Origin of the sequence: Carnobacterium gallinarum DSM 4847 (assembly GCF_000744375.1) — a bacterium.
Lineage (GTDB): Bacteria > Bacillota > Bacilli > Lactobacillales > Carnobacteriaceae > Carnobacterium > Carnobacterium gallinarum.
On sequence record NZ_JQLU01000004.1, the window covers coordinates 288,356 to 403,698 of the forward strand.

Annotated in this window: 110 protein-coding genes and 3 other annotated features (2 of these 113 running past the window's edge); of the genes, 18 read left to right on the forward strand and 92 right to left on the reverse strand. The window is 34.2% G+C overall.

From position 1 onward, the window contains the following. Positions 1–240, forward strand: the 3' end of a protein-coding gene (locus tag BR43_RS04090; RefSeq protein WP_034559768.1) for a hypothetical protein. It extends 336 nt beyond the left edge of the window; the window shows 240 of its 576 coding nt (coding positions 337–576); the start codon falls outside the window, past its left edge; it ends in the stop codon at positions 238–240. Positions 241–738: 498 nt separating this feature from the next. On the opposite strand, the gene BR43_RS04095 is transcribed toward BR43_RS04090, so the two are convergent. From BR43_RS04095 to BR43_RS04130, 8 genes are all read right to left on the reverse strand, one after another. Further along, a complete protein-coding gene (locus BR43_RS04095; protein ID WP_051933804.1) occupies positions 739–1,005 on the reverse strand; it encodes a hypothetical protein in 267 nt (88 codons plus the stop codon). Positions 1,006–1,070: 65 nt separating this feature from the next. Continuing rightward, a complete protein-coding gene (locus BR43_RS04100; RefSeq protein WP_034559769.1) occupies positions 1,071–1,649 on the reverse strand; it encodes a hypothetical protein in 579 nt (192 codons plus the stop codon). Between the two features lie 124 nt (positions 1,650–1,773). Beyond that, positions 1,774–2,406, reverse strand: a complete 633-nt coding sequence (locus BR43_RS04105) for a hypothetical protein (protein WP_211252901.1) — start codon at positions 2,404–2,406, stop codon at positions 1,774–1,776. A 119-nt stretch (positions 2,407–2,525) separates the two neighbouring features. Continuing rightward, complete coding sequence (locus BR43_RS04110; RefSeq protein WP_034559771.1) at positions 2,526–2,999, reverse strand: DUF2247 family protein; 474 nt, start codon at positions 2,997–2,999, stop codon at positions 2,526–2,528. Positions 3,000–3,001: 2 nt separating this feature from the next. Beyond that, positions 3,002–4,423, reverse strand: coding sequence for a T7SS effector LXG polymorphic toxin (locus tag BR43_RS18955; RefSeq protein WP_051933806.1), 1,422 nt, complete (start codon positions 4,421–4,423; stop codon positions 3,002–3,004). After that, on the reverse strand, positions 4,420–4,773 hold the full coding sequence (locus BR43_RS04120; protein WP_034559773.1) for a DUF3958 family protein: 354 nt from the start codon (positions 4,771–4,773) through the stop codon (positions 4,420–4,422). The genes BR43_RS18955 and BR43_RS04120 overlap by 4 nt, the downstream gene beginning before the upstream one ends. Then, complete coding sequence (locus BR43_RS04125; protein ID WP_051933807.1) at positions 4,770–5,066, reverse strand: TIGR04197 family type VII secretion effector; 297 nt, start codon at positions 5,064–5,066, stop codon at positions 4,770–4,772. The genes BR43_RS04120 and BR43_RS04125 overlap by 4 nt, the downstream gene beginning before the upstream one ends. Before the next feature lie 489 nt (positions 5,067–5,555). Then, complete coding sequence (locus tag BR43_RS04130; protein WP_034559775.1) at positions 5,556–6,446, reverse strand: helix-turn-helix domain-containing protein; 891 nt, start codon at positions 6,444–6,446, stop codon at positions 5,556–5,558. A gap of 337 nt (positions 6,447–6,783) precedes the next feature. On the opposite strand from BR43_RS04130, the gene BR43_RS04135 reads away from it, so the two are divergent. Then, positions 6,784–7,068 carry a hypothetical protein gene (locus BR43_RS04135; RefSeq protein WP_034559777.1) on the forward strand — a complete coding sequence of 95 codons (285 nt, stop codon included), beginning with the start codon at positions 6,784–6,786 and terminating at the stop codon, positions 7,066–7,068. A 180-nt stretch (positions 7,069–7,248) separates the two neighbouring features. Here the strand turns inward: BR43_RS04135 and BR43_RS04140 are convergent, their stop codons facing one another. After that, positions 7,249–7,536 (reverse strand): putative quinol monooxygenase, encoded by a 288-nt coding sequence (locus BR43_RS04140; RefSeq protein ID WP_034559778.1) that lies wholly within the window; start codon positions 7,534–7,536, stop codon positions 7,249–7,251. A gap of 226 nt (positions 7,537–7,762) precedes the next feature. Between BR43_RS04140 and BR43_RS04145 the strand changes: the two genes are divergently transcribed. Then, positions 7,763–9,127, forward strand: coding sequence for an Nramp family divalent metal transporter (locus tag BR43_RS04145; protein ID WP_034559779.1), 1,365 nt, complete (start codon positions 7,763–7,765; stop codon positions 9,125–9,127). Between the two features lie 48 nt (positions 9,128–9,175). Here the strand turns inward: BR43_RS04145 and BR43_RS04150 are convergent, their stop codons facing one another. The 21 genes from BR43_RS04150 to BR43_RS04250 all read right to left on the reverse strand — a co-directional run bounded on the left by BR43_RS04150 (position 9,176) and on the right by BR43_RS04250 (position 29,021). Beyond that, a complete protein-coding gene (locus BR43_RS04150; protein ID WP_034559781.1) occupies positions 9,176–10,012 on the reverse strand; it encodes an aminoglycoside 6-adenylyltransferase in 837 nt (278 codons plus the stop codon). 88 nt (positions 10,013–10,100) lie between these two features. Further along, entirely contained in the window at positions 10,101–10,685 is a 585-nt protein-coding gene (locus BR43_RS04155) for an ECF transporter S component (RefSeq protein ID WP_034559783.1), read from the reverse strand. Positions 10,686–10,795: 110 nt separating this feature from the next. Continuing rightward, entirely contained in the window at positions 10,796–11,386 is a 591-nt protein-coding gene (locus tag BR43_RS04160) for an ECF transporter S component (protein WP_034559785.1), read from the reverse strand. Positions 11,387–11,750: 364 nt separating this feature from the next. Next, on the reverse strand, positions 11,751–12,638 hold the full coding sequence (locus BR43_RS04165; protein WP_034559786.1) for an LD-carboxypeptidase: 888 nt from the start codon (positions 12,636–12,638) through the stop codon (positions 11,751–11,753). A 61-nt stretch (positions 12,639–12,699) separates the two neighbouring features. Then, on the reverse strand, positions 12,700–13,224 hold the full coding sequence (locus tag BR43_RS04170; RefSeq protein WP_034559788.1) for a type 1 glutamine amidotransferase domain-containing protein: 525 nt from the start codon (positions 13,222–13,224) through the stop codon (positions 12,700–12,702). A 164-nt stretch (positions 13,225–13,388) separates the two neighbouring features. Continuing rightward, a complete protein-coding gene (locus tag BR43_RS04175) occupies positions 13,389–14,312 on the reverse strand; it encodes an LCP family protein (protein ID WP_034559790.1) in 924 nt (307 codons plus the stop codon). A 146-nt stretch (positions 14,313–14,458) separates the two neighbouring features. Continuing rightward, positions 14,459–14,887, reverse strand: a complete 429-nt coding sequence (locus BR43_RS04180) for a MarR family winged helix-turn-helix transcriptional regulator (protein ID WP_034559791.1) — start codon at positions 14,885–14,887, stop codon at positions 14,459–14,461. Between the two features lie 102 nt (positions 14,888–14,989). Further along, positions 14,990–15,805: an ABC transporter ATP-binding protein gene (locus BR43_RS04185; protein WP_034559792.1), complete on the reverse strand. Its 816-nt coding sequence runs from the start codon at positions 15,803–15,805 to the stop codon at positions 14,990–14,992. A 1-nt stretch (position 15,806) separates the two neighbouring features. Beyond that, entirely contained in the window at positions 15,807–16,700 is an 894-nt protein-coding gene (locus tag BR43_RS04190) for an ABC transporter permease (protein ID WP_034559794.1), read from the reverse strand. Positions 16,701–16,724: 24 nt separating this feature from the next. Further along, positions 16,725–17,711 (reverse strand): tryptophan ABC transporter substrate-binding protein, encoded by a 987-nt coding sequence (gene trpX / locus BR43_RS04195; RefSeq protein WP_034559796.1) that lies wholly within the window; start codon positions 17,709–17,711, stop codon positions 16,725–16,727. Positions 17,712–18,216: 505 nt separating this feature from the next. Beyond that, positions 18,217–19,209, reverse strand: coding sequence for an ornithine cyclodeaminase family protein (locus BR43_RS04200; protein WP_034559798.1), 993 nt, complete (start codon positions 19,207–19,209; stop codon positions 18,217–18,219). A 23-nt stretch (positions 19,210–19,232) separates the two neighbouring features. After that, positions 19,233–20,114 carry a sulfite exporter TauE/SafE family protein gene (locus tag BR43_RS04205; RefSeq protein ID WP_034559799.1) on the reverse strand — a complete coding sequence of 294 codons (882 nt, stop codon included), beginning with the start codon at positions 20,112–20,114 and terminating at the stop codon, positions 19,233–19,235. A gap of 15 nt (positions 20,115–20,129) precedes the next feature. Continuing rightward, on the reverse strand, positions 20,130–20,930 hold the full coding sequence (locus BR43_RS04210) for a TrmB family transcriptional regulator (RefSeq protein ID WP_034559802.1): 801 nt from the start codon (positions 20,928–20,930) through the stop codon (positions 20,130–20,132). 261 nt (positions 20,931–21,191) lie between these two features. After that, positions 21,192–21,953 (reverse strand): tryptophan synthase subunit alpha, encoded by a 762-nt coding sequence (gene trpA / locus BR43_RS04215; protein WP_034559805.1) that lies wholly within the window; start codon positions 21,951–21,953, stop codon positions 21,192–21,194. Beyond that, the gene (trpB, locus tag BR43_RS04220; RefSeq protein WP_034559807.1) at positions 21,925–23,160 is read right to left on the reverse strand and encodes a tryptophan synthase subunit beta; all 1,236 of its coding nucleotides are present in this window, start codon (positions 23,158–23,160) and stop codon (positions 21,925–21,927) included. The genes trpA and trpB overlap by 29 nt, the downstream gene beginning before the upstream one ends. Continuing rightward, a complete protein-coding gene (locus BR43_RS04225; protein ID WP_034559809.1) occupies positions 23,138–23,758 on the reverse strand; it encodes a phosphoribosylanthranilate isomerase in 621 nt (206 codons plus the stop codon). Before BR43_RS04225 ends, trpB begins: the two co-directional genes overlap by 23 nt. Beyond that, entirely contained in the window at positions 23,752–24,522 is a 771-nt protein-coding gene (gene trpC / locus BR43_RS04230; protein ID WP_034559811.1) for an indole-3-glycerol phosphate synthase TrpC, read from the reverse strand. Before trpC ends, BR43_RS04225 begins: the two co-directional genes overlap by 7 nt. Continuing rightward, positions 24,519–25,541, reverse strand: a complete 1,023-nt coding sequence (trpD, locus tag BR43_RS04235; RefSeq protein ID WP_034559812.1) for an anthranilate phosphoribosyltransferase — start codon at positions 25,539–25,541, stop codon at positions 24,519–24,521. The genes trpC and trpD overlap by 4 nt, the downstream gene beginning before the upstream one ends. Next, positions 25,534–26,124, reverse strand: coding sequence for an anthranilate synthase component II (locus BR43_RS04240; RefSeq protein WP_034559814.1), 591 nt, complete (start codon positions 26,122–26,124; stop codon positions 25,534–25,536). The genes trpD and BR43_RS04240 overlap by 8 nt, the downstream gene beginning before the upstream one ends. Further along, entirely contained in the window at positions 26,121–27,497 is a 1,377-nt protein-coding gene (gene trpE, locus BR43_RS04245; RefSeq protein ID WP_034559815.1) for an anthranilate synthase component I, read from the reverse strand. The genes BR43_RS04240 and trpE overlap by 4 nt, the downstream gene beginning before the upstream one ends. A gap of 64 nt (positions 27,498–27,561) precedes the next feature. After that, positions 27,562–27,813, reverse strand: a binding site (T-box leader). A 173-nt stretch (positions 27,814–27,986) separates the two neighbouring features. Next, positions 27,987–28,257, reverse strand: a binding site (T-box leader). Between the two features lie 68 nt (positions 28,258–28,325). Beyond that, positions 28,326–29,021: a carbonic anhydrase gene (locus tag BR43_RS04250; RefSeq protein WP_034559816.1), complete on the reverse strand. Its 696-nt coding sequence runs from the start codon at positions 29,019–29,021 to the stop codon at positions 28,326–28,328. 387 nt (positions 29,022–29,408) lie between these two features. Here BR43_RS04250 and BR43_RS04255 point away from each other — a divergent pair, with 387 nt between their 5' ends. Next, positions 29,409–31,112, forward strand: a complete 1,704-nt coding sequence (locus BR43_RS04255) for an NFACT RNA binding domain-containing protein (RefSeq protein WP_034559818.1) — start codon at positions 29,409–29,411, stop codon at positions 31,110–31,112. A gap of 50 nt (positions 31,113–31,162) precedes the next feature. Here BR43_RS04255 and BR43_RS04260 read toward each other — a convergent pair whose 3' ends face one another. The 5 genes from BR43_RS04260 to BR43_RS20130 form a co-directional block, all read right to left on the reverse strand. Beyond that, positions 31,163–31,873 (reverse strand): DNA alkylation repair protein, encoded by a 711-nt coding sequence (locus tag BR43_RS04260; RefSeq protein WP_034559820.1) that lies wholly within the window; start codon positions 31,871–31,873, stop codon positions 31,163–31,165. A gap of 154 nt (positions 31,874–32,027) precedes the next feature. After that, a complete protein-coding gene (locus BR43_RS04265; RefSeq protein ID WP_034559822.1) occupies positions 32,028–32,582 on the reverse strand; it encodes an NADPH-dependent FMN reductase in 555 nt (184 codons plus the stop codon). Between the two features lie 151 nt (positions 32,583–32,733). Continuing rightward, on the reverse strand, positions 32,734–33,702 hold the full coding sequence (locus BR43_RS04270) for a hypothetical protein (RefSeq protein WP_034559823.1): 969 nt from the start codon (positions 33,700–33,702) through the stop codon (positions 32,734–32,736). A 30-nt stretch (positions 33,703–33,732) separates the two neighbouring features. Further along, positions 33,733–35,562, reverse strand: a complete 1,830-nt coding sequence (locus BR43_RS04275; protein ID WP_034559826.1) for an HSP90 family protein — start codon at positions 35,560–35,562, stop codon at positions 33,733–33,735. A gap of 100 nt (positions 35,563–35,662) precedes the next feature. Then, positions 35,663–35,878, reverse strand: a complete 216-nt coding sequence (locus BR43_RS20130) for a hypothetical protein (RefSeq protein WP_169741016.1) — start codon at positions 35,876–35,878, stop codon at positions 35,663–35,665. Between the two features lie 393 nt (positions 35,879–36,271). Between BR43_RS20130 and BR43_RS04280 the strand changes: the two genes are divergently transcribed. From BR43_RS04280 to BR43_RS04300, 5 genes are all read left to right on the forward strand, one after another. Then, complete coding sequence (locus BR43_RS04280; RefSeq protein WP_034559827.1) at positions 36,272–37,225, forward strand: glycerophosphodiester phosphodiesterase family protein; 954 nt, start codon at positions 36,272–36,274, stop codon at positions 37,223–37,225. A gap of 185 nt (positions 37,226–37,410) precedes the next feature. Continuing rightward, on the forward strand, positions 37,411–38,235 hold the full coding sequence (locus BR43_RS04285; protein WP_034559828.1) for a ZIP family metal transporter: 825 nt from the start codon (positions 37,411–37,413) through the stop codon (positions 38,233–38,235). Positions 38,236–38,260: 25 nt separating this feature from the next. After that, complete coding sequence (locus BR43_RS04290; protein WP_034559830.1) at positions 38,261–38,701, forward strand: YaiI/YqxD family protein; 441 nt, start codon at positions 38,261–38,263, stop codon at positions 38,699–38,701. Positions 38,702–38,893: 192 nt separating this feature from the next. After that, positions 38,894–39,112 carry a hypothetical protein gene (locus BR43_RS04295; RefSeq protein WP_034559832.1) on the forward strand — a complete coding sequence of 73 codons (219 nt, stop codon included), beginning with the start codon at positions 38,894–38,896 and terminating at the stop codon, positions 39,110–39,112. Between the two features lie 25 nt (positions 39,113–39,137). Further along, a complete protein-coding gene (locus BR43_RS04300) occupies positions 39,138–39,446 on the forward strand; it encodes an ssDNA-binding protein (protein ID WP_034559834.1) in 309 nt (102 codons plus the stop codon). 46 nt (positions 39,447–39,492) lie between these two features. Here the strand turns inward: BR43_RS04300 and BR43_RS04305 are convergent, their stop codons facing one another. The 15 genes from BR43_RS04305 to BR43_RS04375 all read right to left on the reverse strand — a co-directional run bounded on the left by BR43_RS04305 (position 39,493) and on the right by BR43_RS04375 (position 57,324). Continuing rightward, positions 39,493–40,857, reverse strand: coding sequence for a citrate/2-methylcitrate synthase (locus tag BR43_RS04305; protein ID WP_034559835.1), 1,365 nt, complete (start codon positions 40,855–40,857; stop codon positions 39,493–39,495). 140 nt (positions 40,858–40,997) lie between these two features. Continuing rightward, complete coding sequence (gene pyrE / locus BR43_RS04310; RefSeq protein ID WP_034559837.1) at positions 40,998–41,627, reverse strand: orotate phosphoribosyltransferase; 630 nt, start codon at positions 41,625–41,627, stop codon at positions 40,998–41,000. Position 41,628: 1 nt separating this feature from the next. Continuing rightward, the gene (pyrF, locus tag BR43_RS04315; protein WP_034559838.1) at positions 41,629–42,345 is read right to left on the reverse strand and encodes an orotidine-5'-phosphate decarboxylase; all 717 of its coding nucleotides are present in this window, start codon (positions 42,343–42,345) and stop codon (positions 41,629–41,631) included. Position 42,346: 1 nt separating this feature from the next. Continuing rightward, positions 42,347–43,264, reverse strand: a complete 918-nt coding sequence (locus BR43_RS04320) for a dihydroorotate dehydrogenase (protein ID WP_034559839.1) — start codon at positions 43,262–43,264, stop codon at positions 42,347–42,349. Beyond that, positions 43,264–44,046, reverse strand: coding sequence for a dihydroorotate dehydrogenase electron transfer subunit (locus BR43_RS04325; protein ID WP_034559841.1), 783 nt, complete (start codon positions 44,044–44,046; stop codon positions 43,264–43,266). The genes BR43_RS04320 and BR43_RS04325 overlap by 1 nt, the downstream gene beginning before the upstream one ends. 92 nt (positions 44,047–44,138) lie before the next feature. Continuing rightward, positions 44,139–47,318 carry a carbamoyl-phosphate synthase large subunit gene (gene carB, locus BR43_RS04330; protein ID WP_034559842.1) on the reverse strand — a complete coding sequence of 1,060 codons (3,180 nt, stop codon included), beginning with the start codon at positions 47,316–47,318 and terminating at the stop codon, positions 44,139–44,141. After that, entirely contained in the window at positions 47,311–48,399 is a 1,089-nt protein-coding gene (locus BR43_RS04335; protein ID WP_034559843.1) for a carbamoyl phosphate synthase small subunit, read from the reverse strand. The genes carB and BR43_RS04335 overlap by 8 nt, the downstream gene beginning before the upstream one ends. Before the next feature lie 12 nt (positions 48,400–48,411). After that, the gene (locus tag BR43_RS04340; RefSeq protein ID WP_034559844.1) at positions 48,412–49,689 is read right to left on the reverse strand and encodes a dihydroorotase; all 1,278 of its coding nucleotides are present in this window, start codon (positions 49,687–49,689) and stop codon (positions 48,412–48,414) included. A gap of 98 nt (positions 49,690–49,787) precedes the next feature. Then, on the reverse strand, positions 49,788–50,702 hold the full coding sequence (locus BR43_RS04345) for an aspartate carbamoyltransferase catalytic subunit (RefSeq protein WP_034559847.1): 915 nt from the start codon (positions 50,700–50,702) through the stop codon (positions 49,788–49,790). A gap of 32 nt (positions 50,703–50,734) precedes the next feature. Then, positions 50,735–52,051 (reverse strand): uracil permease, encoded by a 1,317-nt coding sequence (gene uraA / locus BR43_RS04350; RefSeq protein ID WP_034559849.1) that lies wholly within the window; start codon positions 52,049–52,051, stop codon positions 50,735–50,737. A 185-nt stretch (positions 52,052–52,236) separates the two neighbouring features. Then, entirely contained in the window at positions 52,237–52,785 is a 549-nt protein-coding gene (pyrR, locus tag BR43_RS04355; protein WP_034559850.1) for a bifunctional pyr operon transcriptional regulator/uracil phosphoribosyltransferase PyrR, read from the reverse strand. Between the two features lie 204 nt (positions 52,786–52,989). After that, positions 52,990–53,895 (reverse strand): RluA family pseudouridine synthase, encoded by a 906-nt coding sequence (locus BR43_RS04360; protein ID WP_034560029.1) that lies wholly within the window; start codon positions 53,893–53,895, stop codon positions 52,990–52,992. A gap of 30 nt (positions 53,896–53,925) precedes the next feature. After that, complete coding sequence (lspA, locus tag BR43_RS04365; RefSeq protein ID WP_034559852.1) at positions 53,926–54,384, reverse strand: signal peptidase II; 459 nt, start codon at positions 54,382–54,384, stop codon at positions 53,926–53,928. Between the two features lie 169 nt (positions 54,385–54,553). After that, positions 54,554–55,909, reverse strand: a complete 1,356-nt coding sequence (locus BR43_RS04370) for a L,D-transpeptidase family protein (protein ID WP_034559854.1) — start codon at positions 55,907–55,909, stop codon at positions 54,554–54,556. 200 nt (positions 55,910–56,109) lie between these two features. Then, entirely contained in the window at positions 56,110–57,324 is a 1,215-nt protein-coding gene (locus BR43_RS04375) for a pyridoxal-phosphate-dependent aminotransferase family protein (protein WP_034559857.1), read from the reverse strand. A gap of 221 nt (positions 57,325–57,545) precedes the next feature. Between BR43_RS04375 and BR43_RS04380 the strand changes: the two genes are divergently transcribed. Then, on the forward strand, positions 57,546–59,180 hold the full coding sequence (locus BR43_RS04380; RefSeq protein ID WP_034559858.1) for a PucR family transcriptional regulator: 1,635 nt from the start codon (positions 57,546–57,548) through the stop codon (positions 59,178–59,180). A gap of 24 nt (positions 59,181–59,204) precedes the next feature. On the opposite strand, the gene BR43_RS04385 is transcribed toward BR43_RS04380, so the two are convergent. The 10 genes from BR43_RS04385 to allC form a co-directional block, all read right to left on the reverse strand. Beyond that, positions 59,205–59,738: an NUDIX hydrolase gene (locus BR43_RS04385; RefSeq protein ID WP_034559860.1), complete on the reverse strand. Its 534-nt coding sequence runs from the start codon at positions 59,736–59,738 to the stop codon at positions 59,205–59,207. A 164-nt stretch (positions 59,739–59,902) separates the two neighbouring features. Then, the gene (gene arcC, locus BR43_RS04390; RefSeq protein ID WP_034559862.1) at positions 59,903–60,844 is read right to left on the reverse strand and encodes a carbamate kinase; all 942 of its coding nucleotides are present in this window, start codon (positions 60,842–60,844) and stop codon (positions 59,903–59,905) included. A 22-nt stretch (positions 60,845–60,866) separates the two neighbouring features. After that, a complete protein-coding gene (locus BR43_RS18960) occupies positions 60,867–61,724 on the reverse strand; it encodes an oxamate carbamoyltransferase subunit AllH family protein (protein ID WP_051933808.1) in 858 nt (285 codons plus the stop codon). 48 nt (positions 61,725–61,772) lie between these two features. Then, positions 61,773–63,035: a YlbE family protein gene (locus BR43_RS20410; protein ID WP_034559864.1), complete on the reverse strand. Its 1,263-nt coding sequence runs from the start codon at positions 63,033–63,035 to the stop codon at positions 61,773–61,775. 60 nt (positions 63,036–63,095) lie between these two features. Next, the gene (gene fdrA, locus BR43_RS20415) at positions 63,096–64,853 is read right to left on the reverse strand and encodes an acyl-CoA synthetase FdrA (protein ID WP_034559865.1); all 1,758 of its coding nucleotides are present in this window, start codon (positions 64,851–64,853) and stop codon (positions 63,096–63,098) included. A gap of 34 nt (positions 64,854–64,887) precedes the next feature. Continuing rightward, a complete protein-coding gene (gene allD / locus BR43_RS04410) occupies positions 64,888–65,937 on the reverse strand; it encodes an ureidoglycolate dehydrogenase (RefSeq protein WP_034559867.1) in 1,050 nt (349 codons plus the stop codon). An 87-nt stretch (positions 65,938–66,024) separates the two neighbouring features. Beyond that, entirely contained in the window at positions 66,025–67,107 is a 1,083-nt protein-coding gene (gene allD / locus BR43_RS04415) for an ureidoglycolate dehydrogenase (RefSeq protein WP_051933809.1), read from the reverse strand. A 30-nt stretch (positions 67,108–67,137) separates the two neighbouring features. Then, entirely contained in the window at positions 67,138–67,926 is a 789-nt protein-coding gene (gene allE, locus BR43_RS04420; protein WP_034559868.1) for a (S)-ureidoglycine aminohydrolase, read from the reverse strand. Positions 67,927–68,027: 101 nt separating this feature from the next. Further along, complete coding sequence (locus tag BR43_RS04425; RefSeq protein ID WP_157463937.1) at positions 68,028–69,278, reverse strand: MFS transporter; 1,251 nt, start codon at positions 69,276–69,278, stop codon at positions 68,028–68,030. A 13-nt stretch (positions 69,279–69,291) separates the two neighbouring features. Further along, positions 69,292–70,530, reverse strand: coding sequence for an allantoate deiminase (gene allC, locus BR43_RS04430; protein WP_034559876.1), 1,239 nt, complete (start codon positions 70,528–70,530; stop codon positions 69,292–69,294). A 235-nt stretch (positions 70,531–70,765) separates the two neighbouring features. Here allC and BR43_RS04435 point away from each other — a divergent pair, with 235 nt between their 5' ends. From BR43_RS04435 to BR43_RS04450, 4 genes are all read left to right on the forward strand, one after another. Further along, positions 70,766–71,614, forward strand: a complete 849-nt coding sequence (locus tag BR43_RS04435; protein WP_034559877.1) for an alpha/beta hydrolase — start codon at positions 70,766–70,768, stop codon at positions 71,612–71,614. A gap of 528 nt (positions 71,615–72,142) precedes the next feature. Then, entirely contained in the window at positions 72,143–73,609 is a 1,467-nt protein-coding gene (locus BR43_RS04440; protein WP_211252902.1) for a peptide MFS transporter, read from the forward strand. A gap of 140 nt (positions 73,610–73,749) precedes the next feature. Beyond that, positions 73,750–73,989, forward strand: coding sequence for a hypothetical protein (locus tag BR43_RS04445; RefSeq protein WP_034559881.1), 240 nt, complete (start codon positions 73,750–73,752; stop codon positions 73,987–73,989). A 243-nt stretch (positions 73,990–74,232) separates the two neighbouring features. Continuing rightward, a complete protein-coding gene (locus tag BR43_RS04450) occupies positions 74,233–75,009 on the forward strand; it encodes a C39 family peptidase (protein WP_034559882.1) in 777 nt (258 codons plus the stop codon). 49 nt (positions 75,010–75,058) lie between these two features. Here the strand turns inward: BR43_RS04450 and addA are convergent, their stop codons facing one another. After that, positions 75,059–78,850, reverse strand: coding sequence for a helicase-exonuclease AddAB subunit AddA (addA, locus tag BR43_RS04455; RefSeq protein WP_034559884.1), 3,792 nt, complete (start codon positions 78,848–78,850; stop codon positions 75,059–75,061). After that, positions 78,850–82,473, reverse strand: a complete 3,624-nt coding sequence (gene addB / locus BR43_RS04460; RefSeq protein WP_034559885.1) for a helicase-exonuclease AddAB subunit AddB — start codon at positions 82,471–82,473, stop codon at positions 78,850–78,852. The genes addA and addB overlap by 1 nt, the downstream gene beginning before the upstream one ends. Before the next feature lie 280 nt (positions 82,474–82,753). Between addB and BR43_RS04465 the strand changes: the two genes are divergently transcribed. Next, positions 82,754–83,731, forward strand: coding sequence for an ABC transporter substrate-binding protein (locus tag BR43_RS04465; protein ID WP_034559887.1), 978 nt, complete (start codon positions 82,754–82,756; stop codon positions 83,729–83,731). A gap of 74 nt (positions 83,732–83,805) precedes the next feature. Here BR43_RS04465 and BR43_RS04470 read toward each other — a convergent pair whose 3' ends face one another. From BR43_RS04470 to BR43_RS04610, 29 genes are all read right to left on the reverse strand, one after another. Next, positions 83,806–84,642: a CPBP family intramembrane glutamic endopeptidase gene (locus BR43_RS04470; RefSeq protein WP_169741017.1), complete on the reverse strand. Its 837-nt coding sequence runs from the start codon at positions 84,640–84,642 to the stop codon at positions 83,806–83,808. Positions 84,643–84,844: 202 nt separating this feature from the next. After that, on the reverse strand, positions 84,845–85,390 hold the full coding sequence (locus tag BR43_RS04475) for a DUF1697 domain-containing protein (RefSeq protein ID WP_034559890.1): 546 nt from the start codon (positions 85,388–85,390) through the stop codon (positions 84,845–84,847). A gap of 256 nt (positions 85,391–85,646) precedes the next feature. Beyond that, positions 85,647–85,916: a DUF1294 domain-containing protein gene (locus BR43_RS04480; RefSeq protein ID WP_034559892.1), complete on the reverse strand. Its 270-nt coding sequence runs from the start codon at positions 85,914–85,916 to the stop codon at positions 85,647–85,649. Then, positions 85,917–87,143, reverse strand: a complete 1,227-nt coding sequence (gene pepT / locus BR43_RS04485; protein ID WP_034559893.1) for a peptidase T — start codon at positions 87,141–87,143, stop codon at positions 85,917–85,919. A gap of 87 nt (positions 87,144–87,230) precedes the next feature. Further along, positions 87,231–88,355: a Nif3-like dinuclear metal center hexameric protein gene (locus BR43_RS04490; protein WP_034559894.1), complete on the reverse strand. Its 1,125-nt coding sequence runs from the start codon at positions 88,353–88,355 to the stop codon at positions 87,231–87,233. Further along, positions 88,352–89,053, reverse strand: a complete 702-nt coding sequence (locus BR43_RS04495) for a tRNA (adenine(22)-N(1))-methyltransferase (RefSeq protein WP_034559896.1) — start codon at positions 89,051–89,053, stop codon at positions 88,352–88,354. The genes BR43_RS04490 and BR43_RS04495 overlap by 4 nt, the downstream gene beginning before the upstream one ends. 129 nt (positions 89,054–89,182) lie before the next feature. Continuing rightward, positions 89,183–90,691 (reverse strand): glucosaminidase domain-containing protein, encoded by a 1,509-nt coding sequence (locus BR43_RS20570; protein WP_034559898.1) that lies wholly within the window; start codon positions 90,689–90,691, stop codon positions 89,183–89,185. Between the two features lie 11 nt (positions 90,692–90,702). Beyond that, positions 90,703–91,332 (reverse strand): hypothetical protein, encoded by a 630-nt coding sequence (locus BR43_RS04505; RefSeq protein WP_034559899.1) that lies wholly within the window; start codon positions 91,330–91,332, stop codon positions 90,703–90,705. A 267-nt stretch (positions 91,333–91,599) separates the two neighbouring features. Continuing rightward, positions 91,600–92,319 (reverse strand): DUF1003 domain-containing protein, encoded by a 720-nt coding sequence (locus tag BR43_RS04510; RefSeq protein WP_034559900.1) that lies wholly within the window; start codon positions 92,317–92,319, stop codon positions 91,600–91,602. Between the two features lie 27 nt (positions 92,320–92,346). After that, the gene (locus BR43_RS04515; protein ID WP_034559901.1) at positions 92,347–92,580 is read right to left on the reverse strand and encodes a hypothetical protein; all 234 of its coding nucleotides are present in this window, start codon (positions 92,578–92,580) and stop codon (positions 92,347–92,349) included. Positions 92,581–92,710: 130 nt separating this feature from the next. Then, positions 92,711–93,172 (reverse strand): hypothetical protein, encoded by a 462-nt coding sequence (locus tag BR43_RS04520; RefSeq protein ID WP_034559902.1) that lies wholly within the window; start codon positions 93,170–93,172, stop codon positions 92,711–92,713. Positions 93,173–93,427: 255 nt separating this feature from the next. Then, entirely contained in the window at positions 93,428–94,552 is a 1,125-nt protein-coding gene (rpoD, locus tag BR43_RS04525) for an RNA polymerase sigma factor RpoD (RefSeq protein ID WP_034559904.1), read from the reverse strand. Positions 94,553–94,589: 37 nt separating this feature from the next. Then, positions 94,590–96,476: a DNA primase gene (gene dnaG / locus BR43_RS04530; protein ID WP_034559905.1), complete on the reverse strand. Its 1,887-nt coding sequence runs from the start codon at positions 96,474–96,476 to the stop codon at positions 94,590–94,592. A 376-nt stretch (positions 96,477–96,852) separates the two neighbouring features. Then, positions 96,853–98,568: an ABC transporter ATP-binding protein gene (locus BR43_RS04535; RefSeq protein ID WP_034559906.1), complete on the reverse strand. Its 1,716-nt coding sequence runs from the start codon at positions 98,566–98,568 to the stop codon at positions 96,853–96,855. Between the two features lie 85 nt (positions 98,569–98,653). Then, on the reverse strand, positions 98,654–99,016 hold the full coding sequence (locus tag BR43_RS04540; RefSeq protein ID WP_034559907.1) for a DUF488 domain-containing protein: 363 nt from the start codon (positions 99,014–99,016) through the stop codon (positions 98,654–98,656). Positions 99,017–99,150: 134 nt separating this feature from the next. Beyond that, complete coding sequence (gene glyS / locus BR43_RS04545) at positions 99,151–101,235, reverse strand: glycine--tRNA ligase subunit beta (RefSeq protein WP_034559908.1); 2,085 nt, start codon at positions 101,233–101,235, stop codon at positions 99,151–99,153. A 1-nt stretch (position 101,236) separates the two neighbouring features. Then, on the reverse strand, positions 101,237–102,145 hold the full coding sequence (gene glyQ, locus BR43_RS04550; protein WP_034559909.1) for a glycine--tRNA ligase subunit alpha: 909 nt from the start codon (positions 102,143–102,145) through the stop codon (positions 101,237–101,239). A 123-nt stretch (positions 102,146–102,268) separates the two neighbouring features. Next, positions 102,269–102,440 (reverse strand) — a binding site (T-box leader). Between the two features lie 53 nt (positions 102,441–102,493). Then, positions 102,494–102,727: a sortase domain-containing protein gene (locus BR43_RS04555; protein WP_245617824.1), complete on the reverse strand. Its 234-nt coding sequence runs from the start codon at positions 102,725–102,727 to the stop codon at positions 102,494–102,496. Positions 102,728–103,038: 311 nt separating this feature from the next. Next, entirely contained in the window at positions 103,039–103,833 is a 795-nt protein-coding gene (gene recO, locus BR43_RS04560) for a DNA repair protein RecO (RefSeq protein WP_034559911.1), read from the reverse strand. Positions 103,834–103,914: 81 nt separating this feature from the next. Then, positions 103,915–104,814, reverse strand: coding sequence for a GTPase Era (gene era, locus BR43_RS04565; RefSeq protein WP_034559912.1), 900 nt, complete (start codon positions 104,812–104,814; stop codon positions 103,915–103,917). Then, complete coding sequence (locus BR43_RS04570; RefSeq protein ID WP_034560032.1) at positions 104,815–105,213, reverse strand: cytidine deaminase; 399 nt, start codon at positions 105,211–105,213, stop codon at positions 104,815–104,817. Positions 105,214–105,228: 15 nt separating this feature from the next. Further along, a complete protein-coding gene (locus tag BR43_RS04575) occupies positions 105,229–105,669 on the reverse strand; it encodes a diacylglycerol kinase family protein (RefSeq protein ID WP_034559915.1) in 441 nt (146 codons plus the stop codon). Continuing rightward, entirely contained in the window at positions 105,647–106,123 is a 477-nt protein-coding gene (gene ybeY / locus BR43_RS04580; RefSeq protein WP_034559916.1) for an rRNA maturation RNase YbeY, read from the reverse strand. Before ybeY ends, BR43_RS04575 begins: the two co-directional genes overlap by 23 nt. 21 nt (positions 106,124–106,144) lie before the next feature. After that, positions 106,145–108,316: an HD family phosphohydrolase gene (locus BR43_RS04585; RefSeq protein WP_034559918.1), complete on the reverse strand. Its 2,172-nt coding sequence runs from the start codon at positions 108,314–108,316 to the stop codon at positions 106,145–106,147. A gap of 11 nt (positions 108,317–108,327) precedes the next feature. Continuing rightward, positions 108,328–109,299: a PhoH family protein gene (locus tag BR43_RS04590; protein WP_034560033.1), complete on the reverse strand. Its 972-nt coding sequence runs from the start codon at positions 109,297–109,299 to the stop codon at positions 108,328–108,330. A 223-nt stretch (positions 109,300–109,522) separates the two neighbouring features. Further along, positions 109,523–110,287 carry a class I SAM-dependent methyltransferase gene (locus tag BR43_RS04595; protein WP_034559919.1) on the reverse strand — a complete coding sequence of 255 codons (765 nt, stop codon included), beginning with the start codon at positions 110,285–110,287 and terminating at the stop codon, positions 109,523–109,525. A 364-nt stretch (positions 110,288–110,651) separates the two neighbouring features. After that, entirely contained in the window at positions 110,652–111,095 is a 444-nt protein-coding gene (locus tag BR43_RS04600; RefSeq protein WP_034559921.1) for a GatB/YqeY domain-containing protein, read from the reverse strand. Between the two features lie 36 nt (positions 111,096–111,131). Further along, positions 111,132–111,305, reverse strand: coding sequence for a 30S ribosomal protein S21 (gene rpsU, locus BR43_RS04605; RefSeq protein ID WP_010053707.1), 174 nt, complete (start codon positions 111,303–111,305; stop codon positions 111,132–111,134). Positions 111,306–111,580: 275 nt separating this feature from the next. Next, complete coding sequence (locus BR43_RS04610) at positions 111,581–112,000, reverse strand: Fur family transcriptional regulator (protein ID WP_034559923.1); 420 nt, start codon at positions 111,998–112,000, stop codon at positions 111,581–111,583. 265 nt (positions 112,001–112,265) lie between these two features. Here BR43_RS04610 and ccpN point away from each other — a divergent pair, with 265 nt between their 5' ends. From ccpN to BR43_RS04625, 3 genes are all read left to right on the forward strand, one after another. Beyond that, the gene (ccpN, locus tag BR43_RS04615; protein WP_034559924.1) at positions 112,266–112,889 is read left to right on the forward strand and encodes a transcriptional regulator CcpN; all 624 of its coding nucleotides are present in this window, start codon (positions 112,266–112,268) and stop codon (positions 112,887–112,889) included. A gap of 35 nt (positions 112,890–112,924) precedes the next feature. Then, positions 112,925–113,725: a pyruvate, water dikinase regulatory protein gene (locus BR43_RS04620; RefSeq protein ID WP_034559925.1), complete on the forward strand. Its 801-nt coding sequence runs from the start codon at positions 112,925–112,927 to the stop codon at positions 113,723–113,725. A 386-nt stretch (positions 113,726–114,111) separates the two neighbouring features. Then, the gene (locus BR43_RS04625) at positions 114,112–114,942 is read left to right on the forward strand and encodes a pyruvate, water dikinase regulatory protein (protein ID WP_034559927.1); all 831 of its coding nucleotides are present in this window, start codon (positions 114,112–114,114) and stop codon (positions 114,940–114,942) included. A 45-nt stretch (positions 114,943–114,987) separates the two neighbouring features. Here the strand turns inward: BR43_RS04625 and psiE are convergent, their stop codons facing one another. Continuing rightward, a protein-coding gene (gene psiE, locus BR43_RS04630; protein ID WP_034559929.1) for a phosphate-starvation-inducible protein PsiE crosses the window boundary here: on the reverse strand, positions 114,988–115,343 show its 3' portion. It continues 58 nt past the right edge of the window; 356 of the gene's 414 nt are visible here — the last part of the coding sequence; its start codon lies off the right edge, out of view — the gene reads right to left on this strand; the stop codon is at positions 114,988–114,990.

Below are 115,343 nucleotides of genomic sequence, written 5' to 3' on the forward strand. Positions count from 1 at the left end.
ATCAGAGTATATAAATTAGATAAGTTGATTGATCATGTAGTAAAGGGAGAAATATCTTTTAATAAAATTCTTAGTAAACCAGATTATCAAGATTACCCAAGATTTATTTATATTGTAGAGTTAGATAAGTATTTTGTAAGTGACGATGGTTCGCATCGAACTTTTTTAGCAAAATTAATACCTGGTTCAAAGCTTTATGGGAAAATCGATAAGTATACTAAAGATAGAACAAAAATATAGAAAAATTAAGTGGAATTCATTAAATTAAGTTTAGTTAAGATAACTATATGAGTTTTCTTAACTAATAACTACTTTGTATAATATATATTATGTAAACTAGAATATTAAATCTTAGCAAGGCAGTTTAATGGTGCAACCGCCCTGTTTTGATTTGCGCTAACTTGTTCAATTCATATCGTACCCTTATACTACATATAGCAATACTGTATGGCAAGTGTTTTATATAATCTGATTTAAAAAATAAATTTAAATTCATTTTACCATTTTGTAACACATGAAATGGTTCTAATTTTTTATCACGATTAAGTTTAGCTAAATGAGTATTTTATGCACAACATGCGACTTGTACAAGCCTTTATTCATCTTTATGGTTCATTATTATAATCAATTATCTTTTTGTTAAATTCAACTATTTTTCAATAGTCAAGTTTTTGGCTAAAACCCAACCTCTAAATCCATATGAAGAAGCTATAATGTAATACTTTAAGTTCTCTTTATTTAATTTTGCATCCAGTAGTGCATAGGCCAAGCATGTTTTCTTCCTTCAATTAGCAAATTTTCATTATCTCCAATAAATTTTTCTATTGGCTCTTCAAATAAATCAAGAATAGTACTCCCTAATAATTGATTTTCAAAATGATATGCAAATACATCAGTAAAACACAAACATTCTTCTTTTTCGTTAGGTGTTTGAGTTTTTATATTTATTGTTTGTTCTTTTAGATTTATTTCATAAGAAATAACTTCATTATCATGCATTTTCATTGTGTTACCTCACTTTATAATTAATATTTTGATTCAGGTTGTCTAGGTGGTTGTTTATTCCAGTCCTATTTGTGTCTATGCGGAAAAGTATGTGTTCCGTTGTCAGTATGATTATAGTCTATATCTTCTAATATATCTCCATTTTTATCATAATATCTTCTTTGTTTTACACTACCATCTGGATTTAATAAATCTTGTGATGAATTGGGGTCACCTTCTGATTCCAAACCATTTTTATCTTTACTAAACGGTTGCGTTTTGTGATTTTTACTAGGTTTACCTTCTTCAATTGCTTTTTCAAAATCAGCCTGTTTTTTAGTCTTAGAAACTTGAATACTCAAAAGTTGTTCAGTTAATAGGCTTGCTCCTATAATCGTACTTCCTATATCTTGTGCATTCCTTAAAGCAAATCTACCGCCAAATATTGATGAAGTCGTCCCTACTGCTCCTCTGTTTGGGACAAGTATAATCCCTTTTGATAGTTTCATTATATACCATACTTTTTTTCCGTTATTATCAGCGTATTGTATGTTCGCATTTTTTAATTCATTTAACAATTTGGCTTCATGATCTTTATCTTTTTTCTTTTGATGATCTTTCCATGCGTTATTTATATCTCCCGCCCAATCTAAGTTTAGCCCCATCGTTGAAAAGGTTCCTGCCGTTTAATTCCATGCTTTCCCTTCGGATAAAATAGTGACACCAGCTTCTAAGGTTGACAGTTGTGATTCTAATTCATCAAAAATTTGGGCTAAACAATACTAATTTTTAAACAATTCCAATATCATTTCTCATAGCATTAATCAATTCACGTCGTGCTATTTTGATTGTATTATCATTTGGATCATCTGGTTTCCCCACACTATAACCTGAAATAAAAACATTTTTAATAACAACTTCAAACCTAACAAGGCAATTTTTAACATTCTGCCCTACATAAAGATCAAAAACTGTCTTATCTGATTCAACAAAAGAAACTTTCTCTTTTACCGCTTTGAAGTAATAATCCTTATTCGCAGTAAGTCCTTTTTTAGCATAATTTATATTTGATATTTCAGTTTCAATATCACTTTTTCTATAATAATCAATATCTGGAATGCTTAATTGATTCGTACAATCTTCAAGCTTAAAATCAAGTGAACTAAAAATTGCATCATAACTTTCTAAACTGTAATTTGGTGGATAATTAATGTGCTCAACAATATCATTAGGTGATTCATCAGGATATAAGTTAATAATCGTTATTAGAGACTTATATATATCAGTTAATATATCTCTTTTCGCTTGGTACTCTTTTTGTCTTAATTCTGATTCTTTAACTATTCTAGTACTTCTTTGGGTTATAAGTGCTCCTATTACTATACCTAACACACCTATAGTAGCTACTAACTCATGCGACAAAAAATCCATCCTATCAAGTTTATCCTTATTTTATTTTCTAGTTTCTTAAAAAAAACCATAAATTATTTTCCTGTGTTTACCCTATCATTACAAAACAGGAAACATTCATGGTACCTGTTTTATTTGTTTTCGTATTTCCTTTTAGAACTAGCTAAATATTCTTGCCAAGATTCTTCCATATTTCTTCCATCTATTGATGGCATATACCCAATAAATCCAGCCATGTCTTCTGGGTAATCAAAATCCGCATAAATTTCTTCAACTTTTTCATTAAAGTTATCATAATCAGATTTTTTATCATGAAGCTCTTTTAAAATTACATATCTCCATTTATCTTCTATAGCTTGATTATCTTCAAAGTTCTCTAACTTACTTAATTCATGGATATACGGTAAGATATCTTCATATTCATCAGCGATTGCTACTTTTAAAACTAAATCAAAACCTAGAATTCCTTCATCAAGAATATTTGTAGCATAATTTATAACATCACTTCTACCAATTATATTGTTTTCTACTCCAAATAATAATTCTCGCCAATTCCATTTAATTTTAGCTTTAGAAAAATCAAAAAAATCATATTTTTTACTCATATTTAATAGCCTCCTTTAGGTACTTTTTGATTTGGAAAACCTGTGATTTTACCACCGCCAATAAATCTTTGGTGAGTTATTTTTCCAGTTGAATCCAAAACGTATTCATATATACCATCTAATCCATTTAACTTACCTAGCGATTGAAGTACTGAATAAGACTTACCATCACCACCAGTAAAACTTGTCACTCGTCCTTTAGCAAGTTGTTCTTCTGTTATAAAACTTGCAGACCTGTGGAGGGGATCATCTTTCAGCCCACTACCAATTCTTTCGGCATTAGTTATTTCTTTGGAAGCATAATCTCCCTTCAACTTTTCAAACTGAGATAAATCTTTTGTAGATAATTCAGATCCGCCGACTTTTTCATTCTTTACAGTGGCACTGCCTTTTACTGTAGTTACCTTATACAAGGCATAACTAAACCCTAAAACTTGAATAGCTTGTCCCAATTCAGATTCATTTAACCAATTGACACCATCTTCTACACTCTGTGCACTGGAAACAATTTTTCCCAGTATTTTATTGTAAACTTCACCAGTTACATAATTGTACCCATTTCTCCAACCATCTTTTACTTTAGCATCCCAAGCACCTTGAGTAATAAATTCAAATGAATCCGCATCTAAATATTTACCTGCCTTGGCTAAATATTGATACAACTCTGGATTCATAACACCTTTTCCATTTTTTTCTAATTGCCAAGATACTTTAGGATTTCCATCTGCATCTATGTAAATCATAGCATAAACTTTATATTCTTTTAACTCTTTTTCTTTTTCTTTATCTATCCCTTTTTTCTTATCATCGTATGCTTTCCAAGAACTATTAATATCTCCAGCCCAATCCAAGTTTAATCCCATCGTTGAAAAGATTCCTGCCGTTTGATTCCAAGCTTTCCCTTCGGCTAGAATACTAACACCAGCTTCTAATGTTGCCAATTGAGATTCTAGTTCATCAAATATTTGAATAGAGAAATAATCATATTCTCTTAAACTATCTAATTTTCGGATTGTTTGTTGACGCATTTCTTGTAATCCATCAATCATTCTTGCATTAAAACCAACCGGATCAACTATAGAATCGAGCATTTCACTCAATCGATTATATTGTCGAATCCGTTCTTCTAAAACAGATTCTTGTAAACTATTTACATCCACTTGATCTAAATACCGATTTAGGAACTGTTGATTCGCTTCTATCATTCGTTCGTATACCAAGATAAATCCTTTTGTAACAGGCATATAAACGGTATTGAAATAATTCTTCATTGAATCGTAGGTTGCCCCTTTTAAGCTAGGTTCAATAATAATGGCACTTAACGCTTGTTGGATTTGTTCCATTGTCGCTACGGTTGACTGACAATTAGAATTAATGGACTGAACTTGTTGACGAACTTCGCCTACATACATATTACTACTCATTTAGTTCCCTCCTTTTTTAGGAGCTCTTTTTTTTCAGTCTTTAAATCCGTTTCTTTTTGATAAAGATAACTATGTTCACGTTCTAATTCATCTAAATCTTCCTCATATTGGTTCCAGAATTTACTTTGACAACTGGTAACCTCATCAAAAATAGATTCAGATGTATACCTCATTTCTCCCTCTTTCCAGATTTCTTTATCCTCGTGAAAAGAATTAGTCACTTCTTGGAAAATAGTGGCAACATCCTCTTTCTTGCGATAATGTTCTGTAAAAGCACGTCTATTATCATCTAATTGCTCCCTAATCTTCCTTAGTTCATACGTTGCTTCTTCTACAGTTTGATTGTTCATTTAGACTTCCCGCCCAATGCTGCAGGAGTCATTAAATTTTCTAATTCTTTATTCATCACCTCAAAATCGCTTGCGACACTGTGAATATTTGCAATATCTCGTATTAATGCTGCCGCAAAAGAACTCTTTAATCCCTGCTGTTTTTCTGTTAAAGAGACGGATTTGCCGTTCCCTTGTAAAGTAGTTAGTGTCGCTGTTTGAATTTTCTTTCCTTGGTTTAATGGTACTACTGAATTAGATAAACTGGTTGCTAATGCACTTGCTTTGTTTAGATCACTTTGAAACGTAGCCATAAATTAACCTCGATTCTATTTATGATATATTTAAATTTATCACGAATGTCATCTAATTTATACATAAAATTTTAGTGGTTATATTTACGTTATATTTTTCATAAAAATAGAGAAAAATACTAAAAAGACAAGGTCACCAATTTCTAAATAGTCTGTTGTGTTCATAATCATTGAACCTCCTTATCTTTATAATTTGCAAGCACTTTCTATTTCACGAATCAACAATTGAGATATTGGCTTTCTATGAACAAAAGAAGGATTGTCTTGATCAATTCGACGCAAAAAAATATTATAGAGACTGCATCTGGACGTTAAACTTCGGAAAAGTTCTATCAAGGACTATACTAGATGAAAATATAAGTCGTTCGTTGTTTTCAATGTTTGGCTATTTTTTTATCAAAGAACAATTTTAGATATAAAAAAAGCATATCAAAATGGATATGCTTTTTGGGTTAGCTTATTTAATTCATTAATTGTTATACAAATACTTTACAAAATATATTGCGGAATATTGTATTGTTCCATATCATTTTTAATGATTGTTACTACTTTTTCATTTTTATTACTGTCTGCAGTAACTAACGCATACAAATAATACTTTTCAGCTTCTTGAGTTTTACCTAGTTGAAGTAAATTAAATCCTTTTTCATAAAATAATAAATCTAGATAAAAAGATAAATTATCATTTTGCAGTAAATTAATTCCTAACGTACACAAATTAACGGCTTTAATGTATTTTTTGATTTTTGAATAAAAAACTGCTGTATTGTAGTATATTTTTACAACTTCAAGACTATCTTTCATTGTTCCGGTTTTATACAAAAAATCATCCAATGCATCTAATGATTTTTTATAATAAGTTTGGGCTTTATCGTTTTCATCGATAATATCATAGGCCATAGCAACGCCGTTTAATGCTGAAATATCTAAAAAATCAATATTATTTCTAAATTGAAATGCTAGCGCCTGATTAAAATAATAAATTCCATCAGATGTATTTTCATATCCAATTAAACTCGTTAACCCGTAGTAATAATAATATTGCTTGATTTCATAATTAGACTCTAGCTTATTAAAATCAATTTGATTTTTTAAAAGTTCATAGGCTTCTTTATGTTTTTGCTTAGAACATAAATTTCTAATTTCTTTAAAGGTCAATGTATGACCATTTTGATCAATTAATGAATACTCATAAATATCATTAAACTCCATATTTAGTCGTTCTGTCAATTTTAATAAAATTGAAATAGAAGGCAAACTACTCCCCTTTTCTAAATTACTGATAGTTGCTTGAGTACAAATTCCATCAGCTAATTCGGCTTGCTTTAATTTCATTTCTAACCGTTTTTTCTTAATAATTTCCCCAATTTTTGTAGTCATAGTAGTATCCTTCCTATAATTAGCATGTTACTCTCTTGATTAATAATACATTATTTTGTATTATTAATATAGTACTTTATTATATTTTATTTAGTTAGCATTTAAAGGAGGTGATTATTTTGATTACAGAAGACGTGATTGGTACATTAATTTCTCCATTTGGAAATATCGGCCATAGTTGATTTCCAGAACGATAAAAAGGCGACTGTTTTTTATTGGTTTGCCTTTTTTGTTTGCTCAGTTTTTACTGTTCAATTAGTTTACAAGCATTTCAGCGAGTAGTAGGATACATAAATAATTTGTTCTATTTTTAGAAAGAAGGAATTCATAATATGACTTGGCAAGAAAAACTAGTGACTCCGTTAAAGAAAAAACGTGCTGGATCAGAAAAAAAGTGTCAGAATTGGCCTCTGAAAATTATTTTAAGCTATTGAGTGATTGGTTTGAAAATGGCAATCAAATACTGGATCTATATACAGGTATAGGAGAGGATATTTCCTCAAAGCTTCATTGGTTAGATGTACCACAAAATACGAAACAATTTTTAGTGATTTGTGAAGATACGGATGTCCCCTTTCCTATCCCCTCCCTCTGCTTAATGGTCATGGCTTACATCAGTTAGATACAGTTATTGATAAAAAAATAGAATGAACTGCATTTGCGGATTTATTGCCCTTAGTTGCTGACCTTGTCCTGAGTATTGGGCGTTTAAAAGGTATGAAAAAAGTTAATGAATAAAAATAAACTAGCCTAGCATTAACTATTCATTATAGTTAGAGCTTGACTAGTTTTTGTTAGAGGTTTAGTTTATTTTTTGAAATAAACTAATAATTGGTGCAGCTACTACCCAGTTAGCAGCTTTCTTGTTGAATTCTTGATAATGTGGACTTATTTGATGTTTCGCAATGGCATCTTGGTCGGTCCATATCTCTAACATTGTAAATTTAGTAGAGTCTTCGATAGATTGCATTAATTCATAACGCTGATTTCCAACTTCTTCTCGTGAAGCACGAATAGTTGTTTGGATATCCTTTAAAAAATTTTCACGTTCTTCAGGTTTTATTGTTAAATCTGCTTGAATAAAAATCATGTTCCTACACCTATCCTTTTAGTTCGATTTTTTTAGAACAATAAAACTATAGCATAGTTAGCTTAGGGTTGCTAGTTATTCAACTCTAATTCAGTTAAGTAAATTTTTCTTTTTTATTTTTAGGTAAACCGAAACTTTTATTTGACATTACTTAAAAAAGTTTTATAATAAACGTATAGTTATGGAATTATCATGAATAGATAAACTTATTTTAGAGGTGAATTTTATGTCAGATGAAGAAGAATTAAAAAATGAACATCGCTCACATGGTTGGGTTAGAAAAGCGCACAACGTAAGTTTAGAGGAAGTCAATAATTCTGTTGCCATTCCTAAAAATGCTGGATTTTGGCGTAAATTATTTGCTTTTATGGGACCAGGAGCCTTAGTCGCTGTTGGATATGTAGATCCTGGTAACTGGGCAACATCTATTGCTGGGGGAACTCAATTTGGTTATACGCTCCTTAGTGTTATTTTAGTTTCAAACCTAATTGCTATGCTGTTACAAGAAATGGCTGCTCGTTTAGGAATTGCAACGGACATGGATTTGGCTCAAGCAACACGAAGTTCAGTTGGGAAAAAACCTGCTATTGTATTGTGGATTTTAACCGAGTTAGCAATTATTGCAACAGATATTGCTGAAGTAATCGGTTCTGCAATTGCTTTAAACTTATTATTTAATATCCCACTACTAATGGGAGTTACCATTACAACGTTAGATGTTTTATTATTATTGCTTTTGCAGAAAAAAGGCTTTAGAATTATCGAATCAATTGTTGCCGTATTAATGTTTACAATCTTTTTCGTTTTTTTATATGAAGTGATTTTGTCAAAACCAGATGTGGCAGCTTTGTTTGCTGGTTATGTTCCTAGTTCACAAATTGTAACGAATCCAAGTATGCTCTTTATTGCATTAGGAATTCTTGGTGCGACTGTAATGCCCCATAATTTGTATCTCCACTCTTCTATTATTCAAACAAGAAAATATGAACGAAATCTTGAAGGACGTACAGAAGCAGTGAAATTTGCTAAAATTGACTCAGTTCTTTCTTTAACTGGTGCTTTTATTATCAACTCTCTTATTTTGATTTTAGGTGCCTCTGCTTTCCACGGAACTGGTAGTACCGTTGGCGAAGTACAAGATGCTTATAAATTATTAAGTCCAACAGTTGGTGCAGCCGCTGCTAGTACATTATTCGCAGTTGCTTTGCTGGCATCGGGTCAAAATTCAACCATCACTGGGACTTTAAGTGGCCAGATTGTAATGGAAGGTTTTGTGCATCTTAGAGTAGTTCCTTGGGTGCGACGTGTAATTACCCGTCTAATTGCGGTTATTCCAGTCTTTATCGTAACTTGGTTACTTGGTGAAGGTGGAACTTCTCAATTATTACTTTGGAGTCAAGTTATTTTGAGTTTACAGTTACCTTTTGCAGTTGTGCCTTTAGTATTATTTACAAGTGATAAGAAAAAGATGGGTACTTTTGTCAATCCCACTTGGGTTAAAGTGTTGGCATGGATTGCTACAGTCTTAATTATTGCTTTAAATATCTTCTTAGTTGGTTATATTTTATTAACTGGACATGATTTAGGTTAATTGAAAAAGCAAGTAAAGCTATAAAGGCTTTACTTGCTTTTTCATTGCTTAACGTAAACTTTCTAAATACTCAATAATAGGTTGTTCGTCAATTCCAGTTACATAATCTAGCTGAAGTCCAATATAGTTCGTTAAGGCTTTAAAAAAATCACACATAATAAATACGGATTTCCAAATAGAATCAAGATCGCCATCAGAATAAGTTGACAGTAAGGTAGTCCATTCGTCTTGGGATAAATAGTTTTGTAAAAATTTGCCATCTTTTCCTAGATTCACCTGAAATTCATGTTGCCATCCAATTTTCCAATTAAGAGCTAGCATCAGCATGTCACGAACTGGTCCATCTTGCATGGCTTTAGCATAGGTTATTTCTTCACGGGCAAGACCTTTTCCAACATAAGTTAGAACCCACCAAAATTCATTAATACAATCTTGAAATTCATGTTCTGTTGGTTTAGTTACATAATAAGCACTAGCATTTGCGGGAAGAATATGACTTAGTAACTTGTCTTTATCTACTAATACTTTAGTTAAGCTATCTATTGTCTCTTGTTTTAGATAATTTTCCATAGGTGTTAAAGTCAAATCAATCCGATTACCATCTTCAAATTGCATTAAATAAGTAAAACTATTGGATTCTACTGGAGATAACGTACTAATAGTAGGGAGTTGCATAATTAGTGGTTTTCCAAAATAATGCACCCAACGATGATCTTTAGTGAAATCCGTTACATCATTCACTAAGTAAACAATATCAAAATCTTGGTATTTGTCCGGCTTTACTTCGGGATTTACTCTGGATCCATTTAATAAAACACCGCGAATTCGCTGATCTGACTCAGCTTTTGTTAAAATTAAATCAACTAGTTCTTTTTCTGTACGCAATTCATCTCACCTGCTTTTTATTTTATTCTATTATTAGCTAAAAAAGTGATAAAGCTCTTTAGGAATTCAGAGGCTTTATCACTTTTACTTAACGAGAAATTCGTTTTAATGCTGTTGCGATAAATGGTGCAATTATTGCAGCAGCAATTGCTTCAGCTACTCCATTTGTTAAAACAATCGTTCCTAATACTTTTAACAGCCCATCAATGCTTACTTTCATGGCCTCAGCATACTCTGCTGAGTTAAATAAGTAGATAAAAAAGAGAACCAAGATTGTATTTGTTAAAGACCCTAAAATTGAGGCTATGACCATAGCGGATGTATCTGCCATTTTTCGTTTTAAGGCGTAATAGCTAGCGCCTGCAACTAAACCAACTAAAATACGTGGGAGAATGGCGATAAACGGATTAGTAAACAGCAAAAGGTCTAATGGACTTGCTGGCATAACAAATGCTTTGACAAACCGAGTAATGCCCCAAACACCACCAATAATCATGCCATCTTTTGCACCTAATGTTAAGGCGGCAATAATCACAGTGATATGAATAATGGTAGGATTTAATGGTGGAATGGGCAAATAGCCTAACATAGGAACAAAGTTTTGGATAAAAATAATCGCAGATAGAATTCCAATAATCGCAATGCGATAAGTTTTTGATTTTTTTTGATTCATTGTACACACTCCAGATAAAAGTAAGTTTGAAAAACCCAACTATTTTTATAATCAAGTGTACCTAGGATAGCACTTTTTCTGAATTTTGACAATGAAACGTTTCTTTCAGTTTAAGGCAATACAAAATGTTTTAAGGATTTTGCAATAACAGGAGCAATAAACGCGGCAATAACAGCTTCTGCTAAACCGATTGTTGCGACAACGGTTCCCATAACAGCCAATAAATTTGAACTATCTACTTTAATAAAATCAGCATAGGCTTGACCATAAAAAATATAAATAAAGAATAAAACTAAAAATGTATTTGTTAAGGAACCTAAGACAGCTGAAATCACCATTGAAGTGAAATCATTTAATTTCGTAGTACGCAATATTTTGTAACTATAGCCTGCAATGAAGCCAACCAAAATACGTGGGATAATCGCGATAATTGGATTTGTAAATAGCAAAAGATCTAGCGGTGTTGTTGGAAAAGTTAGGGCTCTAACAATACATGCGATACCCCAAATACCGCCTAAAATCATGCCATCTTTCGTTCCTAATGTTAAGGCGGCAATAATCACGGTGATATGAATAATGGTTGGGTTTAAAGGTGGGATTGGAATATACCCCATTATCGGTACGAAATTTTGAATCAGAATAATTGCAGTTAACATCCCAAGAATGGCAATGTGATAAGTTTTATTTCCTCGTCTTTCCATAATAAAAACCTTCTTCCCTAAGTTAATTACGCTCAAAAGAATAGCATGTTTTAACATGAAGTGCAATTGATTTAACAAGAATAATTGAATCAATAGTCGATGCAGTTGATCAAAAATTAGTTGGCTGTTCTAAATTTACAGTATGAACTTCAAATTTATGACTAGCTAAATCTGAAAAATAAAGCTATTTTTAGTCTTCTTTTACCTGTATTCGATTGTCTAAAATAGAAACATTATTGTTTTTTTATGTGTTAAACTAGACGGAATAGCCTGTTTCTAAATCGGTTTTGTAGCTGATGATTTTCAGGCTTTCGTTTAGTTTAATGCAAATATAATTGAGTTAAGTTGAAGGAAGTATAGAAGTCTACTCTGTTAATTGATTTGTTGGCAATAAACAGACTTCTCCTCCAATTTTTAATGCTTTAGAATTACTTGAGTGACCAACTTCCATTGTTTGATAGATTGATTTGGAATAAGGTGCTACATAGTTTTTAATTAATTTTTCCAATTCTGGACGTTGTTTTTGTGAATCAATTTGTGAAAATTGACCTAATAAGACAGCTTTACAATCTCTAAAACAATGAAGTTGATCTAACTGAGCCAGATAAGTAGCTATTGTGCTGATATCTCCTCCATTTGCCTCTAAAAAAAGGATTTTTTGTTTAATGGATGGCCAATAGTCGGTTCCAGCTAATTTTAGTAAACAGCGACTATTTCCCCCTAACAAAGTTCCTTGAATAGAATTCTCCTCAGTAAGTGTGAGAGGAGTAATGGAGAGAGCAGGCTGAGTAGTTGGTGTGAAAAAATACTGATAAAAGTAATCTTGTTGTTGACTGCTATTCTCTCCAACTAAATGCAACAATTGATAGTTAACGCCAATTTGCCTTGTCTTTTCATAAATTCCATTTAAAAGAACAGTTAGATCACTATAACCGACAAATGGTTTTGGATGTTCTTTCATTAAGTTAAAGTCTAAGTAAGGTAAAAGTTCGTTTGCTAGATTGCCACCAGAGATGTCAAAAATAACCTGAACAGCTGGATTTTTATAGAGTTCCATTAAGCTAGCAGCTTTTTCTTTAGGAGGTCCATTAGCGCCTGTCGTGTCCTGTTGATAGATATATTTAGAGAAAATAATAGTTAAGTTGAATTTTTCTTTTAATAGAGTCAGTAATTGATTTATTTTCGGTGTATGTTGTGGAGCCTTTCCATTTGAACAAGCAACGATTCCAATTGTATCTCCGTATTTTAACATGATCTTCCTCCAAAAAATTGATGATAAAAAAAGTTAAGGAATAACCCTTAACTTTTTTTGCTTATTTTTCTAAAACGTTTAAATAATGGTGCATATATTCAGGTAAATCAGGTGGACGACGACTTGAAATAATGTGACCATCCGTAATCGCTGGAACATCGTGCCAAATTCCACCAGCATTGGTCATATCATCTTTAATTCCTGGAGTACTGGTTACATTTACACCTTTAAGAATTCCCGCTGAAATCAATACCCAACCCGCATGACAAATCTGTCCGATTGGTTGTTTTTGTTGATCAAAATGACGAACAAAGGCAATCACTTCAGGGAAACGTCTTAGTTTATCAGGTGACCAACCACCTGGAACTAAAATACCATCATATTCTGAAACAGTAATATCGTTAAAACTATAGTCAGATGTTGCTGGAACACCGTATTTTCCATGATAAACTGTAGCTGCATGTTCTCCAACCAAATCAACCGTATGACCTGCTTCCCGTAAACGTAAAACAGGATACCATAATTCTAAATCTTCAAAGTCATCACTAATTAAAGCCAAAATTCGTTTTGTATTTGTTTGAGACATTGCCTTCCTCCTTGAGATCTATTTTTCTAACCTAAAACCATTGTAGCAATTCTTTTTAAAGGAAACAAATAAAAGAAACTGAGAAAATAGGTAAATACTCCCCATCCTATGATTTCCTTATTAAAAACGGATTTTATTGGATGGGGAGTATTAAATGTTAGACCTTAATCTTTAAGAAACTCATTAAGTGCAGTTGCATTTTGTTCAAGGTTGATGTCTAAAACCGCACCACTACCATCATAGTTAGCATTTTCCCAAGAACCTTCTACTGGTAATGTTAATGTCTCCATTTTCTTAGCATCTCCAAGAATAAAATCTTTACTAACTGAAAAAATAAAATTACTTGGCAAGTTAGTTGTTGTATACCCTTCGATTTTTCCTAGAACACTTGGGAGTTTTGTTATTTTTGTTAATTGTGCTCCTTGGTCAGATAGTGCATTGAGTACTTGTTGTTGACGACGGACACGACCAAAATCACTTTCAGCATCATGACGGAAACGAGCATACTGTAACAGGGTCTCTCCATTCATCTTTTGTGGACCTGCTGTAATGGGTTGATCGATATATTCAGACATATCCTTTTCAGCATTGATTTCAACTCCATCTGGAAGTAGAGTATCGACGATTTTTGGGAAACTTGTAAAATCGACAATGGCATAGTATTCGATATTAATATTAAAGTTTTGTGAAATTGTTTGACGAAGCAATTCCGCCCCTCCATATGAATAGGCTGCATTAATTTTATTTTTGCCATATCCAGGAATATCCACATACATATCTCGCATAAGTGAAATAAGTTTTGGTTTTTTCGATTTTGAATCGTAGTGGGCAATCATCAAAGAATCTGAACGACCTTGATCATCTCCACGAGAATCACTTCCGATTAGTAAGATATTTACATCATTTAAATCAGCCGCTTTTTGTCCATTAAATGTAATATTATCAGAGACAGAATTATCTTTTTTTGCTTCTTTTAAACTATCTCGATAGCTTAAGTAGGCCCATCCTCCAACTCCGATTAAAATTACCAATAAAACCAAAATAGTGTTTCTAAAAAAATGTCGTTTTTTGCGGTGCTGCTGTCTCATAGTTGGCTTCCCTCTTTCTTTGAAAAATAAAATGAATCATCTAGCCATAGTTCAATAGTGCATACTTATTTATTTAATCATATAAAAGTTAAGGATTTAATAAGGAAGAGTAAATCCTTTTTAAGGTTTTACTATTTAAAGTACGTTTAATTTTTAAAATTCCGATTGATACGACCTAATAAAATAAAAAGCAATTGTTGTTCATCTTCTGGCCAAGCTGAAAATAATGTTTTCCATGTATCGTTAAACTCTATGTCGATTTTTGCTAGTTTTTCAAGTCCCTCAGAAGTAAGGTGAATCAAATAGACACGCTTATCTAGAGTTTGTTCCTTCATGAGCCATTGCTGAGCCATTAAGTTCGTGACTTGTCGACTTAATGTTGATTTTTCAGTCTGAGTTAAATGAGTAAGCTGTTTTAAGGATAAAGGTGATTTTTCTTTCAAATAAAGCAATAGATTAAAGTGTGAAAGAGTGAGTTGATAAGTTGTTAAAATTTTTAATTGCAGGTCTGAAATTTGTTGATTGAATAACATGATTTCCTTAACTAATGTAGGGTTAAACTCTCTATTTTCCATAAAATCTCCTTGAAAACAAATATAGTTGCACGGCGCAACATCATTGTTGTGTAGTGCAACTATATAACGAAATGCTTATTTAATCAAGTTTTTAGTGTTTTTTTAATTTGATGAAAGAATCATCTCATCCTTAACACTTCCGTCTTTTGTAGCCGATTGAAATAGATTCATAACATCAGGAACTGTAAGATTGGCTTTTTCTTTTGCAGAAAGATCCACTACAACTTTACCATAATCTAACATAATTAATCGATTGCCATAAGTTAAAGCATCTTGCATATTATGAGTAATCATTAATGTTGTTAGTTGATCTTTTTCAATACATTCTGCTGTTAAAGCAAGTACAACTTTGGCTGTTTTAGGATCAAGTGCGGCTGTATGTTCATCTAATAATAAGATATCAGGACGTTTCATTGTAGCCATTAGCAAGGTAATGGCTTGTCTTTGTCCACCAGATAATAGCCCGATTTCAGTATCTAAACGATCTTCTAACCCTAAATCTAGGCGTGTTAATTGTTCTTTGAAAAAAGCTTGTTCAGTATCTGAAGTTCCTTTACGTAATCGTCTTTTTTCACCACGACGATACGCCATCGCCAAATTTTCTCCGACAGTCATTCTTGGTGCGGTTCCCATTCGAGGATCTTGAAATACACGTCCAATCATGCCTGCGCGTTGATCTTCTTTTAGTTTTGTCACTACTTTTTGGTTGATTTTAATTGATCCTGAGTCAATTAAAAAGTTTCCTGCAATACTATTTAGTAAGGTCGACTTCCCAGCACCATTACCTCCAATAATTGTAATGAAGTCCCCTTTTTTTACATCTAAGCTAAGTTCTTTTAGGACTTCATTTTGATTAGCTGTTCCTGGATAAAAAGTTTTTTTAATATTTTTGATAGATAAAACTGTTTCATGTGTCATATTAGCGCGCCTCCTTATTGCTTGTAAAGAAATTTAGATTTAGTTTAGTCCGTATACTTGGCATTGCTAAACAAATAGCTAAAATAAAGGCTGAAATTAATTTTAAGTCATTTGATTCTAGTCCAATAAATAATACAAACATAATAATTAAACGATAAATAATCGAACCTAAAATGACACAAATTAAACGATGTTTAAAAGATAAATTTCCAAAAACAACTTCACCAATAATAACAGAAGCTAGGCCGATGACAATTGTACCAACACCTTTACTAATATCTGCATACCCATCATCTTGAGCAATTAAGGCACCTGCAAAAGAAATCATACCATTTGAAAGCATTAACCCTAAAATCTTTGTTTTATTTGTTGAAATCCCTAATGAACGTGCCATCATTTCATTATCTCCGGTAGCAATTAAGGCTTGTCCGAGTTCCGTCTGGAAAAAAAGAACTAAAGCTGTGATGACAACAGCTACAATCAATAATCCAATAAAAATCGTATCAAATTGACTTGGTAAATTAAAACGGTTCAATAAATTATCGATTGTTGGTTTTCCTAATAAACTTAAATTTGCTCGACCCATAATTCTTAGGTTAATAGAATAAAGCCCCGTCATTGTTAATATCCCTGCTAGCAAACCAGGAATATTAAATTTAGTAATTAAAATTCCTGTAATTGCTCCAGCTAACATTCCTGAAATAAAAGCAATCAGGGTTGCAATAATAGGATGAACCCCCATAATAATTAGTTTGACACAAACGGCTGCTCCTAATGGAAACGACCCCTCTGCTGTCATATCTGGTAGATCTAATATTCTAAATGTAATAAAAATTCCTAATGCCATAATTCCCCATAATAACCCTTGAGAAGATGCTGTTACAATTAACCCCATTTTTCTTTCCTCCACTTCACATTCTTATTTGATAATAATTGCGTTATCTAAAATTTCTTTTGGAATCGTAATTCCTAATTCGGCAGCTTTCTTAGGGTTGACAATTTTATCACCAGTTTTTAAATATTCAATTGGTGTTGTTGCGGGTTTTGCTTCACCTTTTAAGATTTTAGCAGTTAGTTTACCCGTCATTTTTCCTAGTTCGTATTGATTGAGTCCCACAGTTGCTAATCCGCCTTCTTCAACCATGGTATCCACTGCTGGGAAAACTGGAATTTTAGCAGCATCTGTAATGTTGACTAGTGTACTCATAGCGCTAGCCACCGTGTTATCTGCAGGAACATAGATGGCATCGACTTGTGTTGCTAAGTTTGTTGCAATTTGCGAGACATCATTTGTTGAAGCAACTGTTGCGACTGTCGTTTCCATTCCTAATTTTTTAGCAGCAGCTTCTGCTTGTTTCCCTTGAATAATTGAGTTATCTTCACTAGATGAATAGAGAATTCCAATTTTTTTTGCATTTGGTAATAAAGTTTTAATTAAATTAAATTGATCGTCAATAGGTGTTTGATCGCTAACTCCTGTGATATTTCCACCTGGTTTTTGATTATTTGTTACTAACCCAGCACCTTCTGGATCAGTAACAGCTCCTAAAACGATTGGAACCTCACTAGAAACATTAGCTAATGCTTGAGCAGATGGTGTTGCAATCCCAACCATGATATCTGCATCTTTCGTCATAAAACGTTCGCTCATAGTTTTAAGATTGCTTTGATCTCCTTGAGCATTTTGGAAATCTAAGGTCATAGTTTTACCATCAACAAAGCCTTCTTCTTTTAATGCATCTACAATTCCTTCGTAAATTTTATCTAAAGCTGGATGGCTAGTTAATTGTAAAACACCCACAACGGGGATCTCTTTCTTTTTTGTTGTCATTTTTTGATTTTCTGTCACAAATGCCACGCTTAAAATAAGGGCTAAAATAATAATAAATCCATACATTTTTTTCATTTTGTTTCCTCCAATTTTTGATTGTTTTTTTTCTATAAGTGCAAGTGACAGCTAGGCCATCGTCTTCTTATCCAACTTTTCATTCTTTCGACTCCTTAATTTTGACTAAAATAAAAAACAGAAACACACGAATAAACTTCGCAGTTCCTGTTTTTAGTTAAACAAAAACCACATAGAATAAGTGTAAACTTTCTATGTGGTATACTTTTAATTTGAATTCTCAAATAAACCAACATAGATACAAGTTCAGATTTCTGAAGGCTGTATCCATGAGTGTCTCACTTCAATCAACCTATCTATTTTGGCTTTGCCAGCTACTATTCAGTTGTGTTTGAATATGGATAGAATGGATAGACATATACGTGAGCTCCTTCGTGTGTTTTTATGATAGTTTTATCTTACTATGGAGAATTATAACTGTCAAGAAAATAGTGGATTTTTTAAAATTATATCTGTTTATTCAGTATGTACCTATCCCAGATCTATGCGGAGATAAGTTGACTCATTATAAATTAATTTCAGTACCAATACCTAAACTACGTGCTTTCATAACGATTTTCTGAGCAGTAACAACATCAAGAACGGCTGATCCAACTGTTTTAAAAATGGTAATATCATTTGCTGATTTACGCCCTTCGACTTCGCCTAAAATTACTTGTCCTAATTCACCATGGTACTCTTTTCTAGTTACTAGATTATTTTCCAATGGTTGAATAAAATCACCAGCTTCTGCTAAAACACCGGCCATCGTATCAAAAATAATTTTATCAGCCTTCACAATCAATTCAGCTGGAATCTCACACATTTCGGGTGTGTATGCACCAACACCATTCACATGAGCACCTTGTTTCACTGCGGAGGCTGAAAAGGTAGGAACTTTTGATGTAGTTACAGATGTGATAATATCAGCATCTTTCACCGCTTCATCTGAACTGGCAACGGCAATAAAGCTTGAGCCATATTCTTTTAATTCTTTTTTCATTGCTATGGCAAATTCCTCTGCTCGACTACGATCAACATCAAATATACGAACTTCTTTTAATGGTCGAACAGCTAGCATCGCTTCAAGTTGTTTAATTGCTTGTCCTCCAGTTCCAATTAAAGCACCAATTGTCGCATCTTTATTAGCCAAAATATCGGTAGCCGCTCCTTGAACTGCTCCAGTTCGTACTTGAGTTAAATAAGTACCATCTAATAATGCATCCACAATTCCTGTTTCAGGATTTAAAACAATCATTGTTGCGGGAACACTTGGAAGACCTTTTTCAATATTATTTGGATATACCGATACAACTTTAACACCTAAGCTTTCAAATTCACCTTGGGCATATGCAGGCATATATAGACTTTGTCCACCTTGTTTTTGAATATCTAAATTTGTTCTAAGAGGCACATTAGCTCCGCCTTTTGAATAAATCTCCAAAGCATCTTTATCTGCTTGAATGGCTTCGTTCATTGTGAAAAATTGACTCATTTCTTCTTTAGTTAAGATTAACATGACTTAAAACCCCTTTATTTATATTATTCCGTAACAGCTTTTTTTCCTTTTAATAGTGGCATAAGCATTGTATAGGCACTATAGATTAAGACAAGGATAACTAACCATTTTAACATGACTGTATTTAATGATTTTACTAAGAAAACAGCAACAAGTACACCTAGAACTCCAAAAATGGCTGTAAATAAAGTGATTTTACGACTATATTGGTTAAATTTGATAAATTGGGAACTGCCGATTGGCACTGAAAATGTACAAGCCCCCATCATAATTGGGAAAGCGGCAATGGGATTTAAGCCTAATAGATAGACAGTGACCATTGTTAACGCATAAGAACCAATTCCGATATTATTTAATGCTCCGTAAACAAATAATAAAAATCTTGCTAAAATTAATTTGCCTCCAAATAACTCAGTAGCTGTTCCGTTTGATGGAATCCAATTCATTTGGCCTGCAAAAATTAAAATAGCTGCAATAATTAAGCCAATTCCAACAAATATTTTAATAGTACGTTCTGGTAATTTTACTACAAAACGTGGTCCGATATAAGCTCCAATTACTTGGCAAATAATACAAACCGCTAATGTTTTAATACCTACATCAATAGAAGTGATATATGAGAGTGCCATAGCGGCAACTGGGATAACGCATTGTGTGTTTAATGTTCCTGGTAGTTTTTTGATGGATACCCAGTTTAATTTAGGATATAGCACTGTTCCTATGGCAAAATCTGAAATTCCAAATGTTGAAAGAAAAAAAATAATAAATGAGCTAAATGGCAAAATCTTCGTACTGGCTGGTTCCTTCATGACTTCATCTTTGTGACTAATTAAATCTTTCACAAACATAACAATAAAATACCCATTAATGAGTATAATTAATCCAATTAAAATATTCTTTGACATAATCTTCCGCCTCCGTTAATAAATGTCTCTAATTTTTTCAAATGCATTGCCATATTCAGCTTTCAATGGCTCTGGAAGTTGGTTGATAATTTTTAATGTGTAGGCATCATGTTTCACATATTCTTTAGATAAAGAAATCATTGATTTATTCTTTGTCCATAGAACGTCTACATCGGTTTTACTATCTCGAATAGTTCCAAAGACCACTTCTTTAGTATCTTTGACAATGTTTAGCCATCTTGAACCAAAGTCTTCTAATTTAGCTGCTTCAAATCCATGGCAATAATAACGTTTAAATGGCAACTCATAATGATGATTTTTACTAAATAGAATCAGCACGAATTCATTAAGTCTTTTTTCGGCGTCGGTAAGAACTGCGATTAATTCATCGGTTAACTCTTCTTCCCATATTTGGACATACAGACTTTCATTGGCATCACAAATTAGATGATAGGCTTTATTTTGAACATTTTCATAGCCATCTAATTTCCATAACATCTCTTCTTCTTCTTTTTCTTTAATCCTGCCTAGTTCCAATTCTAAATAATCAATATCTGTTAACGCATCTTTTTTTAGCTTTTCTAAAAATTCTTGTGCAGAAAGAGCTTGATATAGTTTTGGATCCGTTTTAGTGACAATCACTAGACCTTTTTTTAAAAGAGATTCTAAAACGTTATAAACCTTTGATCGAGGAACACCAGAGCGTTTACTAGTTTCATATCCTGATAGATTTCCAATTTCAAGTAATGTGGTATAAACCAATGTCTCATATTCCGAAAAATTATATTTTTTCATGACCTGAACTATTTGTTGCATTATGATTCCACCTTTATTTTTATAGTAGCTACTACAAGGACTACTATACTTCAAATTTTAAAAATGTCAATAGAATTGAACTTTTTTCACAATTAAAAACATATATAATTAAGTGTTCCTGATATTTTAACTATTATATGGGTAAAATGTTCACAAACTGATGGGAGTTCACCTTTTTATATTGATTGTTTTTTCACAAACGGAAATTAGAAGTAGAAAAAGAGCCAAATCCCCTTTGTATAAAGGATTTGGCTCTTTAAATTAATGGCGATTTGTTGCTTTACTAAGGAATGCGGCTAATTCTTGTTGTTGTTGCTGATGCAGCATCGAAACAACTTTACTTCCAATAATAACTCCATCACAGACTTCAGTAAAATGTTGGACTTGTTGAATGGTTGAAATTCCAAATCCAGCTAAAACAGGAACCGGACTAATACTTTTAATGAATTCTAGATGTTGATCTAGATCGGGATTGAATCCTTGGCGTTCACCAGTTGTTCCATTGACTGTAACTGCATAAACAAATCCTGTAGCATCCTTTACTAAGGTTTGAATTCGTTCTTTTGTGCTTGTTAAGGAAACTAGAGGTATTAAAGCAATATCTGTTTCTATTAAATAGGTTGTCACTAATTCTTGATGTTCATAAGGCAAATCAGGGATAATCAGTCCCTTAACAGGTGTTTTTAAGAGAAGCTGAACAAATTTGTCAACACCTAAATGGAGAATTGGATTAAAATAACTCATAATAACTAATGGTACGGTTACTTTACTGGATTCTAATACTTTTAGAATTGCTTCTAAAGAAACGTGATCTTGTAGGGCGCGTAATCCAGCTGCTTGAATAACAGGACCATCCGCCACTGGATCTGAGAAAGGAATCCCTAATTCAATGGCAGCCACCCCAGCTTGTTCTAATAAGTGTAATGTGGATTCTAATGTGGCTAGCCCACCATCCCCTGCCATAATATATGGAACTACAGGAATAGGAGCTTGTCTAATAGCTTTTTCTAAGGTTGTTTTCATCGTGTTTGCCCTCTCCCTCTCCTTGTAAATAAGCTCTAATTTGATTTACATCCTTGTCTCCTCGTCCAGATAAACAGACAATCATACTTTCATCTGGCTGCATTTTTTGTGCTAATTTGACTGCATAGGCAATTGCGTGAGAGCTTTCTAGTGCAGGAATAATCCCTTCGATTTGACTAAGCAATTGGAAGGCTTCAATAGCTTCTTTATCTGTAACCCCGTGATACGTAGCACGGCCTAAATCCCTAAAAAAACTGTGTTCTGGGCCAATTCCTGGATAATCTAATCCAGCAGAAATTGAATAAGGCTCGACAATCTGTCCAAACTTATCTTGTAATACATGCATCATAGATCCATGCAGCACTCCGACCTCTCCTTTTCCCATTGAAGCAGCATGAAGTTCTGTCTCCATACCCATTCCAGCCGCTTCTACACCGTACATCTTCACTGTTTCATCATTAATAAAAGGATAAAATAAGCCCATTGCATTACTACCACCGCCAACACAGGCTACAATTGCTTCAGGTAAGCGCCCTTCCTTAGCTAGATGCTGTTCTTTAGCTTCATTTCCAATCACACTTTGATAGTCCCGAACAATTTGTGGAAAAGGATGGGGACCTAAAACCGATCCCATAATATAATGAGTGTCTTCTACATGGGAGACCCAATAGCGTAACGCTTCATTTACAGCATCTTTTAATGTTTTTCCACCAGAAGTCACGGTAACAACGGTGGCTCCTAATAGTTCCATCCGAAAAACATTTAAAGCTTGGCGTTTCACATCTTCCTCTCCCATAAAAATAATACAATCCATATTAAATAATGCAGCTACAGTTGCTGTGGCAACGCCATGTTGACCTGCACCAGTTTCAGCAACAACTTTTCGTTTTCCCATTTTCCGTGTCAATAATGCTTGTCCAATTGTATTGTTTATTTTATGAGCGCCAGTATGGTTTAAATCTTCTCGTTTTAAATAGATCTTTGCACCGCCGGCATAGTTAGATAACCCTTCAGCGTAATAAAGAGGACTTTTTCTGCCAACATATTCAGTTAAATAATCGGTTAATTCTTTTTGAAATTCTGGATCTTGTTGTGAAGCTTCATATGCAACTTCTAATTCCTTCACTGCCTCCATCAGTGTTTCCGGGACAAAACGTCCACCATAGTTTCCATAAAATCCATTTTCATTCGGAGCTTGATAGTTCATTGATAGCCACTTCCTTTGCTTTTTTTATAAATGCTTTAATTTTTTGTGGGTCTTTTTTGCCATTGGTTTCTACACCAGATGAAACATCGACGGCAAATGGATGAAAATACTGATTCGCTGATTGAAGAATTTCAGTTGTTAATCCACCAGCTAAAAATAAGCGTTTTTGCTCATGCCTAGGAATCGTCACATCATCCCAGTGAAAGGTTTCTCCTGTTCCACCAGATCCTTTATCGATTAACAAATAAGTTGCGGAACAGTTTGTTAAACTATTTGAGTCAAATTCATTGGTCATACTGAAGGCCTTAATTACAGGAATTGGGATCTGATTTAAATACGCATTCGTTTCATTTCCATGACATTGAACCAAATCCAAAGGGACACTTTTGATTAGCTGTAATACTTCAGTCAGCGGTGCATCGACAAATACACCGACTTTTTTTATTTCAGATGGAATTAGTTTGGCTAATTGTCGAGCATGCTGGAGAGTGACTTGACGTTTACTTGGTGCAAAAACAAAGCCCAGATAATCTGCTTTGGCTGCCACTGCTGCACGAACATCTTCTGGTTCCATAAGTCCACAAATCTTTACTAGCATCTAGGCACCATTAAATTTCTTGCAGCTATAGTAGGATTAACGTCTTTCATTAAGGCTTCCCCAACTAAAACAGCCTGATAATTCTGGGCAACACGGTGGATATCTGTTGCCGTTTGAAACCCACTTTCACTAATATAACAAATTTCTTGCTGTTCTAATTGAAAATGAGTCGCCAAGGTTTCACTAACCTCAATAGCTACCTTAAACGTTGTTAAGTCACGGTTATTTATTCCAATCAACTTAGCGCCAAGTTTCTCTGCAATTTTAAGTTCTGCTAGGTTGTGTACTTCTACTAAAATTTCAAGACCGATAGCCTGAGCTTTTCTATACAAGTCAGCTAATCTAGTTGGCGTTAAAGCAGCTACAATGAGTAATACAATCGATGCCCCAGCATTATATGCCCGAATCAGTTGTTTTTCAGAAATAATAAAATCTTTGCATAAAATTGGAACAGTCACTATTTTAGCCACTTCCCTAAGGTCCTCAATCGTCCCTTTAAAGAAAACCTCATCTGTTAAAACAGAAATTGCCCCAGCTCCAGCCTCTTCATAAGCCTTTGCTTGAGTCAGAGGATCAACATCTAAGGCAATCGCTCCTTTTGAAGGTGAGGCACGTTTAATTTCTGCAATGAGTTGCATCGTAGTTTGATTTTTCTGTAAAAAGTCATAAAAAGAAGGGCGCTGTGGTTGGTCTTGGACTATTTCTAAAGGCATAATGGCTACTTCTTGTTGTTTCTGTTGAATAATTTTTTTAAAAAATGTCATGATTGAGTCACTCCTTGGGTGAATTTTTTTAGTTGTTCTAATTTTTCTAAGGCCAAACCAGATTGAATTAACGAATCAGCCAGTTTGATTCCCTCTTGAATGGATTGAACTTTGCCATTGGCGTATAAACCTAATCCGCTATTTAGTAAAACCGTGTCATAATAGGCACTTTTTTCACCGTGTAAGACACGTAGTAAAATCGCTGCATTCATTTTGGCATCGCCACCTTTAATCGCTGTCAATTCATATCGTTGCAAATGAACATCCTCTGGTGTAAATGTATGCAAAGTTACATGATTATTTTCTAGTAAAGCATAATGATTTTCTCCGTTTAAGGAGGCTTCATCTAAATAGCCCGCTCCATTGACAACAATCGCCCGTTTCCTTCCTAATTTTTGTAAAGTTAAGGCTACTTGCTGAACTAAATCACGACGATAAATACCAACTAACTGAGTTTCCAATTGAACTGGATTAGTTAATGGACCAATTAAGTTGAAAATTGTTGGTGTGGCTAATTCTTTACGAATATTCCCCACATAACGCATATTTGGATGAACATGTGGAGCGAATAAGAACGTAATTCCGACTGTTTTTAAGGCTTCGGTTGCTTGTTCAGCAGAAATATCTAAGACAATTCCTAATTCCTGACACACATCTGCGCTACCTGAACGACTAGAAATACTTCGATTTCCGTGTTTCGCTACAGGAATTCCAGCAGCTGCCAAAACAAATGCTGAAGTTGTGCTAATATTAAAGCTTTGGGAAGCATCTCCTCCTGTACCACAATTATCCATAGCATTTTTTTCTGTAAACCCAATAGGTGTTGCTAAATGTTGAACTGCTCCTACCATACCTACCATTTCTTCGATGGTCTCACCTTTCATTTTCAGTGCTAACAACAACGCGGTAATCTGAACTTGGTTGGCCTCCCCACTTAAAATAAAATCACCAATGATCCGACTCTCTTCTAACGTTAAATCTTTTTTTTGATAAACTTTTTGTAAGATTGATTCAATCATCTTGTTGCTCCTCCTGTTCTACTATTGAAATGAAATTTTGAATCATTTGTTTTCCTTCAGGCGTCCCAATCGATTCGGGATGAAATTGCAGGCCATATACAGGAAAACCTTCAACTTGTACTGCCATAATTTCTTCATCATCCGTTGAACGTGCTAAAACTTTTAATGTAGATGGAAAATTTTCTTTAGCTAAGATGAGTGAGTGATACCGCATTGCAGCGAAATATTCGGGAATTTGTTGGAACAGGGGTGATTGGTTCATTTGCTGTAATTGTGAGATTTTTCCATGACGAACAGCTTTGGCAATTTCTAATTGTGCGCCAAAAACTTCACCGATACCTTCATGACCAAGACAAATTCCTAACAGTGGTTTATACAGATAGAATTCTTTAATTAATTGAAGCAGCAGTCCAGCATCTTTTGGTTCCCCTGGTCCTGGAGATAAAACAATTCCAGTTGCTTTGGCTGCGTGTTGTAGCAACATGGGATCATCATTGCGTATGACAGTAACTTCAGAAAATTCTTCAATGTATTGAGCCAAATTATACGTAAAAGAATCATAATTATCGACTAATAAAATCATAGGCCTACCTCCAATAATGCTTTCGCTTTTTGTAGAGTTTCTAGATATTCTGTTTCTGGAACGGAATCATAGACAATGCCGGCTCCCGCTTGAACATATGCTTTATTTTGGTGGAGAATCATCGTTCGTATGGCTAAAGCAAAATCACAATCACCATTTAGACTTAAATAACCAATCGCCCCACCGTAAATCCCACGACGGACATTCTCCCACTGATAAATCCGTTCCATTGCTCTTAATTTTGGTGCACCACTAACGGTTCCAGCAGGCAGGACGGCCTTTAGTGCATCTAAAGCTGTTAGATTTTCTTTAAGCGTGCCAGATACGATTGAGACAATGTGCATCACATATCGGAAACGCTCGATCGTTAAATACGTAGGAATTGTGACACTTCCTGTTTGGGAAATTTTGCCAATATCATTGCGACCTAAATCCACCAACATTCGATGTTCCGCTAGTTCTTTTTCATCTTTTAATAATTCTTCTGCTAGTTGTAAGTCTTCCTCATCAGTTCCCCCACGTTTTCTTGTACCGGCGATAGGATTTGTAGTAACCGTTCGATCTTGAACTTTTACTAGACTTTCAGGTGAGGAACCGATAATCTTTGTTTCACCAAAATCCAAATAATACAGATAAGGGGTTGGATTCAATAAACGCAACTCTTCGTAATAAGCGAATGAATCGCCTTGAAATTCAGCCTCTAATCGCTGTGACAATACAATCTGGAAACAATCTCCTTCATGGATCTTTTTTTTCGCTTTTTCTACAAGCGCCATAAATTCTGTTTTAGAAACATTACTTTTGTACGTAAGATTGAATTTTTTTCTAGTTATTTTTTGACTTGATTGTGTTAAAAATCGTTGAAGTTCTGTATATACTCGATGGAGATCTTGATTTAATTCCAATTCGGTTCGCTGAGAATAACTATTGTCTTCTACAAGCAATAATTCCGACCTTTGATGATCAAAAACCATAAAAGATTCATAAAGATAAAAGCAAATATCAGGAATCGCTCTGTTTTCAGGTGGTAAATCACCTAATCTTTCATAAATGGCTAAGGTATCATAACCGACATAACCAATTCCCCCACCTTGAAAGGGTGAATCAAGAACTTCTACATCTTGTTGATTTCGTTGAATAAACTCAGCTATTCGTGCCAAGGGATCCGTTGCTCTTTCTTTAATTCCATCCAAATAAAGATCTTGTTGAAATACTTTTAATTCATGAATTGGATTGCGGGCAATAATCGAAAATCGCCCTGTTCCTGAACTATTGTCGTAAGATTCTAGTAAAACTTTCTTTTCACCTGATAAATAACGATATAGGTGGTTGATGGATAGAGTGTTTACATTTATTTTCTGTATTTTTCGCATTTATTTCGCTCCTTTTTATTTTTTATATAGAAAAAGCCCTCTAAAATCCAATTTAATCTGGATTTTAGAGGGCGAAAGATTCGCGGTACCACCTCTATTAAAGTTACATGTAACTTTATCTTCATTCAAGTACACAACTACTATACTCTATCTCGATAACGTGAGAAGACGTTTTTCCCTACTACTCTCAAAAAATGAAAGGTTCAAAAGAACACTATAAGGTCCATTCACTTAATTTAGTGACATCAGTTTCCACCAACCACTGACTCTCTATTGACAATAAATTAAGGTACTCATCCTTATGTAACGTTTTAGGCTATATTTAGTTATTTTGGAACAAATGGCAACGTGATGTTTGATAGATTTACAAGCTTTTAAAGCAATTAGGGATCATGGATATTTTTTAAAACTTGATGCGTAATGTCTCTATGTTCTTGAAAGCAACTAGAGACATGATAAAAAGCCTACCATCCCTGCCTAAATAAATTAGACAAGGACGATAGACTCGTGGTGCCACCTTGATTAATCAGAAAATCCTGATTCACTTTGTTCCCAACTCAATTAAATTACTTAATTGAAGTAGGTGCCTTGGGTAACGATAAGGCGTAATCGCTCTTCTTATTGAAGTAGCTATAAAGCTACTTGTTAGGAATCGTTGCTGAAAAGTCCATTCACAATCTATTCGTAATTGTCTTGCACCAACCGACAACTCTCTTCATACAAATTCCATTGCTACTTACTCTTTTGTCTTCGCATTTTAATGTTTCTTTAATTGAATACTAATTTAACCTTTTTTATTTAAAATGTCAACACTAAAGTTTAAATAAATTATTTTGATAAATAAATAGGTCGATTTTTTCTGGGTTGAACAGGTCGATTTGTTTGTCCAATTTGTTCTTTAAAAGCTTTTAATAATCCTTGTCGCATATATACTGGAAACTGAAAAACAATCCAATTTACAGGACCTGATGTTGGAGGTGTTGTTAACGAACCAGAATAATGGAAATAATCCAAATTGTAAGGCAATAAATTCATTAAATCAATAGGCACTAATAATCCTCTAGCTGAAATTCTAGGATTTAGAGCTTTTTTATCTAAATTAGCCATTTTCTCATTTAAAGGAATGGTCGTAGGTTCAGCCATAACGCCAATGACCAATAATTCATTTTTGGGAGAACGATGGACTAAATGAAATTCCAAGGGAAAACTTTGATCATCAATTAAATGCTCGCTAGGTAGATGAAAATGAATATCTTCTAACACATAACGTTTATGATTAAAAACTACATGATTCACCTTTTCTTTAGCAATCGGAGCTAAATGTAACGTGTGATTGTAGTAAGATGTCTCAAATGTTGTTTGGTGATAATCAAATTGCAATAAGCCTGCATGAATATAGCTGGATATTTCGGTTTGTTTTAACGAAATAGGCGATTGCAAACTGCCCTCCTCCGCTTCTTTAAAGATGTCGCAAATATCCTTCCAATGCTCTGGACCTCGAGCACCTGTATAATCCCAATCCATTTCTAGTTCCTCCCTTAATCAAAAACCCATTATTTTCAGATTCAGTATATTCTACCTTTTTTATAAAAACAAAGTCAATTAGGATGCATTCTGTTTTTGTCTGTTTATTCCATCATTAACTTGCTTTTTTAGAAAAACTAACAAATAAAGTAGTGAAAAATAACGTAACAATCAAAGCTTTTCCAATTTTTTTCATCAAGACTCCCACTCCTTTTAAACGCTTATTTATTTATTCTATCATTTTGATTTAATAATTCCAATAAGAGAAGTATGAAATTTAGTTCCACCAGCAAATAAATTAACTGCTTTCTTATTCGGCTATTAAACGTTATAATTAAGCTGTTACTTGTGAACACTAGAAAATTATTTAAGAAAGTGAGGGATTCCATGTCATTTGATGGTATCTTTACCCATACAATGGTGAATGAATTAAAAGAATTGCTAAATAATGGGCGCATTTCTAAAGTTCACCAACCCTACCAAAGTGAAATTATTTTAGTCATGCGTGCAAATGGCAAAAATCATAAAGTTTTATTATCGGCTCACCCTAGCTATGCACGTATTCAAACAACAGAGATTCCTTATGAAAATCCTAACACACCACCTAATTTTTGTATGATGATGCGTAAACAACTTGAAGGTGCTATTTTAGAAAATATTGAGCAAATCGGCAATGATCGTGTGATTCATTTTACCTTTAAAGGTCGTGATGAGATTGGTGATGTGCGCAATGTTGTATTAGTTGTTGAATTAATGGGACGACACAGTAACATTTTTTTAATTGAACAAGATACCAAACGAATAGTTGATTGCATTAAGCATGTACCTAGTAGTATGAATAGCTATCGTTCCGTGATGCCTGGAGCGACGTATATTGCTCCACCACATCAAGATAAATTAAATCCCTTTACTACCACAGCCGTTGAAATTACAGAGAGCCTTGCTAGTGATCCAGAACTAAGCCTGCAAAAAAATCTACAAACAGCGTACCAAGGATTAGGTGGTGATACGACTGCTGAGATTATTTATCGTAGTGAAAGTAACCCTTCTGAAATTCCAGCTGCATTTTTAGCGTTTATTCAAGAAGTTTCTGATGGACATCATACACCAACTTTGACAACAGGAGCTAAAAAAGAATTTTTCACCCCTACGCCATTTTTAAGTTTAGATGGTGAAAAGAAAATTTTTGGGAATTTAAGTCAATTATTGGATGCTTATTATAGCGGAAAAGCAGAAAAAGATCGGGTTAATCAACAAGGGTCTGACCTCATTCGTTTAGTAAATGTTGAACTCCAACGAAATGTAAAAAAACTGAAAAAATTAGAGCAAACTTTAGCAGAAACTGAATTTGCTGATGACTATCGGATTAAGGGTGAAATTTTAACAGCCTATTTACATGAATTTGAAAAAGGACAAAAAGAAGTGACTCTTTTGAATTTTTATGATGATGAAAAGCCGATTAAAATCACTCTTGATGTTCGGAAGAATCCTTCTCAAAATGCTCAAAAATACTTTGCTAAATATCAAAAATTACGGAATGCGGTAGCTTTTGTTGGCGAGCAAATTGAGTTAACTTTAAATGAGATTGATTATTTAGAATCTGTAGGAACACAACTTTCTCTAGCAACACCAAAAGATGTGGCAGAAATTAAAGAAGAATTGACACAAGAAGGTTATCTAAAAAAGAAAAAGACTAAGAAAAAAGCAATGAAAACTCAACAAGGAAAGCCTGAACAGTACCGTTCTAGTGATGGAACTAGTATTTTAGTTGGGAAGAATAACTTGCAAAATGATCAATTAACCTTGAAAACAGCCCGCAAAACAGATATCTGGTTGCACACGAAGAATATTCCTGGCTCTCATGTGATCATTCAAGATAGCAATCCGTCGGAAGAAACGATTTTAGAAGCAGCTAACATTGCTGCCTATTTCTCAAAATCTCAATTATCTGCGTCTGTTCCGGTTGATTTAGTTCCGGTAAAATTAATTCGTAAACCCAATGGTGCTAAACCTGGGTATGTAATTTATGAAGGTCAACGAACCGTTTCAGTTACTCCTGATAAAGAATTAGTTGCTCGTTTAAAAGTTTAATTTGAATACAAAGAGGAACTTACCATTTTTGGTAAGCTCCTCTTTGTTATTTAACAAACCGCATGTTTTCGTTTTCTCCCAACCCGTTCCATCGTCACAACTTTTTCAATATAATCTGTTGCCAGTGGAACTTTACAAGCAGTATCTCCAAGATAAACTTCTACTTTTCCGATAGTTTTAGCAACTTCTTCAGCTCTAGTTAACAGTGGCGGATAATAACTACCAACGCAAATGACAAATTGATTCATTGAATAGCGTACCCGATTTTTAGCTTGATGAATATTCTTTTCGATGGAATCTAATAATGCTTCAACTTCTTGTTGATGAATCGCAGTATCTGGTGTGATGGATATAAAACTGCCATAGGTTGTCCAGCCAGCATTTTCAATATATTCTTGTTCTGAAGCCATCCATTCTAAGGCTAACTCTTTAGCAAAAAGACTTTCAGCAGCAACACTTGCCACAATTGATCCAGCAATAAAGGAACAGTTGGCGGTCTCCATCCATGTTTGTAGTTGTTCTTTCTTCATCTTTTTAGGCTGAATGGCCAATCCTGCCAAATATTGTGCATCTGAGTTACCTGTTGCGAATAAATCTAGAGCTAACTGCGGATTTTTTTTAACATCTTTAACTAAAAATTTTTTTAAATCGCCAATCTTTACACCGAAAATTGGTTCATTGGCACCGTGTCTTAGTAGTGTTTTTTTGGTTTGTTCAGTACCTAGTTCGCTTAAACGTCCCATAATTTCGCTAATGTCCATACTTTTCCTCCGTCTATTACTCTATGATTTAAACAATTTATTTTTTATGATAATAATTCCTTTTAACTTATAGTCTATCCTGACTTTCATCAGGTTTCAAGAAATAGTGATATGTAAAAACGAAGACCACTAATCAGCCTTCGTTTTAGCAAAATTAACTATTTTTTTGAATTAAATCAACAAAACTATCTGTAATGGCTTGGAAAAATTGTAATGTGTTTTCATTTGTAACAGTTCCATCTTCATTCAGCATAGACGTTACATTTCCTAAATAAGCTTCTGGTTGTTGCACGGTTGGCATATTTAAGAAAACTAATGATTGACGTAAATGATGGTTTGCACCAAATCCACTAATTGCACCAGGTGAAACACTAACGATCGCTGCTGGTTTTTTATCCCAAACACTAGCGCCATATGGACGTGAACCAACATCTAATGCATTTTTCAAGACAGCTGGAACTGAACGATTGTATTCAGGAGTTACGAATAAAACAGCATCAATTGATTTCATTTTTTCACGAAATGCAGTAAGTGATTCTGGAACAGGACCCACATCATCAAAATCTTGATTGTACATATCTAAGCCATCTAAATGAATAAAAGTTACGTTGTACTCTTCCGGAAATAATTTTGAAAATGTTTCAGCAATTTTTTTACTAAATGATTCCTTGCGCAAGCTTCCTACTAAAATCCCAATATTTTTTGTCATTGTGAATTTCCTCCTAAATTTCATTTACTTTTTGTAAGCACTTTAATTGTACGACTATTTCAAATTTAATTCAAGAATTTATACTTTAAAATGAGTACATAAATGAAAAAAAGGAACGCTTCTTAATGAAGAAAATAGTTTTTTTGTTATTTTATTTTATAATCAATAAGTTTTTGTAATAGTTGTTTTGATTCCGTTCATCAAATTTGGTGGCATAATATACTGCTTTTTGATAAACTTCATCTGCATCTGGAAAATCAATTTTGCTACTACTAGTATAAAAGTGTAATTTTTCATTATCTGTTTCTAATGCTTCAACAGTATCCAAATTTTCTTGATAGACTTCAATTGCTTTTTGATGTTGTTTGCTTATTACTAGGTACTCAATAAATTGTGCGACTGTTGAAATGAATGTAGCGCGTTGTTTAACCATCGGATATCCACGATCAAATGAATCTTGTGCTTTGTCTAATTGATTTAGTTTAAAATAAGCTAAAGCTGTGTGACCATAGGTAATATGTGGAACTTCTGCACAAGATTGTTTGCCTTTCAAAATAGGTGCAGCGACTTTTATCGCTTTTTTATAGGCACCAATAAAATGATAATAAGACACAATCTCAGTTGTTTCACAAGCCGTACAATCGTTCATAAAATCTGCTTTAGTTCCTTGCCACAAAACAAAATTTTCACTTGCTGCTTCTAAATCCCCCATTGAAATTGCTTGTAGTGTTTTGATTTTATAATAAGGGCGTAGTGAGTAATTGTATTCTTTGAATTTAGTTTCCATGTCAATCGTTAAATGATTGATCTTCTCCAAAGAAATTTCGGAAAAATGAACAATGCCTTCAGTAATCCATTTGTAATGCCATAATAAATCAAAGACTCGAACTTGATTTTCAGTAGTTTCATATAGATTGATTAGCCAAGAAAAGGCAGCTAATTGCTTTTTAGGAAAGCCTGCATACATGCAAGTATCAATTAATTCCCAACGAGCAACTACACTAATGGGGATATCTCGAGCAATATCAGCGCCTCGTATGACATCTTCTAATATTGAAATTCGTTCACTTGATTGCGAATTTATTGTATAGGCATAATCTAGTAATTCTAAGTATTCCATTCTTTCTCCTCCATTATGCTTAGATTAAACTTAAATTAATTGAGTTAGCAAATCGATTAAGCTGTTATTTAATAAAGCTAATTCTTTTTTCTTTAATGGATAGTGTCCAAGTAACAAAGCTTGAACATATAAAACTTCGATAATATTTTTTAAGGATTTTGTTTTTTTGTCAGAGTTGAATAAACGTTGAATTAGCGAATTATCCATATTTAAATACAATTTCGCAGGTGGTAATTGAGTTTTTTCAACCATTAGGTCTTCCAAAATTCCACCAAATAGATCATTGCTTTCTTCGGCTGTCCGCTCTAATTCCCGTTGATTTTGAGTTAAATGATTGGATAGTAGCAACATCGGCATTTCCATTGGCTCAAAATGTTTCATGATAATCATTAAATTAAGTTCTTGAAAATATTGATTAAGTTCATCCACCGGCTCTTTCAATTCGTTACTTTCTGAAAAAGTTAATGGATGAAATGTTTTTTGAAAATCTTCTGGTTGAAGTACCTTTAATTGACTAAAAGGAAAATCTTTTAAAATCAAACTAATCTCTGACAATAGCTGACTATCATAAGAATATCCACCATTAATTACAGTCATTCCTTGTGTTCTCGCTAAGTCAGCCATTTGACGAAAATCATCAACAGATAACGCATAATGAATCATCTTATTTTGTGTTAAAATATCTGCTAAAATTTCTTCGCCATTTAATGTTCTGAAAGGTAAAAAAGTATAGATCATTTTTAAAAATTCAGAATCTTCACTTGCTAATGCTTTAAAGGATAGAAAATGTGCAGTAATCAATTTTTCTAGTGATTCACTAGGTAGGGTTTCGATTCCTAATTTTAAAGAGCTACCTAGTTCTTTTGCAACAGTTTTAAGATGGTTATCAAGATAGAAATCTTCTCTGGAAGCAATAGGTTGTAGTTCACTTGTCCAAATAATACAACGAGTAAAGAAAGCCCAGTTTGGTAAAATGACATCTACTTGATCGGAAACAAACATTTGATTTAAAAAGACTGTATTTCGTTTTTTAGCATTAATCCTCAATGTATAAGGAACAATATAGGCGATCCCTTTTGTTTTTCCATTTTTTGTTTGAATAAAGAAATAATCTTGAAATTCTTCTTTTAGTAGTAATTCCCCTAACTCTAAGATTTTTTCATGAGAAAGTGATTTAAAATCATCTGATTCTCCTAATGCTAGGGTCTCTTTATTAATAAATTGTTCAATATTTTGAGTAGAAAAGTAAATAGGCACTTCTAAACAAGCACCATATTTAAATAATATTTCTGCCAAATTATCTGGTTCTAATTGTTCAGTTAACTCTTCTAAGTCGTGTTGGTTGCCAGTGTTCCGTGAAGTTAAGTAAATTTTAGTGCCCGGTTCGTCAAAGAGAGTCGCTAATTGACGAATTTCATAAGTTCCATCTGCTTTTCCTCGCCATTCAAAGCATTCATTCGTTTTAGCACTAGTAGTCACCATAACAATCTCATCAGCTATAATAAAACAGGATAGTAAACCAATTCCAAAACGACCAATAAAGTTTTGGTGTTGCTGAAATTTTTTATCTCCTTTAGAAGATTGAGCGATGGTTGCTAAGAATTGGTGAATTTCTTCCTGTGTAAGTCCGATTCCATTATCTTCAATAATTAATGTCGATTCTCCCGACATTTGTTTACTCAAACTAATATGGATTTCTCCTGAAAAGTTAGGAGTGATTAACTTTCGAGCACGTATTGCATCAGTTGCATTTTGCAACAATTCCCGTAGATAGACGTCTTTGTTGTTGTACAAATGATTTGACAAAATATCAATCATTCCTGTTAAATTTACTTTAAATCGATTTTCTTCATTAGACATAGTGACTCACTCTCCTTATACACAAACTACATGTAATTTTTTTATGATAAAATTCACTGAAATCTTATTCAACTATTTCCAGTATAACAGCTTATTCTACCTATGAGAATAACTTCTTATCAGCAGAGAGCAACAATAAGTTATCTGATTTTGCAATTTGTAAGATTCGTTTTGAAGAGTAGTACGTTGTGTAAGTAAAAGTAGTCTCCAAGCTAGCAATGAGTTGGAGACTAAATCCAAACATTTTTACCGTGAACGTTGTAGCGATTGGGTCGTTAGTATAACCTGCTAGACTATATTGAGTTTCATACAGCATATAGTCAATAAAAGAGTGATTTTGAAAGTAATCTGGAACCCTAGTTGAAGCTTTTAGTATTTCATCACTTAAGTAGAAAGCTAATTGAATGAAAAAAACAATGCAAATAACAAGGAGAAGAGTTTATCAAAAACCATACTTATTTGTTTTTGATAAGCGAAGATAAGTAAATATATAGACAAGTGGTTTTAGCTAGTTTTTGCTTTACTTCATCAATCATCCCAGGAGCATACATGATCTCTTGAAATTTTAAAAACTGGTTAAGAAGAAAATTTTCATAAAAAATTGAAATTAACGACCTATTATAATGAAAATTGGCTAACTACTATTCTTTGCTTTTTTTTGGTACACTAAAAGCGATTTAAAATTTATAATGTCAGGAGCTTTTTCCAAATGAAACGCCAACCTTTTTTCAAAATTTTTCTGTTTTGTGGAATAGTTCTTCTAAGTAGTAGTGGAATCGTATTCGTTAGCTATCCACATTTTTTTAATCATTCAGATGAAGAAAAAAAGGAATTTTTTCTACCAAAATGGGAATATCCTACAAAATACCTTTCTTTTCCTAAATCTGATTCTAGAGTTATCGCCCATCGTGGCTTTCAGAAAAATACTGTTGAGAATACATTAGAGTCTCTTCAAACAGCAATTCAATTTAAACCTGCCTATGTTGAAGTAGATATTCAGCAAACTAAAGACAATTATTTTGTCGTCATACATGACACAAGTTTACGACGTTTGGCTCATAAAAAAAATAAGATTCGACAATTAACACTGGCAGAACTAAAAAAAATTAAGTTAAAACAAAATAATGTGACTGGGTACATCCCAACGCTTGAAGAAGTTATATCACTAGCAAAAAGTCAAGGACAACCGCTTTTATTGGATATTAAAACAAGTTCCTCAGATAGTATGGATATGCCACAAGATTTAATTACTTTACTAGAAAAATATCAAGTCACATCTGACTATTTAATCCAATCTCAAGATGATCATTTTTTGAATCGTCTAAAAGAATTATCTCCCTCACTTCAAGTTGGCTTAGTTATCAAAAGCTTGCCATCTAAAGATTTTAGGGATTATCAATTTGTAGCTTTACGGGCTACATTGGCAAGTGATGAATTTTTAGCGCAACAACGAACGGAAAACCGAACAGTTTATTTATGGACGGTTGATTTTCCATCTGAAATGGATCGAATGATGAAAAAGTCAGTTATGGGTATTATTACAGATGACTTGGATAATGCGACTCGTTTTTCCAATGTGAATAAATTAGAGTCTACTTATTTAGAGCGTATTCGTTTAAATCAGTTAGAAAGAGAACGTTCCCAATCAAGAATGGTACCTTAGGACTAAGAAAGTAATCAAAAACAGAGAATGCACTTTTCTATTTTCATTATCAATGGTACTATAATAAAGTAGGGGTGCCTAAAATTAAACTATTCGTTTCCTAAAAATGGTTGCTACTCCCTCTATTAATTATCAAACTACTATTTAAATCGTTTAAAAATAAGAATGAAGAAAGGGTTACTAAAATGATTACTTTTTTAATGCAGTTTGAACCATGGCAACAAGCTCTAATTGGAACACTTTTTACTTGGGCATTAACAGCACTTGGTTCAGCGCTAGTATTTTTCTTTAAAGATATCAATCGCGATATTTTTAACCTAATGTTAGGATTTGCTTCTGGAGTTATGATTGCCGCTAGTTTTTGGTCTTTACTAGATCCAGCTCTAGAAATGGCGAAATCGCAAGGTTCAATTCCATGGTTAGTCGTAGGCGTTGGTTTTGCATTTGGTGGGCTTTTCTTATATGCTGCTGATAAGATATTGCCTCATATGCACTTTGGTGATAATCATGAAGTAGAAGGCTTGCCTAGTCACTTACGACGGACAATTTTACTGGTTTTCTCGATTACCCTTCATAATATTCCAGAAGGTCTAGCTGTTGGGGTCGCATTTGGTGCAGCAAATCAAGTAACTGGAAGCCCCGAAGCTGGAATTGCTGCCGCTTTAGCCGTAGCGATTGGAATTGGAATTCAAAACTTTCCAGAAGGCGCTGCTGTGTCTATTCCATTACGTCAAGAAGGTTTAAGTCGAACAAAAGCCTTTCTATATGGTCAAGCATCAGGAATTGTGGAACCGATTGCGGGAGTTTTAGGAGCTATTTTAGTTACGTATGTGACATCGATATTGCCTTATGCCTTAGCTTTTGCTGCTGGTGCAATGATTTATGTTGTTGTTGAAGAATTAATTCCAGAAGCACAACAAAAACAAACAGCCAAAGGAGCTCATTATGCAACTTTTGGTGTGATGGTAGGTTTTTTAATTATGATGATTCTCGATGTTGCTTTAGGCTAAATAAAAATAAAGGTGTGTTATACAAATGAATATTTATATTGATGCTGATGCTTGCCCAGTTAAAGATATTATTATTACTGAAGCAGTAAAAAGAGCCATTCCTGTCATTATCGTGACGAGTATTTCTCATTTTTCTACAGTTATTCAACCAGATGGAGTAAAAACTATTTACGTTGATAATGGCGCTGAGGCAGCAGATTATCGGATTATGCAACTAATTCATAAAGAGGATTTATTAGTTACTCAAGATTATGGACTAGCCTCTTTAGCGTTAGCGAAGGGATCTACGGTCTTACATCATACAGGGTTTCAATATTCTCATGAAAATATTGATCAATTATTGCAGTCACGTTATTTAAGTGCAATGGAGCGAAAAAGTGGCAAACGTACTAAAGGTCCAAAAGCCTTTACTGAAAATGATCGCATAAAATTTAGAAATTTGTTAAACCAACAGTTATCCAATTAAATAAGTCAAAGAAAGAGCTTGGGAGAAAACTACAAAATAGTTTTGCTCTTAAGCTTTTTATCTACATGAACGCTATGAAAAAGCAACCTTTTTTTTATTTTTATTTCTTTATAATTTGTTCGCTTTACATTTAGAACATTTGTTCGTATAATGATTTTAGTTGTTACTGAATTGTTAGGAGGAACTTAATCGATGAATAATCCGCAAATGCCACTTATTTTAAAAGATTTAATTGAAAAAAAGAAAAACTTAGATAGCAATATTTATGCCTTTTATTTTGAAGGAGTAAAACAAGGTATTCGTTTATTAGATGATACCCATGAGTTGTATGCTGAATTTTTAAAATCAATTGATGAAGTAGATATTTTACCAGAACTAACATTTCAAGTAGAAGAAAATTTAGTTCGCTAAGCTTTTTAACGAAGGAGGGAAAAAGATGAATTTTATTACATTGACAGGGATGGTTATTTCGGATGTTAAAATTATTAATTTAACCAGTGGTGTCCCACTTTGCCGCTTTACTCTCGAAGCTGATGGTCGCAAGTTCTATTGTTTAGTTTCAGGAATGATGGCTTACGATTTCGTTTATAAAGTCCAACTTGGTGCAATGTTAACGTTTGAGGCTCGAATTAATGATCGAATGCAACTAGTTCTACTTAATTATCATGTAATGACCCCCTCCGTATCTTCTTTAATGAATGACCGACTGCAAACCTCTGGTTATCCTCATAAAAAAATTTCTTAAACACTTAGTCAAAAACTTACTTAATAATGAGTTTTTGACTAAGTTCTTATCGTTGCTCAAGAGTCGTATACGTACTTTCTTCAGAAATACTATCATATGCAGGACGAATAATTTTATTCGTATTAATTAGTTCTTCCAAACGATGTGCGCTCCAGCCAACAATTCGTGCCATTGCAAAAATAGGTGTGAACAATTCTGTTGGCAAATCTAACATACTATAAACGAAGCCACTAAAGAAATCAACATTTGCACTAACTCCTTTATAAATATGTCGTTCTTCGCCAATGACTTTTGGAGCTAAATTCTCAACCATTGTATAAAGTTGAAACTCATCTAAACGGTCCTTTTCTGTAGCTAGCTGCTTGACAAAGCCTTTAAAAATTTCTGCTCTAGGATCAGAGATTGAATAAACGGCATGGCCCATTCCATAAATTAACCCTTTTTGATCAAAAGCTTCTTTATTTAACAATTTTTTGAGGTACCGACGCACTTCTTCTTCATCTTTAATATTTGTAACCTGTTGTTTTAAATCTTCAAACATTTCTACGACTTTAATATTCGCACCACCATGTTTTGGTCCCTTTAATGACCCTAGAGCTGCTGCAATAGTTGAATAGGTATCTGTTCCAGATGAAGTGACAACATGAGTTGTAAAGCTAGAATTGTTCCCTCCTCCATGTTCCATATGAAGAACTAACGCTAAATCTAAAATGGTTGCTTCAGATTGTGTATACTGTTGATCTGGCCGTAACATTCTTAGAAGATTTTCTGCATTGGAAAGTTTATCAGATGGATAGTGAATATAAAGACTACCTTCGCATTCGTAATGGCAATAAGCATGATATGCATAGACAGCTAACATTGGGAAAACACTGATTAACATTAAACTTTGATCTAAAACATTAGGTATGGAGATATCATCTGCAGACTCATCGTAGGATGCTAATGTTAATACACTACGAGCCAATACATTCATAATATCTTTGCTAGATGCAGTTAGAAGAACATCTCGTACAAAATTTGTAGGTAATTTTCTTTTAGAGGCCAGTAGTTTTTGAAAATCAAGCAACTCTGCTTCATTTGGCAAATTTCCGAATAGAAGTAGATAACTCACTTCTTCAAAGCCAAAACGTTTATCAGTTAAGTAACCTTGGGTAACATCATGAATCGTGATTCCACGATATTCCAATAAACCGTCTGTTGAAATGATCTTTCCAGCAGCATTCGTTGTTTGTGCTTGAACTTTAGAAATAGTCGTTAGTCCTGCTAATACCCCCTTACCATTGATATCACGTAAGCCTTGTTTTACATCGAATTTTTGATAAAGTATTGGATCAATATGATTATTTTTTTTACATAAATCTGCCAACTTATTTATTTCAGTTGTCAGTTTCATCGTTTTGTCGTTCATCAAAAACACCCTCCTTTTTAATCAAATTATAATTTAACTCATCATACACTATTTGATTAAAAAGGAAAAGTTTAGACCTTTATTTAGAAGAAAAAACATCAAAAGTAAGCCCAATAGACTTACTTTTGATGTTTTGAAATTTATTTACCCCAGCTAGCTGGATCTTTTTTCCACTCTTGCAACAAGGTCATATCTTCAGCTTTAATTGCACCCATTTCTAAAGCCACCTCAATTAGTGTTGAATAGGTAGTTAAGGTTTTAAATGTTAGCTGATTTGCAGAAAAATTCTCAATTCCTTTAGGCAACTCATAGGTAAAGATTGCAGCTGTTCCAATGACATCAGCACCTTCGTTTTTAGCAGCAACAGCTGCGTCGATAACACTCCCGCCGGTTGAGATTAAATCTTCAATGATAACCATTTTTTGTCCATTTGAAATGCGACCTTCAATTTGATTGCCTTTGCCATGATCTTTTGCTTTGCCACGAATATAAACCATCGGTAAGTCTAAAATTTCAGCAACCCAAGCAGCATGAGGAATACCTGCAGTAGCTGTTCCTGCAATGACTTCTGCATCAGGATAATTAGTTTTAATTAATTCTGCTAATCCACTAGCAATCTCACGACGTACTTTAGGGTAACTCATAGTAATACGATTATCACAATAAATCGGACTTTTAATGCCACTTGCCCATGTAAAAGGTGCGTTAGGACTCAAGCTTACTGCTTCAATTTCTAATAAATCTTTTGCAATTTTTTTTTCAATTGTCATATTAATTTTCGACTCCATTCCATTGATCTTTAATTAAGTGATAGGCTCTAACTGGGTCTTCTGCTAAAGTAATTGGACGTCCGACAACAATATAACTAGAACCACCAGCTCTTGCTCTCGCTGGAGTAGCTACACGCTTTTGATCGCCTTTTTCATCTCCTGCTGGACGAATTCCAGGAGTGACACATAAAAATTCACTTGATGTATTTTCTTTAATCAATTGAGCTTCTAGTGCGGAACAAACGACTCCGTCTAAACCAGCATTTTGTGTTAGTTTAGCATAATGAATCACACTTTGAAGAAGCGGTACTTCGATTAATTGTTCTTTCCGCATAGCTTCTTGTGTTGTAGAAGTTAGTTGTGTAACCGCGATTAAGCTCGGACGTTGACGTCCAGCAGGTGTTCCAGAAATAATGCCACTCATAGCGGATTCCATCATTTGTTTGCCTCCAGCAGCATGAACATTAATCATATCTACATCTAATGCTGCTAAGCCTTTCATTGAACGTTCGACTGTATTAGGAATATCATGAAGTTTTAAGTCTAAGAAAATTTCATGACCTAGGCTTTTCATTAACTTTACAACTTCTGGTCCATTTTGATAGTAAAGTTCCATTCCGACTTTGACAAAAAGTTGCTCCTCTTTAAAGTGAGCCAAAAATTTTTTAATTTCATCACTTGTTGAAAAATCTAAAGCAATAATTGGTTTTGATTGCATGTTATCTTCCTTCCCGCACTTCTTTTATTAGGTTTTCTAGAGTACTAATCCCCAGTTCATCCATTCTATTTGGTAAATCCTTTATAAGTGTAGGACAAATTGTTGGATTTGTAAAGTTCGCTGTGCCAACTGCAACAGCACTTGCTCCAGCCATGAACATCTCTAGAACGTCATCCACTGTATAGACACCACCCATACCAATAATTGGAATCTTTACTGCATGGCTAACTTGATGAATCAAACGAATTGCAACTGGTTTAATTGCTGGTCCCGAAAGTCCACCCGTTTGATTGGCTAAAATTGGACGTCTAGTTTTTAAATCAATTCGCATTCCTAGCAAAGTATTAATCATACTAATTCCATCTGCTCCAGCAGCTTCGACAGCTTTAGCAATCGGGACAATATCTGTTACATTTGGAGAAAGTTTTACATAAATTGGGACACTAGAAACTGCCTTAACAGCTTGAGTTAAATCATAGATGACTTCTGGATCAGTTCCAAAAGTAATTCCACCGTGTTTAACATTGGGACATGAAACATTTAACTCAATGGCATGTACATTTGGAGCTAGGCTAATTCTTTGGCAGACTTCAATATAATCTTCTTTAGTCGAACCAGCTACATTCGCAATAATGGGAACATCATATTTTTCTAATTTAGGTAATTTATCTGACATAATAACATCTAATCCTGGATTTTGAAGACCAATTGCATTTAACATTCCACTAGGTGTTTCGGCAACGCGTGGTGTTGCATTTCCAAAACGTGGTTCCAATGTTGCAGCCTTCACCATCATTGAACCTAATTGATTTAAATCAAAATACTTCGCATACTCTTCACCAAATCCAAAACAACCACTAGCAGGCATTATTGGATTTTTTAATTGAAGACCAGGCAAATTCACAGCTAAACGATTCATTATAAAACCACCTCTCCAACTTTAAAGACTGGACCTTCATCACAGACTTTCATACTAGTTGCTCCAGTGGGATCATCTTTCTTGTGGCAAACACAAGCATAACAAGCTCCCATGCCACAAGCCATACGGGCTTCTAACGAAAAATAGGCATGATCTAACTGTTCATAGCGATTTTCAACAGCCATCAATAATCCACGAGAACCACAAGCATAGACAACATCTGGTACATAATTCTCTGGGAGCGTGTCTAAAGCAAAACCAATATGTCCATGAATGCCATAAGAGCCATTATCGGTTGAATAAATTACATTTCCTAGTTTTTTAAATTCTGTTTCATAAAAGATAACTTCTTTATTAGCAAAACCAAAGACATGTTGCACCTCAACACCTTTAGCAACTAATTGTTTTGAAAGTTCGTACAAAGGTGGAACTCCAATGCCACCGCCAATAACTAAAGCCTTTGCTCCAGCTTGAGCTTTTTCTAATGGAAAACCATTTCCAAGAGGACCCATTACATCTAAAGGATCTCCAGCAGTTAATAGACTCATTGCTGCTGTACCCGCACCTTCTACACGATAAATAATAGTACATTCTTGACGTTCAGAATTAATTTCAGCAATACTAATTGGTCGGCGCAATAATAAATCTTGACGCGGAACTAAAATATGCAAAAACTGATCAGGTGTTCCCATTTCTTTCACTAATTCTCCAGTTAAGCGCATTTCAAAAATTTTTGGAGCTAATTCTTTTTGAGCAACAACGGTCATAATTTCTTGTAACATGATTCCCCTCCTAGAAAATTGATATTAAATTTAAGTAATACAACTAAGTTTAGCTTAACTAAACTAAACTCAGTTGCAGCCCTGCAATTATTTTATAAAGCTGAAGTATCAAATGAACGTGATTCTAAAACTTTTAAAATGGCACTTGTTGTATCAAGTGAAGTAAATAATGGAATTCCGTGTTCAACAGCTTCACGTCGTATTTGGAAGCCATCGCTTTGAACTTCTTTATCTCGTCCCATTGTATTCACAACAGCTTGTACAACTCCTTGGTTGAGTACATCTAAGACATTTAATTCTCCATTTTCAGCGATTTTGTTAATCCGCTTCACAGGCAGACCTTTTTCTTGTAGATATTCAGCTGTTCCAGCTGTAGCTGTTAATTGATAGCCTATCTCATAAAAACGACGGGCTAATTCATACGCTTCAACTTTGTCTTCATTTGCAATGGTGAACAGTACGGTTCCATGATCTGCTAAATGAAGATTGCTTCCTTCAAATGCTTTATAAAGAGCTTTCTCTAAGGTTGTATCAGTTCCCATTACTTCACCAGTTGACTTCATTTCTGGTCCAAGATTTGTATCAACACTCAGTAATTTAGCAAATGAGAAAACGGGTGCTTTTACATGAACCTTAGTTGATTCAGGATATAGTCCATCTTGGTATCCTTGTTCTTTTAACGTTTTTCCTAGAATCACATTTGTTGCAATCTGGGCCATAGGAATACCTGTAACTTTACTTAAAAATGGTGCAGTACGGCTAGCACGAGGATTCACCTCAATAACATAAACTTGATTCTCATGAATAACAAACTGAACATTCATCATTCCAATACAATTTAAGCCTAATGCTAATCGCTTTGTAAAATCTGCAATTGTAGCTTGCAATTCAGCTGATAAGTTTTGTGGTGGATAGACAGCCATTGAATCACCTGAATGGACTCCTGCACGTTCAATATGTTCCATAATTCCAGGAATCAAGACGTCTGTTCCATCACTAATGGCATCTACTTCACATTCTTTTCCTAACAAATAACGATCGACTAGGACAGGATGTTCTGGAGAAGCTTTAACTGCATGACGCATATAATTTTCTAAATCTTTTTGATTCTCTACAATTTCCATTGCTCGCCCACCTAGAACATAACTTGGACGTACTAGTACTGGATAGCCGATTCGGTTCGCGATAACCACCGCTTCTGCTTCACTACGAGCAGTATCTCCAAGAGGTTGTGGTACACCTAATTCTTTTAATGCATGTTCAAACAAATCACGGTTTTCCGCACGATCTAAATCTTCGACAGTGGTTCCTAATATTGGCACACCTAATTTTGTTAAAGGTTCTGCTAAATTAATCGCTGTTTGTCCACCGAATTGAACAATTACGCCTTTTGGTTTTTCTAAATCAATAACATGCATGACGTCTTCTAAGGTTAATGGTTCAAAATAAAGCTTATCAGAAATCGAGAAATCAGTTGAAACTGTTTCAGGATTACTATTCATAATAATTGCTTCATAACCAGCTTTTTGAATGGCTTTTACAGAGTGAACCGTTGCATAATCAAACTCAACTCCTTGACCAATTCGGATAGGTCCTGATCCTAAAACTAAAACAGATTCACGATCCGTAACAATACTTTCATTTTCTTCTTCATAGGTGCTATAGAAGTAAGGCGTTTTTGACTCAAATTCACCAGCACAAGTATCAACCATTTTGTAAACTGGAATGATTCCATTTTTCTTTCGCAATGCAGCAATCGAAAGAGCATCTGTCTCCCAAAGTTTCGCAATTGCTGAATCGGAAAATCCATATTCTTTAGCATTTCTTAGTAAGTCTAAATTGGTTGGTTTTACTTTTAGCTCTTGTTCAATTTCAACAATATGCAGTAATTTATCTAAGAAAAATAAGTCAATCTTGGTTAATTCTGCTAAATCTTCAATTGTATAACCTCGACGGATGCCTTCAACTAGATAAAACAGACGATCATCTTGTACATTGATGATTTTTTCAACTAAGTTTTCATCACTAATGGCCGTTGCTTCTGGAATTTCCACATGTAGTGTACCGATTTCTAAAGAGCGTACAGCTTTTAAAAGAGCTTCTTCAATAGTACGACCGATGGACATGACTTCGCCAGTTGCTTTCATTTGCGTTCCTAATTTACGTTCTCCATTCTCGAATTTATCAAAAGGCCAACGAGGAATTTTTGCTACTACATAGTCTAACGCAGGCTCAAATTGAGCATAAGTGGTTCCTGTTACTGGGTTTTTCATTTCATCTAAAGTTAAACCAACAGCAATTTTAGCGGCTAACTTAGCAATTGGATAGCCCGTTGCTTTACTAGCTAAAGCCGATGACCGACTTACTCGTGGGTTGACTTCGATAATAAAGTAGTTAAAGCTATTCGGATCTAAGGCTAGTTGAACATTACAACCCCCTTCAATTCCTAAAGCACGAATAATTTTTAGTGAAGAATCGCGTAACATTTGGTATTCATAGTCAGATAAAGTCTGGCTAGGCGCAACAACAATTGAATCACCTGTGTGAATGCCAACCGGATCAATATTTTCCATATTACAAACAACCATGGCATTATCTGCGCTATCTCGCATCACTTCATATTCAATTTCCTTATAGCCAGCAATGCTCATTTCGACTAAACATTGATTAGCAGGAGATAATTTTAATCCATTGGTGACAATTTCTTTTAGTTCCTTCAAATTATGGCAAATTCCGCCACCTGTTCCACCTAATGTGAAAGCAGGACGAACAATTAAAGGGAATCCAATTTTTTCAGCAAACGTTAAAGCTTCATCAACAGTATGGACAATCTCTGACTCTGGTACAGGTTCGCCAAGTTCATGCATGAGTTGTCTAAATAAATCTCGGTCTTCTGCTTGATCAATTGCACTTAATTTTGTACCTAGCAATTCAATATTTAGATCATCTAAAATTCCTGAAGCGGCTAATTCCATTGCCATATTCAAACCAGTTTGTCCACCTAGTGTTGGAACAATCGCATCTGGTAATTCTTTTCTTAAAATGCGCGAAACAAATTCCAATGTAATTGGTTCAATGTAGACTTTATCAGCAATTTCCTTATCTGTCATAATTGTTGCTGGATTTGAGTTAACTAACACAACTTCATAACCCTCTTCTTTTAATGCTAAACAAGCTTGTGTTCCTGCATAATCAAATTCGGCCGCTTGACCGATAATAATGGGACCAGAACCAATCACCATAATTTTTTTAATATCTGTTCTTTTAGGCATTGGCGTTGCGCTCCTTTCCAGCATCCATTAATTCCATAAATTGATCAAATAAATGACTTGCATCATGTGGTCCAGGTGCAGCATCCGGATGGAATTGAACACTGAATACGGGATGATAGCGATGTTTAATCCCTTCCACAGTTCCATCGTTTAATTCGATATGCGTTACAATTAACTCTTCTTTATTAACCGTTTTTTCATCAACTGCATAGCCGTGATTTTGTGAAGTGAAATCAATTCGACCAGTAGCAATTTCTTTTACAGGATGATTAAATCCACGATGCCCAAATTTTAATTTAAAGGTATCTGCTCCATTGGCCAATGAAATTAATTGATGTCCTAAACAAATTCCGAAGATTGGGAATTTCCCTTGAATACCACGAATCATTTCTAATGCTTCTGGGACATCTTTTGGATCTCCAGGTCCATTCGTCAGCATTACACCATCAGGATTTAAATCGATAATAGTTTGTGCCGTAGTGTTATATGGAAGGATCGTTAAATTACAATTTCGATTGCTTAATTCTCGTAAAATACTGTGTTTTAAGCCAAAATCGATTACTACAACATTTCGTCCACTTCCTGGACTCGGATAAGGATGGCTGGTTGAAACTTGGGCAACTTGATTCGTTGGCAGAACAGTCGCTCTTAATTGATCAAAAGCATGTTCTAAATTTTCATTTGCTCCTGTAATCATGCCTTTAATCGTTCCTTTATCCCTCAAAATTTTTGTTAATTTACGTGTATCAATACCGGAAATCCCAGGGATATTTTTTCGTTTCAGAAATTCGTCTAAGGTAATCTGACTGCGCCAATTAGAGGCAACTCGAGCATGTTCTTTCACGATAACCCCTTTACATGTAGGTTCAATTGATTCAAAGTCGTCTCGATTAATACCGTAATTCCCTACTAATGGGTAGGTGAAAACAATCATTTGTCCATTATACGATTGATCTGTGATTGTTTCTTGATAACCGGTCATTCCTGTTGAAAAGACAACTTCACCAGTCACTTCAATCGGTGCACCAAATCCTTTTCCTTTAAATACTGTACCATCTTCTAGTAATAATAAACGATCCATCCTATCAACCTCCTATGAATAAACAACTTCTCCATTTACCAGTGTCATCAATGTTGTTCCTGAAACTTTCCAACCAATAAATGGTGTATTACTTGCTAATGATTTAAATTCTTGAGCATCAATTATTTGTTCATCCGTTAGATCGAATAAAGCTAAATCTGCGGGTGCACCAACTTCTAAGTGACCTGCATTTAACTTAAAAGTTTCAGCTGGTTTAGTACTCATCCATTCAATTAATTGTATTAAAGTAAATTTTTCAGTTTTGACAAAATGAGTATACAATAATTGAAAAGCAGTTTCGCTACCAACTATTCCAAATGGAGCATTTACCATACCACCAGATTTTTCTTCGTCTCCATGTGGTGCATGATCAGTTGCAATAAAATCAATTGTGCCATCAAGTAAACCTTCAATTAAAGCGTCACGATCATCGATTCCACGTAATGGTGGGTTCATTTTATAAATAGCTGTGTCACTTGGAATATCTTCTTCAGATAAAAGTAAATGATGAGGGGTAACTTCTGCAGTTACATGAATTCCAGCTTTTTTAGCATCACGAATCACACGAACACTTTCTTTTGTTGAAACATGACAGACATGATAGTGCGCGCCTGTTGCTTCACTTAACAAAACATCTCGTGCGATTTGTGATGCTTCGGTAATACTTAAAATTCCTGGTAAATTTAATTTTTCAGACATTGCGCCTTGATGCATGACTCCACCGAATAATAACGAATCATCTTCTGTATGGGCAACGATAACTGTGTTATTTTTAGCAGCTTCTACCATAGCTAAATACATTGTTCCAGCAGTTTGAACGCCTACACCATCATTAGTGAAGGCAAATGCTCCTGCTTTTAAAAGACCAACTTGATCCACTAATTCATCACTCTTTAATCCTGTTGTAATGGGTGCGTAATGTAACACGTTTACAACAGCATCTTCTTGAATTTTTGCTTGTATCTCAGCAAATTTTTCAACAGTATCTGGAACAGGGTTCGTATTTGGCATTGCACAAATCGTCGTAAATCCACCTCGTGCGGCTGCTTCACTTCCTGTTTTAATGGTTTCTTTATACGTAAATCCAGGTTCTCTCAAATGAACATGAACATCGACTAGTCCTGGAGTTATTAGAGCCCCTTTTGCATCAATTATTTTTTCAACTTGTTCTCCAATTAAGCTTAAGTCTGCTCCAATTGCATCTATTTTGCCTTCTTTAATAAGCAATTCAATTGCTTCAATCTCATTACGATGATTTACCATTGTTGCGTTCTTTATCCAAGTATTCATTCAGTTCCCTCCAAATTTCTTGTTGCTTAAATTTTTATCCAACTGCATAAAATTAGCAAGAATAGCTAGCGTTTAAGGCTATTCTTGCTAGGTTCTTACTAATCTAAAACGGCTTCTAAAATAGCCATTCTTGTATAGACACCATTGGACATTTGTTGAACAATTCTTGAACGAGAACATTCTACTAATGATCCTTGAAGTTCTACATCACGATTTACTGGTGCTGGATGCATAATGATTGCTGCTGGTTTCATATGGGCTTCCCGTTCTTCAGTTAACCCATAGCTAGCTAAATATTTTTCTTTTGAGAAGTTTCCATAATATTCATGACGTTCATGTTGTACTCGTAACATCATCATTACATCGACTTGCCCCACAAGTTCATCTAATGGCAAATAGGTACCATACTGATTATATGAAGGATCAAACCACTCTTCTGGACCTGAGAAGAAAACTTCAGCTCCTAAACGTTTTAACATTTGCATATTAGAATTGGCAACTCGTGAGTGAGTTAAATCGCCGACAATCGCGACTTTTAAGCCTTCAAAATGACCAAACTCTTCATAAATTGTCATTAAATCGAGTAAACATTGGCTAGGATGTTGACCACTTCCATCCCCTCCATTAACAACGGCTAATTCAATTCCTGTACTAGCGATCAGCTCTTCATAGTAAGCTTCATCACCATGACGAATAACTGCAACATCAACACCTAAGGCTGACATGGTTAAGACTGTATCGTATAATGTTTCACCTTTCTTAACACTACTAGTTGATACTTCAAAATCTATAATATCTAGTCCTAATTTTTTCTCAGCCATTTCAAAGCTTTTATGTGTTCTTGTACTATTTTCAAAAAATAGGTTAACCGCATATTTAGGCTCTTTTGGTGAGTAGCATGCGCCATGTTTGAACTCTTGGGCACGTTTGATTAATGTCATTACCTCTTCATTACTTAAGGCTTCTACTGAAACTAGGTGGTCTAAATTTAAATTTTGAATGGTTGCTGTCATTTTGAATTCCTCCTATTTTTTAGTAACGTTCGTTAAATGTGTTTTGCTTTTTCTTGCTCAATCTCACTTTGAGCTTGTTTAGGTAAGATCAGGTTTAAAATAATTCCAACAACAGTTGCTAAACTCATACCAGATAAAGTTAACGATCCGAATTGGAAGTAAGCTCCACCGATACCGATTACGAGAATAACTGAAGCAATAATTAAGTTACGTTTTTTATCAAAGTCAATCTTGTTATCAAGTAAGATTCTTAAACCGCTTGAAGCAATTACTCCGAATAACAAGAAGCTAATTCCCCCAATAACTGGTCCCGGGATACTTAGGATGACGGCACTTACTTTTCCTACAAAGCCGAACAAAATGGCTAATGTTGCGGCTCCGCCAATAACGAAGACACTATGAACTTTTGTTAAGGCCAACACACCAATGTTCTCACCGTAGCTTGTAGCTGGCGGACCACCTAGTAATGAAGCGACAACTGTTGCGGTACCATCAGCAAATATTGTTCTTGAAAGACCGGGCTTTTTAAAGAAGTTACGTTCTGTAATCTTATTTAAAACCATCAGATGCCCGATATGTTCGCTCATTGTTACAAATGCGATAGGCGCCATAGTTGCTAGTCCGATTAATGAAAAGCTTGGACTATAAGAGACAAAGGGAATTTCAAAGTTAGGAATTTGGAACCATGATGCAGCTTCAACACCTGATAAATCAACAATGCCAAAGGCTAGTGATAACAGATACCCACCAAAAATTCCGATTAAGATTGGAATTAAGCTTAAAAATCCTTTCAAATACATATTACAGACAATCGTAATGCCTAATGTGGCTAATGCGATTAAAATATAAGTGACACTATAATTCTCTGGTAAGGCTACTGCTTGCACATACATTGCTTGATTTGCAGCAGTTCCAGCTAAACTTAAACCAATAACCATTACGACTGGTCCAACTACAATGGGTGGTAGAACTTTGTCCAACCAATCAGAACCAATGAATTTAATCACTAAAGCGACAATCCAATAGACTAGTCCTGCATATAATGCTCCTTGAAAGGCAGCGGGATAACCTCCCTCTTTAATGACCATCACCATTGGCGTGATAAAGGCAAAGCTACTACCTAAATAAGCTGGAATTTTTCCTTTTGTAATAGCGATATAAAGTAACGTTCCAACTCCGGATGTAACTAAGGCAATTCCTGGATTTAAACCAACCAAGATGGGTACTAATACTGTTGCTCCAAACATGGTAAACAAATGTTGTAAACTTAAGCCAAACCATTGTAATGGTGCGGGTTTTTCTTGGATATCTAATACTACATTTTCATTTCTAAACTCTGACTTCGACATAAAATAAGTGCTCCCTACTGATTTGTATTTATTCTATAAAAAAGAACCTAGCTGTCTTTGTGAGACCTCTAGGTTCGGCTGTTTCCATGAATAAAGACCAGTTTCAAACGATTCGTTTGTCGCTAGCTTTCAAGAATAACAGTGTGACCTTCTGTGCCTCTCTGGACTCAGTTAAAGTTTCACTTTTATTTAATTTTTTGTATGGAGACTTTGTCAACTCCATCTAACTCTTCAACTTCAACTTTGATTTGTTCATCCAATGATGTAGGGATATTTTTCCCAACAAAATCAGCCCGAATTGGCAATTCACGGTGTCCACGATCAACTAATACTGCCAACGAAATTTTTCTAGGACGTGCAATGTCCATCAAAGCATCTAAAGCTGCCCGAATCGTTCTACCTGTATAAAGAACATCATCGACTAAGATCACTTGTTTGCCTTCAATAGATGTTGGAATATGAGATCCATTGATTTCTGGTTCACGTCCATCACTAGTATGAACATCATCACGATATAAAGAAATATCAAGCTCGCCAACTGGAATTTCAACACCTTCTAATTGTTTTAAACGATCTGCAATTCGAGTAGCAATGTAAATCCCGCGAGTTTTTATGCCCACCAATACTAAATCTTCAATCCCTTTGTTGCGTTCAATAATTTCATAAGTAATTCGGGTCAGTGCACGTTTCATAGCGGCTGCATCAACTACTTCAATTTCATTCTTACTTAACATATAATCCCTCCTTTTTGATTTTTCCAATAAAAAAACCTCTTACCTAGTTTAAGGTAAGAGGGCACAATTTGTGTATAGGTACAAAACTAGATCAATAACACATTATCTGTTTTGCTTATGCTCCTTCTTAGCCTCACAGGACTATTGTTAAAGGAAATATTTAATTTTTAACTAAAATAACTATAACGAATTCGCTTATAAATGTCAATCTTTATTTCTTAACTCTGTTAAAGTTTCTTCAAAAATTGCTGGAAGCGGTGCTTCAAAGGTTAGAAACTCACCAGTAGTAGGATGTTTAAAGCCTAATACCTTCGCATGTAAGAATTGACCATTGCCACTTAAAGTTTTTTTAGGTCCATAAGTTGGATCACCAGCAATTGGGTAACCAATATAACGCATATGCACACGGATTTGATGGGTACGCCCGGTTTCAAGTTTTAAGGATACTAAAGTAAAATCTTGTAAAGCTTCAATCACTTTAAAATGAGTCACAGCTGGGCGACCATCATCAATAATGGCTTGCTTTTTACGATCTTCTTTAGCACGACCAATTGGAGCATCAATCGTTCCTTTTTCATGAGGGATTTCACCATGAACTAACGCGATATACTCTCTTAAAGAAGTTTTATCTTTTAATTGAGCGGCTAATTTTTCATGAGCATGGTCATTTTTAGCTACCATTAATAAACCAGAAGTATCTTTGTCAATTCGATGAACAATTCCTGGACGAACGACACCGTTGATTCCTGATAAATCTTTAATATGATACATCAAAGCATTTACTAAAGTTCCAGTCATATGTCCAGCAGATGGATGAACTACCATTCCTTGAGGTTTATTAACTACTAAAACATCTTCATCTTCGTAGACAATATCTAAAGGAATATTTTCAGCTAAGATTTCTAAAGGAACTGCTTCAGGTTCAATAATCTGAATTTTATCTCCTTGTTGTACTTTGTAATTTGCCTTAGAAGGTTCTTGATTAACCAGAACTGCTCCTTCTTTAACCCATTGTTGCAATTGTGAACGACTTTTATCAGGTAATAACTCTGTTAAAACCTTATCTAAACGTCCTTTTTCTTCATTTACTGTGAAATTATGTGTATCCATTTCCATTTTTTTCAAATCCTTCTTCTGCTGTTAAGACAGTTTTTTATTTTTTTCATCTAATAGTACGTAAATAATAACAAGTGCAACACCTATCGATAGAGAAATATCCGCCATATTAAAAATAGGGAAGTTAATAAATTCTAAACGAACCATATCAACTACGTATCCTAAACGCAAACGATCGACAAAATTGCCTAATGCTCCTGCTAAAATTAAGGCCAAGCCTAGTGAAAATAGCCAATTTCCTTTAGCGTATTTTTGCATAATATAAACGATAGCTACCACAACAATGGTCGTAATGATATAAAAGAACCACATTTGTCCTTCTAAGATACTCCAAGCTGCTCCAGTATTCCGAATATACATCCACGATAAAATCCCAGGAATGAATTCTTTTACATCATATAACGGAATATTTTGTACAACGATATATTTTGTTAATTGGTCTAAAAGTAAAAGTACAGCTGCAACTACATAATAAACTACCATGATTACCCTCTTTTCACAAAAACATTCTTTCTCTATTCTACAATAATAGCTGGGCTAAGGATAGTTTTTTATTTGCAGATTGCGAACTTAATAGGAAATTTTAATAAATTATTTAAAAAACCAACAAAGATGATGAAAAAAATCATCTACTTTGTTGGTTTACTTGTTTTTAAAAGACTAATACTGGCGTTCCAACAGGTGCAGCATCAAAAAGTTGAGCCATTACACCAGGAGGCGTGTTAATACATCCATGAGAACCTTTTGTTAGGTGTAAATCCCCACCGTATGCTGGTTGCCAACTAGAATCATGAATTCCAACGCCATCCCAATCAATCGGCATCCAATATTTTACTGGTGTTGCATAATCTTCACCACGTAAAATAGCATTTGGTTCACGATTCCAAATATAGAACGTTCCTGGGGGTGTTGGAGTAGATGGCTTGCCACTAACAATATCGGTTTCTAAAACCAGTGCGCCATCACGATAAAACCACATATGTTGAGCTGTTAAATCAACTTCTACATACGTATTGCCAATATCGCCTCCATAACCACTACCTTCATGTTGTGGATCACGATTTTGTAAATTGGTTTGCGTGGCTATATCTGAGGTTAAAGAAGTTGCTTCTTTAGTAACTAACAAATTCCAACCATAAATTCCCGGTGGAACTTGCACTTCCCCACGTTTTGAACTTTTAAAGCTACGAGTCTTAGCTTTTGTACTGTACTTAGTGTTTAATTCACCAATATAAGTAGCAATTGCTGATTCATCAATAGTCATTTTATTTTCAGGATTAACGTTCACCCAGCTTAAAAGTTTCTCAGGACTAACCGTTTCAGTTACACCATTAATAGTATAGCTGACCGTTTCTTTTGTTACGGAATCTAGTTGATTAAAATTTGCTTTCAAATCTGGATTGTCTGCATAAAGTGTGGGTTTTTGATAATTTCCATCCAAATTAATTTTGGTCTCACCTTTGTCAATTGCTGAGACTAAAACTTGTCGAACTTTGTTTAAATCAAATGTATTGCCATCAATTTCTGGTTTTAATACAAAACCTGTTGCATTTTTTTCAATTTTAGCATTTTCAGGTTTTACTCGCTCTTCATTAACTAGAGGTAACTCATTGAAAAATTGATTAAATGTCGTCTCATCATATGTTACATCATTCATTTCACTCTTTTGGCTTGTATTTGTCAACAGGCGTACTGGCCAACTCCAAGAATTTTGTTCTTTTTTAAGTTGAGTTAGTTTTTTTGTGAAATCTTCAGTAATTCCAATATCGGCACCTTGAAACTTGAAAATTTCAGTCTCATTTTCTGTTACACTAAATTCTTTAGTACGATAATATTCTTGTAAGGCTGAATTTGCTTCAGCAACTGTTTTATTTTCAAAACTCATTCCATCTACCTTGGTTTTAGGCATAAATTTAGTTTGATAGCTCATACTTTTATACACATAAAATCCAATCAAAACAATCAGAATGATGCTCATTATTCCAACTATTTTTTTTCTAGTACTCATTGTTTCATCCCATCCTTTTAAATCTATTCCTTATGTAATGTAAGAGATAGTTATTTCATTTTTATTAAAAATATTTCTTTTAATACATCCAATGTTACAATTATATAACAAAACAGGAAATATTTCATCTGTTTTTTCATTTTTTTGAAAAATAAAACGATATCAAATAATCTCTATTTGATATCGTTAAAATTTAGTCCTTATTGTTCCGTAGCATAAACCTTCATTGCAGCTAAAGTCGCTTCACCTTTTATAATCGTACCACCATGATATGAAATCGAAGATTCTAAAGCTCCTAATGTGTGTAAGACATTTTCTTTGCGGCTACTATAGCCCATATTTCCAATTCGCCAAATTTTGCCTTTCAGAGAACCAAATGAACTTGCAATTTCAACACCAAATTCATTTAACAACGTGCTACGAACTGATTCGCCATCAACATCTTGTGGAATCTCAACACAGGTAACAGTAACCATTTTACTGGATGGATTGCCGAATAACGTTAATCCCATTGCTTTAATTCCAGCAATTAAAGCTTTTTCATTTATTAAATGGCGAGCATATCGATCATTAAGACCTTCTTCAGAAACAATACGCAAGCCTTCGTGAATGCCGTAAATCATAGAAGTCATTTCTGTGTGATGATTAATATGCTCCGGACCCCAATAACGTTGAATTTGACTTAAATCTAAATAATTACTTTTAATAAAATCATCATTTCTAAATTCTTCTGACAATCCTAATTCCATTTGGTATCTAGAGGTTAATAATTTTTCAACTTTGTCATTGTAGGTGATTGGTGCCATGCCTGATGGTACGCTTAAACATTTTTGTGTGCCACCAACAGCAATATCAATTCCCCACTCATCTACTTTAACTGGTGTGCCACAAAAAGTAGCAACTGCATCCACTAAAAATAAGTGATCATTTGCTTGACAATAGAGCCCAATTTCTTTTAAATCTTGAATTTGACCAGTGGACGTCTCACCATGGACCATAGCAACAATTTTTGGATTAAATTCTTTAATAGCTGAGATAACTTCCTCAGCCTTAAACGTTTGTCCCCACTCTTTTTCGATTAATTTGACTTCTGCGCCAGCTCTTTGGGCTAATTCAACAAATAAATAACCAAATCGACCATATGCTGGAACTAAAACACGATCTCCAGGTTGAACAAGCCCTAACATAGCAGCTTCTAGACCAGATCGAGATGTCCCATCAACAACAAAGGCTTGTTGATTTTTTGTTTCAAATGGCGTTTTTAATAAAGTTGAAACTTCAGTCATTAATTTGAAGAACTCAGGATCATATTGACCAATAATCGGAGTTGATAAAGCTTTTAAAACTCTTGGATCAGCTTCGACTGGACCGGGTGTCATAATTGTACGTGTTGGGACAGAAATTTGTTTAAACATAATACTTCCTCCTTCGTAATTTAAAGCGGATGCTAAGACTTAACTTAAAAGCAACACTTTCTCTCACTTACTATTTTAATAGAATTCCTCTCCTGATTCCTTGTTCAAATAAGACAATAAAAGAAAGGAATTTCGTTCAAATTAACTAACTATAAGATTGCTTTCACTAAAAAAAAACGGTAGAATAATTAAATGAAGTCACATACTTAGGAGTTAACCTTATGACAACGATTGGGGATTTATTAACCATTCCTTATTTTTCTACGATTCAAGTATTAAACCAACAAGCTGATTTAACAAAACGTGTGGATACGATAGAGATATCTGAAACACCGGATGTAGCCTCTTACTTACCTGAAAATGCTTTTTTATTAACAACGGGAATGGTATTTAAAGACGACCCAGCGGGTTTTTGCACTATGCTACGTTCTTTAGCCGCCTTGCCTGCAGCGGGAATTGGAATTAAATTAGGCCGCTTCATTGATGAGCTTGACCCAAGTGTTTTAGCTGTTGCTGATGAATTGGGGTTACCCGTTCTGCAAATCCCTGCTACGGTTACATTAGGAACCATTTCACATCAACTTTTATCTTACTTATGGGATCAAGAAACTGAAAAATTGACATTTGCTTTGGATATCCAACAAAAGTTTTCTAATATGATGATTAAAGGTGCTACCTTAACTTCTTTAATTAGACATTTAGGTTCCATTTTAAAAAGACCTGTTCTTTTGGTTAATCCCTTTTTAGATAGTGTAGCGGAATCTAGACATTTGCAACAAGATCCTGAATTTGCAAAGTTCACTATTGATAAAATTAAACCAAAATTAAAAGAAGCTCAACAATTAGGAAAAGAATACTCTTTTGTTATTGAGAACGAGCATGAAAAGCGCTTGTTAGTTTCAGTCTTCCCAATTATGAGTAGCGCATATTTTCCCTATTTATTAGTTATTTTCAAAGCAGATCAAATTCCATATCCATTTTCTCAATTTGCAATTGAACAAGCCAATACGGTCCTCTCGTATACCCTTTATAAAAATTTGAAATTAACTGAAAGCTCGTTAAATCAAAAAGAAGATTTTTTCTATCAACTTATTGAAAAGAAAATACCTGAAGAATTGAACTCAATTAATTGGTTAGATTATGGGAAAGACTACGGCTTAATCTCTTCTAATTATTACCGAGTTGTAGTGATTAATTTTGAAGAAAGTTTACAGGATCAAACCAATCAGCAGCTTTCTGATGATCGCTCTAATTTAAGTTATGAATGGCTAAAAAAACAACTAAATCAACAGTTTAAACATGGATTATTATTTCCAATCAAGCATAGTCATTATTTTGCTTTACTTCTTCAGAAATCGGTTCCTTTGTTAAGTGAAAAATTAGTATTGATTCGCGAAGGACTATTGAAACAACTTCCAATTTCTTTGCATTTTTCTATTGGGAATGAAGCGACTAATCCTGCCAGTATTCATTTTTCATTTAGTGAAGCGATGGATACCCTAGAGATTGGCTTAAAAGAAGATACTCAACCCGTTATTAGTTTTTTTCAATCAAAGGGGCTTAATAAGTTAATCGAATACATTCCAACAGAAGACATTGAACATTTTTGTATTGTGAATTTGAAAAGTTTAGCTTATCCGCAAAGCGAAATGAATCGCGAACTCCGTCGCACATTAAAGATCTACTTAGAATCTCAATGTGAAATTACTGTCACAGCTAAAAAATTATTTATTCATCGAAATACAGTTAAATATCGAATTGCTAAATGTGAAGAGTTATTTGAAACACCTATTAATGATCCAGAATTATCTTTAAATTTACGTTTAGCCTTAGTTTTATCTGAAACTGAAACTTAAAAAAACTATTAAAATGCGTACTTTTTAACTTTGAAAATAAAGCAGTAACGCAGTTAACGTGAATCCATCTTTAATTTCATTTGTTCGGATCATGTTGAGCAATTCGGCCTTTGAAAACCACTTTACGTCATTTATTTCATCTGAATCAAAAGTTGTTTGTGAAATATGTTCCTTTAATTGACCAAAATAAAGATGAAATTCTTGATTGCTAATTCCGATACTTGAAAAATAAAAATAGTCTTGCTTAAGTAGTTCAACAGTATAACCTGTTTCTTCTTTGACTTCACGTTCAGCTGCTAAAACGAGTTCTTCTTGGTCTTCTACACCCCCAGCCGGAATCTCCCACATGTTTTGATTTTGGATATACCGTCTAGCTTGAATCATTAGAATTTCATTTTTAGAATTGACTACTACAGCACCCACTGCTGGATGTTGAAAATCAAGAACATGGTATTCTGGGTAAGTCGTTCCAGTTTTTGTTGTAACGGAGTCGCGAAATAAGTTTACCCACTTACTTTGATAAATAACTTCTCTAGAATTTCGTTTAAAAAATGACATTTTCTAACCTCCTTCTTTAAAAAGTTTCTGTTTCTAATAGTTTAACATATTCAATAGAAATACTAAAAAAGAAGGAGTTGCTTTTCCCAGCATTTATGCAGATAAAAAGCTTGAGACAAAACTATTTCTTAGTTTTGCCCCAAGCTCTTCTTTTAGTAAAGTGATTAATCAGGTAATACTCTAGTACCAGCCTTACCTGCTAAGGCACTGACAGCTTCGTCTAAGGAACAAATAATAGCTTCCTTGCCTTGTTCTGCAAAAGCAATCGCTGCTTCCATTTTTGGTCCCATACTACCATCAGCAAAGTGTCCTTCTGCCATATAACGTTTCGCATCAACTAATGAAACACCTTCAAGTTTTAATTGATCAGGCTTGCCATAATTTAAATAAACGTTTGGTACATCTGTTAAAATCATAAAAACATCTGCATCCACTTGTTCTGATAAGCGTAAAGCAGAACGATCCTTATCAATCACAGCTTCTACACCTTTTAAATAACCTTTTTCATCACTAACAACTGGAATTCCACCACCACCAGTTGACACAACAATATTATCGAGGTCAATAAGTGCTTTAATAGCATCTACTCCATGAATTTTAACGGGTTGTGGTGATGGAACTACACGACGATAGCCACGACCTGCATCTTCTGCAGTTACCCACCCTTTTTCTTTTTCTAAAACTTCTGCTTCTTCTTTAGTAAAAAAAACTCCAATTGGTTTAGTTGGTTCTTTAAAGGCTGGATCTTGAGCATCCACTTCAGTTTCAGTTAATAAAGTTACAACATCTCCACTTAATTGGTTTTCCTTCAAGGCATTTTTTAATGTTTGTTCCATCATATAGCCAATGAAACCCTGTGATTCAGCACTACAAACATCAATCGGTAAAGCGGGTACAAATTCTTTTGCTTCTTCATTTTGACGTAAGATATTGCCAACTTGTGGACCATTTCCATGTGTCACCACAACTTGATGACCCGCTTTTTTTACTTCGGCAATTAAATCTGTACTCATTTTGACATTCGCTAATTGATTTTCAAAGGTTGCTTCTTGATTTGGACGTAAGATAGCGTTTCCACCTAAAGCGATTACAACACGTTTTCCCATAATTTAGTTCGACCCCTTTTTCTTAGTTATAACGAATCAGTAATCCTGCCAATAGACCTGTTGCGGTATCGACACCAGACGTATGTCCGTTTTGTATTAACTTGTTAAAAATAATTGTTAACTTTTGTTGATCATTGCCAGTTGTTAATTCTTCAATCAGCTGAAGTAACGTTGTACTAAATTGACCTTTTAAAGCCGCAAGTAAATAAGCCTTTCCAATGTCAGTTGTTAGTTGTTCCCCATAAAGTAAATTTGTTAAAATTTGATTAACTTGCTGATCTAAAATGGAATAAGCTTGTTGAAGACAGAAAAGACCTACTAAGAAATCATCCCCGGATGGTGTCAATCCAACACCTCGACCAACATAATATCGTAAACCTGCTTCTATTTCTGAAGCATCAGTTGATAACAGTTGTTGAAAAGCGTGCTTTAGTGGGTTATTCCCCTCCATAACAGCTTTTAATGATGTAGGTAAAGCTGTATCAAACCCATTTTTTAAAGAACATGTTTTTGCCAGATTGATAAGACCATTCATTTGCTCCTGTTTCAAAGGGAGTTTTGTTTGGAGTAATGTTGTTTGATAAGTAAGGCAATTAGTAAGTGTTACTTGCACTGTTGGATTTGTTTGATCGTAAAAACAGTCATCCTTGAAATAAAGACAGCTTTCAGCTGTGATCTGTTTTTTTAATTTTGTTAATTCAAGATAGGTTAAATGAATTGCAAAGGGCAATTCTCCATTCTTATCTGATCCAATAAAAAGGAGTTCATTCTGTTGATTAACAAAATTTATTCCATTATCAAAACGACTATGAAGGCGCCAATGATTATTCTCGTTGAACTGTTTTGTTAATTCTTTAGCATATTTCCAAGCAACAATCATTTGACAACCTCCTTAGTAGCTAAGATAAACTATTTTTATTTAAGTCAATTAAACAGTCATTCCTAATTTTTTTGCATAAGCAACAATGGCTTTTTCAAAGCATTCGATTGGTGGATGAACAGTTCCAGCACCAATTTGACCAGCACCGGCTTTTTTATTAGCAATTCCAGTGTTAATGACTGGAGTAATCCCAGTTTCAACAACTTTACGCGCATCAATTCCTAGGCAAATTCCTTGGAAATCCCATGTTGGAACGGTAAAATTAGGATTTTGATCAATTACAATTTCCAACATTTCATTACTGATAGATAGGGCATCATGGAAGCCTCCAGTCCCAATAAAACGTGTGACTGCAGGAGCGGCGATCATAGCCATCCCACCAACACCGAAAGTTTCAGTAATCGCACTATCTCCCATATCCGGGCTTGCATCTTCACCTGTAAAACCAGTGAAATATAGACCTTGAGGTGTATTTACTGGTCCAGTAAACCATTCATCACCCATCCCACTAATACGGATTCCAAAGTTTTCACCATTACGACACATTGCAGTAACGATGGTTCCTTCTTCAATCATTCGTGCGCCATCCATCACAGCTTTAGCAGCAGCCATCATAATATTTAAGAAAAATTGATCTGTATCTGCTAAGAATTTAATCACTGCTTGACGATTGTTATCATCCATATCTAGTCCAACAATAATTGGTGCCATTTCTTTTAAAAATGCTAATGATGCTGCAATATTACGTTGATGGAATTCATCTCCCATGGCAATCGCTTTAGCAATTAAAACATTTAAGTTCACACCATTTTCTAGGGTTTGTAATGCTTGACTCAACGTTGGTCCTAAAACATCACGCATCCAACGTAGACGTTCAACCACTTCTTCTGAATAGGCACCAAAGCGTAAAACAGCTCCAATTCCTTCATTCATCGTACAATATGCAAAATTTTGATCAGTTTTATTTTCAACAATAAAGACTGGCATATTTCCAGAAGTGATTCCTCCCATTGGTCCCACAGCATCAAAATGATGACAGGGCATAAATTCAACTTTTCCGTCTTCTAATAAAGCTCGAGCGCTGGCTTCATCAGCCGCCCATTCTTCAAATAAAACAGCTCCGATACAAGAACCTTTCATTGGATCAGGCATATTTTCCCATTTGATTGGTGGGCCTGCATGTAATAATACTTTTCCTTCTAAAACAGGAATTACTTGTTTTGCTGGAACAACATCTAATAAAAATGGTGATGATGCCACTATTTTTGCTGCAACAGCTTTATTTGCTTCATCAATTGTTTGATACGTCATGGGTATAGCCTCCTAATAATTTAAAAACGAATGGTTTTTTGAATGTAATCTTTTATCTAATTACGCTTTTTTATAGTTATTTAAGAAATACAAAACTTTTTGAAGTGTTACATCGCCACCGGCAGCTGGTCTCCAGTCAAATTGCACAGCTTTTCCACCAGTCTCACGAATTGCTTCGGAGAAACTTTTTAGCCCAATATTAATTACGCTTGGTTGAGTTGTCAATAATGCCAATACTTTATCTGAGACTTCAGGAATAGCTATTTCGACAGTTGAATCTGGTGCTGTAATTGTTTTATCTGGATCATTGACGTAATGACCTAACATAGCTAAACCAGTACGAACAGCTTTATTGTTACTTTCACAGACAATTACGCCGGCTTCTGTTAAAATTTCTTGTTGACGTACTAAGTTTTGAGGATCGCTTGTTGTTCCAACTACTGTTCCTAAAACAACTAATTCACGACCAGCTGCTTTAGCTTTTGCCTTAACTTCTTTAATAGCGGGAGCCAACTCACTAGCCATATCCATATGGGCACCATAACCTAAAACAACATCTACTAAAATAATAGCTGTTTCAGCATCATCAGCCGCTTGTTTAATCATTTCAATACGTTTTTCTGGGTCGATCATTGGATGAGGTTTTCCTTGGGTATACATATCGTCACCTAAATCAATGACTTCATTACCTTCTGTTTTTAGAACAAAACCATCTTGTTTAATTAAGCCAGCTTTTAAATGTAATGCATCCGCAATCAACATTCCCGCTTCACTAGCTAATGTTCCGCCAGAGTAATAACCTTTCAAATGTTTTTGTGAAGGTTGAAGCGTTACTTTTGGAACGCTAACCGTTTCATCTAATGCTGCAATTGCTTTGCCATTTAACAAATCAACAGCAATCTTAGCTGTTTCTTCTAACGTATAAGCAAAATAAAGATTTTCTTCATGATGAGTTGGTTTTTCACCTAGGAAAATAGCTACTACTGGTTTTGATACTTTTCTTAATAAAGCCACAACTTTATCACGAACTGCTTTTGCAGGTGGCTTAGAAATAACGACAATAATATCTGTTTGAGGATCTTTTTCTAAAGCAGCAATGCTATCCAGCATCGTAATTCCACCAATTTTTTCAGATAAATCACGTCCACCCGTTCCAATTGCATTTGTAACTCCAGCACCTAATTTATCGATAATTGTTGAAACTTCTTGAATCCCTGTACCTGAAGCTCCGACAATCCCAATTTTGCCAGGACGGACGATATTCGTAAAGGCCATTGGAACACCATTGATAATTCCTGTTCCACAATCTGGTCCCATTACTAACAAGCCTTTTTCATGGGCCTTTTGTTTCAAATGCAATTCATCTTCAATCGACATATTGTCACTGAAAATAAAAACATTTAACTCTTCATCTAAAGCTTTTTCAGCTTCTAAAGCAGCATAAGTTCCTGGAATCGATAACAAGGCCATATTTGCATCAGCCCCCATTTTAATTGCTTTATCCCAAGTTCGTGCAGCTTCATCAGCAGTTTCATTAGAAGAAGTTGCTTGAGAAAGTAAAAATTCATCAACTTCAGCTAAAACAGCATCAATAATTGAGGCATCTTCAGTATCTAAAACAATAGCTAAATCATTTGCAGAAGCATCTTCAAGTTCTGGAGTGCGTAAGCCGCTGCCACCCATGATATCTTTATTAGCAGGTGTCCCCATCATAATTGACACACGCTCAATTCCATCCATTGTGCTAATTTTATTGGTTAACAACATTAATACTACAGAATCTTGATAAGCATTTTCTTTAATAATTGTGTGTAACATTCCAATTCCTCGCAATCTTTTTATAGTTTAAAAGTTATTCAGCAAATTTATTTTTATGATCGTAACGATCAAAGTGAATGGCATCACCTGTCAGATAGTCATAAATATCATCAACAATTTCAATCCCATTTTTTTCATAATTTTCTTCTCTTTGACGTCCACGTTCACCAGGATAATTAACTTCAGTGAATCCTTCACTTGGTTTAATTTCTTTTAATTCATCCAACATTTGACTAATATTCGCTTTAAATAGGTCTAAATCAGTAAAGTTGGCTGGATTTATGACAATATGCAACTGACCTAGTTCCCGTCCAGCTGATAAATCATGATACATAGAACTCACATGTTTTCCAAAGGGTAATCCCAATAAAATACCTGAAAGAACATCTACCATCATCATTAAGCCATAACCTTTTGGACCAGCAATCGGCAATAAAGCATTGACTTTAGTTGAATCCGTTGTTGAATTTCCCTCTGCATCTACTGCCCAATTATCAGGAATTGCTTCATTTCTTGAGCGAGCATGTAAAATTTTTCCCCATGCTTGAACCGTTGTTGCCATATCAAAGGTAATCATACGTTCATCTTGGCTAGGAGCTGCAAAAGCAATTGGATTTGTTCCAAAATAAGCTTCACTTCCACCAAAAGGTACAACCATTGGATCTGATTGACAAACGGAAATCCCAATTAAATCTTCTTTAGCTGCCATTTCCACAAAATAAGCTAAGGCTCCGCTGTGGGACATATTTCGTACACCAACTACAGCTAAGCCAGTTTCTTTAGCCATTGTAATTGCTTCATCCATCGCTAATTTTGCGGCAACATGACCTGCTCCATTATCGGCTTCAAAGATTCCACAACTTGGAGCCGTTTTTCTAAAACTAAAATCTGGATTATTCGTAATTCCACCTTTAGCAATTCGCTCTGAGTAATATTCTACCCGAACTGCCCCATGTGAATGAATCCCACGTGCATCTGCAAAAGTTAAGACATCACTGACAATCCCCGCTTGGTCTTTTGGCAAACCTGCTGCTTCGATTTTATCTTGCATTAATTGATGTAGTTTTTCTTTGGTTACTTTCATATCTCTCTCCCCACTATTCTATTTTATTAGTCCCAATAGACTTTATTCATCTAGTAAGTACTATTTCTTACTAGCTAATTTTCAATTTTATTTAGCCAGTTCCTTTTCCCCAAAAGCACTAGCTTTGTCGTATCGATCAAAATGAATGGTTTCACTAGTTAAATAATCATAAATTTCTTTAACAATTGGAATCCCTTCTTTTTTATATTTTTCAGCAACTATTTCAGACAATTCACCTGGATAAAGAACTTGATCAAATCCAGCAGCTGGTTTAGTTTCGTGTAATTCTTCCACCATCTGATTGACATCCGTTTTGAATTTATCTAAATCAGTAAAGAAACTAGGATTAATGATAATATGCAATTGTCCTAAATTTCTACCAGCCGTAATATCTGTATACATTGATGAAACATGTTTACCAAATGGTAAACCTAGTAAAGTACCTGATAAACTATCAACCATCATCATTAAACCATAGCCTTTTGGACCAGCAATTGGTAATAATGCGTTCACTTCATGTGGATTTGTTGTTGGTTTTCCATCGCCATCCACTGCCCAAGTTTCTGGAATATCAACGTTTTTTGAACGAGCATCTAAAATCTTGCCCCATGCTTGAACCGTTGTTGCCATATCAAAAACAATTGGATCATGCCCTTTTCTTGGTGCCGCAAAAGCAATCGGATTCGTACCGAAATACGGTTCTGCTCCACCAAATGGAACGACCATTGGATCCGATTGACAAACAGATAAAGCAATCATATCTTGTTCAGCTGCTTGTTTAACAAAGTAAGCTAAAGCACCACTATGCCCCATTTGATGAACCCCAACTACACCAATTCCAGTTTCTTTTGCTAAACGAATAGCTTCTTTCAAAGCTTCTTTTGCCGCATAATGTCCAACGCCGTTATCTGCCTCAAACACTCCAGTACTAGGTCCCGTTTGTTTAAAAGCAAATTCTGGTGTTAAATTACTCCCGCCTTTGGCAATTCGTTCTGCATAATAATCTACCCGAACTGCTCCATGAGAATGAATCCCACGTGCGTCCGCAAATGCCAATGTTTCGGCAACGGTATGTGCATGTAAACTTGAAAGTCCTGCTTTTTCAAGTTTTGTTTGAATTAATTGGTGAAGTTCCGGTTCAGTTACCCGAACCATTTCTAGTTCTGTCATGATAAAAACTCACTTTCTATTAAATAAATTTTATAGTTGTGCATCTCGATTGCAATCTTTAGAATACAAATAACTAAAGCTTTCTTCACGTCCAACTGCATACGTTGCTTGAGGAACATAGGCTCCCATAAATAAATAATCTCCTTTTTTAATTGGTAACCATTCATTATCTAACACGTACACTCCGGCACCAGATAACATATACGCTCCATGCTCTTGTACATGCGTTTCGATATAACCATGACTTGCTCCAGGTTTAAAAGATAGAATATGGAAATTCATATCAAAGCCTAAATCTTTTGGTAATAAATCAGTTAAAAGAACATCGGACATACCTTCATAATGTTCCGCTTCAATATCATTGGTATTGCCACTAACTACATGCGCTTCATACCCCTTAACTACTTCATAGCGTTTTTTATATAAGAAAATCTCACTATTTTTACCATCATTCTGATTTTCTAAATACATTTTTTTCCCTGCAGGTAAATAAACATAGCCTCCAGAAGTATGGATGTATTCGCTTTCACCATCACTAACTTTGACTTTTCCATCTAAGATATAAACAAATGTTTCAACACCCGCTTCGCCATACCCCATTGTATTCTTGCCATCAGGTAGCATTGTAATAATATAATCAACAAAACTTGCTCCTAATTTTGGTGAAGATAAAATTGATAATTCACAATTTTCAAATCCTGGTACTGTATTTTTTACTAGACCATCGGGTGGAATTAAAGCAAAATTTCCTCTTCTAATGATTGAACGTGATGCTAATAAGTCATTACTATAGCCTGTATTGTTATTTTTGTATCCCATTTAAAAGACCTCACTTTAGTTTTAATATAAATTCGCTACAAGAATCCTTCTTCATAAAGATGATTTTTGTAGCGAATAACAAAAATTTTAATTATTTTAAATTAAGCTTTTTTCTTTTTCATTAAGATATTTGCACCTAAGAATAAAACGGTACCTACAACCATAATTAATGCTGAAAGATAAAAACCATTCACTTTGGAGCCTGTTGCATCTGAAATCACTCCTGTTACCCATGGAGCTAATACTGAAGAACTCATTCCGAAGAAGTTAAATACGCCAAATGTTGTTCCATAGCCTTTTTTAGGAGCGGTATCACCGATATAAGAAATAATAATTGGTTCAACGGCTAATTTACCAAGTAAGCCATATAAAACTAACCCAACCAATAAAATTCCAGATGATGGAGCTAACACAGTTAAAATCAACATTCCCGCTGCTAATAATTCTAAAACAACGATAAATTGAATTTTTTTAGATTGAAATTTATCAGATAAGCGACTGAAGAACAACGCTCCTGGAATTGCTGAAAAGGCAACTAATGCAGATGAAAAACCAATTGCAACACCTTGAAAACCACGTTCTTGTTGTAAGAATGAAGGCAACCAAGTTACTACCATGTAATAGCCATAACATGTTGCAAAATATAATACATACGAAGCAATCATATTTGGTGCGAATAACGTACTCATTGAAACTTTATCTTCTGGATCATTTTTCGTTTTGTTCGTAACGTGATTAACAACTGTATCTGGTGTTGTACGGATAATTTTAACAAAAGCAATCATAATGAAGACAACTAAAACAGCAACTAAATACATCATAATTTGCCATGGTAAGTTTAATTGTTTTACTAATAAACTTGAAAGAATTAATCCAACTCCCATACCTACAGCGGAACCACTATTAATAATTGCAGTAGAAAGACCACGACGTTCTTGTGGAATACTTTCAGATGATAATGAATATGCTGAACCATAGTAAGAACCACAGCCAATTCCGGCCATCAAACTACCAACATAAACCATTCCGATTCCATTTGCATTGGCAATGACAATTGCTGCAAGGGCAAATAATGTAAATCCTGGAATTAAGACGGCTTTTTTCCCGAATTTGTCTACTAAAATTCCAGCTGGTATTTGCATTCCGGTATAACCAAAAAAGTAAAAACTTGAAATAGCACCTAACGCACTATCGCTAATGCCTCCACCTAATGACAGATTTAATTCTGTAAAGATTGGTGATAATGCTGAACGATAAATCCAAATAACCGCCCATCCTAGACATAGCATAATGATAATCTGCTGCCAGTACTCTAATCCTTTTTTCTTCACTACTTGTTGTTGATTCTCCATTAATTGTTTCCCCCTAATCGATGTATGCTAATTCATAAAGTGCGGCTGCCATTGTTTTAACACCTTCAACCAAATCTTCATTTTTTGTATCTTCTGCTGGATTGTGACTAATGCCACCAATACTAGGAACAAAAATCATAGCTGTTGGAATATGTGGTGCAATAATTTGTGAATCATGTCCAGCACCACTATGCATCATACGATAGTTAATACCTTCTGCCTCAGATACTTTTTTCAATACATCAATAATCGTATCATCCATTGGAACAGGAGGTTCATTCATCCAAAGATCAATGTCAATTTCCATTCCCATATCGCTAGCAATTTGCTTCATATCATTTTCAATTTCAGTTGTAAATGCGTCTAGTTCAGCTTGATTCGTATGACGACAGTCCATTGTAAACAGAACTTCCCCTGGTACAACATTTACTGTATTTGGTTTTGGTTCAACTTTACCAAAGGTTAGGACTAAAGGTTCGCCAACTGCTCTAGCTTTATCAATTGATTGAGAACAGATTTTGCTAAATGCATAAACGGCATCTTTACGGTACTTCATAGGTGTTGTTCCTGCGTGATTTGCTTCACCTTTTAGGACAATTGTATAACGTTTTTGTCCAACAATACTTGTTACTACACCAACCGATTTGCCTTCTAATTCTAAGACATTTCCTTGTTCAATATGAATCTCAACAAAAGCTTTAATATCATCACGAACCGCTTCATCTGCTTGTTTAAAATCAAAACCAGCATTGTGCATAGCATCAACAAATTTCACACCGTTAAAATCAGAAATATCAACGACATCTTCTTTTTTTGCTTCATTAAATAAATTTTTACTACCCCAAAAAGCATATGGGAAACGGCTACCTTCTTCTTCTGCCATTGAAATGACTTCTAATGTACGAAGTGGTTGACCATATTTTTCTTTTAAAAGTTTGACTGCTAAGTATGCAGAAAGTACTCCAAATTGTCCATCTAATTTCCCACCATTTACCACAGTATCGATATGCGAACCTGCTAAGATGGTTTCATTAGGATATTTTGATCCTTCTAAACGACCAAACAAATTCCCGATAGCATCAAATTTTGTTGTCATTCCAACTTCTTCTAACTTAGCTTTGACGCCATTTTGAGCTTCTAACCATGAATCTGAATACAATAAACGTGTTGTTCCTCCAGTTGGATCTGCTCCGATACTAGATAACCATTTCACACTTTCTAAAACTTCTTTGTCTAAATCTAATTGAGCCATTTTGTTCATCCTTTCTGTTGTCAAACGTTGAATTCATTTACTACTTACTTACACCTCTAATTGTAAGCGCTATTCACAAAGATAGCATTGTCCAAAGAAGCTAAATCACTTAGGGTTTATTTGTCCATTCTAACCAAAAATAAATAGGTGATTCGGTATTTCAACCATAGGTGTTCTCTAAAAATTCCTGTATACTGAGGATAAAAATAAAAAACTTTAGAAATGGGGAAGGAAAATGTTAACTTGTCAAAATTTCACATACTTTCAAGATGAACATTACCAATTAGAAGCTTCTTTATATGTAGCAAATGAAAATAAAAAAAATCAAACGATTCTCTATTTACATGGTGGTGGATTAATCTGGGGCAGTCGTCATGACTTACCAGAAAGCTACATTCAGTTATTTGTACAAGCAGGCTATGATTTTATAAGTTTAGATTATCCACTTGCTCCAGAAACGGATTTAGCAGAGATTCTTAGTAAACTTGAACTAGCCTTCCATTGGTTCCAAAAAGAAGCTTTGACAACGTTAAAATTAAGTTCTACTAATTTTCATTTATTTGGTCGTTCAGCAGGTGCCTACTTAGCTTTTATTTGTGCTAAAAATCCTAACGTACCAGCTCCACAAAAAATAATTAGTTTTTACGGATATGCATCCATCAATGCAGCTTTCTACCTAGAACCAAATTCATTTTATCAAACGTATCCCCTTGTTCCATTAAACCTAGTAGATGCTTTAATTCAGCAAAAGCCAATCGTTACAGGTAGCTTAGAAAAACGCTACGGGATCTATCTTTATGCTAGACAAACTGGAAAATGGTTGGATTTGGTTTTGAAAAATCAGGCTGATAGTGAAAAGTACTCTTTATCTGATGAAGATCTAGCTTTACTCCCACCAACCTTTATTGCTCAAAGTACTGCTGATGAGGATGTTCCTTATCGAATCGGTATTGATTTAAGCTTGGCTATTCCTAAGGCAAAATTTCTTAGTATTCAAGGTTTGCAACATGATTTTGATCAAGACTTTAATGAACCTCAGGCTAAAAATGCCTATCAAGAGGCAATTAATTGGTTAAATAAGTAGGAAACCAAATCAAGCATGCCCCTTAAAAGTTAGCATTTTAAGGGGCATATTTTTTAGTGAGAGCGACAATTTTCCAGTTAGCTAAAAATAAATGATGACTATTACAAAAAGCTAAAATCTTTTTGTCATTTTATGTAGAAGTTAGTTAAAATTTTAGCATATCTTTTCGATAATGCACACAAGCAAATCAAATAGAACAAATCCAAATGAATTCTATTTTTATTTATTTTCCAATTATTCGGCAATTTAAAACTAAAAAAATCAAATTAAACCTCTGTTTCCTTATTAAATCATTAGTTTTACATTAAATTATTATGTGGTAACCTTTGTGAACTTTGGCATTTGCTTCAATTAGGAGTATAATTTAACCTTAGAGTATAAAAGATTACTGGCTTTGTTTAATAATAAAAGTAGATTGTTTTTTTATTTGACCACCGTTATACCTATCTAGACAATTTTGCCTACTGGGCTATTTTTAATTATTGACATACTTCCAAAAAGATTAGTGATCTCAATTATGGAGGACGAATGACGATGAAAAAAGAAAAAACATTTTTTGGACAACCATTTGGGCTGTCTACTCTTTTCTTTACAGAAATGTGGGAAAGATTTAGTTACTATGGAATGCGCGCGATTTTAATTTATTACATTTATGATTCAGTAACAAATGGTGGTTTAGGTTATTCTAAAGCATTAGCTGCATCTATTATGGCCATATATGGATCGATGGTCTATATGTCTAGTGTAATTGGTGGTTGGCTAAGTGATCGCGTTTGGGGTAGTCGTAAAACAATCTTTTACGGTGGAGTTTTAATTATGTTAGGGCATATCATTTTGGCCTTGCCATTTGGTGCAGGTGCTTTATTTGCCTCAATTGCTATTATCGTATTAGGAACTGGGATGTTAAAACCGAATGTTTCTGAAATTGTAGGTGGATTATATGAAAAAAATGATCATCGCCGTGATTCTGGATTTAGTATCTTTGTAATGGGAATCAACATTGGTTCTTTTCTGGCACCATTAATCATTGGGGCTGTACAAAAAGAATACAATTATCATGTTGGTTTCTCAATCGCTGCTTTCGGTATGTTAGCTGGTTTAATTCAATATTACTTCCAAGGGAAAAAATATCTTGGACCTATTGGTTTAAAACCTACTAATCCTGTTACTCAACCTGAGAAAAAAACAATTTATAAAAACTTGGCTATTGCTGCGGTTCTGATTGTTGTTGTTCTTGGTGTGGCTTTTGCTGTAGGACGTTTAGATATCGAATTTATCATTTTGTTATTAAGTATTTTAGGTGTTGCCTTACCTATTTTCTACTTTACTAAAATGATTCGTAGTAAGGATGTTAATGAAATTGAGCGTTCACGAATTTGGGCCTATATTCCTTTATTTATTGCAAGTATCTTCTTTTGGTCAATTGAAGAGCAAGGCTCTGTTATCTTAGCTATTTATGCAGATGAACGAACAAACCTTAACTTTATGGGGCTACATTTAATTCCCAGCTGGTTTCAATCATTAAATCCACTTTTTGTTGTATTAATGTCAACAATGTTTGCGTGGCTTTGGACTAAATTAGGTGATCGTCAGCCTTCTACAACGATTAAATTCTCAATCGGAATTGTTTTTGCTGGATTATCCTTTGTTGTTTTAGTGATTCCAGCGATGTTGAATGGTACTGAGGCGCTTGTTAGTCCAATGTGGCTAGTCTTAAGCTTTTTCTTAGTGATTATTGGTGAAATGTGTTTATCTCCAGTCGGCCTTAGCGCAACTACAAAATTAGCTCCTCGGGCTTTCCAATCTCAAATGATGAGTATGTGGTTTCTAGGTGATGCTGCGGCTCAAGCTATTAATGCACAAATCGTTTCACTTTATTCACCAGAAAATGAAATTATTTACTTTGCTGCTGTTGGTGGATTCACTATTTTAGTGGGCTTATTGTTATCTTTAATGAATTCAAAAATCAAAACGTTAATGCAAGGTTTAAACTAGTTAAACTAAAAAAAAAACTACCAGTTGGTGGTTGTTTTTTAGTTTATTTGTCAATTCTTATCAAATTTAATTCATAAGAATAGACAAATTCTACAATAGGAGTATAATGATGGTAGTTCTTCTGAAAGGAGCGAATATAAATGGAAAATACAACAATTCAAAAAGTTTGGGCTGTTCAAAATTTGTTATTTAAAAATGAAGATTATCAATTGGCGTTAGAATTAGAAGATAGTCACAATCGGGTATCCCTAGGTTATATTTTAGTAACCGATCACTCACCTGCCTATCAAGTTAGTCAAGAATTTGGTTGGAGTCAAAATGATTTTGATTTTTATAAAAGTTTACATGATGCTAAAATTAATTGTTTAGCACTTGTTTAAAGTAGGATTTGCAACTCCCGTATGAGAGGAGCAACCTATTTTTTTACATAGAACTGAATTGGAATACTCCCTTCTAAGGTTTAAAGGAAGTGGATTATTTTTTTAAAACCATTTTAGTTTACATAATAAAAATATGGTGAACAAAAAACTAATAATTCGTTAAGAATTCTCTTTTTAGTTCTTAATTTTTTTAGGCTGTGCTATAATGAAAAATACTCTAATAGAATATAGGTGTTACTTAATATGAACAAAAGAAGTTTTAGTAAATTTGGTTTGATCCTGCTTGTATCAGTAGGTCTAATCTTTTTTATTAATGAACATTGGATTCAAGCTGAAACAAAAAAAACTGTCAATACAGCATCTATCTCTGAATCAGTAGCAAAAAAACAAACAAAGACTACATCATCGTCAGAATCAGTACCTCCCTCTATCCAACTTGATGTTCCTTTAGTAAACCAAATGGATGAACCAGCTTTATATAATGGTTGTGAAGTTTCATCATTGACGATGCTTCTGCAATATGCAGGAGTTGAGGTTTCCAAAAATGATTTAGCAGCAAAATTAAAAAGCGTTCCTATCATCGACGAAGATGGTTATATGGGAAATCCCAATAAAGCTTTTGTAGGTGATATCACTGGTGGTGGTGAAGGTGGACTAGGTGTCTACCATAAACCAGTTGCGAATTTAGCTAAAAAATACATTTCAAAGAAAAAAGTAAACGATATTACAGGTTCAAGCTTTGATGATTTATTAAAACAAGTAGCTGCTGGAAATCCTGTTTGGATTATTACAACTGCGAATTTTGTACCTGTTGATAGTTTTGAAACTTGGGAAACTGCTGAGGAGGATCTTGAGATTACTTATGATATGCATAGTGTTGTGGTTACGGGCTATGATGCTGATTCAATCTACATTAACAATCCATATGGTGAAAAAGATCAACAACTAGATAAAGCTGATTTTGTTGCTGCATTTGAACAAATGGGCAGCCAAGCAATTTATTTAGACAACACACTGTAAATGAAAAAGCAAAATCAACAATGATGCTACTTGTTGATTTTGCTTTTTTTTAGAGTAAAATAGTTTCACCAACACTTAATAAACAAAGATAGCTGGCTTTTACGGGCTTTCCAATAATACTTTCTAAAGCTTCTTTGTATAAATTAAGTTGCCCCCGATAGTTATCAATAATTTTTTGACGATCGGCATCTTTGTTTTTCCCAAGATGATTGGTTTTAAAATCATACAAAATAATCCCATCTTCTTCTTCCAAATAACCATCAATAATCCCATGAATGAGGATTTTATCTTTCCCATCTTCTTTCATATCATAAAAAATATCTTCCGCATCCATCAATAATGAAAATGGAGCTTCCCTTGTGACTGCTTGAGGATGTGCCACTAATTTTAAACCTAATTCTGTCTTAAAAAACGCTAATAGTGAGTTTTGATTGATTTTTTTGGCTATCGGTATTGTTACCAAGCCTTTATTAACTAGTTCAGCTATTAGCCTTTCCAGACTTGTTTGACTTGGTGTTTCTGTTAAGTCAATTGATTGCATGACTAAATGAGTAGCCGTTCCAATTTCAGTTGCTGTTGGGACACTAACCTCAGTCATAAATTTAGGCCGAGCTAATGTTTCAGAGACAAATCGATTTCTTGGCTGACTAACATCAATTTTAATCATTCGAGCATCTTCAGGTTCCTCAAAAAGCCGTTTAATCTCAGAAACAGACTGATAACTTGTTGTTCGAGTAGCCCCTTCATGCTGATAATGATAAGTCATCAGTTGATTAGCCTCTTGAATCATGTTTGCTGTTGCTTCATCGCTATTTATACCAGTTTCTTGTTCAATCGTGGTTTGAATCCTTTCTAGCCATCTGTCATCTATTTGAACTTCTTGCTCTTTAAGCAATGTTTGAATATCTGTTTCATTATAAAAATGAATACTAAATGAAGCAGGATGTTGTTGGATTTCACCAATTGGAGCCGGCGTGTCTAAGAAATCATTTTGACTAGCCGGATGTCGTACTAATGACATGCCAATCCACTTCATTAGATGAGGTGCATTGAAACGCTCAATTGCAGGTAAAACTACTTCTTTATGACTGAGCGGTTTGCCCCATTCTTGCCACGCTGTTTCTTGATCTTTATAAGAACCTACCAAAAAGAGTTTTTCTTCTGCGCGGGTTAAGGCTACATAAAGTTTTCGCATTTCTTCCGAAAGTAGCTTTTTCTTTTTCTCAATTTTTAAGGCCATTTCTGGTAATGTTGGATAATTAATGCGACGTTCTATGTCTTTATAACTTGTTCCAACACCATAAGTTTCATTAAATAAATAGTTTTTCTGAATGTCTTGTAAATTAAAGCGTTTCGTTAAATCTAATACAAAAACAATTGGAAACTCTAATCCTTTACTGGCATGAATAGTCATCACTCGAACAGCATCTTCTGACGGTGCAATAGCAGTAGGTTCAGCCAAGTCCTTATCTTTTTCTTGCATTTTTTCAATAAATCGAACAAACTGAAACAAGCCTTTAAAGCTACTAGTTTCATAATTTTCTGCTCGTTCATATAACGCATGAAGATTGGCTTGACGCTGTTTTCCAGCACTCATGCCTCCAACGTAATCTAAAAACCCCGTTTCTTCATAGATAGACCAAATCAATGTTACCAGATGTTCTCTACGAGCCATTCTACGCCAATTTTCTAATAGTTCCATAAAGCGTTTGACCTTTTCAAATAATTCAGTCACAAAATGGCTAGCCTTTTCAATTCCAGTATAATTTCGATAAAAATTATCTAATGCTTCATAATAATCTCCAGTTTTTTTATTGATCCGAATATGCGCTAATTGATTTTCATCTAATCCAACAATCGGTGAGCGTAAAACTGCCGCTAATGGAATATCTTGATAAGGATTATCAATGATTTTTAGCAAAGCCATCATAACTTTGATTTCAGTCGTTTGAAAATAATTTTGAGTATCATTTACATGTAATGGTATTTCTAAACGTTTAAAAATATCTAATAAAATCAAATTATTTTTCTTAGTTGGAGTCAATAGTACGATATCTTGATACTGGATACTGCGGTTCTGTTTCAATTCTTTATCATAGATTGGGAATTCTTCTGTAATTAATTGTTGAATGCGTTGTCCCACCATAAGCAATTCGCCTTCAGTTTTATCATTAATCCGCATGTCCCAACCAACAGACTCGCTATCGCCATCATCCGCTTCTTCAGTTGTTCCTTTTTCATAAATCAGAATTTCAGGTTGATGTTTGTGACTCTCAGGAAAGTTTGGAAAACCATGAATTAACTTTGCTGCTTCATCATAATCCATTTGTCCTACAGATTTATCCATTAATTGTTGGAAAATCAGATTTGTAAAATGCAACACTTCGCCACGAGAACGAAAATTCTCAGCTAAGATAATCCGTTCACCGCCAATATGCTGTCCAAATTTTTCATATTTCGTTAAAAATAAAGTAGGATCTGCTAATCGGAAGGAATAAATTGACTGTTTTACATCCCCTACCATAAAAAGATTTCCTTGTTCAGGATTTTCATTAGCTAACCAAAAGACTAAGTTTTCTTGCAGCTGATTCACATCTTGATACTCATCTACTAACACTTCACTAAACTTTTCACGGTAATAATTCGATGCTTCAGTTGGATGCCAGCTACCTTCTTCATAAGTTGCCAAAATTTGTAAGGTAAGATGTTCCAAATCATTAAAGTCTAATACATTGCGATTGCGTTTTTCAGTTGAATAAGCCTCAGTAAAGAGTTGAGTCACACGAGCCATTTCTTCAATAATAGGAATCGCCTTTTCCATAAGCTTAGCCATATCTTCTGGCAAAATAGCAAAATAATCAGCACTCATTTGATTATAACGTTCTTTATACTGATCTCGTAATTGCTTAACTTCTACTCCAACCTCTTTAATACTTTCATCAGCAGCTTTTTTTACCGCACTAATCCGTTCAAATTTAAATAGTTTACTATGATGATAGATTGCTTCATAGTGATCTTCTTCAACTAAGCCTAATAATTCTTCAAAAAAACGTTGTTCAGAATGGACCAGTTCATACTGTTTAGTTAATTCTTCCGTTCCTTCAGCTAATTGACTGGCTCTTGTTGCTCCATCAACCAAACTAGTAAGAACTTCTAAAATCTGTGGTTTAACTAGTTCTTGAAATAACTTTGTTTCTCCAAATCCTGTTTGTGGAACACGATATAAATCTGACAAATGTTCAAGCCACAGTTGAGGATTCGGATTAGCTCTTGAAAATTCATATAGCGAAAAAATCAACTGGGTCAAACCATCATCATTTCGGTCATTAGAATACGTAGCTGTTAAATTATAAAACTGATTAGCTTCTTCACCATATAGAGTTTCCCGTAATTCGGTCCAAACGTCTTCTTTTAATAACAGCATTTCCGTTTCATCGGTCAATAAACGAAAGACTGGATCTAACTCAATTAAATAATAGTATCGACGAATAACTTGCAAACAAAAAGCATGCAGCGTACTAATATGTGCTTGGGGTAACAATGAAATTTGTTTCACTAAATGGCGTTTCATTGTAGCTTCGCCTTCAGCTGTCAACGCTTTTTGAATCGCAACTTGAATTCGTCCCTTCATTTCACGCGCGGCTGCTTCGGTATAAGTGACAATCAATAATTCATCAACATTGGTACCGGCTTTGATTTTTTCAATAACTCGTTCAACTAAAACCGTTGTCTTACCTGAACCAGCTGAAGCAGAAACTAAAATAGTATGGTCTGTTTCATAAACTGCTTGCCACTGTCCATCAGTAAATCGACTATTTTGAGGTTTAATCGGCAATTCCATTAATCTGTTTCTCCTTCCTGATTTTCCATTTTTCGTAAAACTTCTTTAGCATCCATTGGTTCAACTCGATGGTAATTATTTTCAGGTAACATTACATCAAACTCACAAACTGAACGGAAAGGACACATCCCACAAGCAATGCGTTGTTTATCCTTATAATAAGGATTTAAGTTTGTTGCTCCTGACATAATTTTATTTCCAGCTTTTTCAAACAACTGTTGATTGTGTTTTCGTAAGGCATTCATTTCATCTGGATTGACAAATTTAGCTGATTTTAAGGTTTCATTTTTCAATTGGCGATATGGATAAACCAAAGAACTTTGCGTTGGTTCTAAACTAAGGTCTAATTTTTGCAACATCGCTTCATCTTCCAATAGAATACCATCTAACTTAAAAGGCTTTAGCATTTCTTCTTGGTAACTTGTTTCATCAGCCACTTTTTCTGTTGAAATAAATGGATTTTTCACATGTAAATAAAATGCTCCCGCTGGTTTCGCTGTTTCACCAATTAAGGCATCCGCATTGATTAAAGCTGTATCCAAATACGTAATCATTTGCATCGCTAAACCATAGTATGCATCACGATAATCAAAAACATGGGCACTTGATTTATAGTCGACAACGCTTAGATAATGATCTCCATTGACTTCCATTGTATCCACTCTGTCAATCTTCCCACGAACAAATAAATTCCCTTGTGTTTCTAATGGAATCACCAAACCATTAATGCCTTTTTGACTAGCAATCTGTCCAAATAAAACTTCTGTCTGAACTGTTGACATACCACTACGTCGACTTTGATTTGCTAAAGTCCAAGCAATTCGTTTAATTGTTGAGCCTAACTGATAACGAATATAATTCATCCGATTAGATGCTGATAAAATCGTATATTTTGGTTTTCCATATAGAGCTTCAAGAACATCGTTAGTAACGGATTTTAAGGTTCCTTCATCCAATTGATTTAAATTCAAATTACGTACATTTAATGATTTAAACAGTTGATCTAAGGCATCATGGAAAAATTCACCTGTCCCTGCCGCTGACAATTCAAACACATCCCGCTCCTTTAATCCTAATCCATAGGTAGCATAATGTTTAAAATGACAAGAATAAAAGTTCTCCATTCGTGAAACGGACGTATATAAATCCGTACCATAAAGTTCTTTAACAAGTTCACTCTTTAATTGTACTGGTTCATTTTTATGGGTTAAGCTAGCTAATAAACGTTGAAATAACCCTTCCGTTTTAGCGCTTTGCTTCATTTGACGATAAAGATTACTCCACAATGGAGGAAGTTCTCCATTTATTTCTTGCTGATGTCGTAAAACTAATAGTAATTGAGTAAGAGTACTACGCTGAGTTCCGACAAATGTCATTTGCTCCGATAATGTTGCATTTCTAGCTAAATCAACGACATTCGCAACTTTTTCTTGAATAGTTATCTTCAATCCTTCAGCGATTCTTTTCACATAAGGAGAAATTTTAGGCCCCTCTTTAGAATCATCATTTGTTGGATAGGTAAAAATCAACTTTTCAGCTGCCGTTGTAAAGGCTAAATAAGCCAAATAAGGTTCAGCTGCCATTGTAGCCTCTAAGGAAGATTTTAAGTATTTTCCTTCTCCTAAAAATTCCATTAATTTTTGACGATCTTCTTCATTTAAGACACTTTTATTTTCCGTCTTGCCAGGTAGATTTCCTTCTGTTGAGCCTAATAAAAAAGCCACTTTAGCTGTCCCAGCTCTAATCCCTGTTAAGCCTGAAAAAATGACTTGATCCATACTAGGTGGAATCATACTATATTTAGCATTCTCAAAACCTGTCGCTAAAATATCATAAAAAGATTCCAGTTGAAATGCTTCTTTTCCTAAAACTTCAACATACTCATCTAATAATTGTAAGAATGTATTCCAAACCTGTTCATGCTCTTTAGATGTTTCTAGATGATTTTCTTCAATTGCTTGATCACGCCAAAAAGCTAGCTGAGTGGAAACACCACTAGATTCTAAAAAAGTATAGAGAATTTTGGCTGCTGTTTCTCCGTTTTTGACTTTCTCAAGCTTATTAAACAGTGGAATAAGTTCCCTAGTCAAGAAGTCACGAACTTGGTTCGCAATTCCCTCTATTCGTTGATCTTCATTAGTTTGACCAGCAATATCTTCATGGACAAACTTCGTGTAGTGCCACGGCTTTTTCATCGTCCAATAATGCCCTTCATAACCATAGGCTAAAATGACATTTTCAGTAATATCTACATTGCTTCTAAAACGATTGACCTTTTGCTGAATGACTCTAACTCGACTTTCACGATCTGATGATAACTCCCCTTTTAACACATCGGGAATAAGCAACTCCGTTCGTAATAAACGCATAACATCTTGATAACGCCAATTATATTTTTTGATTGCCAATAACGCTAGCAAAAACTCAACTAAAGGATGATGATTCATCGTTTCAGCACCATCATTAAACAACTCAATCTCATTCTCTTTAAAAATCGGATTTATAATGGTTTGATAATCTGTGATATTACGCGTCATGACTATTATGTCTTGAAATCGATAAGCCCCACTTTTGACTAATCGACGAATTTCTTTGGCGACATGGGTTACCTCTGCTTGCTTATTACTAGCCGCCCAAATCTCAATCGAATCATCAACTGAAATTAACTGCTTTTGTTCTCCGTAATCATTGGGTAATAGCTGTGTACTAGTCAGCCAAAACTCTTCTAATTGGTTCAATTCCTCACTATAATTTGCGTCTAATTCTTGCAAAATTATATCATATCTTATCGGAATATGATTATTTCTAGCTAATTGATAAAGAGAAAAGTAGGTTTCACCTGTAACATGGAATAGCTCATGTAAAGCAGGCTTTTCTTGTGGATACCCTTTATCTAGAACTAAAGAGATTGTTACATCTTTACATTTCTCCATTAAGACTCTTACTAACGCTTGTTCTTGTGCATTAAATTGACTGTAACCATCAATATAAATAGTCGTATTCTCAAGTCCAGTCGCCTCTTCAATTTTTTTAGTTAAGGCTGTTAAAATATCTTCTTGCTCAATGTATTTTCCAAGTAGGTTTTCTTCAAAAGCACGATACAAAATAAGGATGTCCTTTAACTTTAATTTAAAATCTGCTTCTTTTAGTGAGTTTCCTTGTTTTTCTAAAATGTCAATTAAATCAATCTCATTAATTCGACCACTACGCAATTCCAAAAATAAGTCTGTTAACTGCTGAACAAAACCGCTTTTTCGTACCTCACCACGATAAATCGAAAGTTCTTCCTCATGCTCCAATAAAAGCTTACGAACTAACATTGACAGTCCCGCATTTGTTAATTGGGGTCGAATGAAAACATCTGTATCTTGCAAGAAAAACCAAGCTAAACGACTAAAGCTAAAAATTTGTAATCGAATTGCTCCAATTAATTTTTGTTCGTTAAATCCTGGAAATTTACTTAACTTTTTTAAAATGAGCATTTCCATTTCAAACTGTATATGATCAGGAACTAAGTAAAAAACTTTCGCCTGTTTATTCTCTTGTAAAGTAGTTGCAATCTCTTCAACCATTTGACCTTGTTTATCCGTATTCCCACGGCCTAAGACAAATTGTAAAGCCATTAGTAAGACACTCCTTCTATAAATTGACTTAGTACTAGTTTAACATAGTTATTTGTAAACTTGAAAATTTATTCATTATAAGAATTCATTCAATTCAGTGAAGTTATTCGCTAAAAAAGATTGTTTCTATTTTTCATGAAACTTCTGTATAAAAACCTTGTTTAGCCAACTTCAATTTTAATTTTTTCCAATAAAGTAACTAAATAAAATGACTAAACAGGTAGAAATATTTTATAAACATGGTAAAGTAAAGAGAAGGAATTTATTGGAGGACATTTATATGAGTATGAGAAAAAAAGGATTTATTGTTGGATCTACTGTTGCACTAATGATGGTTTTAATTGGATGTGTAACAAATGAAAAATCTGAATCGATTGACACCGGTTCGGAGAAAAACTATTCAGAGCCAAAATTGAATTTAAGCTTTGGAACGATGCCTGCTACAGATGCACTACCTATCTTAGTTGCCAGTCAAGAAGGATATTTTGTAGATGAGGGTGTGACGGTTGATATTCAAAACTTTAAATCACCGAAAGATCGTGATATGGCTTTACGTAATGGTCATTTAGATGGAGTTAGTACAGATATGATTGCTTTTAGTACATATCGTGAAAACGAGGCGAAAGTTCGTCTAACTAGCGCTTCAATTGGATACTTTTCTCTTTTATCTGGTGATTCGACTGTAACGAATTTATCTGAACTAAAAGGTCACTCGGTTAGCTATTTTAAAAATCAAGCACCTCACTATTTTTTAGATGAAGCAATGAAAACAGTCAATTTGACTTCAGATGATTTAGAATTTAAAGAAGCACATAACGTGACGACTCGAATTGAGCTTGTCCAAAATAAACAAGTAACAGCTACCATTGTACCAGACCCCTTTCGAGCAATTGGTTTAAAAGATGGTTTGACTGAGTTAGCTAAAAGTGATGACTTAGATATTAAACCTAACGCGTTTGCTTTCACAGAAAAAACGATTCAAACAAACTCAGAAGGAATTAAAGCCTTTTATCGTGCCTATAACAAAGGTGTTGACTTTATTCAAAATCACGATTTAGATACTTATTATGCCATATTAGAGAAAGAATTAGGTTATTCAAAAGCGATTAAAGAATCGGTTGAATTTCCAACATATGTCTATGCAGAACCTGTTGATCAAAAACAATTAGAAGAGGCCATATCTTGGGCGACGAATAAAGGGATTTTTACAAAGGATTGGACATTTGAGGAACTAACGAGTACAGTTGCTTTTGACTAAATAGAAATCTCAACTGTTTTATGAACTTAAAGCGAGAAACAACCGTAACTTTACGACTGTTTCTCGCTATTTTTTTATTTATTAAACCGATCATTGTACCATGTAATAGTTGTTGTTTTAATGTTTTTAAACGATTGATCTTTTTTTCGTTTTGATAAAAAACAAAGAATGATAACAAGAATGCTTAAACATAGAGTTGTTATAACACTTCCCTCCATATCATAAGGAACACCTGAATACAACGGTTGACTAAGTTTTCCTATTCCTAATGTAACCTGGACTATACTAAATTCAGTATTTACATTTGATGTTCTAATAGCTAAAATGGTATCTTGGACAAAAATCCATGCAAGATGGAAACCAATGCTTGTCCACAACGAATCTGTGTACTCATATAATAGGACTAAGACTACACCCAGTAAAAAAATTGTCACAGTCAAAAATAGATCACTAACTAAAATCGGATCAAACCGATAAATCCCAATAAAAATTAGAGATGAGAAGATAACTCCTCCAGCAACCGTGCTGCGAGATTTTATTAAATTATAAATATAACCACGCATAAAAATTTCTTGGCCAAAAGCCAAAATTAAGTAATAAAGTAAACTAAAAATTAAATCATTGCCACTATGTTTTAAAGAAAAACCAAGTACACTGTAGATATTTAGATAATAAAACAAGCCAAATACAATAAATATGACAATCGTACTTATACCAAAACCAACCACAAAATGTTGATAAAATTTACTTTCAATTAAACGGAAATCAAAAAAATTTCTCTCATGAAAAACAGAATATAAAGCAAATGGGGGTAAAATTAAAGCAATAAACATTAATAAGTTCAATAAACTATCTGAACCTGGAATAAATAAAAATAAACTTAAAATTGTAGCAAAAATTAATAATAACAAAAATATCTTTCCAATAACCTCAAAAAAACTTCGCATTCATATAGTCCTTTCTTTTTATAAATACTAATCGTTATCCTTTCTTTATCTCTATAATAGCATTAACTTTTCTACTTTCCAACATAAAATTACAGCTGTATAAAAAATAAAAACACCTCTACCTGCTTCATTTTGCAATGATTTAGTAGAGATGTTCTCGTATTTATTACTTTATTTTTATTTCTTGAATAAATTGAACTAATTTTAAAGTTGTATTCCAATTACGAACCGTCCAATTTCCCCCCTTGAATACTTTTTGATACTCTTTAAGAAGCGGTGAGTCAGTTTGTGAACCTATAATTTTAATAAAAACTGCCTTCTTAAATGGAAATCCTATCTCCTCATTCATTTCTTTCGATAACTGATTATTGGCTGAAATAATTTGCTGTTGATAAGCAACAAGCCATTGTTCGTTGGCAGCTAACTCCCGTTTAGTTAAAGGGTTTTCTGTCACCATTGTTAAAAATTCCGCTTCTGTGTAAAGAATAATTGGGATCAGGAAGCCAGCAAATTGGCTTAATTTTTGTTGAATTCGTTCCGCAAGTATAGTCGTATCTTCAATTGGTCCCGTCATGACCGCATTGCCACTGCGAATATAGGTTTTAACTTGAGAATAACCAAGTTGTTCAAGAACGTTTTTTAAATCTTGCATCGCTAAATGATGATTTTTACCAACATTAATGCCACGTAATAAAACGACATATTTTTCCATTAAATCCCCTCCTATGCTTGGATAGCAAGCTAAATAGATAGAGCGTGAAATAAAACTATATGTTAGTTTTATTTCACGCTCTAAATCTGTACAACGATTGAAAAAACAAACTTGTTTGGAAATCCGCTGAGATATAAGAATAGTTAGACTGTATCTTTTAATCCTATAACGGGTGACAAATAAATACTTTCAAGGATTCTTTCTTATTTCTACTCTAAACAACCATTTTTTCTTGGTTTAGAGAATTTAATTTGTTTTAAAAAATTAAACAATAAAGAATACTACTCATTACAATAGTTCCTAAAAAATAAATGACTTTAAACTTTAAGACACGGATCTTATGGTGAAAAATCAGCATTCCTACTAATCCACCTAACCCACCGCCTAAAATGCCAAAAGAAAGTAAGGTTTTTTCCGGAATTCGCCACAGTCTTTTCTTTGCACGGTACTTATCTAGTCCCATCAAAATAAAGAGTAGTATATTGATGGCTAAAAAATAAATACAGGCTAATAATAAATCAGACATCTAACCTTCCGCATTCAACTTCGCAATTTCGACAATCACGTTTGTTGCTTTCTTCATGCTTTCAACAGCGACAAATTCATAACGCCCATGAAAATTTTCTCCACCAGCAAAAATATTCGGTGTAGGTAGTCCCATAAAGGATAGCTTAGAACCATCTGTTCCTCCACGAATAGGTTCAATAATTGGAGAAATATCAAGGTTTTTCATTGCTTTTTCAGCCAAATCAACAATAGATAAATCCTTTTCAATTATATCTTTCATATTGTAATATTGATCGTACATATTTACTGTAACACGTTCTGAACCAGCCTTTTGATTTAGATCAGTTGCTATTTGGGTAACTAAAGCTTTACGATCCTCAAATTTTTGACGATCATGATCACGAATAATATAAGTCATTTCTGCTGTTTCCACTTCACCGCTCATTCCTACCAAATGGAAGAAACCTTCGCGTCCGTCAGTTTTCTCTGGAACTTCTGTCTGAGGCAAGGCTGCATCAAAAGCTAAAGCTAATTTCAAGGCATTTACCATTGTATTTTTCGCTGTTCCTGGATGAACATTTTTCCCTTGGATTTTAATCTCAGCCTGAGCAGCATTAAAGCTTTCATATTCTAGCTCACCAACTGGTCCACCATCCATTGTATAGGCAAAATCAGCATTAAAGTCAGCCACATCAAATAAATCAGCACCAACTCCAATTTCTTCATCGGGACCAAAGGCCACACGAATTTCACCATGCTTACTAGTTGAATCATTGAGTAAAATCTCCATGGCTGTCATGATTTCAGCGATTCCGGCTTTGTCATCGGCTCCCAATAAAGTTGTTCCATCAGTAGTAATCAACGTTTGACCTAAATAATTTTTTAAATTAGGAAAATCTTCTGGTGATAAAACAAAATTTTCAGCTTGGTTTAAAACAATCGTTTCACCTTGATAATTTTCGTGGAATTGCGGATTTACATTTGCTGCATTAAAATCAGCTGTATCCATATGAGCAATAAAGCCAATAACTGGAACTTCTCTGTCAATAGTACTTGGTAGAGTTGCAGTTACAAAGCCATTCTTATCATTATACTTCACATCAGATAAACCAATTTCTTTTAACTCAGCAACCAATGTTTGAGCAAATTCAACTTGGGTAGCAGTTGAAGGAACAGTAGTACTTGTAGCATCTGAACGTGTTTCAGTTTTTACATAACGGATAAATCTTGGAATTAAATTTTGCATCTTTTAATCTCTTCCCTTCTAAATAAAGCTTTCTAGCTTCTATCTATTATTACAATATTCACTTTAAATCACAATAAAAATGATTGGTTACATAAATCTAAAAGGATCTGTATTTAATTGAGATTGACTAATTTCAATGTCCCAATTATTTTCTGTGGACCACTGTTTAAATAGTTTTTCCAAACCACTTTTACAAATTTCTTCAATATGATGCCCTGGGTCTATTACGGTTAGATTATTTGCTAACATATCATGAGCAATATGATATGAAACATCACCAGTAATATAAACATCAGCCCCTTTTTTTTGGGCACTTGAATAATAAGTTTCTGCAGAACCACCACAAACAGCAACCCGCTGAATTAGTTGGTTAGGATTCGTTGTAATTACTCGCAAGCCCTCTATTTTAAATATATTTTTTAATTTTTCTGTGAAAGTTGTAACTGAAATAGGTTCAGCTAAATTCCCAATCCGTCCAAGACCATAACTATCTACAAAATTTTCAATCGTATATAAATCATATGCAGGCTCTTCATATGGATGACTCTCAAACAGAGCTCGTTCAACACTTTCAGTTAAACGTTGTGGAAATACAACCTCAATCTTAGCTTCAGCTAGTTCCTCCGCTTGATTCACTGTACCAATTGCAGGCTCTGCTTGATTAATTGGAGTAAACCGACCAATTCCATCAAGAGTATAACTGCAATTTTCGTAATTCGGTCCTAATTTGCCAGCACCTGCTTTGGTCAATGCTTCACGAACCTCGACTTCGTTTTCCTGAGGAACAAAAACTGCTAATTTTTTATAACTTTCCGTTTTTGTTACATGCATAATCTCAGTTTTTTCTAAACCAATAGCTTGGCCTAACCAATCATTTAATCCATTAGTAGCTACATCTAAATTCGTGTGTGCAGCGTAGACGGCAATATCGTGCTTTAAGAGGTCCGCATACATTTTGTTCTGTGGATTGTCTGTAATTAAGTTTTTAGCAGCTCTAAAAATTGGCGGATGGTGAGCAAAAAGTAAATCAACCTTCGCTTTGATAGCTTCTTCAACAACTTCTGGCCGTACATCCAGTGTCACCATTACACGTTTAATTGGTTTATTCAATGTTCCAATGTGCAAACCAACAGGATCTCCTGATTCAGCCAAAGAGAGGGGAGCAAAAGTTTCAAATTTTTTAATTAAGTCTGTTCCTTGAATGATTGTCATTTTAGTAACCTCTCAATTTCTGCAATTTTAGTTTCAAAAATTTGAACTTTTTCGGTCTGATCTTTTGTAGCCGTTTTTAAACTAGCTAAAATAGACTGTTCTTTGATCAATTGTCGTTGCCATTTTTGTTTAAATAAGGTTGGGAATTTTTCTCTTAAGTGCAATCCAAAAGTTAATTGTGCTTGAGTATAGCTAACAGCTGATTGACTTTTTTCAGCAATAATAATTTCATACATTTTTTCATCTTCTTCTAAAAGTTCTTCTCCAATAATCTCGTATTGGTGATTCATTAACCATTTTCGCAAAGGTTCTTCTCCTATATTTGGTTGTAAAATTAAACGTTCCCTGCCAGTCAGCTTACCATCTTGATAGCCATCTTCAAGGATAGAAGCAATTAAAGCTCCGCCCATCCCACAAATTGTTAAAGCATTAATATTATCTTCTAGTTTTATAACAGCTAAACCATTTCCTAAGCGAACATCAATTTTTTCTTGATAACCTAGGCGCTTAACCTGTTCTTGGGCCGTTATAAATGGTCCCGTTACTATCTCTCCAGCAATTGCAAAAGCAATTTCATTTCGATAAACTAATGCACATGGTAAGTAGGCATGATCCGAACCAATATCAGCTAATCTACCATTCTTAGGTACATAGGCGCTTGCTTTTTCTAAACGCAAAGATAAGTGTTTTTCATCCATAAATTAGCGGTCATCCCTTCATTAAAAAGTCTTATTCATTATACAACAAAATTAACCAAATTTCCTTAAATTCCCCAATTAAAAAAACTAGTAAGTTGTAGGAATCCACAACTTACTAGCTCTACTAAATTAAACTTTATGGATAGTCAACGTTTGACCAATAAATAACAGATTATTTTTCATTTCGTTCCAGTGTTTGATTTCAAGAGGTGAAACTTTATATTTTTGCGAAATTGTATAAAGAGAATCACCATCTGCAACGGTATACTCTTCTTGAACAGCCGTTTTCGCATTATCAGAATCACTCATTTCGTTATCAAAAACTAAAGTTCCTTGTTGTCTTTGTTCAAAATCAGACATTGGTTTAGGCAGTTCTGCAACTAGATTTTCAGGCGTAGCTACAGCAGGTTCTTCAATAACTTCTTTTTTAATAATTAATTCTTGACTAACAAAAATTAAATCGCTTGTTAATTGATTTAATTCCATCAATTCTTGAACACTTACATGATACGTATTGCCAATATCCCATAATGTATCCCCGCTAGCAATTGTATGAATCACTTCTTTAGTTTCTACTTCAGCTTTCTTCACAACACCATCATCATACTGAGTTAAATCATAGGTTTCAATTAATTGATCTAATTTTTCTGCATAACGTGTGTCTGTCGCATATTTACCAGTTAAAAAAGCTGTCGCATCTTTATAAGAAGTTGTATTTGATTTCCACGTTCCAGAGTAGAAACTTGTGTTAAATGAAGTACCACCTGTTAATAGTTTTGCGTAATCTTCTAATGATTCTTTGTAAGAAGGATACTTTCTAAATTCTCCAGTAATTTGATAGTAATTTCCGCTACCATCATCTTCTAAAGTTAGCATTGCAACAGATTGACTTTCAAAGCTTCCTTTAATTCCAAATAAATTATGATTTGGTTCACTTGATAATGAACTGTTTCCAGAACCACTTTCTAAGATTGCTTGAGCAATCATAACCGATGCATATAAATCTTTTTCAGCACCAATTTCAGCTGCTGGTTCTGCAATTTTATCAATAAACTCTTGTGTGCTTTGGTTTTTTACAAACATAATTTTTTCTGCTTCAAGATGATTTGCCTCTGGTACTTGAACTTCTGCAATATTTTGTGAAGTTACCTCTTCTTTAGTAAAAGGACGAGTTGTCTCCACTTCAACTTTAGGTGCTACAGGTATAGGAGCAGGCGTTATAGGAGCTGGGGTAGGAGTTACCGGTACAGTTACTGGTGGTTCTGGCGTTACAGGGACTTCTGGTTCTGGTTTTACAGGTATCTCTGGTTTCACAGGAGGAGTCGTTTCTTCTGGTTTTTGAGAAGAATCTTCGCTCTCAGTTTCATTGCTTGTATCGCTTGAACTATTACTTGAATCGTTTACAGTTTCATCCGATGCTGTCGGTGTTTCCTGTACTGATGAGTTCTCAATGACTGCTTCAATAACACGTTGACTAGTAGATGCATTTTCTTCAGCACTTGCTAACGCTGAGAAACTTGGAATGGCTAATGATGCCATGACAATCGATGTATTTAATAATCCAGCCCCCTTACGAATGGCTTTTTTTTGATTTATTTTTTTTGTTGCTAAGATACGTTCATTTCTGCTTTTAAGCATGTTTCTTCCTCCTAATTCATTTCTGTTATTGTAAGTAAAGACATTTTATTATCAATTTCTTCAAATAAATGCGTAATATCCAATTTTGATTGTAAAATAGTTTGTTGTTTTTCTTGTAATTCTTGAGCAAAAAGTGCAATATCTTTTTTTGCTTGGCTTTTTTGATAAATGACTTCATCATCAGCTGTTTTAACAATTTTTCTAGCTTGAATTTTGGCATCAATTAGAACTTCAGCAATTTCAGCTTTAGAAATTTTTAACTGCTGATTTAATTGGTTTTTTTCTGCAATTAAAACTTCAATTTGATTATTTTGTAAGGCAATTTTTTGTTGAAATTCTGACACAACGGCTGAGTCTTCCAAAGTAATAGATGAAGATTCAACTGAATGATCTGCTACCTTTTTTTCTAGATAATTATTTTCTAAAGTCAAAGAATGAACTCTATTTTTATAATATACTAACTTTTCTTCAATATCTTTATAATGAGCAGGCAATGCTTTTTCTTTAAATGAGTCTTCTTCAATTTGCTGTTTTTCAGCTTCTAATTTTTTATAGGCATCATGTGCATGTTTCAATTTATGACGCATGCGACGATTTTCTTTTTCTACTATCATTACTTGCTCTCGCAAACTAGCTGTCATATTTTTGCTACTCTCCTTAAAAGATAGTTATTTTCTATTCTTTTTGAAAATAATTATGTCTTACTTTCAGTTACTTTATTATTCTTAATTAAAGCATATTAACTATAAATAACGCTGTTCCTATTATATCATATTTCCACATAGAAATTTAAAAATCGCTTTTCTTTTTTTTCTTATATAAGGGTAAAATAAAAATTGGTTTAATCAAAAACAAGACTATCTCATAAGGTGATTTTTACAGCTCTTTTTATGAGATAGTCTAACGAATTAACTCCCTTTTTTCTCAAGAACTTCCATCCGCTCTTGTAGCTCATTTAGCAAATCAACTTGAATAGTTTGAATGTTTACAAGATGTTGCCATTGTTGGGTTAGCATATGATCCATTTTTTCATGTAACAGGCGAATTTCAATTTCTGACTTTAAATTAACTTGATAATCTGAATCCGATTGATTACGATCTCTTTTTTCTTGACGATTTTGGCTCATCATAATTACTGGAGCTTGAATAGCAGCCAAACAAGATAAAATCAGATTTAATAAAATGAAAGGATATGGATCAAATGGTTTCGCAAATAGAGCAATTGAATTAATGATAATCCATGTGATTAAAACAAATAAAAATGCAAAAATAAAACTCCAACTACCACCAAATTTAGCAATTCCATCAGCCACTTTTTCACCAACTGTTAATTTAGTCGTATCTGTATCACTAACATCATTTACTAATGAGTTGCCGGTTTCAATACTGTTCATTACTTTTTCATTTAACATTTTCATGTTTTCTGAGTCATTTTGAATCATACCTCGAATATAATGTAGTCGATAATCCATTAAATCATCTAAACAAATAAAAGCGTCTTCTGATACATCTGGATGCTCTGTTAAAATCAGTGTTCTTAATTCCTGACTTAAATTTTTTAGTTTAATTCCATCAACATCATTATGCATTTTATGACATATAATACAGCGTTCATTTTTTTGTTTCATTTTTCCACCTCATTTTCGCTTTATTTATTATTGATAACGGTTATCAATTTTAAAAACTTGTTTATCATTTTTTGAATTTAAACTTATTTTAACAATTTGAATAGGGTTAATATAAATAACATCATCTTGATTGTTATAAAACCGAATAAGTCTACTACTTAAGTAGCCCTCACCGTTAGATATTTTTTCAAAAAGTTCTTCCTCAGAAAGTTTTAAAACTAGTGTTTCACCATTGCTTAAACTCACGATACATTCAGTCATCATTTTCCCACCTTACCTATTATTGAACTAATTATAACAAAGACATAAAAATAAACAACTAATAAGAATTTTTATAGCTATTTATTAGTCTATAAAAAAAAGAAGGTCGCCATATTTGACGACCTAGCCTCTATTTAACTACAATTTCATAAACATCTCTACCTGGAATTTGTGGTGGCATTGACATTGTTGAGATTGGCTCTACTGCTAAAGTAACCTCAAGTGTTGCACCAGTTTTAATGTCATCCAATGAAACCTTTTCTTTACCTTCATTCAAAACATTACTACCATCTGTCAATAAAACCACTTCGTCTTTAAATGATGCCGGTGTTTCATTTTTAGCATCTACAGGTGTTAATTTTTCAACTAAGATTTGACCCACTTCACTATTGCTATCTGCTTTAACTACTGCCGTATAGACAATTGAATCGGCTTTTTCAGAACTTGCGACAGCTTCTGAAGAAACCTCAGTAGAGCTACTAGTCATTGATGATGAGCTTGCATCTTTCTTCGTACCTGAATTGCCACAGCCAACTGCTACCACTAGTACTATTCCTAATGTCATACCTAAAAATAATTTTTTCTTTTTCATTGTAAAATCCTCCTAATAAACAAATTGTTCTCTATATAGTATCTTAAACTAACAACCAAATTGCAAATAGAAAATGAATTATTCATTAAAATTTAATAATTCAATGATAATTTAATTACATCATTTTATAAAATAACAAAAATTATAATTAAATTTACCAACCTGCCTCACTAATTTTTTAAATTTTCTATTAAAATTAATCAAATTATGTAAAAAGTAGCAGATCCCAAAATGGATCTGCTACTTAAGTTTTGCTTATTCTAAAAAGTCTTTTAATTGTTTTGAACGACTTGGATGACGTAGTTTACGTAAAGCTTTAGCTTCGATTTGACGAATACGTTCTCTCGTTACACCGAATACTTTTCCTACTTCTTCCAATGTACGTGTACGCCCATCATCTAAACCAAAGCGCAAACGTAAAACATTCTCTTCACGATCTGTTAACGTATCAAGAACATCTTCAAGTTGTTCTTTCAATAATTCATATGCTGCATGTTCAGCAGGACTAGTTGCATCTTGATCTTCAATAAAATCACCTAGATGTGAATCATCTTCTTCACCAATAGGTGTTTCTAATGATACTGGCTCTTGAGCAATTTTTAAGATTTCACGAACTTTTTCAGTAGGTAAATCCATTTCTGCTCCAATTTCTTCAGGTGTTGGTTCTCTACCTAAATCTTGTAATAATTGACGTTGAATTCGGATTAATTTATTGATTGTTTCAACCATATGCACTGGAATACGAATCGTACGCGCTTGATCGGCAATTGCACGAGTAATTGCTTGACGAATCCACCAAGTAGCATAAGTTGAAAATTTAAATCCTTTTTGATAATCAAATTTTTCAACAGCCTTCATTAATCCCATATTTCCTTCTTGGATTAAATCTAAGAATTGCATACCACGTCCAACATAACGTTTGGCAATACTGACAACTAAACGCAAGTTTGCTTCAGCAAGGCGTTGTTTCGCTTCTTGATCCCCTTGTTCAATTAATAGAGCTAATGCAACTTCTTCTTGAGCATTTAAAAGTGGCACACGACCAATTTCTTTTAAATACATCCGAACAGGATCATTGATTTTAACTCCTGCTGGAGCAGTTAAATCCTCTTGCTCTTCAGCTTTTTTATTTTTTTCTTTGGCTAAAATTTGACGATCAGTTGGACCACCATCATCCCCTACAACACTTACACCGCCATCTTCAACTTGCATAATCACATCATCAATTTGATCTGCATCGAGTTCATGAGGTGTGACAACTAAATTAGTTAATTCATCATAGTGAATAGATCCTTTTAACTTATTGTCTTTGATTACCTTTTTAATCGCTTGTTCTAATAATGTTACCGTGTTGTTTTTTTCTTCTTCTTTTTTAGCCATAAGAAATGCCTCCTTGTAATCAATCCTACAAATTCATTCATTTATTTTTCAACTGGCGTGAGATATCCACGATATCCAGTGTTAAATTACGTATTTCATCTTTATTTCCAATTCGACTTGCTTCTCTTAATTCAGTTTGCTTTTCTTTTAAACGTTCATGTAAAACTGATTTTCTAGCAATTACATCGATATAGTCGTCAATTTCTTGAGAAGCGATTTCGTCACTAAGTGATAGCATCTCAATCTCAACCAACAGATTTTTCAACTGAGGTTCCTTGACAAAATCAATAAACGCATCAATGGAATCCTGATCCCCAACACTTTCTTTAAAATTCTCAAACAAAATGAACAGGGTTTGATACTCTTCGTGAGCAAAATAAAATTCCGCTTGCTGACTTTGCACCTGAATCCAAGCTTCCTCAAAATGAAACAATCGATTTAACAGAAATCGTTCTGTCTGTTCAACTAAATCAATTTTTCTTTTTTGTGTCTGCACCTCAATTGGTGGCATTTCTTCAGGGTAATAAACTTCTGGTTCTGGTTCATAATTCCCATAATTAGTAGTGTTTTTTTCTTTAATACGTTGTGCTTTTTTGCCTTCAAAAAGTAGCTGAAACTGTTGGTTCAAGGAATCTAATGAAATATCAAATTCACTAGATAATTGTTTAAAATAAAGCTCCCGCTCGATAACCGAAGTAATTGAAAGCATCTCATTTAAAATTGTATCCAAATAACTTAAGCGTTCATTCTCATTTTGAAAATTCAAACCTTTGCGATAATAACGCATTTTAAATGCAAAAACAGTATCTCTACCATGTGACAATAACTCAGTAAATGCAGTTGTTCCATACTTCTTAATAAATTCATCTGGATCTAAGCCCTCTGGAAAACTAGCAACCTCAATATCAAAAGGCGTCTCAGCAGACAATAAGTCTACCGCTCGTTTCGTTGCTTCAATCCCAGCATTATCTCCATCGTAGGCAATTAAGACACGGTCGGTTACACGATCAAGCATGTGGATTTGCTCATTGGTCAAACTAGTTCCCATTGAAGCAACACCGTTTTTCACACCTGAATTCCAAGCAGCAATAACATCCATAAAACCTTCAAATAAAATAACTTCTTTGTCACGGCGAATCGTTGCCCGCGCCATATCGAAGTTAAATAGCACATTTCGCTTATTGAATAAATAGGTTTCTGGACTATTTAAGTACTTAGGTCCACTATGTTCTTCTGCCTCAGATTGAAAGATTCGACCTGAAAAAGCAATTGTTTTTCCTTGCTGATTCCGAATTGGAAACATAATACGATTGTAAAAACGATCTAGTAAATCCCCATTATCTCGTTGCACGAATAAGCCAGTTTCACTTAAAAGATCTTCTTCATATTCTTTTCCAACTAAATAATTGTGAAGCATATTTCGTTCATGAGGGGCAAAACCAATCTTAAAAGTTTCAATCAGTTCTTTCGTTAACCCACGATCTAGCAAATACTGGTAGGCTGATTCACCAATCTTAGTATTTAATAAAACATGTTGAAACAAATCAGCAGATTCCTCATGGGCTTGAATTAATTTGTCGCGTTTTGAGTCTGTTTCTTGTTGTTGACCTCGATTCTCTAATAGAGCATTATCGATTTGGATATGACTCATCTCGGCAGTTTTAATCACAGCTTCCGGAAAACTTAATCCATCCACTTCCATTAAAAAGGTAAATACATTTCCACCTCTGCCACAACTGAAGCAATGAAAAATTTGTTTTTCTTCAGCAACGGAAAAAGACGGCGTTCGTTCTTCATGAAAGGGGCAAAAGCCAAAAAGATTTTTCCCACTCTTTTTTAATTGTACATATTGACTAACCACATCAACTATATTAGTTCCTTGCCTGATTTGATTTACCGTTTCTTCCGGTATTCTCATGGCCATGTACATCACCTCTTTACCACAAAACATTCATTAAATCATAATTATCTAAGAGTCCCACATAAATTTAAGTAGGACTCCTAGTTCTATTGCTATTAAGTGACATAATGATACATAATGCATTGTACCACATAATCACCCTTCCAACAATGAAAACAACTCATTTTACAGACATTTTTAATCCACTTTTCAAATCATACTTTATCTTAGAATCAAAATCGAACTAATTTGCCCTCATTCAAAATGTACCATACTAGTTTTTAACTTATATCCGAGAATTTTCCGTTTAGTATCCATAATCCACTAGAAATAACTAGTCTGTCCTTAAACTAAAAAAGTTCTGAAAACAAAGACTAAGCCTTTTGTTTTCAGAACTTTTTTATACTTTAAATTGTGCATCATACAATCGCTTATAAGGGCCATTTGAAGCCATTAATTCGTTATGGGTACCTTCTTCAGCAATTCCATCTTCATTCACAACCACAATTCGTGTTGCATGTTTAATTGTTGCTAATCGATGGGCAATAATTAAGGTTGTTCGTCCTTTTGAAAGTGAATTTAAGGAATCTTGAATTACTTGTTCGGTTTCAGTATCTAGCGCCGATGTTGCTTCATCTAAAATTAAAATAGGTGGATTCTTTAAAAACATCCGAGCAATGGCTAGTCGCTGTTTTTGGCCACCTGATAATTTAACTCCACGCTCACCAATGATCGTTTCTAATCCATCAGGCATCTCCTCAACAACTTGTTCCAAATGAGCCAGTTTTACTGCCATAGCAATCTCGGCATCGCTTGCTCCTAATTTTCCATAGGCTATATTTTCTTTAATTGTTCCAGGGAATAAAAATACATCTTGTTGTACGACACCAATTTGATTCCGTAAAGAGCTAAGCGTCATATCACGAACATCTATCCCATCAACAGTGATTTTCCCAGTATTTACTTCATAAAAGCGTGGCAACAAATTACAAATAGTTGTTTTTCCCGCTCCACTTGGCCCAACAAATGCAACCGTTTCTCCTGCTTTAATGGATAAATTCACCTGATCTAACACTTTTTTAGAATCATCATACCAAAAAGAAACAGTATGATAGCTAATTTCGCCAATTAGGCGAGAGACATCTATCGCATTAGATCGATCTTGAATTGCAGGTTCCTTATCCATCTCTTCGGCAAAACGCTTAAATCCAGCAATTCCTTTGGGATAACTTTCAATCATATTATTGACTTTTTCAATTGGTCGCACAAAAACATTTGTTAATAAAATAAAGCCAACAAATTGACCATAAGTAATCTCACCAGTAATTGTATAATACGCTCCAAAAAATAATGCAAATAAATTAATCAAACGCATTAATAAATAATTATAAGCTGCACTAATTCCCATCATTTTGTAAAAGAATATTTTTGATTGTCGATAAGCTTGATTTAATCCTTCAAAGCGCTCCTGCTCATGACGTTCATTTGAAAACGCTTGAACAACACGAACTCCACTGACAGATGCCTCTACTCCTGCATTAAAATCACCTAAATTACGATAAATTTCTGTATTTACTTTCGTCATTTTCTTATTAAAAAAGACTAAAGCCACTGTTATAAAAGGAATCATGATAAAGGTAGCTAACGCTAGCTGAACATGAATCATCAGCATTAATACAAAAGAACCAATCAAAGACATAATTGTAATAAAAACATCTTCCGGTCCATGATGCGCAACTTCAGAAATTTCAAACAAATCTGTTGTAAGTCGACTCATTAATTTTCCAGTCTTTTGATTATCATAGTAACTAAAAGGCTGTTTTTGTAAATGAGCATACAATTCACGACGCATATCCGTTTCAATATTGACTCCTAACATATGACCAAAGTAAACAACTATATATTGCAATGCAGTATTAACCACATAAAAAAATAACAATGATAAAGCTGCTGTTACAATTAGAGACCAGTTTCCAGTTGGCAATAATTTATCAATAACTTGATTGACGACAACAGGAAAGGCCAACTCTAAAATAGCCGCGACAATCGCACAAGAAAAATCTAAAATAAATAAACGACGATACGGGTAATAATAACTAAAAAATCTTTTTAACATTGGCTTCCTCCTTTTCTCCATCCTTTTATTATATGGAAAATTAATTGGAAAGGAAAGCTAAAATTAGCAAAATACCTTAATTAAATCAGAAAATTTCTAAAACCTCTAAATAATTTTTTAAACTAATGGCATGATTACAAGTCCTTGATTTTGCACCATATAGCAGTGTCACATTTCCTTTGGCTAAATGCTCTCTAATAGCTAGACAAAAGTCTTCTAAATTAGAATTTCGAGCTAATTCTGCTTCATAAGCTGTTTTAAATAAGTTAAATTTCTCTGGCTCATGATTAAACCATTTACGTAATTCTGCTGTCGGGGCAATATCTTTAGCCCAAACGCCTAAGGCTGCTTTTTCTTTAGATAATCCTCTAGGCCAAATTCGATCTACCAAGATTCGGTATCCATCGCTAGTAGCAGGCGTATCATAAACCCTTTTTAGTTGTATCATGTTTGTCCTCCTTCATGGAATACAAAAAAATAGACTAAACTATCAACTGTACTACCCCTTAAAAATTAGAGTATTAAGTCTAACTTTTAGAGGTCGGTACAAAATAGCGTTTAGTCTGTTTTTATAGATAACAATTATTTTACAATTAACTGATCAACACTAGCAAATGATAATGCTAAATTACCTAGCTTAGACAATAAAGCTAGACGATTATTACGAAGAGCTACATTATCTGACATAACCATATTTTCATCAAAGAAAGCTTCAACTTTAGGGCTAAGTGCTTCCAAAGCTACATAATTCATCTCCATATTTTCTGCTGCAAATGCTTCTTCAGCAATTAAAACTGCTTCATATAGAGCTTTTTCAGATTCTGTTTCAAATAAAGCATCATTAACAGACAATTGGCTTTCAGTTAATAGTTCTTTACTCTTAACAGCTAAATTCATTACACGAGTTAATGCTTCGATAGTTGGTTTAAATGTTGCTTCTTTGACATGTTTTTCTAAAACAAGAGCCGTTTCAGCAATTTTCTTTAAATCTTCTTGATCGGATTTTAATACAGCATCAATGACATCATAACGAATTTTTTGCCCTAATAAATATTGACGCATTCTTGCTTTAATAAAATCAATTACTTCTGGTGCACTAGCTTCTAGCTTTTGACTCAACTCTTCTTTATGTTGAATCGCAGCACTAATCATCTCACCACGTAATGTTTCTACTGGGAAATACCACCCCTTACTTTCAACAATCCTTACGACACCATATGTTTGACGACGTAAAGCATATGGATCATTTGAACCTGTAGGAATCATTCCAACAGCAAAGAAGCTCATTACGCTATCTAATTTATCTGCAATTGCTAATACAGCTCCAACATTTGTAAGTGGCAAAGCACCATCGCTTGAAACAGGTAAATAATGTTCACGAATTGCAGTTGCTACTGCAGGTTTTTCACCTTGCATTAAGGCATATTTCTCCCCCATGATACCTTGCAGTTCTGGGAATTCGCCTACCATATTTGTGACTAAATCAAATTTATAAATTTGACTAGCGCGAGCTAAATCGGATAATTCTTCCGTTGTTAAACCAACAACTTTTCCAATTGTCTCAGCAAAGTAAGCAACGCGTTGCATTTTTTCATAAATACTACCAATTTTTTCATGGAAGGTTACTGATTTCAACCGTTCAACAGCATCAGCAATTTTTATTTGTTGATCTTCTTCATAGAAAAAGGCACCATCTTCCAAACGTGCAGTCAATACTTTTTCATTTCCTTTAGCAACATTCTCAATGTGTTCTGCATTTCCATTGCGAACAGAAATAAAATATGGAACTAAATTTCCATTTAAATCACGGACATCAAAATAGCGCTGGTGAGCCTTCATCGAAGTAACTAAAACTTCTTCTGGAATAGCTAGATATTTTTCATCAAAACTACCAGCAAATGCAGTTGGATATTCAACAAGATTATTTACTTCTTCTAATAGCTCTTCATCTAACTCAACATGCCATTGTTTTTCAGCAGCAATTTTTTTGATTTGCTCAACAATAATTGCTTTACGTTTTTCACTATTAGCAAGCACAAATTCTTTTTCTAAATTCTTTTCGTAATCTACAGCACCACTAAACGTTACCTCTTTTCCTAAGAAACGATGGCCACGACTTGTGTTGCTTGTTTCAATATCTAGAATTTTGAAAGGAATTATTTCTTGATCTAACATAGCAGTAATCCAATGGATAGGACGAATATATTTAAACGAATAATCTGCCCAATGCATATTTACAGGGAAGGTCATTGATGTAATGACTTTATCTAGATTCTTTAAAATTTCCATTGCAGGTTTACCTGGTGTAAATTTATCGATATGAACATATTCAATACCTTTGATTTCTTTGAAGGTAATATTCTCAACCGTTGCACCTTGCCCACGAACAAAACCTTCTGCCGCTTTGCTCCAATTGCCTTCACTATCTATAGCGATTTTTTTTGCAGGGCCTTTAACGATTTCTTGAGTATCTTCTTGTTTATCTGCAACTTCTTTTACAATAACTGCAAATCTTCTTGGTGTTGAAAAAGGAATAATTTCTGAAAAACTTAATTTATTTTCAGTCAAAAAATCCGAAACACGAGTAGCAAATTGTTGACTACTTGCGGATACATATTTTGCAGGTACTTCTTCTAAGCCAATTTCTATTAGTAAATCCTTCGCCATTTTAGTTTGCCTCCTCTGTTGAATTTTCTGTTTTTTGTAATAATGGGAATCCTAGTTTTTCACGTTCAGCTACAAAAGCTTTCGCTAGCGCGCGAGCCATATTCCGAATTCGAGCTAGATAACCAGCACGTTCTGTTACAGAAACAGCACCACGAGCATCTAACAAATTAAAGGTATGACTACATTTTAAAACATAATCGTACGCTGGATGTACTAAGCCGTGTTTAATTTGAACTTGTGCTTCTTTTTCATAGGAATCAAATAGCTGTAACAATAACTCTTGGTTACTAGTTTCAAAGGCATATTTTGAATGCTCATATTCTGGTTCAATAAAGATTTCACCATACTTAACTCCATGTGTCCATTCTAAATCGTAGACACTATCGACTTCTTGGATATAAGAAGCTAAACGTTCAACTCCATAAGTGATTTCAGAAGTTACTGGTTTACATTCTAAGCCACCAACTTGTTGGAAATAAGTGAATTGAGTGATTTCCATCCCATCTAACCAAACCTCCCAGCCTAAACCAGCACAACCCATTGAAGGATTTTCCCAGTTATCTTCCACAAAACGAATATCATGCTCTAAGGGATTGATTCCTAAAAGTGTTAAACTTTCTAAATACAATTCTTGAATGTTCTCTGGTGATGGTTTCATCACTACTTGGAATTGGTGATGTTGATAAAGACGGTTTGGATTTTCACCATAACGACCATCAGCTGGTCTTCTTGATGGCTCCACATATGCTGCATTCCATGGTTCCGGTCCAATCGCACGTAAAAAAGTATAAGGGTTCATGGTCCCTGCTCCTTTTTCAGTATCATAAGCTTGCATTAGCATACAGCCTTGACTAGACCAAAAATTTTGTAATGTTTGAATCATTTCTTGAATAGTTAATTTTTTACTCAATTATATTCACTCCTTTTCTGATATCTGCATTCTTTAGTTCATTCTTCTCTAACGCCTTTCTCGATACCTCCTAAATAAAAAAGTACACAAAAAGTCCCTATACTAAGCAGAAACTTCTGTTAGTATAGGGACGACAAATTATCGCGGTTCCACCCTAATTCTAGTCATACAACTAGCATCTTCATTGAATAAGCTCCAGAATGCCCTTCAAAATTGACTCTATATCTGGCTCGCACTTCCCCAGATTCGCTACTTTAGAGATACAATTCCTACTCTTTTCCTTCAACGCTTCATTATTAACTTGCCTTTATAATAGCCTGTATTTAGGCTTTCTGTCAAGTTATTTCTTTAAGAGTTCACAAAAATCGCTTGCTGTTCCGGTGTAGCATTGATAATTTTTACTTCTTCAACTAGCTCTGCTTGAACTACTAATCGTTCCACCCCTGCATCTGTACTACACGTATATAAGGTTAATAAAGTTTTATCTGGCACATCATCTAAAATATCGACTCTTTCAGGATCAACAATATATGTTTCTATAACTTGATAACTATAAATCTTTTGGTTATCTGTTAAATAAATCTTCCTACCTAATGTGGCACTAAAAAGTGGACCAAATAAAGAGTTGTCATTCCCAGGTACTTTATATGTGAAGCCATCGGGTAATTTCCTTTTCCCATTTGTTGTCCGATTTTATTAGTAGCCGCCCCGCGATATAAATTCTTCTCACCTACGCCTTTAATAATTGAATTTTTTTGCGACCGAATTGTGAACGCTTTCTAAATTAAATAACCTAACTCTATTTAAAATAATGTTCTTACTTAAGTATTTATTCTTTGTTACAAGACATTATAAATAACCTTTCGGAAATGTACGGAATAAACAAAAGAAACTTACTGAAAATCAGTAGGTTTCTCTTGTCTTTGAAGAAGCATATCTCCCCATGTATACATTTGATCAATAAATGATTTACTTTTTAATTTAATACCAACTGATTCCTCGTAAATCATATCTAATAGAACTCGTAGTTCTTTTTTTGTTTCTTCCTTCACTTTAATCTCTCCAAGTTGATCTAAATTCAATCGTGAAAAAATTCGTAAAAAATGAATGGCTCGAGGAGAGGCATGATAGCGATGTTCATCTAAGTGCCAATGCTTTTGACATAAAAGACCACCGTAGCTAGAGGAGTAATCAAAGGTCCCTTCCGTTGTTCCACAAGATACACACCCTCGTAATTCTGGTGCTACCCCAAAATATGGTAAAATTTGTACTTCAAAAATATTTACCATAATTTCTGGATCATACCCTTCATCAATATCTATCAAGGTCATTTCAATTTTATGGAATAGTGCTGAATCTACAATAGCATCTTCTAATGCTGCGTCAGCTAAACCTAATACATACGTCGCATAAGCATTCAAAAAAATATCTTTTTGCATTGCCGAATAATGAACAACTTCTTTAGCATCTCGTAAAAAACAAAGGCCTGAATCACGAATATCTGCGATATAATTTGCCTTAGTGAAAGGTAAAATAGCTGCTTTTAATTTACTATTTGGCTTTCTAGTTCCTTTGACAAAAAACATTCGCTTTCCAAAACGATTCGTAAATATCTTCACTAATCGATCATTTTCTCGATGATTTCGCACAGATAAAATAATTCCTTCAACTTCTTCTAATTGAGACATTCCGAAATCTCCTTTCCTGTTTATGAATAAAGTAAGAAAAGCCGAGAAATTAATCTCAGCTTCCCCATCAAATCCAATGATTTAGTAGTTGTCTTTACGATAACCATAATCAGTTAAATAATTTTGTTTGTCACGCCAATCTTTTTGAACTTTTACCCAAAGTTCCAAATAAATTTTGTCACCTAACATAACCTCGATATCACGGCGAGCTTTGATCCCGATATCTTTGAGCATTTTTCCGCCTTTGCCAATAATAATTCCTTTTTGTGAAGAGCGTTCCACAATAATCGTTGCTTGGACTTGAACTTTGTCATTCTCATTACGTTTCATGCCTTCTACAACAACAGCTACTGAGTGTGGGATTTCTTCTCTAGTTAATTCCAACACTTTTTCACGGATTAATTCAGACACAATAAAGTACTCTGGATGATCGGTCACTTGATCTTCTGGATAAAATTGTGGACCTTCTGGTAAATAGCGAAGCAATTCTCCTAATAAAGTGTCAACATTATTTCCTTCAGTTGCAGAAATTGGAACAATCTGTTCAAAAGGTAATAACTCACGATAATTTTCAATAATTTCTAATAGCTTATCTGGATGAATTTTGTCAATTTTATTAATAACTAAGAAAATCGGTGTTTTATTGCCTTGTAATTTTTCAATAATGAAGTTATCACCAGGACCACGTTTTTCTTCCGCATTAACCATTAACAAAATAACATCTACTTCTCTTAACGTACTTAACGCTGAATCCACCATAAAATCGCCTAGACGATGTTTTGGTTTATGGATTCCTGGTGTATCAATGAAAATCATTTGAGCATCAGGAGTTGTATAAATCCCTTGAATTTTATTTCTAGTTGTTTGAGCTTTATCACTCATAATTGCGATTTTTTGACCAACAACACGATTTAGTAAAGTTGATTTCCCAACATTGGGACGACCTACGATGGCAACAAAGCCAGATTTGTGTTCACTCATTTAAGTTAAATCCTCCGGTGTAAAGGCACCTGGTAACAAACTGCCAACAGTTGTTTCCATTTGATCCCCTTTTTTATTTGTTAATAGGACAAGCATATCAGGTGGGCAAAATTCGGCAATTACTTGACGACAAGCACCACATGGTGAAATAGGTCCTTCTGTATCTCCAGTTACAACTAGGTAACTAAAGTCTCTTTCACCTTCTGAGACAGCTTTAAAAATGGCTGTACGTTCTGCACAATTACTTAATCCGTAAGAGGCATTTTCAATATTACAACCTGTATAACTTTTCCCTTCTTTCGTTACAATTACTGCGCCTACTGGGAATTTTGAGTAAGGGACATACGCTTTTTCTAGCATTTTATTTGCTTGTTGAATCCAAACGGGCATTCGAGTCATCATTCATAAGCTCCTTTAAAAGAATAAATAATATAGTTTAGGTAAAAAAATAATGGCTCCTACAACTAATGCAAAGCTAGCTGTAATCAAAACAGCAGCAGCAGCCATATCTTTGGCCTTTTTTGCTAATGGATGAAACTTCCCATCTGCTGCTAAATCTACCAAGTTTTCTATCACAGTATTCCATATTTCCATTACAATTACAAGGAAAATTACTAAAATCATCCATAACCATTCATACTTACTAAGCTTAAAAAACCACGACACAAAAATGACGAGGACTCCAATAAAAAGATGTACCTTTAAATTTGCTTCTTCTTTATATGCCGTGACAATCCCATCCACTGCATGATAGAAAGATTCCAAGAAATTTTTATTTTTCTCACATCGTTCGTCTCTCTCCTCGAACGCTTTTTTATCCTGCGCATCCTTCTTATCGTTCAAGTCCATAGGCATCTAATATCTCTTTCTGCAAACCAAACATCTCTTCTTCATCCTTAGATTCCATATGATCATAACCATTCAAATGTAAGAAACCATGAAGAGCTAAGAAACCTAATTCTCGATCAAAACTGTGACCATATTCAGAAGCTTGGCTAGCGGTTTTATCAATTGAAATAATAATATCGCCTATATTTCGAGGCATTTTTTCATCTAACAAATCAAAATTAATAGCAATATCCTCTTCAACTTCATCTTCCATTGCAAAACTAATGACATCCGTTGGTGTATCTTTTCCTCGATAATCACGATTAATTACTTGAATACCAGCATCATCGACAAAGGTCACAGACATTTCAGTATCAGCAGGTAAATCTAAATGAGTTCCAGCAAATTCCAACAGAGTCTCCACCAACCTCGTCTGTTCCTCTGTAACTTTTCCTGTTTCATCAAATAAATCTAATTCCATAGTAGGACTTCCTCTCATTGACTATTTTTCTTGTTCTTCTTTTTTTAAACTTGGGTATTCAATCCTAGAATGGAAAGTTCCATTTAAACCTTCGCAAATAGAGTTCTCAACTAGTTTTAATTCACGTAAGGTAATATCACATTCGTCAAATTGACCATCACTGATTCGACTACTAATCAAGTTATGCACAAATTTAGCAATCTCTTCTTTTGTTGGAGCCGCCATTGACCGCACAGCAGCTTCTGCACTATCAGCAATATTAATTACAGCAGCTTCTTTTGTTTGTGGTTTAGGTCCTGGATATCTAAAATCAGCTTCAGTCACAGAATCATCCGTTTCCTTTGCCTTTACATAAAAATACTTCATCAATGTTGTTCCATGATGTTGCGCACAAATATCAATAATGCTTTGAGGCATCTTAGCTCCCTCTAACATTTTAACACCTTCTGTTACATGATTGAAAATTATTTGTTTACTTTCCTCTGGTGCTAGCATATTGTGAGGATTTTCCATTCCAGTAGGCAAATTTTCTACAAAAAAGAATGGATGACGAAGCTTACCAACATCGTGATAATAACAAGCTACCCGAGCAAACATCGAATCTCCACCAATTGCACCAACGGCATTAGCACTTAAATTGGCAACCATTAAACTATGATGATACGTTCCAGGAGCCCGAGTTAGCAACTCTTTCAACAATGGTTGATTCGGATTTGCCAACTCAGTCATTGTTAAAATCGCATTGTCTACAAATAAAACTTCCACATATGGATTCAGCATAATTGCTAAAACATATGAAATCAATCCACTTAACATTCCATAACAAAGAACCATAAGTCCTTCTCTTGAAAAAATTTGAATATTTAGATAGTAAATAAAAGCAATTAAAAATAAACCATTAAAAATAGTCGTCCAAACAAAACTAGTATATAACTGTTTTCGCTGGTTTTTACGACTTAACATTGTTCCCATCATACCACTCAATAAATAAAATAGTGTGATGATGATACTAAAACTAGTTCCAGCATCTTTTATAAAAATAAAAATTGAAAAGGCTGCTAAAAAACCATTAGCGATAATTCCAAAACGTCTAGAGAGGAATAACGTTAATAATAATGGGAATAATGCAGCTGGATAAAGCATGGCTAAATAATTAGCTCCAGCATTTTGAATTAATTGAAGTCCTTTCATTAAAAAGACACCAAAAATAATTAAAAATGAGTACAAGGTAATACAACGACCAAATTCTATTCGTTCTTCTTTTTTTGCACTCCCTAAAAAATAAAGTACTAACGCATGGGTAATAACTAAAATAATTAGGCCAATCATAGGCTGGTAAGAAGTTTGTTTATCTAATAATCCCAATAGTTTCAATTGATGCATAGCATTAGGATCCACAACATGCCCCTCTTGAACAATAACTTGACCTTGTAAAAGTAAAGCTGGTTGAACCCGTTCTTTAGCCTCAACTTTGGCAATTTCAGTGGCTTTTCCATCGTAAATATCATTTTCAACGATACTATTTTCAATTAATAAAGCAACAATTCGTTGGTTAGGTACCGATAAGTCAGTATACTCGAGCTGGTCTTTGGCCGTTTGTCGAATAGCAGATACATTTTCTTTTTTTATTGAGCGTCCCATTTCTTGTTCAACACTTTTAATCGTCGCATCTTTGATTGACTTTAGACTGCTATTATCTGCATCTAATAATTGAATTAAAACCCAATTAGGCAATAAACGAACAAATTCTTCTGCTTGATCATTTGTATTCTTCATTTTCTCACTTAAAATGCTTAAACGTTCTTTTTCTGAAATAGCAGCTACTACGGTTTTATTTGTTTCTACTACTGGCTCAGCTTTCTTTTTTTCCAATTGTCCACTAGCTTCATCGAGTGCTGCAAACAAGAAATTAAGATTCGCTATCTTTGTTGTAGCGATACTCGTATTGTAACGATAAACAGGATTAACGTTCTCCTGTGCTAATTTCTGTGCCTCAATGGTTTTTTCCCGATCTTCTACAGTTGCATTGGCACGAATCGTTTCTTCAGCAACTTGATAGAGTTTTACATCTAATGATCGTGGCAGCACACTATGAAACATAATAACAAAAAGAATGATTGAAAGCAGAACCAGGACAAAAGGAATATACACTCTACCCATTCTTTTTTGTGTTCGTTCTAGCATTCCTTTCATTCTTTCACTCCTTACTCTGTTAAGCTAGATTTCTTTTCATCAAATTCTTTTCTATCTTCACGTTCATAAGCATCAATAATACTAGCAACTACAGGATGTCTTACTACATCACTTGAATCAAATGTTACAAAACCAATCCCTTTAATTCCTTGCAATGTTCGTTCTGCATGAACTAAACCACTTCCAGCCCCACGGGGTAAGTCAATTTGTGTTTTGTCACCATTCACAATCATTTTTGATCCAAAACCTAGACGTGTTAAAAACATCTTCATTTGAGCCGTTGTTGCATTTTGAGCCTCATCTAAGATAACAAATGCATCTTCTAATGTTCGACCACGCATGTAAGCCAACGGCGCAATCTCAATCACACCACGATCCATTAAACGAGTCGTATGCTCTGTACCAAAAACATTATTTAGAGCATCATAAATTGGACGTAAATAGGGATCGACTTTCTCTTTTAAATCCCCAGGTAAAAAGCCTAGCTTTTCACCGGCTTCAACAGCCGGTCTAGTTAAAATAATTTTTTGAACATCACCATTTTTTAAGGCAGCAATTGCCATAACAACAGCCAAATATGTTTTCCCAGTTCCAGCTGGTCCAATCCCAAAAACGATATCATTCTTGCGAAGCGCTTGAACATACTGGCGCTGACCAAAATTTTTCACGCGAATAGGTTTTCCATTACGGTCTTTGCCAATTTCTTCATCGTACATGGCAATAAAATACTCAATTGTACCGCGCTCAGCCATTTTAATAGCACTAACAATATCGGCTTGACCAATTTGAATTCCACGTTTTATTAATTCTTGTAATTGAAGCAAAATTGCTTCAGCATGCTCAACTTGTTCTTCTTCTCCAATTAACTCAATCTTTTCACCACGACTATTAATCACAATCTCTAATGATTCTTCTAGTAATTTTAAATTTTTATCATGAGTACCAAATAATGCAACAGCAATATCGGCATTTTTCAATAGCATTTCTTTGCTTACATCTTCTGATTTGGTCAAACAAGCGACACTCCTTTTTCTTCCCTACTTTTTCATAAGGTTTCACTTAAAATAATAGCATATTTTTAACTTAAAAAGAAGTATTGACTTTTCCCTAACTATTCCTTTCATTTGAAAAGAGGATTTGCTATAACTATTTGAAAAAAACGCTCTAAAATAAGTTCATTTTAGAGTGTTTTTTTTAAATAGAACGTTATTCTTTTCTAGCTACAATAATAAAACGATGTTCTTTTACTACAAAAAAACCTTGGCGTTCAATTATTTTGTGAAGTTTTATTAATTGTGAAAAAGATGTTTCCACTGAAAAATCAGGAAATTCCCACTCAATTCGTTTAGCAAAATATACAAAAGCTGCAACGCTTTTAAATGTGGTAAAAGGAAATTCTTCAAACCCAAGTTCAACAGTAAACCCAGCTGCTTCTATTTCTTGTACCTTCTTAGATAGGAAATTTTCTTGATTTAAGTCTCTTAATTGATTGGGTAAAATGTATTGTGCAATTTCCGAATGATTTAAGCCACCCACTTGTTGAGTAATGAAAACACCTCCCGCTCTTAAAACTCGAGTCACTTCTGAAACATCATAAGCTTCGTGACGATTGATTACACAATCGAAGGAGTCAGCCAAAATAGGTAATTGCTCGTCCGCTGAAACTGGATAAACCGTTATTCCTAAGGGACTTAACTCTCTTTGACAGAGTTCAATATTTGGCGGATAGGCTTCCGTTACACTGGTTAAATAGTACGGATGTTTTAGACCTTTTAAAAAATTCCCATCAGCTGTCCCCATATCTAATAACTGGTCTTTTTGATCTAAATATTTATGCACAATTTTCTGGTAATCCCACATTACTATTCCAGATTGATGAAAATCGGCTATCCGTGAAAAATCCCAGCCGGTTAATTGACTATCTTCTTCTATTTTCCATAATTTTTTTAATTCTATTTCACTATTTTGCATCTGCTATCACTCCATTTTCAAATTTATCTGACTTTGAAAATCAGTTCAGCTTAAGCAAGGTTGCCTATAACTTATTTTTTATAGTTTCCTCAGCGTCAGTCGTTACAAGCCTTACTTATACTGAACTGAGGAGTTCCCGAATTTCATTATCATCATGAAGCCACCTTTGATTTTATTGAATTCAGTATAACATTAGTTCGCTCGCAAGAAAACCCTTACAAACCGAATTTATCTTTTAGTCTATGCACTTTTTATTTCCTTACTAAAAATATATTGATTAAGATATACTATCAATAGCATGTCAGAGATTTAAGTGGAACAAAAAAGAGCATTATAGGAAAAACCTACAATGCTCTTTAAAGTTTTAATTTAATAACTCTTTGACAATTCGATTCACTTCATTGCCATCAGCTTTACCCTTAGTTTCAGGCATTACTGCACTCATCACTTTACCGAAGTCCTTCATAGAAGACGCTTCAACTTGTGTAATAGCATTGCTGACAATTTCTTTAATCTCATCTTCAGAAAGTTGTTTAGGCATATATTTTTCAACAATATCAATTTCAACTTGAGTTTTTTCTACCAAATCATCGCGATCTGCTTTTTTAAACTCAGCTAAAGAATCTCTACGTTGCTTCATTTCACGAGCTAGAATAGTTAATTCTTGATCCTCATTCAATTCAGAGCCTATTTTAATTTGTTCATTTTGTAATGAAGCTTTTAACATACGAACAACGGATAAAGTTTCTTTATCTTTTGCACGCATAGCTGTTTTCATATCTTCATTCAACGTTGTTAGAAGTGACATATTCAGTCTCCTCTCATTTCTTAGTGAAACTTAAAACTAGAATTTACGTTTTCTAGCAGCTTCAGATTTTTTCTTACGCTTCACACTTGGTTTTTCATAGAATTCGCGTTTGCGAGCTTCTTGTAAAGTACCTGTTTTAGAAACGGTACGTTTGAAGCGACGAAGAGCATCATCAAGAGATTCGTTTTTACGAACGACTGTTTTTGACATATTAAATTCCCTCCCTCCGAGCTTATAAAAGTAACCGTTCTTTATTACACAATTAATAAAAAATTGCATAAAGAATAACTGTCCTTCTACATTATATCGAATGAATAAAATTACGTCAATAAAACATTTACAATTCTTATGAAAAACTACAAATTTCTTTAAATTTTCTACAAATAATTTCGTATCTTTTTCACATAAATAAGTAAATTTATACTGCTATAAGGGCATTTCCCTCTCAAATTTCCATCTTTTTATATGAAATAAATTATTTTTATTTATAATGCGGCACAAACCTCACATTTGCCAAATATCTCAAAACGATGACTTTCAATCTCACATCCAGTCAATTGTTCTTCAAAAAAGTTCATTGGACACATATGAATTTCTTTAGTCTTTCCACAAACTGTACAAATAAAATGATGATGATGTCCGGCATGTAAACAACCAAAACGAAACATTTTTTCACCGTTTAATTCTGTTTCTTCTAAAATACTCATCTCAACAAATGTATATAAATTCCGATAAATAGTATCATAACTTAAATTAGGGTATTTTTCCTTTAATGATAATTGAACTTCTTTAGCAGTTAAATATCGATTTTCACTCGCAAATAGAAGCAACATATTTTCTCGTTTATCTGTGTATTTGTAACCATTATCTTTCAATTTTTGAATTGCTTGTTCAACTGCAGTCACACTTCTACCTCCTTTTGATACAAACTCTTTCCATATAGTATACTTACTTTTTTGCTTAAATTCAACTAAACTTACTTAAAATAAGAAGAAATCATATGATACACACATTGCCTAAATAAACATGATTTTTTAATTTAATTCATTGATTTCTATTAATATTACCCATTTTTAGAGTAGATTAATCACATTAATACGTCTTATTGATTTTTTATAGCGTATACTATATAATTGTTTTTAACGAATGGATGACAATTGGGGTGTAAAAATGGAGCTAACAAAACGACAAAAAGAAATTATACAGATTGTTAAAACAGATGAGCCGATTAGCGCAGATAATATTGCAAAGCAATTAAATTTATCAAAGCCCACTTTACGAAGTGACTTAGCTATTCTAACCATGACTGGAATATTAGATGCTCGCCCCAAAGTTGGCTACTTTTTTTCTGGTCAAAACTTTGATCCGCTGTTATTTGATGATTTATACGAAAAGAAAGTTTCAACTATAATGGTTGCTCCCATTACGGTTAAGAAAGAAACTACAGTGAGCGATGCTGTGACGATGCTATTTATGCATGACGTTGGCACATTATATGTAGTTGACAACGATGAGCTACTAGGAGTTATTTCAAGAAAAGATTTATTACGAAGTACCATTTCTAATAGCGACTCCACCCAAATTCCCGTGGCCATGATTATGACTCGAATGCCTAATGTGATTACCACTACTGAAAGCGATCGGATTTTAGATGTTGGGTATAAAATTATTCAGCATGAAGTTGATTCAATTCCTGTAGTAGACGAGGAAAATCCTTTAAAATTAATTGGAAAAATATCCAAAACTGTCGTATTAAAGCATTTTATTGATGAAGCATTGCATTTAAAAAAATAAAATAAGATTTTATGGTTAAAAGGAGTTTTGATTGTATGAGTAAGAATCCCGTTATTTATGTTTTATCTGATTCTATTGGCGAAACTGCCCAAAACGTAGTTTCAGCTGTGTTAGTTCAATTTCCAACATTAAAAATTACGGATATCCGCCGTTACCCATTTATTGAAGATAAAACCATGTTAAATGATATTTTAAACGAAGCGCTAAAAGAAAATGGCGTAATTGTACATACTTTAGTAACTGCAACATTTGTTGAACTTGTTACTAAATTTTGTCAAGAAACCGGCCTCTCTTATGTTGATGTTATGAGTCCATTAACCAATGTGATTCATGCCAAAACAGGCATTGCGCCTAAAGAAGAACCTGGTGCCTTGCATAAACTTGATGAGCATTATTTCAATCGAGTATCTGCGATTGAATTTGCTGTCAAATATGATGATGGTAAAGATCCAAGAAGCTTTTTATTAGCAGATTACATTATTTTAGGTATTTCTCGTACATCGAAAACACCCTTAAGTATGTATTTAGCAAATCGAAACTACAAAGTTGCCAATTTACCTTTGATACCCGAAGCGATTTTACCAAAAGAACTTTTTGAAGTTGATCCTAGTAAAATCATCGGTTTAACGAGTAGTTCTGAAGCCTTAAAAAAAATCAGAACCTCCCGCCTTCGTTCACTTGGTTTAAACGAAGATTCTAGCTATTCAAGTGAAGAGCGAATTTTGGAAGAGCTTACCTATGCAGAGCGAATTTACCATGAGCTTGGCATTAAAGTGATCAATGTAGAGCATCGGGCTATCGAAGAAACAGCCGCTTTAATCTACGAATCTTATTAACTTGTTTGTCCCTCCACCTCGGAGTGCAATATATATTTTCTATACCTCAATGACATAAACACCTCAATTTATGTCAAAAAAACGTTCAGGCCTACCTCCTCAGGGTAGGCCTTATTGTCGTACTTCTTACCACTTCAGTTGCTTAGAAGCAGGATACACAACAACCATGCGCCCTAAGTACTTAAAATTCTTGGTAAGCCCTTTTGTTCTTTCTCCCCGCTACAATATCGCTATCCTCCCTTTTTTTGAACAAAACTAAATGAAAAAAATCTCAAAAATACTCCCAAGCCAAAATCGACATACAACCTTGCTCAATTTAAGTTGCGTCACTTCTCAAATAAGTTATAATAAGATTACAATAACAATTTATTTAGAAGGAGCTTTTTATGAAAAATGAAAAAGAACAGTTTATCTATGTAATCTCAGACTCTGTTGGTGAAACAGCTAATAAATTGACTCAAGCAGCAATGGCTCAATTCCCTGAAAATGAATTCACCGTTTCTCGCTATCCGTTTGTACGTGGCGAAGGAACACTTTTGTCTATTCTTGATAATGCACGTAAAGAAAATGCTATGATTGTCCATACATTGATTACTGATGATTTAAGTACAATTGCTCGTGACTACTGTCAAGAAAATGAATTATTTTGCTTTGATTTATTAAATCCAATGGTAGATGAAATCTTTAAACGAACAGGTACTATCCCAACAAAAGAACCTGGTGCTTTACATCAATTAAATGATAACTATTTTCATCGGATTAGCGCAATTGAATTTGCTGTTAAATATGATGATGGTAAAGATCCAAAGGGATTTTTAGAAGCGGATATCGTTATTCTTGGAGTTTCTAGAACATCTAAAACACCATTGAGTATGTTTTTAGCAAATAAAAATCTTAAAGTAGCTAATTTGCCATTAATTCCAGAATCCCATATCCCAGATCAGCTTTGGAAAGTAAACGCGAAGAAAATTGTTGGATTAACTAATGATCCTGAATTATTAAATTCTATTCGTCGTGAACGGATGATCGCCTATGGCTTAAATCCTGATACAGCATATTCTGACAAAGATCGTATCAACGAAGAACTAGAATTCGCTCAAAATCTTTATGATAAATTAGGTTGTTTAGTGATTAATGTTTCTACCAAATCAATTGAAGAAACGGCAGCTATTATTTTGGAAACATTACAACTTGATGACATGAGTTATGATAACTAAAATTAAAAATGAGAATCCATAAAAGGGTTCTCATTTTTTTATACTTTATTTGTTATCATCTAAATTATTTCGTTTAACAATCACTAGGGCTACTAATAGTACGACAATTGCACCTGATAAAATAAGTGAATTCACTGGACTTCCATGATTCGTAATGATAATTCGGATGACCGCGGTGATGCCGATGTAAATGAAATAATCTAGAGGAAAATGATAGTCCGATTCAAAGTATTTAACTACAAGAGAAATAAATTCAAAATATAAGAAAAATACGAGAATTTCTTGAATTAATGCGTAGTAATCGTGATGACCATTAGCCACAATCATTAGAAATATATAAATGACCTCTTTAGCCAAACAATAAGCTAAAACAATTCCTAATACAACTAAAGCACTATTCA

Bases quoted from the DNA above. Each gene is read 5' to 3' on its own strand.
- arcC (WP_034559862.1), bottom strand. From the start codon at position 60,844: ATGGGAAAACGTGTTGTAATCGCTTTAGGTGGAAACGCTATCTTACGT.
- BR43_RS04175 (WP_034559790.1), bottom strand. From the start codon at position 14,312: ATGAGACAGCAGCACCGCAAAAAACGACATTTTTTTAGAAACACTATT.
- BR43_RS04495 (WP_034559896.1), bottom strand. From the start codon at position 89,053: ATGGATGAAAAACACTTATCTTTGCGTTTAGAAAAAGCAAGCGCCTAT.
- BR43_RS04345 (WP_034559847.1), bottom strand. From the start codon at position 50,702: ATGACAGCAACCATTCAAAATTTAAATTTAGACCACCTAGTTTCAGTA.
- era (WP_034559912.1), bottom strand. From the start codon at position 104,814: ATGAGTGAACACAAATCTGGCTTTGTTGCCATCGTAGGTCGTCCCAAT.
- BR43_RS04275 (WP_034559826.1), bottom strand. From the start codon at position 35,562: ATGTCTAATGAAGAAAATCGATTTAAAGTAAATTTAACAGGAATGATT.
- trpB (WP_034559807.1), bottom strand. From the start codon at position 23,160: ATGAACTATCAAGCTCCGAATGAAAATGGATTTTATGGAAACTATGGT.
- BR43_RS04520 (WP_034559902.1), bottom strand. From the start codon at position 93,172: ATGAAAAAGAAAAAATTATTTTTAGGTATGACATTAGGAATAGTACTA.
- BR43_RS04450 (WP_034559882.1), top strand. From the start codon at position 74,233: ATGAACAAAAGAAGTTTTAGTAAATTTGGTTTGATCCTGCTTGTATCA.
- BR43_RS04145 (WP_034559779.1), top strand. From the start codon at position 7,763: ATGTCAGATGAAGAAGAATTAAAAAATGAACATCGCTCACATGGTTGG.
- BR43_RS04600 (WP_034559921.1), bottom strand. From the start codon at position 111,095: ATGTCACTTCTAACAACGTTGAATGAAGATATGAAAACAGCTATGCGT.
- BR43_RS04185 (WP_034559792.1), bottom strand. From the start codon at position 15,805: ATGACACATGAAACAGTTTTATCTATCAAAAATATTAAAAAAACTTTT.
- BR43_RS04360 (WP_034560029.1), bottom strand. From the start codon at position 53,895: ATGGATACACATAATTTCACAGTAAATGAAGAAAAAGGACGTTTAGAT.
- BR43_RS20130 (WP_169741016.1), bottom strand. From the start codon at position 35,878: ATGCTGTATGAAACTCAATATAGTCTAGCAGGTTATACTAACGACCCA.
- BR43_RS04190 (WP_034559794.1), bottom strand. From the start codon at position 16,700: ATGGGGTTAATTGTAACAGCATCTTCTCAAGGGTTATTATGGGGAATT.
- BR43_RS04325 (WP_034559841.1), bottom strand. From the start codon at position 44,046: ATGTTACAAGAAATTATGACCGTTGTTGCTCAAAAAGAATTAGCTCCA.
- BR43_RS20570 (WP_034559898.1), bottom strand. From the start codon at position 90,691: ATGCTTAAAAGCAGAAATGAACGTATCTTAGCAACAAAAAAAATAAAT.
- BR43_RS04290 (WP_034559830.1), top strand. From the start codon at position 38,261: ATGAATATTTATATTGATGCTGATGCTTGCCCAGTTAAAGATATTATT.
- BR43_RS04590 (WP_034560033.1), bottom strand. From the start codon at position 109,299: ATGCTATTGAAAAATGCCGATATTGCTGTTGCATTATTTGGTACTCAT.
- BR43_RS04160 (WP_034559785.1), bottom strand. From the start codon at position 11,386: ATGGAAAGACGAGGAAATAAAACTTATCACATTGCCATTCTTGGGATG.
- BR43_RS04340 (WP_034559844.1), bottom strand. From the start codon at position 49,689: ATGAATACTTGGATAAAGAACGCAACAATGGTAAATCATCGTAATGAG.
- BR43_RS04120 (WP_034559773.1), bottom strand. From the start codon at position 4,773: ATGAACAATCAAACTGTAGAAGAAGCAACGTATGAACTAAGGAAGATT.
- trpA (WP_034559805.1), bottom strand. From the start codon at position 21,953: ATGAAAACAACCTTAGAAAAAGCTATTAGACAAGCTCCTATTCCTGTA.
- BR43_RS04210 (WP_034559802.1), bottom strand. From the start codon at position 20,930: ATGCAACAAATAGTTCAGGTCATGAAAAAATATAATTTTTCGGAATAT.
- BR43_RS04570 (WP_034560032.1), bottom strand. From the start codon at position 105,213: ATGACTCGAATGCCCGTTTGGATTCAACAAGCAAATAAAATGCTAGAA.
- rpoD (WP_034559904.1), bottom strand. From the start codon at position 94,552: ATGGCTAAAAAAGAAGAAGAAAAAAACAACACGGTAACATTATTAGAA.
- addB (WP_034559885.1), bottom strand. From the start codon at position 82,473: ATGGCTTTACAATTTGTCTTAGGCCGTGGGAATACGGATAAACAAGGT.
- fdrA (WP_034559865.1), bottom strand. From the start codon at position 64,853: ATGTTACACACAATTATTAAAGAAAATGCTTATCAAGATTCTGTAGTA.
- allE (WP_034559868.1), bottom strand. From the start codon at position 67,926: ATGGGATACAAAAATAACAATACAGGCTATAGTAATGACTTATTAGCA.
- BR43_RS20410 (WP_034559864.1), bottom strand. From the start codon at position 63,035: ATGACGTATCAAACAATTGATGAAGCAAATAAAGCTGTTGCAGCAAAA.
- BR43_RS04440 (WP_211252902.1), top strand. From the start codon at position 72,143: ATGACGATGAAAAAAGAAAAAACATTTTTTGGACAACCATTTGGGCTG.
- BR43_RS04250 (WP_034559816.1), bottom strand. From the start codon at position 29,021: ATGGATTGGGATTATACAGGTGCTCGAGGTCCAGAGCATTGGAAGGAT.
- dnaG (WP_034559905.1), bottom strand. From the start codon at position 96,476: ATGGCCATGAGAATACCGGAAGAAACGGTAAATCAAATCAGGCAAGGA.
- BR43_RS04510 (WP_034559900.1), bottom strand. From the start codon at position 92,319: ATGAAACAAAAAAATGAACGCTGTATTATATGTCATAAAATGCATAAT.
- uraA (WP_034559849.1), bottom strand. From the start codon at position 52,051: ATGTCGAAGTCAGAGTTTAGAAATGAAAATGTAGTATTAGATATCCAA.
- BR43_RS04445 (WP_034559881.1), top strand. From the start codon at position 73,750: ATGGAAAATACAACAATTCAAAAAGTTTGGGCTGTTCAAAATTTGTTA.
- BR43_RS18960 (WP_051933808.1), bottom strand. From the start codon at position 61,724: ATGATTGTTGCTTGGAAATATGCTAAAGAATTAACAAAACAGTTCAAC.
- pyrR (WP_034559850.1), bottom strand. From the start codon at position 52,785: ATGTTAAGTAAGAATGAAATTGAAGTAGTTGATGCAGCCGCTATGAAA.
- allD (WP_051933809.1), bottom strand. From the start codon at position 67,107: ATGACAGAACTAGAAATGGTTCGGGTAACTGAACCGGAACTTCACCAA.
- BR43_RS04335 (WP_034559843.1), bottom strand. From the start codon at position 48,399: ATGGATCGTTTATTATTACTAGAAGATGGTACAGTATTTAAAGGAAAA.
- lspA (WP_034559852.1), bottom strand. From the start codon at position 54,384: ATGGTAGTTTATTATGTAGTTGCAGCTGTACTTTTACTTTTAGACCAA.
- BR43_RS04165 (WP_034559786.1), bottom strand. From the start codon at position 12,638: ATGTTAAAATACGGAGATACAATTGGAATCGTTGCTTGTTCAAATGGA.
- BR43_RS04465 (WP_034559887.1), top strand. From the start codon at position 82,754: ATGAGTATGAGAAAAAAAGGATTTATTGTTGGATCTACTGTTGCACTA.
- BR43_RS04385 (WP_034559860.1), bottom strand. From the start codon at position 59,738: ATGTCATTTTTTAAACGAAATTCTAGAGAAGTTATTTATCAAAGTAAG.
- BR43_RS04240 (WP_034559814.1), bottom strand. From the start codon at position 26,124: ATGATTTTATTAGTCGATAATTATGATTCTTTTACGTATAATTTGGCT.
- rpsU (WP_010053707.1), bottom strand. From the start codon at position 111,305: ATGTCAAAAACAGTCGTTCGTAAAAACGAATCTCTTGATGATGCTCTT.
- glyS (WP_034559908.1), bottom strand. From the start codon at position 101,235: ATGGCGAAGGATTTACTAATAGAAATTGGCTTAGAAGAAGTACCTGCA.
- allC (WP_034559876.1), bottom strand. From the start codon at position 70,530: ATGGCTCAATTAGATTTAGACAAAGAAGTTTTAGAAAGTGTGAAATGG.
- BR43_RS04475 (WP_034559890.1), bottom strand. From the start codon at position 85,390: ATGGAAAAATATGTCGTTTTATTACGTGGCATTAATGTTGGTAAAAAT.
- BR43_RS04260 (WP_034559820.1), bottom strand. From the start codon at position 31,873: ATGGACATTAGCGAAATTATGGGACGTTTAAGCGAACTAGGTACTGAA.
- BR43_RS04320 (WP_034559839.1), bottom strand. From the start codon at position 43,264: ATGAATCGTTTAGCTGTGAATTTGCCTGGTCTTCAATTAAAAAATCCA.
- BR43_RS04305 (WP_034559835.1), bottom strand. From the start codon at position 40,857: ATGAACGACAAAACGATGAAACTGACAACTGAAATAAATAAGTTGGCA.
- BR43_RS04435 (WP_034559877.1), top strand. From the start codon at position 70,766: ATGTTAACTTGTCAAAATTTCACATACTTTCAAGATGAACATTACCAA.
- pyrE (WP_034559837.1), bottom strand. From the start codon at position 41,627: ATGACAATTGAAAAAAAAATTGCAAAAGATTTATTAGAAATTGAAGCA.
- BR43_RS04100 (WP_034559769.1), bottom strand. From the start codon at position 1,649: ATGGGGCTAAACTTAGATTGGGCGGGAGATATAAATAACGCATGGAAA.
- BR43_RS04180 (WP_034559791.1), bottom strand. From the start codon at position 14,887: ATGGAAAATAGAGAGTTTAACCCTACATTAGTTAAGGAAATCATGTTA.
- BR43_RS18955 (WP_051933806.1), bottom strand. From the start codon at position 4,423: ATGAGTAGTAATATGTATGTAGGCGAAGTTCGTCAACAAGTTCAGTCC.
- BR43_RS04205 (WP_034559799.1), bottom strand. From the start codon at position 20,114: ATGTCAAAGAATATTTTAATTGGATTAATTATACTCATTAATGGGTAT.
- BR43_RS04595 (WP_034559919.1), bottom strand. From the start codon at position 110,287: ATGCAAAATAGTGAAATAGAATTAAAAAAATTATGGAAAATAGAAGAA.
- ccpN (WP_034559924.1), top strand. From the start codon at position 112,266: ATGGAGCTAACAAAACGACAAAAAGAAATTATACAGATTGTTAAAACA.
- BR43_RS04200 (WP_034559798.1), bottom strand. From the start codon at position 19,209: ATGTTAATCTTAACTAAAGAAGAAATGAGTCAATTTTTCACAATGAAC.
- addA (WP_034559884.1), bottom strand. From the start codon at position 78,850: ATGGAATTGCCGATTAAACCTCAAAATAGTCGATTTACTGATGGACAG.
- BR43_RS04490 (WP_034559894.1), bottom strand. From the start codon at position 88,355: ATGACAATCATTCAAGGAACAGACTTAATTAAAAAATTTGAAACTTTT.
- BR43_RS04515 (WP_034559901.1), bottom strand. From the start codon at position 92,580: ATGACTGAATGTATCGTGAGTTTAAGCAATGGTGAAACACTAGTTTTA.
- BR43_RS04625 (WP_034559927.1), top strand. From the start codon at position 114,112: ATGAAAAATGAAAAAGAACAGTTTATCTATGTAATCTCAGACTCTGTT.
- BR43_RS04155 (WP_034559783.1), bottom strand. From the start codon at position 10,685: ATGAATCAAAAAAAATCAAAAACTTATCGCATTGCGATTATTGGAATT.
- BR43_RS04130 (WP_034559775.1), bottom strand. From the start codon at position 6,446: ATGACTACAAAAATTGGGGAAATTATTAAGAAAAAACGGTTAGAAATG.
- BR43_RS04380 (WP_034559858.1), top strand. From the start codon at position 57,546: ATGACAACGATTGGGGATTTATTAACCATTCCTTATTTTTCTACGATT.
- BR43_RS04125 (WP_051933807.1), bottom strand. From the start codon at position 5,066: ATGGCTACGTTTCAAAGTGATCTAAACAAAGCAAGTGCATTAGCAACC.
- trpE (WP_034559815.1), bottom strand. From the start codon at position 27,497: ATGCGAAAAATACAGAAAATAAATGTAAACACTCTATCCATCAACCAC.
- BR43_RS04425 (WP_157463937.1), bottom strand. From the start codon at position 69,278: ATGGAGAATCAACAACAAGTAGTGAAGAAAAAAGGATTAGAGTACTGG.
- BR43_RS04265 (WP_034559822.1), bottom strand. From the start codon at position 32,582: ATGACAAAAAATATTGGGATTTTAGTAGGAAGCTTGCGCAAGGAATCA.
- recO (WP_034559911.1), bottom strand. From the start codon at position 103,833: ATGTCTCAATTAGAAGAAGTTGAAGGAATTATTTTATCTGTGCGAAAT.
- BR43_RS04300 (WP_034559834.1), top strand. From the start codon at position 39,138: ATGAATTTTATTACATTGACAGGGATGGTTATTTCGGATGTTAAAATT.
- BR43_RS04270 (WP_034559823.1), bottom strand. From the start codon at position 33,702: ATGGAATACTTAGAATTACTAGATTATGCCTATACAATAAATTCGCAA.
- BR43_RS04620 (WP_034559925.1), top strand. From the start codon at position 112,925: ATGAGTAAGAATCCCGTTATTTATGTTTTATCTGATTCTATTGGCGAA.
- BR43_RS04370 (WP_034559854.1), bottom strand. From the start codon at position 55,909: ATGAGTACTAGAAAAAAAATAGTTGGAATAATGAGCATCATTCTGATT.
- BR43_RS04540 (WP_034559907.1), bottom strand. From the start codon at position 99,016: ATGATACAACTAAAAAGGGTTTATGATACGCCTGCTACTAGCGATGGA.
- pyrF (WP_034559838.1), bottom strand. From the start codon at position 42,345: ATGCAATCAAAACCAATTATTGCTTTAGATTTTTCAACAAGTGATGAA.
- BR43_RS04295 (WP_034559832.1), top strand. From the start codon at position 38,894: ATGAATAATCCGCAAATGCCACTTATTTTAAAAGATTTAATTGAAAAA.
- BR43_RS04095 (WP_051933804.1), bottom strand. From the start codon at position 1,005: ATGAAAATGCATGATAATGAAGTTATTTCTTATGAAATAAATCTAAAA.
- allD (WP_034559867.1), bottom strand. From the start codon at position 65,937: ATGAAAGTAACCAAAGAAAAACTACATCAATTAATGCAAGATAAAATC.
- BR43_RS04480 (WP_034559892.1), bottom strand. From the start codon at position 85,916: ATGTCTGATTTATTATTAGCCTGTATTTATTTTTTAGCCATCAATATA.
- ybeY (WP_034559916.1), bottom strand. From the start codon at position 106,123: ATGGAATTAGATTTATTTGATGAAACAGGAAAAGTTACAGAGGAACAG.
- BR43_RS04285 (WP_034559828.1), top strand. From the start codon at position 37,411: ATGATTACTTTTTTAATGCAGTTTGAACCATGGCAACAAGCTCTAATT.
- pepT (WP_034559893.1), bottom strand. From the start codon at position 87,143: ATGCAAAATTTAATTCCAAGATTTATCCGTTATGTAAAAACTGAAACA.
- BR43_RS04535 (WP_034559906.1), bottom strand. From the start codon at position 98,568: ATGTTAAAAAGATTTTTTAGTTATTATTACCCGTATCGTCGTTTATTT.
- BR43_RS04375 (WP_034559857.1), bottom strand. From the start codon at position 57,324: ATGTTTAAACAAATTTCTGTCCCAACACGTACAATTATGACACCCGGT.
- carB (WP_034559842.1), bottom strand. From the start codon at position 47,318: ATGCCTAAAAGAACAGATATTAAAAAAATTATGGTGATTGGTTCTGGT.
- BR43_RS04140 (WP_034559778.1), bottom strand. From the start codon at position 7,536: ATGATTTTTATTCAAGCAGATTTAACAATAAAACCTGAAGAACGTGAA.
- BR43_RS04170 (WP_034559788.1), bottom strand. From the start codon at position 13,224: ATGTCTCAAACAAATACAAAACGAATTTTGGCTTTAATTAGTGATGAC.
- trpC (WP_034559811.1), bottom strand. From the start codon at position 24,522: ATGACATTTTTTAAAAAAATTATTCAACAGAAACAACAAGAAGTAGCC.
- trpD (WP_034559812.1), bottom strand. From the start codon at position 25,541: ATGATTGAATCAATCTTACAAAAAGTTTATCAAAAAAAAGATTTAACG.
- BR43_RS04585 (WP_034559918.1), bottom strand. From the start codon at position 108,316: ATGAAAGGAATGCTAGAACGAACACAAAAAAGAATGGGTAGAGTGTAT.
- BR43_RS04575 (WP_034559915.1), bottom strand. From the start codon at position 105,669: ATGCCTATGGACTTGAACGATAAGAAGGATGCGCAGGATAAAAAAGCG.
- BR43_RS04280 (WP_034559827.1), top strand. From the start codon at position 36,272: ATGAAACGCCAACCTTTTTTCAAAATTTTTCTGTTTTGTGGAATAGTT.
- BR43_RS04110 (WP_034559771.1), bottom strand. From the start codon at position 2,999: ATGAGTAAAAAATATGATTTTTTTGATTTTTCTAAAGCTAAAATTAAA.
- BR43_RS04225 (WP_034559809.1), bottom strand. From the start codon at position 23,758: ATGCTAGTAAAGATTTGTGGACTTATGGAACCAGAAGATGTTCGTGCA.
- trpX (WP_034559796.1), bottom strand. From the start codon at position 17,711: ATGAAAAAAATGTATGGATTTATTATTATTTTAGCCCTTATTTTAAGC.
- BR43_RS04255 (WP_034559818.1), top strand. From the start codon at position 29,409: ATGTCATTTGATGGTATCTTTACCCATACAATGGTGAATGAATTAAAA.
- BR43_RS04505 (WP_034559899.1), bottom strand. From the start codon at position 91,332: ATGACAGCTAGTTTGCGAGAGCAAGTAATGATAGTAGAAAAAGAAAAT.